The sequence below is a fragment of the Paenibacillus sp. sgz302148 genome (assembly GCF_056120465.1).
Window position 1 is genome coordinate 403,701 of the sequence record NZ_JBVYOJ010000001.1, and the last position, 115,343, is coordinate 519,043.

Consider the following 115,343-nt stretch of genomic DNA (forward strand, 5'->3'; position numbering starts at 1 on the left):
GTTTCATGAAGAAAACAAGTGTCGTTGTACTGCTCGTCATAACCGCATTGCTGTCGCTTTCGGCCGGCGCATTCGCCGCTAGCAATGTAACCGCCATCAAGGCTTTTTTGGACGGAAATATCAAATTCGTCAAAGACGGCGCGGACTGGCGCCCGACGGACAGCAAGGGAAAGGATGTGCTGCCGATCTCCTACAATGGAACGGTATATTTGCCGCTTCGGGTTATCGCGAACGCTTTTGACATTGCGGTATCGTGGGAAGGATCCACGCAAACGATCCGGTTTGGGGAAAGCAACCCAATCACTAACCTATATTCCAAACAGGTGAAGGCGGATTTTTGGAGTGAAAAATATTACGATGTGGTCGATAAAAAGCAGCTTGTATTCGATGAAAAACAGTACAACGGAGCCTATGCGTTCGCTGCGGAAAATGTCGGGTTAGGGTGGTATGAAGGCTCGCCTAACGTCAAATTCAACTTCGGAAAAAAATACAATTCGTTGCACTTGGTGATGGTCGCAAAGTCCGCGATGAAGGTCAGGGTGTTGAACGGGAGCAAGCAGCAGCTTTCAGAGGAAATCAGCCTTGAAGAAGGTAAGGTTACCGAAGTGGACGTAGACTTGCAAGGCAGCCAATATGCGTATGTTTCGGCCTATGATGCCGAGAATCAAGCCGAAAAGCCGCTTCTCTATATTTTAAAGGACAGCTACGTGTCGCCGTAAACCGAACATCTATAAAACAAGGGAATACCTTCGCCAATCCGTATTTCAAATCATGGGGGGCCGAGGGTGTTCCCTTTCTTGAAGCAAGTTCAAGATTTCATATATCGATCGATCTCCGCGAATATGTCGGGAGAGATCCTTTTGTTGTGCGTAACTTCGGCCGCTATTCGCGGCATTTGCCGCGCTGCGGCAAGTTCGGGAGAACCGTGCATTTCGCGGCAACGGATGAGATATTCCTCTTTGCCTGATTTGCGGTACAACGCCTCATTCAACCTACGCGCCAAGTCCCTAAGCTCTTCTGATTCGGGATCCAGCTTCCACATCGCGAAGCTTATGGCGGCCCGTTCTTGTTGTCCGGAATATTGCGCCATCATCCGCTTCAACTGATCCATCGCCTCGGCAGAGGTTATCCGCCCCATTCCCGTCCTCAAATCGATCAGTTGCACAAGCAGATTCGCCTGCATTTCTCTTCGTTTCAGCCGGCCCGCGATAAGCAGCGCTTCTTCGGCGGCCTCCACGGCGCTTTCGTGCTGATTCTGCCGATGCCTCAGTAAGCTCATGAAATAAAGTGCGTCGCATTCGAAAAACGGATTATGAATATGCCTTGAAATCCGCAACGAATAGGCAATCCTAACACCCGCCTCCTCATACCGGCATTGCGCCATCAGACTGCATCCTGCCATACCGAGCACGACGGCGGCAATATGCATATCCTTGATCAGAACCGACTCTTCAAGGCAAAACGCAAAGCATTGTTCCGCCTGCTCGCGGGCTCCAAGCAAATGATAATATTTGCCCATCATGCCGATTGCCATCGCAAAAGCCATCCTGGCCCCGATCGTTTTGCTGATCTCCATCTTTTCGATAATATGGTCGAAAGCCTGATCCGTATCGTCCGTTTCGAAATAAACCAATGCCAATCCGCCCACCGCTTCTCCGACGAAATAGGGCTCCCGAATCTCGACGGCGAGCCTGGTTTGTCTTTTAAACCATTCAATCGCAACGTCGTATTCGCATTGGTCATAATATAGGAATCCGATGAAGCCGATAAACCGGCAATCATCCCTCGTTCGGTGATTGCCATCAATCATTTCCATTCGCTCCAATAAATAATAAAGCGATTGATCGTAATTCGAACTGAAATAATACAAGCTCCCGAGCGTGCCGTAGACAAGACTTAAACCGGCACTGTCCTCGATCAGCTTAAATCGGGAAAGCGCGCGCTCCAAATAATATTTGGCCTCCGCATATTTGCCTTGAATGCGCAAGCAATTTCCTAATCCGACGTCGCATAAGGACCGTTCTTGAATGGAAACGGAATATCCGAAGTTTTCGAGCCAACTTCGATAAGTTCTCTCCGCCTCGCTCCAATCGCCTGCAATGATCAGAGCATCGCCGAGCTTCATCAGAACGGGCAAGATCTGTTCAGCAGGCAGCAGGTCGCAAATTTTCCGGTAATACTTGATTCTTGTTTCATTGGCATAAATCTTTTCCGCCGCTGCCGCGGCCATTTCATAATAGTCAACAGCCTTCTGAACCATGCCCGCCAGCTCATAATGGAAGGCGATTTCCGCGGCAAACGCTTCCGGCTGCCCGCGATGGAACGCACTCAAACAACGCGCAATTTGCCCGTGGCATTGGCGTCTTCTACTTTCGTTATTCAGCTTGTATGCAGTTTCTTTGACGATGTCATGCGTAAAATCATACTCTCCGTTGCCCGCCTCTTGCAAAACTTTGACATGGGCAAGCTGCTCGAGTTGTTCCAAAGCCGCTTCTTCCCCCATATGCGACAGTTTTGCCGCTAATGCTGCCGAAACGGGTCTGCCGACCGCGGCGATCGCCGAAACAAGCCGGCGCCGATTCGGCGAAAGCTTTCCCAAACGGTTTTGGATGACAGCGTTGACCATGGGGGAAAGCCGAAAATCGTTGCTGCCTCCCATGTGAACCCACTCCCGCAATGTCTCCACGATGAATAGCGGATTACCGCCGGTACCGGCATATAAACCTGTGAAATGACGGTCTGTCAGGGCATCGCCGACAGCGGAAACCATCATCTGCCTCGTTTCTTCCTCGCCTAGCGGAGCAAGATCGATTTCCGTCAGCTTCCGCTCGGTCCGCAAATCGCGAATGACCTGATCTACGGCATCGCCCGGAGGCTCATCCGATCTCATTGTGGCAATCACAAGCAGTTTGGCATTGGAATCGCTTCGAAGCAGATAAGAAAGCAGCTGCAGCGTCTCGCCGTCGCTCCATTGCATATCGTCAAGGACGAGCAATAGCGGTTGTTTGGCAAGCAGCATCTGCTCCATGGCCTCGTACCAATTATTTTGCTGCCAGCTCTCCAGAATCGGATTTGGCTTTGGCAGATCAGGGTACCGTTCATGCAATTCCGGCAGCAATCGCGAAAGTTCGGACAGCCGGTCCGGGCCTAGCTGCGGCAAAGGCAGGCTCCTGAGCCATGCTGCGACCGGCGTATAAGACAGCGATCTTAACGACGGATAGCAACCCGCTAATGCCGTTTGTCCTCCATGGCTCTTTACCCATGCTTTGAATTCCAGAGCTAATCGGGTTTTACCGATCCCGGCCTCGCCTTTCAAAAGCAGCAATCCGTTTCTGTCGCCGGTTGCTTGTTTCCAAGCGGTTAGCAAGCTCCTCCACTCGGCAATTCTGCCAATGAGCGGCATTGGGCTGTCCGCGGCAACCGAAGGTTCGATGCTATTCTGTATAAGCGCTTCCAAGAGTTGCGATGTTTCCTCCGCAGGGCCGATTCCGAACTCGTCTTGCAGAACATTGTGGAGCTGACGGTAGGTTTGCACGATACTCGCCTTATCTTTATTCAGCGCATGCAGTCTCATCAGCGTGCGGTAAGTTTCCTCCCGTGAATGATTGCTGGCCAGCAGCTTATTCGCGTACAATAAAGCCGCTGAGTACTCCCGCTGTCCGATCAAAATCGCAATGATCTTGTCAAGGACGTTCAAATACGTTTGCGCCAGCAATTCGCGTTTCGCACCGAGCCACTCATCGTAAAATCCAGGCAGAAGCTCGCCTTTGTATAATTGTTCCGCTTTGCGCAATTCATGAAGGGTTTGCCCAAGCGCCGCCTGTTCGAAATCACGTACATCCGAGCAAAAAGGAAGTTCATCGGTCCATTGAAGCGAAGTTGAAGTAATCTTGAGGTATCGATCGATTTGCGGAAGACTGACTCTCAAATCGTGAAGAAGTTTTCTTAAATTGGATAACGCTTGTTTCTCGGTGGAATCCGGCCAGAAATCAAAGGCAATTTGCTTCCTGCTTTGCGGCCTGTCGAAGGAGAGAATCAAGTAAGCCAGCAACCTGGCTTTGCCGCCGGTAAAATTCGGCGCAACTTCTTCGCCGTCGAAGGTCATTTTCAAACTGCCCAATAGTTGAAAACAGCAGCCTGCCAAACCGACTCCTCCAATCGCAAAGCGGAAATTCGTTAACATAATTTAATCATTGTATTCCATCGCCTTTTTGTCAAGACCAACTTTGTTTGATTGTTCACGGAATACGCGCGAGATACCAATTCGTCGAGATAAGAAAAACTTTTTTATAATTGAAGCCAAATCCGACGTTCCCCCATCTAATCTATGTAACGGAAAGCGAGTTGAGGAACCCGGAATGGATGTCGAGAAACTAGTGAAAAAAGCGCAAAAGGGCAATGACAAAGCCTATGTTGCGTTGTTCTCGCAATACGAGGTAATGATTTACAGGACGGCCTACGTTTATGTCAAAAACAAGGAGGACGCCCTCGATATCGTGCAGGAAACGGCCTATCATTCGTTCAAATCGATCCATACGCTCAGGGAGCCGCAATATTTCAAAACGTGGCTTATGCGGATCGCGATCAATTGCACGATGAATTTGCTCCGGCACCGCAGCAAAGTCGTTCCGTTTTCGCCGGACTATGCGGAGCAGCTCGACGGGGGCAGCGAAGACGATATTCCGCTGTCGCTCACGCTGCAGGACTTGCTGGATAAGCTCGATACGAACGAAAAGAGCGTCGTCGTCCTGCGCTTTTATCAAGGCCATTCGCTCAAGTCGATCGCCGACTTGCTGAACCTGCCCTTAGGTTCGACCAAATCGATATTGTACAGGAGCTTGGACAAGCTTCGGAAAAAGCTGAAGAAAGGGGAGATCATGTGAGCAACCGAGTAACCCGGGAAATCGAAACGATCGAAATTCCTCCCGAATTAAGCGAGCGAAGCCGGCTTGGCATTATGCAAGCGAAACGCGAGCTGACGGCAGGTCGCCGCGGCTTGCGAAAATGGGGCAAATATGTTGCCGTAACCGCCGGGGGCGTATTGATTGCAGCCGCTTTGGGCGCCGCAGCCTCTCCTGCCTTCGCATCGTACGTCAAATCGTTGTTCTGGTCAGACAACGTGGATGCCGGACTCAAGAAGGCGGCGGTCGATGGTTTTGCCAAGCCGGTAAATATGCAAGTGACCGATCAGGGCATTACACTCAAGGTCAAAGAAATTGTGAATGACGTTTTTCGTTTTTCTATCCTGTACGGCGTGGAGAAAGACGGAAAACCGCTTGATTCCGACCTGTTGTTCGAATCGTTTATCCCTTCGGAACCGGATCAAGACCCCTATGCGAACAATTATACCGTTACCGACGCCGACGGGAACGAGCTTCGCATGGGCGTTCAATCGAGAAAAGCAGGCACCGATCGAATCATGTTTCTTGAGCCGGACGGTCTTGTTCCCGGAAAAGAGCTGAAATCGTTGTCCGACCTGCCGGATACGCTCTATGTCCATTTCGACATTCATCAAATCGGCAAAGTGCAGGGCAAATGGCGACTGGACGTTCCGATCGACGTTGCTTCCGCGAAGTCCTCGGCTTCGATTGTTCCGTTATACCAAAAGTACGAGTCTCCGCTCGGCTTCAGCATTAACTTCATTCAGCTTCGACACGGGCCGAGCAAATCGGAAATGCTGCTTCAAGTGAATGAAACGCAAGGATGGCGCAGCTCGGGCCAAGGCGACCCTTCGTTCAGCTATCGGATTACGGACGGCGATGGCCGCGTCGTCGCCGCGTACGACGGCATTACTCCCGCTGAGCTGGCCATCGAAAACGAGAACGTAATCCCGTCCATGGTCATCGGCCAGGGACAAACGGGCCGGGTGCGATATTGGCATTCTTTCTTTCCCTTCAAAGACAGCAAGGATTTGAAGCTTGAGCTGACGGCGGTGTATACGAAGGAGACTTTGCCGAACCCCGTGGACATCCCGCTCGATCCGCAATCGCTCAAGAGCCGGCCTTTGGTAAAGACGATCGGGGACAAAACAACAATGTTTTCGGCAAGGCCAAAAACGGAAGAAACGCCGATCAAACTGCCGGACGGCCGGGAGGCGTTCCAGGGCAAAGGATGGATCGTCGAAGCCGATCAGCGGCTCGGTGTTGATATGCTGGATTTGCAGTGGCAGCTGAAAGACAAAAACGGAAAGCAAATACAGGCCCAAAGCGCGATCGAATTAACGAAGAATGATGAAGGCGATTTCCGTAACCGGACGCTGTTTTTCTTCCCTAGCGAGGATAACGGGCCGGAAGGGCTTACTCTAACCGCCGAAACGTATATTCAGAAACATCCGGTAAGTTGGAGCATTCCGCTTGTTCCTTCGAACGCCCCTGCCCCGCTTGCCGCGGACGAACCGAAAGTTTACGACTTGACGGTAGCCGACCTGCGGTCAAAAGTCGTGAGCAAAGCGGCGCAAGCGATGAAGGAGCTGCTGCCCGGACAACCTGTGGAGCTTTACGGAGTTACCGATCTTGACGACCGATGGTTTCTCCATTTGAAGGACGACAGCGGGATCGTCATCGTGGACAAAGCGAAAGGAGACCCTTTTGTCGTCGAAAGGACGCTGCCTTACGACCAAGCGGACGAGAACATACGTCTCGCCGCGGAGCAAGCGATTCGCGAGCTTGCATCCGATCAGACGGCACCGTTCCAGGAAGCGATGCGTACGAAAAGAATGAATGAAAATCGATGGACCTTAAAGGGCGAAAAAGCGAAGGTTGACATCGACGCCTTAAGCGGTGCTGTGGAGAAAGCTTCCTTGAGCTTTGCACCGAAGCAGGCCGATCCTGCGGTGAAAGCGGAGGCGAAGCGCGCTTACGACCTGTTCTCGCGCGGCAAAGAGCTGCGCATCTCCGAGGTGGAGCTAGTAAAGACGCCGCAGCAATACGTGTGGGAAATATACAGCAACCACAGCCTGTTCGCCAAATTCGGCGCAAAAACGAAACAATTGCACTATGTCGGTTTAGGCTACAAAAACGACGAGCCCGGAGACAAAAACGCGGCGCGGGCGTTGTACGGCAAACCGTTTTATACCGAAGCGAAGGCAATAGCCGCAGCGGCACCGGTTGTCGACAAGCTGTTTGGCATCAACCTGGAAGGTTATACGGTCAATATACATCTCAATGAGTATACTTTCGCCAAGAAAGGCTTGCCGACGGTCCGAGCCAAAATCAACGCAAAAGGAACGTTTTGGGAATTCAATGTGATTCCCGAACGAGGATTCCAGGACTAAACATAACGGAGGATGATGGATCATGAAAAATATCAATAAACTTTGTGCAGCGCTTCTCGCTCTCAGCCTGTTCTCGGCAGCGCCCGCGATGATAGCGCCCGCGGCGGCTGAGCAAAACGCGGGGCTTGTAGATAGCGATACGGTTCAAATCGCGGATCTGGATCAGAAATATGTTGACGTGGCGCAAAAGGCGCTTGCCGAATATGGTAACGGAAACACCTTTACGCTCGAGGAAGCGTTCAAAAATCCTTATTATCCGGATGACAATGCCAAAACGCAAAAGGAATGCTGGATCATTCAGTCCAAGTCCAGGGATGCTATCGTATCGGTTGACGTCGAATCCGCCAAATTGCTTACCGTTTCATTAAAATACGATATTTCCGCGTTGACGGCGGCAAAAGATAAATTTTTGCAAACCGCCCGCAAGGCCGTTCAACAACTCGGCGGCAATCCGAAGGCCCAATTCGAAGACGTTTATTTCTATAAAAACGAATCGCCAAGCAACAAAAAACAGGCGTACAGCTTCAGCCTATCCAACCGGCAATTCATTGAAGTGGATGCGATCAAAAATCAACCGGTCAATTTTAGGGTGAACCTACTGCCTTCCGCCGCCGACAAAAAACTGCTTGCCAAAGCCGAACAAGCGGTGAAAAAAATGCCGAAAGCGAAATTCCAGCCGTTTACGGACGTGGTGCGAAGCAAATTTGACGAGACCGAAACTTGGGAATTTTTAACCTTGGTCGCAGCCAACAAACAAAATCCGGAAGCCAAAACAATCATTCAATCGGTTACGATCGGGGCGAAAACCGGCAAGCTTTACGCCGTTGATCTGGTGTCAGCCGCAACGGGCAAAGAGAAAAAATCCCTCACGAAACAGCAAGCGACGGCCATCGTCAAGCCGCTTGCCAAGTCGCTGTTCGGCATTGATTTGGCCAAATATACGCTGACGGTCGATAAAAATTGGGGCGACTATAAGTTCGGCAGCAAGGGAAAAGAAGGCATCATCGCCAAATTCGACTTTGCCGGCAATTTAATTCGGCTGGAATCGGATATTCCTTACAACAAACGCAAATAACCAATAAAAAAACTTTAGAGAGATACCGAGATTTCGGAGTCATGAAAAAGGAAACCGCTGAAGATCAATCTTCAGCGGTTTGTTGCGTCCTCTTTTATTTTTTGCTCACGACAAGCTTGTAGCCAACGCCCCGAATCGAATCGATTTGTACCGACTGCTGGCTCATCTCAAGCTTCTTGCGCAGCGAGCTGACATGGACGTCCACCGTCCGCTGGCCGCCGATATAATCGAAGCCCCATACGATGTTCATCAGATCGTCGCGCGTAATAACCATGCCGGGCCGCTGCACGAGATACAGCAGAACCTCGAATTCCTTCGGCCGCAGCGAGATGGACTCGCCGTGCAGAACAACCTCGTATTTCTCCGGATAGATGCGCAAATCGCCGACGGCAATCACTTTCTCCGTCTGCGAAACGGCAACGGCCGCCGTATCGTCGGACGAAGTCCGGCGCAGCACGGCAGAGACGCGGGCGAGCAGCTCGGCAACGCCGAACGGCTTCGTAATGTAGTCGTCCGCCCCGTGCTTCAGCCCTTGGACGACCTCCTCCTCCGCATTGCGCGCCGTCAGGATGATAACCGGCGTCGTGCTTCCCTTCTGCCGTAGCTTCGACAAAATTTCGAATCCGTTCATGCCCGGCAGCATAATGTCCAGAATAATCAAATCATAGCCTTGCTGCAGTGCGACTTGAAGCCCTTCCGCCCCGTTGTCGATCACTTTCGTTTCGTATCCCTCAACCGACAGGTTGTATGTGAGCAGCCTGGCTAATGTCGGTTCATCTTCAATGACCAGTATTTTTTGCGGCATCGCAAACCACCTAACTTTAAACCGATTTTTAATGTATGACCGGCAATTCGATAATGAATTTCGATCCTATGCCAACGGTGCTTTCCACCCGAATCGTGCCTTTGTGCAGCTCGACGAGATGCTTCACGATCGAAAGCCCGAGTCCCGTTCCGCCGGAACTGCGCGATCTCGCTTTGTCCACGCGGTAAAACCGTTCGAAGATTCGCGGCAAATCTTTCTTCGGAATGCCGATCCCGGTGTCCGATATCGTAATGCGGACTTTATCGGCGTCCGCGCCCGGAATGTCCGCCGCATCGAGCGATTCGACCGTCACCTTCACCTTGCCGCCTTCCGGCGTATAGTTGGTTCCGTTGGAGATGAGATTGATCAGAATTTGACGCAATCGGTCCTCATCCGCTTCCATATACAGCTGGTCTTCCACCTGCATATCGAACTGGATCTGTTTGCGCACCGCCTCGGCGCGCATCACTTCGACGACCCGCGTCACGAAGCTTTTCATTTCCACCGGCGAGAACGTGAGCGGAATCCGCTTCGACTCGATCTTCGAAAGCTCCAGAATGTCGCCGATCAACCGATTCAGACGGTCGCTCTCGTCGTAGATGATTTGCAGGAACGTATTCGCCGTTTCCGGATCGTTCACCGCTCCGGCCAGCAGCGTCTCCGCGAAGCCTTTGACCGCGGCGATCGGCGTCTTCAGCTCATGGGATACGTTGGCGACGAACTCGCTGCGCATCCGCTCCAATCGGCGAATCGCCGAAATGTCCTGGAGCACGACCAGAACGCCGGCCCAGTCGCTCTCGTCATGGAATACGGGAACCAGATTGATCTCAAGCATCCGCTCCTCCGGAAAATAAAACGGAAGCTCTTCGCGAATGTGCTCCTTCTGCTCCATGCACTCCTGAATCATTTGCGTCAGCTCGTATTGCAGCTTCGCTTCGCCATAGCGCTTGCCGTGCAGTTCCTTGCTGGAGAAGCCGAGAATTTCTTCGGCGGAACGGTTCATGAGCACGATCCGTTCATCGATTCCGATCATCATGATGCCGCTGATCATATTTTCGAGCACGTTTTTTAGCCGGCTCTCGTCTTCTTTGATCCGGTTCATCTGCAGCTGCAGGCTATCCGCCATCGCATTGATCGCATTTCCCAGCTGGCCGATCTCGTCGTCATTCTGAATATGAACGCGCGCCTTGTAATTCATATGCGCGATTTGATGCGCTACCCGCGTAATTTTTTCCAGCGGACGCGTCAGCCCTTGCGCAATCCTGTAGCTGATCAGCGCGGCGACGACGAATAACAGCAGCAGCCCTGCAATGAGATAAGCCCACAACCGGTAGGTTGTGACTTCGACTTGCTTCAGACTGATCGCTAAACGCACATAACCTTGCAGCGGCTTATCCTTCGGCAGCGGGATCGCAACGTACAGCATGTTTTCGTTTAACGTATCGCTCTTCCGAATCGTGCTTCCAATCCCCGATGCGGCGGCTTCCGCGATTTCGGGTCTTTCCTTATGGTTATCCATCGTTTGCGGATCGTGATCGGAATCGCCCAGCACCTTGCCGTCCTCCCGGACGATCGTAATGCGGGCATCCGCTTCCGTCTTCAATCGCTTGGCATAATCCGAATAATAGGCAAACATGGCCGCCTCGTCGGCTTCGTTCTTCCAATCGATGGTGGAAATCATCAGCTTGATTTCACGCGTTAGGCTGTCTTTTAACGCGCCGAGGTGCGTTTGTTTGAACAAATTGGCCATAAAGATGCCGGATACAATGACAATACAGCCAATTACAACCATAAATATGACCGCTAATCTGACTCGAAATTTTTTCATACGCAGCATGTCTCCCTGGCATTACCATGTGTATTTTCGCAATTTCTTATCCTATCGTATCCGTACATGCCGGGGAGCGCTATAGTTTGCTTTGTAAAGATTTTGTAAACCTTCGCTTGTACCGGTCCAGCACCCAGTGATGCACCGTGGCGATCGGCTGCTGGATCAGGATCGACATGACGACCGGCACGGCGACGAGCGGTCCGAAATAACCGAGCGCCAGAACGAGGCCGAGCGAAATATTGCGCATGCCGGTCGCATACGAAAGCGTGATATACATCTCCGGGTCGCGGAATAGATATGAGCCGAAGAAACCGACCGCATAACACAAGGAAACGAGCACGATTACGGCCGGGACAAGCCGAGCCAAATCGCCTGACAGCTTCTCGACATACGGCTCGATCGCCGCCGCGTTCAGCATCACGACGGCCACGAAGCCAAGCTTCGAAAGCGGCGTGAGCACCGGTCCCGCCTTCGTCTTAATGGCGCCGCGCGTCCATTCGTTCAGCAGCACGCCCAGAATCGTCGGCACGACGATAATGATCAGCAGGTCGCGCATGATGCTCCAATGATCAAAGGCGATGTCGGCGCCGAAGAACAATCGGATGAGCGCGGGAACGACGAAAGGACTGACGGCCGAGTCCAGCACGATCATCGCCAGCATGAGCGGAACGCTGCCGCCGGACAAGCCGACCCAGATCACGGACGAAACGCCGAGCGGGATGACGGCGAACAAAACAAGCCCGATGATATAAGGCGATCCCGCGCCAAAAACGAGCAAGCCGATGCCGTAGGCGATCGCGGGCGAAACGAGATGCGCGAGAACGAATGTGGCCGCCATCGTGCCCGGCCGTTTCAAGACAAGCTTCATCTGCGTCAAGTTGCAGCCGATTGCCATGACGAACGTGACATAAGCGAAAAAATAAGGGACGAGAGGCACGAACGTAGCGAGCCTCTCGGAAAAAGCCATTCCGCCAATCATCGACAGCGGAATGATCAGGAACATATATTTTTCGAAAAAGGTGTTGAACTTGAGGCCAAAGCTTGAACCGATCATTTGAAGACGGGTTCTTTGAATTCGGCCAATTTCGCGAACGAATCTTTCTCAACGTCGGCGTGCAAGCTGTTGCCGTGGGAATCCATCGTGACGATCGCCGCGAAGCCTTCCACTTCTAGATGCCACATCGCTTCCGGAATGCCGAATTCCATGAAATCGACGCCGTTCACTTTCTTCAAGCACTTGGCATAATATTGCGCCGCGCCGCCGATGGCGTTCAAGTAGACGCCGCCGTGCTCCTTCAGCGCCGCAAGCGTTTTGGAGCCCATGCCGCCTTTGCCGATGACCGCGCGGATGCCGAACTTCTTGATGATATCGCCTTGGTAAGGCTCCTCCCGGATACTTGTCGTCGGGCCGGCCGCCTTCACGTGCCATTCGCCCTGCTCGTCCTTCATCATGACCGGACCGCAGTGGTAAATGACGGAGCCGTTCAAGTCAACCGGCGCGTCGTGATCCATCAAATATTTGTGCAGCGCATCGCGGCCGGTGTGCATTTCGCCGTTGATGACAACGACGTCGCCTACGCGCAGCTGACGAATTTGCTCTTCAGTGATCGGTGTTTGCAGTACGACTTCGCGGCGGTCGGATGTATCCGCAGCTGCTTCGGCAGCTCCCGTCTTCATCGGCTCGTTCGATCCGCCTTCATATACCCATTGCTTGATTTCGCCCGTTGCGGCATTCAGTATAACGCCTTGACGGCGATACGCCCAGCAGTTGTATGCGACGGATACGAAGAAGCTTGCTGGCAAACGGTTCATGACGCCGACTTTGCAGCCGAGCAGCGTCACTTGTCCTCCGAAGCCCATCGTGCCGATGCCCAGCTTGTTGGCGTTCTCCATAATGTAATCTTCGAGCTTGGCAAGGTCCGGATGCGGATTAACGTCGTCCACTTCGCGGAACAATTGATGCTTCGCCAGCTCATACCCGGTCGTCCGGTCTCCGCCGATGCCCACGCCAATAAAACCTGCGCTGCAGCCCTGGCCCTGCGCCTGGTATACTGCGTGCAGGATGCACTTGCGGATGCCGTCCAGGTCGCGGCCGGCTTTGCCCAGTCCTTCAAGCTCGGTCGGCAAGCTATATTGGATGTTCTTGTTCTCGCAGCCGCCGCCTTTCAGAATTAGACGAACATCGATATCGTCTTTCTCCCATTGCTCGAAATGGATAACCGGCGTTCCCGGTCCTAGATTGTCGCCGCTGTTCGCTCCAGTTAGCGAGTCAACGGAGTTCGTGCGCAGCTTGCCGTCGATCGTCGCTTGCTTGACTGCGTTTCGGATCTGCTGCTTCATCACGATTTGATTGGCTCCTACGGGACAATGCACGATAAACGTCGGCATCCCCGTATCTTGGCAGATCGGGGAGACGTTGTTTTCGGCGAGTTCGATATTATCGGCAATCGTCGATAGCGACAAGCCTGCGCGGGTCGCGCGATCCTCCGCCTCCTGCGCCGCCTTGATCCGTTTGCGGACGTCGGCCGGCAAATTCGTCGATGTTTCGACAATAAGTTGATAAACGCTTTGTTCAAAATGCTGCATGATTGCAAAAGACTCCTCTCGTCAAGACATCATTCGATAATGTTTAGCCAATGTGGACCCAATAGTTATATAATATCATATATCACGGATTCAGAACATGAGGTGTGTGGACCCGATGGAAAGCCATTTATTTGCTTATATGTACCGGCTTCGCTATATCGAACGGTGGAGCTTGATGCGCAATACGACCAAAGAAAACGTCGCCGAGCATTCTTTTCACGTCGCTCTGCTGACCCATATGCTATGTACGATCGCCAATGAGCAGCTCGGACGCAAGGTCAATACGGAGAAGGCGGTTACGATGGCGTTGTTTCACGACGTAACCGAAGTCATTACCGGAGATATTCCAACTCCCGTGAAGCATCATAATGCGGAAATTTTGCGCAACTTCCGCGAAATCGAACACATGGCCGCCGACCGGCTAATGGGTATGGTGCCGGAGGAGCTCAAGACAGCGTATAAGCCGCTCATTACCGGTAAATACGGTACGCCTGCGGACGGCGGCGCCGAGCATGCCGAGCTGAAGCGATACGTGAAAGCCGCCGATCTGCTCGACGCCTATTTGAAATGCGTATCCGAGCTGTCTGCGGGCAACCGGGAATTCGCTGTCGCAAAACGCCAGATCGAAAGCTCGATCGAGAAGCTCGACATGGATGAAGTCCGGTATTTTCTCGCCCATATGGCGCCAAGCTTCGAGAAAACGCTTGACGAATTGTCCGAGGGATAATCAAGACGTTGACTATAACATCGAGGTGTAGTTATGCCGGACATCATTATATCAGGCGGCATTCCTTCCCATGCCGCCCATTGGGACATGGGCTTCCACGAGCACCACTCCGTCGAAATCTCGGTTGTGCTGGAAGGCTCCGGCGTGATGGAATGCAGCGGGCGGACTTATTCCATCGAGGCCGGTTATGTCGTCCTCATTCCCGGCGGACTGCCGCACCGATTCGCTTCCACGACGCCGATACGTTTCGGCGTGCTGCAGGCAGACCATCTCCCCGAGGCGCTTCGGATCCGCTTCAACCGGTTGACCGGCGCGGACCATGCTTCGTTCATTGCGCTGACGTCGATCGAGCTTGAGATGTATGAATCGTTGTTCCGCAGCTGGCTCAAGTTTACGTCCCAATCGCTTATCGAACCACAGGAATGCAACCGGGCATGGCTGGATTTGCTCCTGCTCTACCTGCTCCAGCATGCCAATCGCGCCGATAAGCCGGTGACGATAACGAGCGCGGCCGAATATATCCGCGGCAATCTGCGGCAGGAGATCCGCATCGCCGAGCTGGCGAGGCTTGCCGGTTTATCCGTTTCGGCGTTCCGAAGCTCTTTTACGGCCGCTTACGGCATGTCCCCGAAGCAATATCAGCAGGAGCAGCGCTTGTCGGAAGCCAAATGGCTGCTTCGCTCTTCAGGCAAGGCGATCACGCAAATCGCCGAACAAATCGGCTTGTCCGGCGTCCATTCGTTCAGCCGCTGGTTCATGGACAAGGTCGGCCAATCCCCTTCCGAATGGCGCAAAGCCCAGAAAGGGCATGAATAACAACCCCAAGTAATGAAAACTCAAACAAGATGCCCGTAGAAGTTTGGCAATTCCTCGAGGTGATCCTTGAGACAATTCCTTGAGACAATTCCTTGAGACAATTCCTTGAGTCCTTGAGGTGATCTTTGAGGTGATCTTTGAGGTGATCTTTGAGGTGATCTTTGAGGTGATCTTTGAGGTGATCTTTGAGGTGATCTTTGAGGTGATCTTTGAGGTGATCCTCGAGGCTTCTTTTTCGGCATTCCTCTTGGAATGCAACGTACATCCGGGTCCGTGGATTAATTTACGAGCGATTCGGTTAAATTTTTCGTTGTTTTCGCTAAATACGTTCATCCCTTCCGCTCGTATACTTGATCGTGTAAGGACCAATCATTCCGGAGGGGATTCACGATGAAATTAACGATGGGACAGGCCGAACTGACGATGGGCACGAAATATATGACAGAGCTGCGCGATTCCAACGATATTCTGGACGATACGGAGGAGCTTCGCGCCCGGCTTGCGGAAGACGGTTATTTGCTCATCCGCGATTTTCATGATCGCGAGGAAGTGCTGCGGGCGCGTCTTGGCATGCTGCACAAGCTTGACGAGCTCGGCAAAATCGACCGCAACTTTCCGCTTGAGGATGGCGTCATCGGCGAAGACGCCAAAGGTGCATTTTTCGGCGGACCGGCTACGGAAGAAGCGATGATGCAGCCGTTCTACGAATTGGTCAGCAGCCGCAAAGTGTTGGACTTCTTCGACCGGCTGCTTGGCGGCGAATCGATGACTTATGATTACAAATGGCCGCGTGCCGTAGGGACAGGCGACAACACCGGTGCGCATTACGACATTGTGTACATGGGGCGCGGTACGAAGCAGCTGTACACGATGTGGACGCCGATTGGCGATATTCCGCTCGAGCAAGGCACACTGGCCATGCTGCTCGGATCGCAGCATTTTGACCGGGTGAAACAAACGTACGGCGAGCTTGACGTCGACCGCGACAACGTCGAGACCGGCTGGTTCACAAGCGATCCGATTGAGCTTGTCGAGCGTTTCGGCGGAAGGTGGGCGACCACGTATTACAACGCGGGCGACGCGATCATTTTCGGCATGTTCATGATGCATGCTTCAACGAACAATACGACGAACCGCTTCCGCTTAAGCTCCGACACCCGGTATCAGCTGAAATCCGAGCCGGTCGACGAGCGCTGGGTCGGCGTTAAGCCAAAAGGACATTACGCTTGGGGCAACACGAAAATGAAAACGGTTGAGGAAGCGCGGAAGGAATGGGGCGTTTAGCAGCGTGTTCCGTTTAATGACTGGCGATTGTGACTGACCGAAATGTAGGACGATATTGACAGGCAATTGACAGTCGATAATAACAGACGATACGGCTTCCAAAACCACAGCGGAGACCACAGCGAAGCGTCATCGGAAACAACAGCGGAAACGACAAACCGTCATCGGAAACGATAGTGGAAACAACAGCGGAGACGTCAGTGGAAACGTCAGCCGAAACGTCTGCCAAAACCGCAGCGGAGACCACAGCGAACCGTCATCGGAAACAACAGCGGAAGCGACAGCGGACCGTCATCGGAAACGACAGTGGAAACAACAGCGGAGACGTCAGTGGAAACGTCAGCCGAAACGTCTGCCGAAACCGCAGCGGAGACCACAGCGAACTTTCATCGGAAACAACAGCGAACCTTCATCGGAAACGACAGTGGAAACAACAGCGGAGACGTCAGTGGAAACGTCAGCCGAAACGTCTGCCGAAACCACAGCGGAGACCACAACGAACCGTCATCGGAAACAAAAGCGGAAACTGCAACGGAAACGGCCTCCGAAACCACAGCGGAAATGTCTGCCATAAATTTACATGACTTTTCTTCAGAACAGCCTTCCATTTTTGCGAAAATAACTGGAATTGATGTAGTTAATCCGAGCAGGCAGCAGGTTTCGGAAAAAATAACTGGAAAACCTCCATCTAATTCATTGCAAAAACTCAGAAACCGGACAAAATGCTGAAATTAACTACATGTTTTCCATGTATTCGGTTCGAAAATGGCAAAAAGGTCGAAATTAACTACATGAAATCCAGTTATTCGAGATTTCAACATGTACGGATTGTGAGATGTTTGCATATGGATGGCGAATCGCTTCAGAACAAAGTACGCAGTGACAACAACCCGGATTAACGATTCTGTTTGGCCGATGCAACCGACAATCTGCAACAATTAACAATAATCCCCGGCACGCACAGCTGCCTCCAATCAAAGGCATGGCTGCGAAAGCCGGGGATTGTTGATTCGATATCAACGCCGATGCATCGGCAATTAAGCGTACATCGGATACTTCATGAACACAAGAATCGCCACGAACAGAATCCACACGATAAAGCTGAACGTCTTCAGCTTCCTCGCTTCGGCATCTCCGTTACGGCCTGCTTTAACCGCGCTGATGAGCCCTTTCATCGGCTTGCTCATAATGCCGCCGACAGCCGCTACAGCCAGGAACAGCACAATAATCAACACCATCCATACGACGGTGTATTTGCTTTGCGAAATCAAATATCCGCCTGTCAAAAATTGCACGATCAGCATAAATTGCGCAAAACGGTTGGCAGCCGCCAAACCGCTGACGAAGCCTTCCTGAGCAGGAGCGGACAATCCGCCAATACGCGAAACCAATAGCGGCACAAATAAATAAAAGCCCATGCCAACCGCGCCCAATACGTGTAGGAACAAAATGAACTGAACCAATGGAAGCAACCTCCTAAAATGATGTATGTACTTGCCTCTAGTATAGCTTATTCGGAAGGCAAGGACAACCGAAGCGCATTCCGGTATTGACGCGGCGTAGAGCCATTTTGACGCTTGAAGGCCCGCTCGAAATGTGACAAACTGTTGAATCCTGAAGCGTAACAAATATCGGTTACCGACAGTTCGGAAACGTGCAGCAGCGACTTGGCGAACTGGAGCCGTTTCTCTTGCAAGTACTGCTGAAATGGAATGCCAACCGCCTTGCGGAAACATTCGCTAAAATAGTTCGGGGCGAGCCTCGCTTGCTCCGCCGCCCGGGCCAGCGTCAAGTCCTCACGAAAGTGATGCTGCACGTATAGCAGCGCGTTGCGAACAGAAGGCTGCATTGACGAAGCCAGGTCTCTCTTCGGCTCTGGCTCTGGCTCCTGCCCCATGACGCGCGCGTAACGTGCGACTTCGATCCAGATCCGTTCCATCGCTCCGCGGATCATGCGCAAATGTCCTAACCGGGCATGTTTCATTTCCCAGGCAATACGTTGAAATTCGGTCTCCAGCATCGCCGCGTCCTCGTCGTCAAACGCGTACATCCGGCCCCCGCTTTGCTGAAACAGCATTTGTCTCATATCATCGTCCAACATTTCCTCAGAAAAAATAACATTGTAGAGTGTCAGCGTTTCCCCCGGATCGGGCCACAGCTCGTGAAAATCGGCTGGCGTCAGCAAAATCAGGCTGCCGCGTCGAAGCGGAGCCGGATTCCCGTTCAAACGGTGCTGTCCGCACCCGGCAACGAAAAAGCTCATTTCGTAAAATTCATGCCAATGAAGCTGAATCGCTCCCGTCAGCTTCTGCTCAAACAGCTGGAACGAGGATCGGGGCGGCATGTATTGCTGTAAAGTTAATCGTACAGGCTCTTGTTTGTCCATGCGCCCCTTCTCCTTTCGCAGCTTCTTCTATTTCCAGCTATCGCAGCCGCGGAACGGCATATGCCGTCCCTCCACGTAACGCGGCCGCGGCAAATAATTGTTTATTCCGGGCACCGCTTCGCCCCGCAGCAAGAACGCGGCCGCGCTCGACTCGCGCAAAATGCGCGTCGACGTCGGGATGTAGCGAATCGTCAGGCCGCAGCGACGCATGGGAGACGTATTGGCTTCCGAGCCGTGGATAATATTCGGATGGTGTACCGACACGCCGCCGGATTTCAAAATAATGTCAACCGCCTTCGATTCGTCCACCAAGGCAGGATCCACTTCGGAGTCGAGCACGCTCTCGACTTGATGATTCACCTTCATCTCCTGTAGAGCCATCGTCTGCGTACCGGGAATGACGCGCATGCAGCCGTTCTCCGGCACGGAATCGTCTACCGCGAGCCATAACGTAACGACTTCCATCGGATCAAGCGGCCAATAGCTGCCGTCTTGGTGCCAAAGCACCGGACGTCCGTCAAAAGCCGGCTTGCTGATGTAATGCGAAGCGAACAACGCAATATTCGGGCCGATGAATTGCTCGGCAATATCGAGCAGCCGGTCGTCCGATACGAGCCTGACCCAGAACGGGTCGTCCAGCATCAGAGCGTGTCCGAGGTGCTCCGGGCGCAGCTTGGGGTTTTTGGCGATCAGCCATGCGACGTGGTCTTTCGCTTCTTGCATAAGCTCCGCATCCAATACATTCGGAAATACGACATAGCCGTCCGTGTCATACTTTTGTTTTGCGTTTTGCAATAATTCGTTATTCATGTTCCGAAACCCTCCCGCGACGATCATTCATTTTAAATGGAAATTGCTTGCACAATGAGTGTATCGCATTCGGCAAACCGCTTCGCATCATATCATCCGAAGGAGTATGCATATCTTCAGATGACCCAAAAATACATTACCGGAGAATCGTCGTTCCAAGCCTGTTCCGCCCTACATATTCTATGAAATGAGATCGGATATTGAGTAGAATGGAGAATGTGCCGCGCCATGACGAAAAATAATGAGACGGTTTGTCGGCGATTTGCCCGAATTATCGGCGGCTCGCCGGGATTTGCGGGTGGAAAATGCGTAGCGACGATCGTGCGGGAACAATTGAACGTGACAATTTTGGGGAAGAGGTTCATCGTAACGACTTCTTTTTCATTCGAGTCAAAATCGACGGCTACCGGAAAAGCGTTATGCTTAGGAAGAATCGCCCTTTTGCAGCGGGAAGTTCAAGGATTTATTACGGCTATTCGCAAGGAAGGCATTAAAGTATCCTCGATCCACAACGAATGGTTGTTCGAGCAACCCCGCATCATTTATGTCAATATCGAAGCCGTATCGAAACCGCTTATTTTCGCGGCAAAAGTAAGGAAAGCGCTGGATGCGATTAAAAACACTCGTTAATCAAAAAAGACTGCCGTAAAGTCCGAAGACTTCATGGCAGTCCTTTGATGAACCGTACGAAGAACCGCTTGAATTAGCCGGTTACGATTTTGATGACGTTGCGCACGGATTGTGCCGATTTGTCCAAGGCCGCTTTTTCGTCAGCCGTCAGTTCAAGCTCGAACACCTTCTCGATGCCGTCGCCGCCAAGAATCGTAGGTACGCCCATGAACAGATTTTCATAGCCGTATTCGCCTTGAAGCAAAGCGATAACCGGGATAATCCGTTTTTTGTCTTTCAGGATCGCTTCGGTCATCTGAACGAGCGATGCCGCAGGCGCATAATAGGCGCTGCCGTTGCCGAGCAGGTTAACGATTTCGCCGCCGCCCGTGCGCGTACGTTGTACGATCGCTTCGATGCGGTCGGCAGGGATCAACTTCTCGATTGGGATGCCGCCTACGTTCGAATAACGAACGAGCGGAACCATGTCGTCGCCGTGTCCGCCTAATACGAAGCCGCGAACGTCTTCAACGGAAACGTTCAGCTCTTGCGCGATGAACGTGCAGTAACGGGCCGTATCGAGTACGCCGGATTGGCCGATCACGCGGTTTTTAGGGAAACCAAGCGTTTCGTAAGCAACATACGTCATCGCGTCAACCGGGTTGCTCAAGATGATGACGTACGAATCCGGGCAATATCGTTTTACGTTTTCGCAGACCGATTTCACGATGCCTGCATTCGTGTTGACCAAATCGTCACGGCTCATGCCTGGTTTTCGAGCAATACCGGCCGTAATGATGACGATGTCGGAGCCTTTGGTGTCTTCGTAGTTGGAAGTCCCGATAATGTTGCTATCGAAGCCTTGAACCGGGCTTGCTTCCAGCATGTCAAGCGCTTTCCCCTTCGTTGGATTCTCCAGTTGCGGAATGTCTACAAGTACAACGTCGCCCAGTTCTTTTTGTGCAAGCATCAGCGCAGTTGTTGCGCCGGTGAAGCCTGCGCCTACAACCGTAATTTTTTTACGACGAATAGCCATTGTATTTTCCTCCTCGAGGGTTCTATATTGCCCGGGTTTCCCGAGTCAACGTTTGCGAAGCTTAACATACATCCAAAAGCTTCGTAGCCTCGGAGCAAGCTCCGAAGCTACTATACTTAAGAATATGATATTACATGTTTTTAATGATTTCGTCTGCGAACGCGGAGCATTTTACTTCGGTTGCGCCTTCCATCAGACGTGCAAAGTCATACGTAACCGTTTTGTTGTTGATCGATGTTTCCATGCCTTTGTAGATCAGGTCAGCCGCTTCTTGCCAGCCCAGGTGCTCAAGCAGCATTACGCCGGACAGGATAACCGAACCCGGGTTAACAACGTCAAGACCCGCGTATTTAGGAGCCGTGCCGTGAGTCGCTTCGAAGATCGCATGGTGCGTCAAGTAGTTGATGTTCGCTCCCGGAGCGATACCGATACCGCCAACTTGAGCTGCAAGCGCGTCGGACAAGTAGTCGCCGTTCAGGTTCAATGTCGCGATGACGTCGAAGTCCGTCGGACGAGTCAAAACTTGCTGAAGCGCGATGTCGGCAATCGCATCTTTTACGATGATTTTGCCGGCGGCTTCGGCTTCTTTTTGCGCTTTGTTCGCAGCGTCCGTGCCTTGAGCTTCTTTGATGCGGTCGTATTGGCCCCAAGTGAACGTTTGCTCAGCGTATTCTTGTTCTGCGACTTCGTAGCCCCAGTTTTTGAACGCGCCTTCGGTGAATTTCATGATGTTGCCTTTATGGACAAGCGTAACGCTCTTGCGGCCGTGCTTGATTGCGTATTCGATCGCCGCGCGAACGAGACGCTTCGAGCCTTCGGACGAAACCGGCTTGATGCCGATACCGGAGGTTTCAGGGAAACGGATTTTGTTAACGCCCATTTCGTTTTGCAGGAATTGCAGCACTTTTTTCACCGCTTCAGTACCTTCTTGGTACTCGATGCCTGCATAGATATCTTCCGTATTTTCGCGGAAAATAACCATGTCTACGAGCTCAGGACGCTTAACCGGCGATGGCACGCCGTCGAAATAACGAACCGGACGCAGACATACGTACAGGTCAAGCTCTTGGCGAAGCGCAACGTTCAGGGAACGGATGCCGCCGCCGATTGGCGTCGTCAGAGGCCCTTTGATCGCTACGATATATTCGCGGATCGCTTCAAGCGTATCGTTAGGAAGCCATTCGCCGTATTGGTTGAACGCTTTTTCTCCGGCAAACACTTCGTACCAAGCGATTTTTTTCTCGCCTTTGTATGCTTTCTCTACAGCTGCGTCAAGCACGCGTTTAGAAGCGGCCCAGATGTCAGGACCCGTTCCGTCGCCTTCGATGAAAGGGATGATCGGATTGTTCGGTACTTGCAGATTGCCGTTTTGAATCGTCAGCTTTTCGCCTTCTGTCGGAAGGGCGTATTTTTCTAATTTAAACATGAGATTTCCTCCTCTATTTTCCCTAAAACATAATTGAACGGGAGCTGCATCGCCAGGATTGCAGCCGCCCGTTATGTCGGTAACTGATCGGACGAGTTATGGAATTAGCGCTGTGCGATCGGCACGTAGCTTTGGTTAACCGGACCGACGTATTCTGCGCGCGGACGGATCAGGCGGTTGTTCTCGTATTGCTCGAGAATGTGCGCCGTCCAGCCCGATACGCGGCTGATCGCAAAAATCGGCGTGAACAAATCGCGCGGAATTTCAAGCGACGTGTACACGGATGCGGAGTAGAAGTCGACGTTCGGCTTCAATCCTTTTTGGCCGGTTACGAGCTCTTCGATCTTGATCGACATGTCGTACCAGTTCATGTTGTTCGTAATTTTGCCCAGCTCGCGGGACATTTTTTGCAAATGCTTGGCGCGCGGGTCGCCGTTTTTGTAAACGCGGTGGCCGAAGCCCATAATTTTCTCTTTGTTGTTCAGCTTGTTGTTGATGTACGTTTCAACATTGTCGGCCGTGCCGATCTCTTCCAGCATCGCCATAACCGCTTCGTTCGCTCCGCCGTGCAGAGGGCCTTTAAGCGCTCCGATCGCCGAAGTGACGCCGGAATAGATGTCGGACAACGTCGCGACAGTAACGCGCGCTGCAAAAGTCGATGCATTCAGCTCGTGATCGGCATGCAAAACAAGCGCTTGGTCAAGCGCCTTCACGGCGATCGGGTCAGGTTCTTGTCCCGTTAGCATATATAGGAAATTATGGGCGATCGATACGCCGGCCTTCGGCGCGATCGGCTCCTTGCCTTCACGGATACGAGCAAATGCGGCGATAATTGTCGGAAGCTGAGCTTGCAGCTTGATCGCCTTCGTCACATTCGCTTCGTCGCTCATGTCGTTGGCGGATGGGTCGTACAATCCGAGGCTGGATACCGCCGTGCGGAGCGCAGCCATCGAGTTCGTGTTTTTCGGGAAAAGCTTGATTTGTTCAATCACTTGCGCCGGAACAGCGGCATAAGCGCTTAGGTCTTTCTGCAGCTTATCGAGCTGTGCCTCGTTCGGAAGATTGCCGAACCAAAGCAAATACGCCACTTCTTCAAATGACGCTTTTTCGGCTAATTCGTCGATGTCGATGCCGCGGTACGTCAGAACGCCATCAATAATGGAACTGATGGACGAAGTGGTCGCGACGATCCCTTCCAACCCTTTGGTTGCTGTCATCTTCAATACTCTCCTTTATTATGAAGTTGTAACTGTAGAAATATGGACAAGTTGTCCTCAAATCGAAATAGAGTTGCATAACGTAAAACCCATACCTAATGATAAGTGATTTCGTGCGATAAGTGAACAACAAGGGGTATAAAAATTCATTATCAGCACTATAGTTTTTTTCTTTCGATTTTACCGAACATGCTCTACACTATCTTTCCCATGAAACGACGAAAAATGAATGCTTTGCCCACAAAAAACGATCATTTTTCATTCGCCGCGCCAGATGGTAAAATGGTCGTATACTACGGCGAAACATGGAGGAATCATGGAGCGGATCGGCATCATCGACATCGGATCGAACTCAATACGTCTCGTGATCTACGAACAATCGGAGCAAGCCCATCGCGTCATCGACGAAAGCAAATTATCCGCAAGACTCAGCGAACATATCGACGCCGACGGAGTGCTGGCCGCGGAAGCGGTGGCGGCATTAATCGATACACTTAACCATTTTAGTTTAATTTGCGAAGCGAGCGGAGTCAAACGCATCCGCGCGGTCGCAACGGCAGCGATTCGCAATGCGGCCAATAGCGCAGCCGTCATCGAGCGCCTCCGGCGGCACACCGGCTTGAACATTGAAGTGCTCTCCGGCGACGAAGAAGCAAGAATCGGCTTCCTCGGCGTACGCAATACGATCGACATCAAAGTCGGCTTTCTTGTCGATATCGGAGGCGGCAGCACCGAAGTCACGCTGTTCAAGGACCGCGAAATCGTACATAGCGTTTCATTCCCGTTCGGGGCGGTCAACACGACGAAGCGATTCACGCGTCACGGCGAAGTTGATTCCGACGACCTGTCACGGATTAGAGCGATGGTCGAGCAGGCAATCGATCAAGAACCGTGGATACGGCAATATCCCGGATTACCGCTTGTCGGCCTAGGCGGCACGATTCGTAATTTATGCAAGATGGATCAGAAACGAAAAAAATATTCGCTCGCGCTAACCCACAACTACATGATGAGCGATAACGACATCTCGGACATGGTCTCTTCCCTCGCGATCATTCCCGTGGAAAAACGCAAAAAGTTTCCCGGCCTGTCCAAAGATCGTGCCGACATCATCGTGCCGGGTACGGTCATTTTGCAAACCGTGTTCAAGCAATGCGGCGCTTCGCATTACGTGATCAGCGGCTCCGGGCTGCGCGACGGACTGTTCTACGAGACGTTGTACCCCGAGCGGCCTGCCGTCGACGACGTGCTTGAACACAGCGTGCGCAACCTGCTGCAGTTGCACCCGTCCAGTCCGAAGCGGCACGTCGAGCTGGTCAATCGCATCGCGCTTACGCTGTACGACGACTTGCAGAAGTATCATCAGCTGCCGGAGCGTGCGAGAACCTACATGCATGTCGCTTCATTGTTGTACCGGATCGGGACGACGGTCGATTATTATCATTATGACCGGCATACGTTCTATCTGATTGCCAACTCAAGGCTGAATGGCATGTCCCATAAAGAAATACTGCTATGCGCCATGATCGCATCCCATAAAACCAAAACGAAAGCTCGCCTAACCTTCCTCGATCATCGGGATATTTTGGACGAGTCCGATTTATCGCTTGTCGTGCTGCTCGGCACGCTGCTTCGGCTTGCGATTGCGCTGGACCGTAGCGAAACGCAGACGGTGACCGAGCTATCCGCCGCGATGCACGGACTCGAACTCCGCTTAGCGGTTGCTCACCGGCATGGACTATCGATAGAGCGGCAGGAAGTCGCAACATTGGACAAAGAATTCAAGAAGGTTTGGGGACTGCAACTCCGTCTCACCACGACATGAAGCCTGGCGGTTTATTCCGCCGGGCTTCTTTTCGTTCTGCTTTCTGTTTGAAGTTACGCACTTACCGGCGCTTTATCACCTTCCGCCGATCAGCCCTTCCACTTTGCGATCTGCCGCGCCTCGAATTGACTGCGGAACGGCGCCTTATCATCCGTAATCCGCACGTAAGTGCCGCTGGACTGCAACCGGTGCGCTTTGACGTTGTCTTGCAAATTTAACCGCAAAATGTTAATGAGCATCTTCCGGGCGTCCTTGTCGAATACAGGACATAACAGCTCGATCCGGCGCGTCAAATTCCGGGACATCCAATCCGCGCTGGACACGTAGACCTCAGGGTCGCCGCCGTTTTCAAAATAGACGATGCGCGAATGTTCAAGGAACCGGTCGACGATGCTGATGACCGTTATATTCTCGCTTAAGCCGGGCACGCCGGGACGAAGACAGCAGACTCCCCGGACGATAAGATCAATCTTGACGCCGGCCTGGGAAGCGGCATACAGCTCGTCAATCATCTCCTGATGGGAGAGCGAGTTCATCTTGGCCACGATCCGGGCGGGTTTGCCCGCGGCCGCCCATTGCTTCTCCCGTTCGATCAGCTTATAAAGTTTCGTCTTCAACGAAGTTGGCGCAACGCCGAACGCCTGCCAATCGTGCGGAGCGGAATATCCCGTAATTTCGTTGAACAGCGCCGAAGCATCCTCGCCAATGACGGGATGGGCGGTGAACAATCCGATATCGGTATATAACCGGGCCGTATTCTCGTTATAATTGCCCGTGCCGACATGAACGTACCGCTGCAGCCCTTCTTGTTCGCGCCGAACGACCAGCGTGATCTTGGCGTGCGTCTTTAAGCCGACCAAGCCATAAACGACATGGCAACCCGCCTTCTCCAGCTGCCGCGCCCAAGCGATATTGCGTTCTTCGTCGAACCGCGCCTTCAGTTCCACGACAACCGTCACTTGCTTGCCCGACTCGGCCGCACGCGCCAATGCCTGAACCAGAACCGAATTGCCGCTCACCCGGTACAACGTCATTTTGATCGCCAGCACCTTCGGATCGTAAGCCGCTTCCAGAATAAAATCGTTTACGACGTCAAACGACTCATACGGGTGGTAAACGAGAACGTCCTTATGGCGCAAAGCCGCAAACATATCTTCCGCATCATCCAGCTCGCGCGGATACACCGGATCAAACGACGCAAAGCGCAGATGGTCGTAATTGTTCAGCGAGGTCGCAAATTTCATCAGATAGCTCAAATCGATCGGTCCGTCGATCTCGAATACGTTATCGGAAATTTCGAATTCTTCTTTTAACAAATCCAGCGCATACGGGTCCATCCCTTTCTGCACTTCGAGACGGACGGGCGCTCCCCAGCGCCGGCGCCTCAGTTCCTTCTCGATCTCCTCCAGCAAATCTTCGGCGCCTTCTTCGTTCAGCGTCAAGTCGGCATTGCGCGTAATCCGGAAGCCGTGTACGGCGATCGGCGTGTACCCGCTGAACAAAGTTTGAATATGACGCTCGATTAAAGCTTCCAGCAGCACGAATTCAACTTTCTTGCTGTTGCCCCGGACCGGGACCGGAACGAAACGCGGCAAGATCGAAGGCACCTGAACAAGCGCAAAATACGGCTCCTCCTCGGGATCGTCGCCTTCCCGGCGAAGCACGACGGCCAAATACAGCTCCTTCGTATGTACAAGCGGGAACGGGCGGCTCTGATCGACGGCCATCGGCGTTAATACCGGGAAGACGATATCGTGGTAATATTCGTACATCGCCTTTTGCTGCGTCGCGTTCAAGTCATCGTAATCGGCAAAATGAATGCCTTCCTTCGCCAGTTGCCGGTCCAGCTCGCGGAACGTTTTATATTGATCGGCCACCATCCGCTCGGTGCGCTTCATAATGCGCTTTAGCAGTCCGGAAGGCGTATAGCCGGAAAAATCTTTTTTATTGTAGCCGGCTTTCAATTGGTCGGTAATACCCGCAACGCGAACACTCATAAACTCGTCCAGATTGGTGGATACGATCGATAGAAACTTGATCCGCTCCAGCAGCGGCGTTTCGGCGTCCTGCGCTTCCTCCAGCACCCTGCGGTTGAATTCGCTCCAACTGATATCCCGATTGACGTATTTTGACGTATGCTCTTTTGTTTGCATTTGCGACTCCCTTTTGCCCACAATCCTACCTCCAAAGGTATGATGTCGATTTCTGTATAGGTTCATATGATCTTTTTCCATTATCGTCTTGTTATGTTTTCGACATGTTAATGATTTGTAAACATAACGTAAAGTACATGCATTTTTGTGTTGTACAAAGTCGTGATACAATAAGTGTATACATATACTCATTATATCGGAAAATGAAGCAATTATCGCAGAACCTTATCACGATTGCAGAAGGAGGGAATCGTTTGGAGAGAAAACTCGTCAATCAGTTGTTGCGCAGTCTTTGGGTGGTTTTCATTTTTGCGCTCATCGTTGCCGCCGCCATTTTCGTGACGCCGCTTGTGTATCCTTTTCTCATTGGCTGGGTTGTCGCATATATTATGAACCCGCTCGTCAACCTGCTGCACCGCAAAGCCAAGTTTCCCCGTTGGCTCGCCGTATCCGTCTCCTTGACGTTGTTTTTTGGTGCGGCGGCGACCATCCTTACGGCCATGATCACGCGAATCGTCGTGGAAATCATCAACTTAAGCAAGTCGATCGAAAGCAATATCGAATGGTGGAAAAACGAAATTTTGCAATGGATCCAATCCGATAGCGTACAAAGCCTGTTGATGCAGCTCGGCAACTTCTACCAGGAAAACCCGAATTATCAGGAAACGATCAACAAAAGCTTCAATTCGACGGCACAAAAAATCGCCGATCTCGGGACATCGGCAATCAATTTGTTCTTTAACAGTATATTGTCTTTCCTGACCTCCCTGCCGAATATCGCCACTCTAACCATTATCGTGTTGTTGGCCGCTTTTTTTATAAGCAAAGATTGGTACAAGCACATGGTCAGCTTGTCCGGCATATTCCCGTCGAATCTGCTCGGGCGCGTCAAAATTATCGGCACCGACCTGCAAAAAGCGCTGTTCGGCTACGTCCGCGCACAATTCATCATGATCTCCATCACCGCGGTGTTCGTCATCATCGGGCTGCTCGTCCTGAACGTTAAATATGCGATAACGATCGGGCTGCTGATCGGGTTCGTCGATCTGCTTCCATACCTAGGGGTAGGAGCTGCGATGATTCCATGGATCGTCTATACGTTCATGAGCGGTGACACTTCGCTTGGCATCGGATTGTCCGTGCTGTACGCCATCATCCTTGTCGTACGGCAAATCATCGAGCCTAAAGTCTTATCGACAAGCATCGGACTCGACCCACTGCCGACGCTGATTGCCATGTTCGTTGGCTTGAAGCTGTTCGGCGTGCTTGGGTTAATCATCGGTCCGGTCACTCTTGTCATTCTGAGCGCTCTGCATCGAGCCAATGTATTCCGTGATATTCGCGACTACATCCTGCAAGGGAGCCGAACCGTCTAACGGTCTCTTCTTAAGCTTCATTTACATTTTGTTTCAAAAGGGCATATAATTCCGGCGCCTCTCGATCCAGACGCGCCGGTTTCCATTGTCCGTTCAGCCACATATGCCGCGTCCTGCCGCTGACCAGAAGCTGACCGAAAGGCTCGTCTCGTTGCTCGTACGATTCTCCGCTTATAGCTTGCTCGGCTGAAATACGGCAAACCTGCGATTCAAATTCCATCCGTACATGGGAAAATGCCGCGATACGCGTACATACGACGAGCTCGTCATCGTAACGTGCCGGCAGCCGGTATTTGATCTCCGCATCAACGACCGGCAGCAGCAGCCCTTTTTCCTCGATTGAACGATAAGGAACGCCCATTTCCCGGATCAACTCGGTACGCCCGATCTCAAACCAATTCAAGTAGTTCGCATGGTATACGACACCCATCTGATCCGTCTCCTGATACCGCACCCTAAGCCTATGAAAATACCATTGTTTCGGTTGCATGCTTCTCCTCCAATAGGTTGCAAATACCCTGCTTCCGCAGCGGCGGAGAGCAGGGTACCTGGTAAACATATTACATCACTTTAGCTTGTCCGGAATAAATAATGCCGACCTCTGCATAAACGGAAACTTCCATGTTGTCCTGCAGCAGGTTCATCGCATTGTTTACGCCTACGATAACCGGAATGCCAAGGCTTAAGCCTACAACCGCCGCGTGAGACGTAATGCCGCCGGATTCGGTAATAACTGCCGCCGCTTTCTCGAAAGCAGGCATATATTCTTTGTCCGTCGCTACCGTTACCAGGATTGAACCCGGCTCCGTCTTCTCCAGCGCTTCTTGCGGCGTGCGCGCGACGACGATTTTGCCGGTCGCGCTTTGGCTGCCGATGCCTTGGCCTTTGGCGATCATTTCGCCGATATGATGGATTTTGATCAGGTTCGTCGTTCCGGAGCGGCCTACCGGCACGCCTGCCGTAATGACGACCAGATCGCCGAGAGCCAGATGCCCGGACTGCATGCCGCCCTCTACCGCGATTTCGAACATTTCATCGGTCGTTTCCGCATTGCGGCCAAGAACCGGGATAACGCCCCAGATGATCGACAGTCTGCGCATCACTTGCTCATTCGGCGTTACGGCGATAATCGGCGCTTTCGGACGGTATTTGGATACCATACGCGCCGTATAACCGCTCTCCGTCGAGGTGATGATCGCTTTCGCTTGCAAATCCAAAGCCGAGTTCGCCACAGCCTGGCTGATCGCTTCGGTAACGGTCGTTTGCTGCGCCAAGCTTTGCTTCGTGAAAATCTCGCGGTAATGAAGCGCCGATTCCGCGCGTTCCGCGATGCGGGACATCGTCAGCACCGACTCGACCGGATATTTGCCGGCAGCCGTTTCGCCGGACAACATGATCGCGTCCGTGCCGTCAAAAATCGCGTTCGCCACGTCGCTCGCCTCCGCGCGCGTCGGGCGCGGGTTGCGCTGCATGGAATCAAGCATTTGCGTAGCCGTAATGACCGGTTTGCCGGCACGGTTACATTTTTCGATCATTCGCTTCTGTACAAGAGGTACTTCTTCGGCTGGAATTTCGACGCCGAGGTCGCCGCGCGCAACCATCAATCCGTCGGAAACCTCTAGAATTTCATCGAGGTTGTCCACGCCTTGCTGGTTTTCGATCTTCGAAATGATCTGAATATGGCGAGCATTGTAGCGCTCGAGCAGCTCGCGGATTTCGAGCACGTCGCTTGCTTTGCGCACGAACGACGCGGCGATAAAATCGATGCCTTGCTCGATGCCGAAAATGATATCGTTCGCGTCCTTCTCCGTAATGCCCGGCAGCGAGATGCTCACGCCCGGCACGTTAACGCCCTTCTTGCTCTTGATCGTACCGCCGTTCACGATGCGGCACTCGATTTCCGTACCTTGAATGCCAACGACCGTCAAACCGATCAAGCCATCGTCAATCAATACCGTGGAACCGATATGTAGATCACCCGGCAAATCCTTGTACGTGACGGAAATCCGTTTGGCATCGCCCAGAATCTCTTCCGTTGTCAAAATAATGTGCTCGTCCTGCACGAGCTCAATCGGTTCTTCCTTCAGCTTGCCTGTACGAATTTCAGGGCCTTTCGTGTCAAGCAGAATCGCTACGGTTTTGTTCAATTCCTTGGAGCCTTGACGAATATTTTTGATCCGGTTGCCATGCTCCTCGAAATCGCCATGGGAAAAATTGAGGCGGGCGATGTTCATTCCCGCTTCGATCAATTTTTTCGTGTTTTCGAGCGATTCACTCGACGGGCCAATCGTACAAACAATTTTCGTTTTGCGCATGTTCTGAATTCCTCCGGGTTTATAGTGTATCAAAGTGTATCAATAAAGCCATATTTGCCGATTTGCCGGAATTTGCGGTAGCGATCCTCGCGCAATTGTTCCGGTGTCATCTGCATCAGCTCTTGTAAATGACGCCATACGGTCTCTTTAATTACTTCGCCAAGCGGGGCGTAATCGCCGCGGTGGGCGCCGCCTTTGGTTTCTGGAATGATCTCTTCGATGATGTCGAATGATTTCAAGTCTTGTGCCGTAATTTTCATCAGTTCTGCCGCGGTGTCCGCCTTGGAAGCATCCTTCCATAGGATCGATGCGGCGCTGTTCGGGGAAGCGACGGAATAAATCGCATTCTCCAGCATGAGGATCCGGTTGCCGACGCTAATCGCCAAAGCTCCGCCGCTGCCGCCTTCGCCGATAACGACGCAAATGATCGGCACGCCAAACGACGACATCTCCATCAGGTTGCGGGCAATCGCTTCCGATTGGCCACGCTCCTCCGCGGTGTCGCCGGGATATGCCCCTTTCGTGTCGATAAACGTAATGATCGGGCGTTTGAACTTGTTCGCTTGGCGCATCAGACGGAGCGCCTTGCGGAAACCTTCCGGATGCGGGCTGCCGAAGTAACGGGCGATATTGTCCTTCGTATCTTTGCCGCGCTGATGGCCGATGACGGTCACCGGAACACCTTCCAGCTTGGCGAGCCCGCCCACGATCGCTTTGTCGTCGCCGAAAAGCCGGTCGCCGTGCAGCTCGATAAAATCGGTGAAGATCGTCTGCACCAGATCCAGCGTCGTCGGCCGCGCCGGGTGCCTTGCGATCTGCATTTTTTGCGGAGCGGTCAAATTACTGTACAGCTCGTCCTCCGCTTCGGCATACTTCACTTCCAGACGGGCGATTTCATCGGTAAAATCGATATGCTTGTCCTTGCCGAAACGCTTCAGCTCATCGATTTTTTTCCTTTGTTCGACAAGAGGCCGCTCAAAAGGCAACTCTGATGCCATTTATGAAACATCCCCTTTCACTAGATGCATGTCCAACAGCTTCGTCAATGTTGCTTTCAAATCTTTGCGATGCACGACCAGATCGAGCTGTCCGTGCTTCATGTTGAACTCGGACGTCTGGAACGTATCGGGCAGCTTCTGGCGAATCGTCTGTTCGATGACGATCGGTCCGGCAAAACCGGTTCTTGCGCCCGGCTCCGCAATATTGAAATCGCCGAGCATGGCGAAGCTTGCCGTTACGCCGCCGTACGTAGGGTCCGTCAGAACGGAGATGTACAATCCGCCTTGCTCGCCTAACCGTGCAAGCGCCGCGCTTGTTTTCGCCATCTGCATGAGACTGAAAATGCTCTCTTGCATTCTCGCGCCGCCGGATGTCGAGAATATGATGAGCGGGTATCCTTTTTGCGTTGCCGCTTCAATCGCCCGCGTAATTTTTTCCCCAACGACGGAACCCATGCTGCCGGTAAAAAAGTCCGCGCTCATCGCCGCTACGACGACAGGAAATCCCCCGATCGTACCTTCGCCCGTGACGACCGCTTCGCGCAGGTTCGATTTTTCCATTTGCTGCTGAAGCTTCTCCGGATATCCCGGGAATCCTAACGGATCTTCCGGCACCATTTCGCTGTCATACTCGAACAAACGTCCGTCGTCGAGTGTAATTTCAATCCGCTCGATCGCGCTAAGACGGGCATGGAAACCGCAAGCCGGACAAACCTTCAAGTTTTTCTCGAGCTCTTTGCTGAACTGAATCGTTCCGCATTTGGCGCACTTGTTCATCAGGCCTTCCGGTATGTCGCGTTTCGTACGCTCGCTTGGAATCGTTGCGTATTTCTTTTTTTTCTGAAAGAAATCTTTAAACACAAATCGCACCTCACCAGGCGTTATTGGATCGATCTATTCAAGAACAATCATATCATCTACGGTCGTAATATCGAATTGAGCACTTCCTGAACTTCTTCCACTTCGCCGGAAGGCACCAAGATTTCGAATTGATTCTTCGATAGGTTAATAGCGCGAAGCTGCACCAGAAACCCTTCTTCCGTAAGTTTCTGCTTGATCATGTCGGCGATTTTCGCCGTTGGCGCAATGTAGATAACAGTCCACATCAGCGATTAACCTCCCTGACCCTTGCATTCGTTAAAGCCCACACAATGGATTAATGATATCATAACTACTCTTTTCATCGCAACAGAAGTAGGGACCGATTGCAAGGAAGCAGGCGCCGGCGCACGCGCTCAATCATCCGCTGTGTCATATTCCTGTGCGTTTTTGTCCTTATGGGCGATTCTCGCCGATGCAGCTGCGGCAAGGCCCGCGACGAGGTCATCCAGAAAAACGTGAATATGTTTTCCCTTCTGGTTCAATTGCCGGATAATGCCAGTTTTTTCCTTATCCAAATAGCCGAAGCTCGTTAATCCGATCATGCCGTACACGTTCGTAATGCCGAGCGCAAGCGTCTCGTCTACGCCGTACAGCGACTCGTCCACTTCCATAATGGCTTGCAGCGGCTGGGGGAGCAGCTTCTTCTCCGCCAATTCGTCGAGCGCGATGCCCGTGTACAGCACGTATTGCACCTCGCGTTTCTTCAAGACGGCAACGACGCTTTCCGCGCATTCCTCCAGTTGCAAGCTCGCATTATACGGTTTTTGCAGCTTGTACACGATTTCCGCTATCGATTCGACGGTAACGCCTCTTTGATTCAGTAATCCGATGACATGGCTATGCGACATAAAAATAACCTCCCCCATGATGCGGATGCGCGCAGCCTGAGGTTTGTTTCCCCTTGGACCGCGCGCAGCCGTGTGTTTTCTAAATGTATGCGGGAGGCCGGACAATTGTTCATTCGTCCGGAAAATTTTAACGATAAAAAAAGTTTTAGTTCGATGAAGCATTAAAGCGAAAGAGAACTTTCTTTACCAAGAAAAGCTTCCTCTTACGCAGGGTCATTCATCGTGGAAAGGGCTCCGAATAGGAGCTTTTCTTATGGTACGAAAGTCGGGCTTCGCCAATGCGTTGAAGGTCGAGCTTCGCCCAAGCGTTTTTTACTTGACGCGAACCGTGCCTTGGCCGAGAAGCGCCTCAATCGCTTTGAACAGCTCCGGCGACGGCTTCACCCGGTACTTGTCGGAGAGCGCGAGCAGCTTCTGCTCGCGTTCGTAGAACAAGGCGGTCGTCAGGGCGCCGGGATGGTTCAGCAGCAGCGCTTTCAGCTCGGACAGCGTCTGCGGGTTTTCGTTTGGCGCGGCGATCTTGATGAAGACGCGCTGCGATGAGGCGGCCGCCCCCCGCTTCGCAGGGGAGGCCGCAGGCACCGGCGGCGCCGGCGAGGACGCCGCCGCTTGGGGTGCGGCGCTGCGCGTCGCCGCACCGGGGGCTCGCGCGGGCTGCTGCGCTGCGCCCGCGCCCTGCCGGGCCGCCGCAGGCGCAGCGTAGCGGCCCGCGGGCCTTGCGGCGCGCAGCGCGCGGATGCGCGCCGTGAAGCCGGCGCTGTCCGCGGCAGCGGCGTCGGCGTCCTCGAGCGGCAGCAGCTCGGACGCGAGCAGCTTGACGTCCTCGTCCTGGTGCTGCAGCTTCGCCTTGACGACGTACAAGCCGCCCTTGCGGACGAACGCTTCGCTGCGCCGCCATACGTCCTGGAACAGGACGACCTCCGTCTTGGCGATCCGGTCCTCCAGCTCCATAAACGCCATCGGCTGCCCTTTCTTGTTCACGATCGTCTTGAGCGCAACCGCCATGCCGTAGACGGTCACTTCGCTGTTGTCGGCATATTCGGGCAGGTCGACCAACCGGTCGAGCTCAAGCGGCTCCAACAGCTTCTCGAACGCGTCCAGCGGATGACCGCTGATGAACATGCCGAGCAGCTCGCGCTCCAGATCGAGCTTCTGGGTTGGCGTGAGCGGGCTCACCTCCGGATACGGAATATCCCAATTCGTCGCTTCGGCGAACCCGAACAGCTCGATCTGCAGGTCGTCTCGCTCCTTCTTCCACTTCGCAGCGGAATCGAGCGTCGGATCGAGCATGATGAGCAGCTGCGCCCGGTGACCGCGAAGCGTGTCGAACGCCCCGGCCTGGATAAGCGATTCCAGCACCCTGCGGTTCACAACGCGCAAGTCGACGCGGCGGCAGAAGTCGAGCAAGCTGTCGTACGGCCGCTCCTTCCGCTCCTGGATGATGCTCTCAATTGCCTGGGTGCCGACGTTCTTGATCGCCGCAAGTCCGAAGCGGATCGCGCCGGTATTCGATACGAGTCCGGGGCCGGTACTGCCTGGAGCTCGAGCCGCATGATCAGTTCGCTCCGACGTTTCGTTCAAGGCAAGATCGTCATACGCTCCGTCATTTACGACATTGAGGCCGTCTGGATCAGGAGCTTCCATGCCGCCAGAATTCGCTGCGGCGCCATCATTATGGCGCTCAGCCCCCGTATCGGGAACCGGCGTAAACAGCACGCCGCTTTCATTGACGTCCGGAGGTAAAATCGGAATGCCCATCTTTCGGCAATCGTCGACATATTCGGCAACCTTCCGCTGGTTGCCCATAACGGCCGTCAGCATAGCCGCCATGAACTGCACGGGATAATGCGCCCGCAAATACGCCGTCTGAAAAGCAAGCACGCCGTAAGCGGCGGCATGCGCCCGCGGGAAGCCGTAATTGGCGAAGCGCAAGATCATGTCGTATACCCGGTTCGCCTCATCCGCCGTATACCCTTGCCGCTCGCTGCCCGCGACAAAATGCGCTCGCTCTTCGTCCAGCACCTCGCGCTTCTTCTTCGACACGGCGCGCCGCAGCAAATCCGCTTCGCCGAGGTTGAAGCCCGCCATCGACGATGCGATCTGCATGATCTGCTCCTGGTACACGATAATGCCGTACGTATCGGCCAAGATTGGCTCCAGCGACGGATGCGGGTATTCCACCTGAATCTGTCCGTGCTTGCTTTGGATGAACTTCGGAATGAACTCCATCGGGCCCGGTCGATACAACGCCACAACGGAGACGATGTCCTCGAATTTCGAAGGCTTTAGCTCCTTCAGCACCTTCCGGCAGCCGGCCGACTCTAACTGGAAGACGCCCGTCGTATCGCCGCGGCTTAACATCTCGTAAGTGAGCGGATCGTCGTCAGGCACTTGACGGAAGTCGATGTCGACGCCGTATTGCTCCTTGACCCAAGCAAGCGTCCGCTCGATGATCGAAAGCGTGCGCAAGCCGAGGAAGTCCATTTTAAGCAGCCCGACCGCTTCCAAATGCTCCATCGAATATTGCGTCAATGCCGTCTTCTCCGTGCCGCTCTGCAATGGAACGTAATGCGTCAGCGGTTCTCTGGAAATAACGACGCCCGCCGCATGGGTCGAAGCATGCCGCGGCATGCCTTCGACCTTCATCGCCATCTGCACGAGCTCAGCCGCTTTTTCGTTCGTCGCGCACAGCGATTTCAGCTCCGGGCTAAGCTCCAGCGCTTCCTCGATCGTAACGCCGAGCTGGAACGGAATCATTTTCGCAGTCTGATCAACGACGCTGTACGGCAAATTCATAACCCGGCCGACATCGCGGACCGCGGCGCGCGCCGCCATCGTACCGAACGTGATGATTTGCGCCACATGCTCCGCGCCGTATTTGCGCGTAACGTAATCGATCACCTCGTCCCGCCGCTCGTCGCTGAAATCGATGTCGATATCCGGCATCGTGACCCTCTCCGGGTTCAGAAACCGCTCGAAGAGCAGCTTATACTTCAGCGGATCGACATCGGTAATGTTTAGCACGTAAGCAACAAGGCTGCCCGCCGACGAACCGCGGCCCGGGCCGGTCATAATGCTCTGCTCATGCGCGAATCGGATAAAGTCCCATACGATGAGAAAATAGTCCGAATACCCCATCTTCTCGATCACGCCAAGCTCATAACGCAGCCGTTCCGTCGCTTTCTCCCGGTAGGCCGGATCGTTCCAGTTCTCCGTCGAACCGTATCGCCGCTCGAGCCCTGCATGGCACAGCTCGAACAAATATTGCGCGGCCGTCATTCCCTCGGGAATCGGCTTGAACTCCGGCAATATCGATCGGCCGAATTCCAGCTCCAGCCTGCACTTATCGGCGATGACCCGCGTATTGGCAATCGCTTCCGGCACATGACGGAATAGGGCGCTCATTTCGTCAGCGCTTTTCAAATACAGCTGATCGGTCGTGATCCGCATCCGTTCCTTGTCGTCCACCGTCTTGCCGGTGCCGATGCAGATGAGAATGTCCTGCGCCGTATGGTCGGCAGGCTGCAAGTAGTGAACGTCGTTCGTGGCAACGAGCGGAATGCCCGTCTCGCGGCTTAGCGCGATCAGATCCTCCATTACTTTTTTCTGTTCGAAAATCCCATGGTCTTGAAGCTCCAAGTAAAAATCCTCGCCGAAAATCGACCGATACCTTTCCGCCGCGGCCTTCGCCTCCGCTTTGCGCCCATGCAGCAAATGCTGCGGCACCTCGCCCGCCAAGCAGGAGCTGAGGCAAACCAAACCTTCGGCATACCGTTCCAAGCTGCGCAAATCGATGCGCGGCTTATAATGGAATCCTTCCAAATGCGCGATCGTACATAGCTTCATCAAATTGCGATAACCTTGCTCGTTTTTGGCTAGCAGAATCAAATGGTAGATCGGGTTATCCTGGCGCGTCCCTTTATCCGAGAGCGCCCCCGTCGTCATATACATCTCGCAGCCGATGATCGGGCGAATCCCGTTCGCCATGCATGCTTTATAGAAAGGCACGGCGCCGTACATGACGCCGTGGTCCGTCAGAGCGAGCGACTCCATGCCGAGCTCCGCTGCTCGCTTCGCTAGCCCCTCGATGCGCGCGGCGCCGTCGAGCAAGCTGTATTCACTATGAACGTGGAGATGGACAAAACTGCTCATCCGGCCGTAACCCCCGTTTTCCCGATAGATTTGTTTCACTATTTTATCATAATCTAGCGGTCAAATCTCATATATAATAAAAGCTCCTATTCGGAGCCTTCTCCACGATGAATGACCCTGCGTAAGAGGAAGCTTTTCTTGCGAGATAAGGAAGACGGGACTCTGAAGCTTATACTTTCTTATCTCAAATTAACCCCACAAAGTGGGGCTTTGCTTCGAAGATGATTCAGGTACTTTGCGGGGACCCCGAAACTTACAAATCGTATGAAATTCGCTTGATAGATCAAGATCAAGTTTACGGACAAGGAAAGGGATGCGAGATGAGCAATTTTATGAAAAATGCCGCACTCGACTTTTTCATCGCCTTCGGCGTCGTGCTCGGAGGCACGCTGCTAGCGGGGATCGGGGCTGTGCTCGTCCTGAGGCCACCAACGAACACGATGCTCGAAATCGCCGCACGGATTAAAATATGGGCCATCGTCGTCGCCATCGGGGGCACGATTGACCCGATACGCGTCATTGAATTCAATTTCCTCGAAGGCCATTTGTCGCCCGCCGTCAAGCAGATTTGCTATATTATTTTCGCTTTTCTTGGCGCGCATATGGGTACCGAGCTTATTCAATGGATATGCAAAGAAGGCTTCAAGCCATGAGAGTTCCGCAGTTCGACAGGTTTACGCGCGGCCTGCAAGCGCTCGGGTTCATGATCGTCGGGGCGATCGTAGGCAGTGCGGTCTACCATAGTGTTTTCCATTACAATTTCAATTTGCTGTTTACGGAAAATGTAAGGCTGCAAAGCCAGCTCGACGATTACCGCAAAGAAATCGATTCTCTGAGCAAATATAAGGACAAGCAGCGAATCTACAAGCTGCGCATTCGGCTCGAAGAGGAAGAGGGCAAGGAGCTCGACGAGATTACGAGGGACCAGTTAAAAAAGCGGCTCTATGACGACTTGGATATTTTTGTCGGACGGAACATTTATGAGATCGACTCCGACGCTAAGTTGGCGCGCGAGCTGCTTAACCGCAAAATTTATCCGATTACGCAGGACAAAGATTTTGTCATCGAGATTAAAACGATGCTGCTCGTTGACGGCGTGCTGCAAATTTGGGTCAAAGCGAAGCCGTATTTGAAAAATTGATTTTTTCGCGCAAAATCGCTAAAGTAGAGGCGATACGAATTTCGGTAAAAAGGAGTTTTTCGATCATGATCGCATTTCAATACTCGCTGTATGTTTTGCTTGCGGTAACTTCGATTTTTTCCGTCTATAACAGCGTTAAGTCGCGCAGGACGGACAATCGCCGTCTTGCGGGCATCTATGCCGCACGTACGAATATTTGCATGGGCATCATGCTGCTGATCATCGCCGTCGTTCAGCTGTTCCTGTTCAGCGGATCGTCGATTCGCGTCGTCATCGGCGCAGTGATCATGCTGCTCGGATTGTTCAACCTGTTCGCGGGCATTCGCAACCATTCGACATTTACGGCGCTGAAAGAGTAGCATCCGTCGTCCATGATTACGTCTGGTCGATGACTTGTACGGTCAGCAGCGCTTTGGCGACGAGCTGCTCCTGATGGTAAATTTCGACGTCGACTTTACCGAATTTCCGGCTGACTTCGATGATGGTCGGCTTGATCACGATTTGACTTTCGATCGGCAGCGGCCGGACGAAGTAGGTCGACATATTTTCCAGAATAAGATCGTTCCTGCGTTGCAGCTGAACGGCCCGGAATGCCGCTTGCGTCATCAGAGTGGACAGCAATCCTTCGGACACCGTCCCGATATGGTTGGACATTTGCGGCTTGATCGACCCGGCGAAGCTCAGCTCGTCCCGCTCGTCGCGCGTTTCCTCGAACCCGCTCCAGATCAAATCCTCGAACGTTTCGCCCAGCTGCGGCTGCTTCTGCGATTGCTGCATCGCTTGCAATACTTCGTTGCGGCTAATGACCGCGAGCAGTTTCCGGTGGTTATCGACCACGGGCAGCAGTTCGATCCCTTCCCAAACCATAATATGAGCGGCCGATGCGAGAGAGGTGCTTGGCGTAACGGTAATCGGGTTGCGCGTCATCGCCTTGTCGATCGTTTGCCCCACGTTTGCTCCCGATACGTCTTTTCCCGTCACCATCCCGATCACTCGGTTCCATTCGTCTACGACCGGAAAACGCTGGTGGCCCGTTTCTGCATTCAACCGGCGCCAATCGGCTATCGTGCTGCTTGCCTTTAGTACGGCGACTTTTTCCTTCAATACGACGATATCTTCAATGAACAGCGTTTTTTTCTTAATAATCCGGTCAAAAATCGCCCGGTTGATCATCGAAGCCACCGTAAACGTATCGTACCCGGACGAAATAATCGGCAGCCCCAGCCGATTCGCCAGTGCCTTTACGCCGGCGCTCGTATCGAATCCCCCTGTGATAAGTACGCCAGCACCTTGCTCTAAGGCGAGCCGGTGAGCGCTTTCGCGGTTACCGACGATGAGCAGGCTGCCGGATTCGATATATTTGCTCATCGCGTCAAGCTCCATCGCGCCGATGACGAACTTGCCGAGCGTTTTGTCCAGGCCTTCGGCGCCGCCAAGCACCGAACCTTCCACCACGTTGACGACTTCCCCGAACGTCAGTTGATCGATGTTGCTGCGAAGCCTTTTTTCGACCCGAACGGTTCCGATCCTTTCCTTCGTGCTGACAAGGCCCATACTGTCCGCTTCGCGGATGGCCCGATAAGCCGTTCCATCGCTTACCTGCATTTGCTTGGCGATTTGCCGTACCGAAATTTTCGTGCCGATCGGCAGTCCTTCGATATAATGTAAAATTTGCTCATGTTTCGTTAATGTATTGTCCGAATAATGGCTCACGTTCCCACCCCGTATTTCCGCAAGCTTTTCCTTTAGTTTCGAACTTGCTTATTCTTCCATTATAGCGGGTTTCTCGTATTTGCTAAAGCCGGTCTCGCTGAGGCCCTTATATTCATAACCAAGACTGCTGTAAAATCGGTTTAACGTCGAATTTTCGGCAATGCAATCCAGACGAATGTGCGTTTTCCCGGCGAATGCGATGCCGGATTCCACCCACTCCATAATCTTTCTACCAAGCTGCTTGCCCGCGTAAGCTCTGGAAATAGCGAGCCGATGGACGTAAATCGCTTGCTCATGACCGTCATCGCCCCACAAATCGACATCCCAGTCGCTCGGCTGCTGCAGCAGCATCACCATGCCAACGACCTGTTCCCCGTGCTTGAAAATAAACACATCGCCGCGCTCTACCGCTTGCTCCGTTCCATGGGAATCCTCTCCTTCGAGCAGCGCGCTCCACTGCGTCGATCCTTGCTCCTTGAGCCAAAGCGCCGTTTGCCTCAGCAGATCCATGACGGCGCCGGTATCCGAAGGCTTCGCTTGTTCGGCAATAACTTCTTGATTCACATGTTGGTTCGTTATCGTAAATTGGGACAATCGAGACATTGTAACCTCCGAGAAGTGAAATAGATGAATCCATTATACTCAATATCGTCGGCAACGCCTATTTTGATACAAAATAACCCTGACTCCGAAACATAAAAATCGCCCTCCCCCAGGTTCCATGAAAACCTGGATTGGAGAGCGAAGTAGGGAGGATACGATCGCATATTCAGCCTTAGCTTCTGCGAACCGGGTTGCCGCGACTAAAAACGCGTTCCCTCTGCCGCATTTTCATAAACTTGATCCTGCGAAGCTGCTTGCGCGTTTCTTCATCAACGCCGAACACAAAATGGAGCTGCGCGGCAATGATAAGCAATGCGAAAATAATCCATACGATGGAATATATCGTCGGCAGCGTCCATCCTTGTCCGATTTCAAGCTTCGGCACGGCATAAATGAGCATGCCGAGCGCGAGACTGACGTAGACGGTATGTTTCGTTACTTTCATCGAAATTCTCTCCTTCGTCATACAATGGACTTACTCTATCCTATGACGAGAGGAACCGAAATATGAGACAACCTTGCCGATTCCGTTTAATGCGTGACCCGGGACTCAAAGTCATCGTAGGACGATGCGTTAGCATTGTAGAAAAGAACGTCACCGTCCAGCAAAGCGAATGATTTGCCGTTACGGTCCGTAAAGCTGCTGCGGAAGCCTTCCATCCGCCATTGATTGTCGAGCGGGCCATGGATGTATTGCAAATGCGGGTGAGCGGCGTCTTCATTGCGAATCGTTTCGATATTGAAGTTCACGATAATATAGCCGTTCCGCATGAAAATCGGCGATTTATCGTCCAGCTTGTGCGTTCTTCCGTATTCGGCAAGGTTCGTTCCTTTCGCCACGACATATGCAGCCGCAGGAACCGTATATTCGCCGTACCACATCTGCTCGGAGACAAAAGCTCTTAGCGGATCGACGCTAGGGGGAACAAGAGTGCTTCCTTCAAAAGTCCGCACCGGCCATGTAAGCAGCAGTTTGGAATAACCGCCGATCCATGTCGGCTTCGTTGCATTCTTGAAATAACGCTCGATATATTGCTCGCGAGTGGAGCTGCCCCGCTGCGTGTCCGGCAAGTTCCATAGGGCATCCGCCGTATCGGTTAATGTGGATTTCGTCAGGTTGCGATACGGGTCGCTCAAAATCGTGTAGCGTTTGATCGTATCGTCGACCGAACCGATCTTGATGAACTTTTTCTCATTCGTATGGTAATACAAATCAACTTCTTGCCGGTTCTTGCCGTCTTTGCCGATGTAATAGAAGGTCGGAACGATGCGGATCCCGTCGCCAACGCCAAACATATTGCCTTTTGTTTTCAGATCGAAGGAGAATCGGTAGCCGGTTTTGACCGCTACATTTTTGAAGCTCGGGTTCGGATGGCTGCCTTCGCGAACAGGCAGGATGTAAGGGAAGCTGTTCCCTCGCGGGTCCCCGTCAATATCCCGATCGCCGACCCAATAAGAGGCTCCGGTCGGATTCGTGCTTCCTTTTTTCATGCGGAACACCGTTTCCCAATTAAAATCCGCGATATCGGTAATACGGAAATCGTACACGCGACCGATCACCTCAACCGGAACGGAACGGGTCGCCACATGATTCGGCCAATCCAGATTAGCATCAGGCTGTGTCGTAAAGCCGGAGCTTGGACTATTTTCCGCGAATGATCGGAACAACACGTTGTAATTCCCTTCATCCACCCATACGGGCAAGAAAAATTCCGTAGTTTCCTGATTCACCGGGATCGAAATCCAGGTTTGCTTCGGATAGAAGACCGACCGGTTTCCCGAATACACGTCAAAAGGGAACCAAACTTGTTTGTCGCTTATATATTTGGCATAATCGCGGTTGCCGTAACCGGGGATATACCGATGCTGTCCGGAAGTCGGAATTGCCACCGTAAACGGCCGGTCCAGAATAACCGCGGATCGCCCGGGCGAAGGTATCGTTTTCTGGTTGTGCGCGGCATCGTCCGAGACGGAAGCATATACCACGGTTGGCGTATGTACCGTGACCGAGTTGATCCCGTTAATCGGGAATGTTTGCGGAGCCCCGCCGTTTACGCTTTCGATCAGCTCGTACTGGATGCTCCCTGTGCTTGGCGTATTCGCTTGGTTCACTTTCTCGCGGTCAATCATCAGATCGCTTTCGTATAACACATCTTGGCCGATTTCTTTGGGGTCCGGGATCTTGCCCGGCGATGGCGTTTTTTCTTCGGTTTGCGTATCGTCCATGATCGTAGAACCGTTAAACGTCAGGCTATCGTTTTTTACTTTGACTTTGCCGACTACTTTCTCGGCATCGGCTTTGAAGTCTTGATTTGGGACACTTGGCTTTGAAGTCGTACCCGAGACAACCTCAGTCCCAAGATCAACGGTTTGTTCGTAATCGGCTTGCTCGATATGGCTGCTCATCGCTCCGTCATGATCTACGTTCACATTTGGAGGCGTGTAACCGTTCGGAAAGAGCACGACCGACTCCGAAGGCAAAGCATAATTCTCCATGACGGCGTTATCTAAGCCGTACACTTCAAGGTTGTCGACGGTCCAATAGTAGAACGGACGCTCAATCTTGTACTCCTTCGTCACCTTTTCCGTTTCGCTCATATCGACGTCCTCGTAGATCGGTTTTCCGGTTTTCGGGTCTGTTCCCTTCTCTTGTTTCTCTTTCCATGTCAGTTCGTAGGTTTTGGTTATTTGAACCTCGTAATAGCATTTTCCAGCCCACTGGACGAACTTGTTTTTGAAAAGATACTCCTTGGCCAGCACGTTGGCATACAGGCTTTCGGATGTTGGAATGCCTTGCAAGACGTCGAATCGCTCACTGCCACGCCGGTCCGCACGAATCTTGCCGGTAACGTTTGGGCTCATGAAGCTGCCTTCGACGGAGCCCATCGGGTTGCCGGTGCATTCTGGTCCGACTGGTTCACAACCGCCTGGCTTTGTGCACTCATCCTGACCACCATCTTCAACTGTGATCTTGATTCGATAGACTGGATACTGGTAGACGGTGCCTTTGTAGTCTGCTTGAAAAGCGGAATGGTAGTTGTAGAAGAGTGCTTTTGGACTAGCGAAATGTCCAATATCTTCGGGCACGTAATCGAAATTTTCTTCGAAGATGATCGTTGCTTTGTAGTCTGGCGCAAGATAATCTACTTCTCCACCTTGTGAATACCTAAATCTACCTTTTGGCTCCATATTTTTACCATTTAATATTGAGACGTACTGCACATTTTCTGCCTTCACTTCTGTTGCATATTTGATATCGATGTCTCCTGTTACAACCCCACTATCATTCAGGATATTCAATCTTTTCGGTGGATTAATTATATACTTTAGTTTGTACCAAATTTGAGAAGGATGCGTTGGTAATCCCCATTCGTCAACAGGTGGATATCCTGGACGATCACAAATGTTTTGTGGGTACTCACTACATAATGAACCAGCTTCAAATTTCCAATTACCGTTTGTAAATCGATTCCAAGCAAATAATCCCCCATTTGGCCCGGAAAGTACTTCATTCTTCTGTAGATCGCGTTTCTTCCCTGTAATTACTTTCGGTATATATGTTTTGATGCTCGCATTCGGTTCCATGGATTCAATAACGATTTTCCCGTCGGTAGGATCAACAATTTCTATTTTCTTCACTTTTTTCATGTCTTGACCTAGAGTGAACGATTTGGGCTGAAGTGTCTTTTGCTTACTGAAAACATTTCCCGACATAGACACAATATCTGATCCAGTAGGGTATGTAATAGTACCAATAAACATTTCTTTTGACTCTGCACTTACTTTCCGAGAAAGTAAGGTACTTGTAAAAGTGAACAACAGCAGTAAACACAATAATAGCGATATTGTTTTTTTTATGAAGCCTCCCCCCTTTCATTATTGATGAATATTTGGATCTATAATCGATCGATATATCTCTACAAACTTACCACCGAATTGTTGTGGGGCATCAAAACCTGTTAGAATCGTGTCATTATCTTCATTCCCAGCAAACAAATCACCCTTGGGAAATACAGTTGCTTCGATGTAATGTTGTTCCTTTAATTTCTCGAAGTCACCTGAAAACTCTATATTAATTTTGGGACCTTGGCTTGCTGATTTTGCATTGAATTGTGCATCTAATATCTTATGATCTCTGTCAAAATTATAATTTTTGGGTTGTAATCTCATAAACCCTGCGGAACATAACCGATACATTGTTTTATACTTTTTAGTAACTTTAAAATGCGTAAACGTAAGTGCAACATAAATACCTTGATTGGTAAGTTTTTGGTAAGACCCATCCCAATCATCCCACCACATCAAATCATCCGGAATCAACTTATGATTCGGGTCGTTCTTGTCGTCGATATCTACTATGATCATCTTCTCAACTTCACATTTTAAATTCCCATTATCCGCAGAAAACTTCATCAAATCCGAACGGAAAGTTGGATATTCCGGGTTCTCCGGCTTCGAGAAATACCGCGGCAACATCGTAAACACATTCGTCTTATGCCACAGCACCTCCGCCGTCGAAGCCGCGTATTTGTCAAACTTCAGCTTCTCGCCACTGCGCACCTTCAACATCCGGTCAATGACCGCGATGCTTTCCGCGCGGGTCGTCGTCCCGTCCGGACGAATTTCGCCTTTGCCATATCCGTTGATCAGACCCGCCTTGGTTGCTTCGTACAAGAAACGGTTCTTATCGAAACCGCGCTCAACGATCTTCATATCCTCGCGCGTCGACCGGAACGCAATACGCGACATGTCGATCCGTGGGATCGGTTTGTTCCAGACATTATCTTTAAAGTCAGTACGATAGATCCCCGAATCCGTCGCCGCGTTCAAATAAGGAACATACCATTTCGCATCGGTTGTATTCACGTCCAGGCCGAGTGCTCCAACGATCATCTTCATAAATTCGGCATAGGTAACGGGATCGTTCGGGCGGAATTTGCCATCCGGGTAGCCGGTCACATAACCTAGCTTGACTGCATTTTCAATGCTCGACTTGGCCCAATGCTTCGCGGGAACGTCCGGAAAGTCCACGACAATCGGCTTGGAAGGAGTTTCTTCCGCCGGCGGAGTTTCTTTCACTTCGCCTGTACCTGATTCATTCGCAGCGGGAGCTTCTCCTTCCGCATCCACCTTCATTTCTCCGAACATCAGCCCGGTGAATAAACTAACTGCAACGAGGACATACAGCAATTTTTTCATAATCGGCCTCCCACAATATACTAATATTAGCTTCTTAATTCCTTTTTCTTGGAATCTATTATAATCCATAGATTTACATTTTACGACAACGTTTTCCGACTGCGCCTTTTCCGGCAAACAAAAAGCCCCTTATTCACGCTATCATAGCGCAATTAAGGGGCGGTTCTTCCGCACATCCGACCGAAGGACTTCATCCACGGTAAATTCAACTACTATTACAATACAAATTTTGGAGCTTTTCGTCAATAGTTTAATAAATTTCTTCCAGCGGCTCGGTTATGATCCGGTTAATATCCTGCATCATAACGCTGAGGCGGCGCTCCGCGTCGAACATCGAATTGATGATCGGATTCATGTTCAAAATTTGGAACAGCTTCTCCGCTTTTTCCATTTCCTCTTGCGGCGGCATTTCGCCGGCCATCATTTTCTCTTGAAGCTCTACTTGCTGGGTCCGAAAATCCTGAAGCATCCGCTTGGCTTCCGGATCGGCTTCAATAGACTGCTTCGCTTGCTTCAGCTCGGCAAATTCAGCGGTTTCTTTCATAGCTTTCGCCAGCTCATGTGCTTTATCGTAAATATTCATCTCTTCCACGCCTTTCGTAATATCAACCTTATTCATCATATCACTTGATATCCCCTTCGCCAAGTCAAGTCAAGCCAGGTCCATACTCGTACGGAAGGTGACTATTATACGAATCTCGCTCCGCTGCCGCCTAATTTTTCCGTTTATTGTCCGCTTCGCTAACCCTTACCGTACCCTAGTCATTTAGCGCTTCCAAGCATGTAAAGGATTTACACGGAAACCCGGTGGACACACGGATTTCAAGCACCAAGGGATATATGTCCTCATATGATGAAGTAGTTCATTTTTTTGATGGGTAAACGTCCCAACGCACCTACCCGCGTGGATGCTCGGAAGGAGATCCTCCATGTCCAAGTCGAAAGTCCCGATTCAAGTTGTCCGTTCCAGCTCGCTTGCGGAAGATTCGCTGCTTCTCGGCGAACGCTGCGTCAAGCTATTGAAAATTCCGGAGAATCGAAAAATTTGGCTTGGCTTCGGTTCGTTCCGGCAGCAGGTAAGTGTCATATCCGTTCCCCGGTTCAATGGTTTACGCCTTCAAGCGTCGCTTGCACAGCGGATGGGACTATTGCCGGGCATGCAGCTTCGGGTCGACTACAAACCGGAGATCCAAACGATTAGGCTAGGGCCGTCGATAGGCGTTCTGATTAGCCGAATCGAACCTGAATCTCCCGACAAGCCGTTTGGTGCAATCACGGCCTTCTGCCAAGAGCTGGCGGACGCAGCCCATACCCATGGGGCGTATATTACGGTTTTTGCGCCCGACAACTGGAGTGCGGATCATAACACGATTGACGGCTGGATTTATGACGGCAGCTGGCGCAAGCTCGCTTCGCCCGTACCTGAAGTCATCAGCAACAGGCTCACATCCAGGCTTCTGGAAGATCAACCTAGCGTACAACTTTTTATGAAAGACGTGAAATCCCGTTTCCAGTGCAGCATTTTTAACGAAAAGTTTCTAAACAAAACCGAAGTGTTCCAAGGGCTCATGAACGACGAAAATGTACGGCCGTTTTTGCCGGAATCGTATCCGTTCACAGGACTGAAGCAATTAAAAATGATGTGTGCCAGACACCCCGTCATCTTCCTCAAGCCTATACGCGGAAGCCTCGGCAAAGGCATCATCCGTATTGCCCGCCATCCAGACGGAACGGTCAGCTGCTTCAAAACAACCGTAAACGGTGTGCGCAAAACGACGTTTCCTAACGTGATGAAGCTATTTGGGTCCATGGCGGGGAAACTTCGTGCGACCAAGTACCAAATTCAACAAGGCATCAGTCTGATCGAAAACGAGGGCCGACCTGTTGATTTCCGTGCGTTAACGCAAAAGAACGGGCTCGGCGTCTGGAGCGTAACCTCCATCGTCGCTCGCATCGCCGATACGCAGCAGTTCGTCTCGAATCTGGCGCGCGGCGGATCATTGAGCACGGTACAGAATGTCGTCTCGGCAGCGGTCCTGCCGCCGGGTGCCAAGGCGGATGCACATACAAAGCTGTATCAGGCTGCGCTCGACATCGCAAGAAGCGTCGATTCGCGAATCCCATGCCACTTGGGCGAGCTGGGCATCGATCTCGCTCTCGATAAGCAAGGAAAGGTATGGCTGCTCGAGGTGAATTCCAAGCCTTCGAAAAATGATGCAACACCGATTGGAGAAGGAAAAATTCGACCTTCGGTTCGGCAACTGCTTCAATATGCACGTTTTTTGTCCGGTTTTTGAACCATGAGAAAGATTCGAGGAACGAGAGGATTGGGGTGATTCGCCATGCGAAAGCATCCGTCGTTGCAGCATGTAGGGATTATGGCTTGCGAAACGGAAGGGGCCGTTCCTTTTTCGGAAACGACGTTTTACCGGCGCTTATGCCGGATCGGATATCAAAACGGGTTAACCGTATTCATATTTTCGCCGCTTCAGATCGATTGGACTACGCAAACGGTTGAAGGCTACACTTTCGGCAGCGGCTGCTGGACGAAGCGCTCCTTCCCCCTCCCGCAGCTCGTATATGACAGATGCTTCTACACCAACAAGGAGCAGCAGTTCATTTATCGCAGAGCCATCGGCGAAATGCGTAAGCGCGGCATCCCGTTCCTCGGTTGCGGGTTGAAGGGCAAAGCCGAAGTATACCGAGCGCTCGGCGCAAACGCGGAGCTGTCGGGCCGATTGCCTGCAACGGAGCGATATACGGGCTCCAATGCGCTGCTTGCATGGTTGAAACGCCACGGATCGGTGTTTCTGAAGCCAAACGGGGGCAGTCATGGCAAAGGAGCCATTCATATCGTCAAAATAAACGATGAGCGCTATGAAATTCGCGGCCGCAATAGCCGCAACGGAATCATCCGGCTGCAGTTCGACGAATCCAAGTCCATGCTCGCATGGGTCCGCCGTTTCATCGGCAATCGCAATTATTTGGTTCAGCAATATTTGCTGTTGTGCAATCGGCAAGGCGAACCGTTCGACATTCGCGCACTCGTGCAAAAAAACGAAAAAGGCGAGTGGCAAATGACAGGCATGGCCGTCCGAATCGGTGATGCGACATCCGTCACGTCCAATTTGCATGGCGGCGGCCGGGCGGAACGCGTCGAGCCATTCTTAACCGCCGAGTTCGGCGGGTCAGCCAAAGAGATTATATCGACACTTCATCAGCTCGCATCCACCGTACCCCGGCAGCTCGAAGCGTCACACGGCCGACTGGCTGAGCTTGGTCTAGATTTCGGCATCGACCAGAGCGGCAACGTGTGGTTTCTCGAAGCGAACTCCAAGCCCGGGCGCGCCGTATTCGATTACACCGATAATGAAGCCGCAAGGAAGCAATCCATCGAAAACCCGATCCGTTTCGCCCGCTTTTTGCTAGATCGTCCGGGAAAACCTGTAGGAGGTTAAAATCATCATGAGCTTAACGGAGTGCAATGTTCATTTCATACAGCAGCCCGACAAAGTGGTTTACGCGTCGCGAGCGCTCATAAAACAACTGCGGTTAACGAGTCGAAAGCTCATCCATTTGAAGCTCGGCAAAGAAACGATTACAGCCTCGATGATGATGATCAACCGGAAAGGCAAGCATCTGTACATTCCCTCCATCGTCCGGAATTCCATTATGGTGCCGAAGTCAGGCAACATATTCGCCATGAGTCAGAACCCCGAGGAGCTTCAAATCGGTCCGCTGATCGGGGTGCTTTGCGACTCCGCGACCCGTTCCGCCTCCCAGCCCTTCGGGGTGAAGACCGCATTCATCAAGCAGCTGCTGAAGGAGGGCTCGCGCAAAGCATTCTACTTCGCCTTCGCTCCGCGCGATATCAACTGGCAGCAAGAAACGGTGCTCGGTTATTTCTTATCGGATTCGGGAGGATGGTTCCGCAAAACCGTCCCGCTGCCGGATGTCATCTATAATCGCTTGCCTAGCCGCAAGGCGGAGACAACAGCAACGATCGAAAGCCTGAAGGAACGGTTCGTTCGCAGAAAAATTCCGTTGTTCAACTGGACGTTCTTCAACAAAAACGATGTCTACAACATGCTGGAAGCCGAACCGGAAACATTCCAATACGTTCCGGAGTCCGTGACAGGACCATCGCCGGAAAAAATAAAAGAAATGCTCGACAAATACCAGTTCGTATATTTGAAGCCGACGGCAGGCAGCCTGGGCAAAGGCATCTACCGGCTTACCTATCATCCGAAAAAAGGTTACTTCGCCCGCTACCGGCGAAACGGCGAAAACGTGCTTCTGCGCTTTTCCTCATTCAACAGCCTCATTCGAATGCTCCATGCGCACCATAAGAGCCGGCTGAAAAGCTATGTCGTGCAGCAAGGAATCAGGTTGCTGGAACTCGACGGCTGCCCGCTGGACTTCCGCTTCCATATGCATAAGAACGGGGACAACGAATGGGTTGTCGCCGCCATCGGCGCGAAGAAAGCCGGCAAAGGCAGCGTTACGACGCATATTAAAAACGGCGGGCAGCTGCTGACGCCGGAGCAGGCCTTATCCCGCGTTTTCGGCGATCGCGCGGAGGAAGTGCTGGACAACGCGAAGCAGGTGGCGCACAAACTCGCCGAATCGATTGAACGGAATTATCCGCACCTGCTGGGCGAGCTGGGCTTCGATCTCGGGATTGACCGAAACGAGAAAATTTGGATGTTCGAAGCAAACGCCAAACCCGGCCGTTCCATCTTCAAGCACCCGTCTTTAAAAGAGCAAGGCAAAGCGTCGCTCTCCTACATCTTCGATCATTGCCTCTACTTGAGCAAATTTCATCCAAGGAGGGAGGAGTGAGTGGAAGCAACGCTGAATGAAGCTGAACGCCCGATCATCGCCATCTTGACAGTGGATGATGCCGAGCATCATTTTCGCGGAAACCGCAGCAATTTTATCGATATCATCAAGACGGGAACGGAGATGGGGTTTATAGTTTACATCGTCACGGCCAAAGACCTGCAATTGACGATGAATCGTGTGATTGGCTTTACGTACGACGTTGACAGCAAAACGTGGAAAAAGCAGTGGTTCCCGCTTCCGCACATCGTTTATAACCGCATTCCGGCTCGTGAAGATGAATTGACGCCTTACGTACAGCAAACGATCGAAAATTGCTTGAAGCATCCGAAAATCAAACTGTTTAACCCGGAATTTTTCAACAAATGGACTTTATTCGAATGGCTTCGTAAATCGAAATCTACGCGCAAGTTCATTCCCGCAACCCGCAAGCTGACGAGTCAGGTCGAATTAAGCCGGCTCCTGAAGCAGTTTCCCTTCTTGTATCTGAAGCCGGAGAAGGGCAAGGCGGGGATGGGCATCATGCGCTTGAAATATGTGCCGCTCAAGGCGCTGCCGTTTCGTCTCAGCATTCAAGACAAGAAAAAAAGCTTAACGTACAAATGCTCCAATATTTCGAAGCTGTGGGACAAAATCGGCAGCCTGACCGGCGAAGAGGAATATATCGTGCAGCAGGGCATCGAGCTGTCGAATGTCGACCAGAGACCGTTCGATCTTCGGGTGCTCGTGCAAAAAAATAGTAAAGGGCAATGGGATTTGACCGGGATCGGCGCCCGGGTCGCCGGCGAGGACAGCATAACGACCCATGTCCCGCGGGGCGGAACGATCGACGATCCCGAACGGCTGCTCACCTCCACGTTCGGACCGGATATGGCGCAAAAAATTATTACCCGCGCCAAAAACGCCGCTCTGATCATCGCGAGGCAAATCGAGAAGGGCTCCGGTCACCCGCATGGGGAAATGTCGATGGATCTTGGCATCGATACGCGAGGCAGCCTATGGTTCTTCGAAGCCAATGCGAAGCCGATGAAGTTCGACGAACCGCATATCCGCAAAAAATCGCTCGAACGGATTTTCCAATACAGCCAGTTTCTTGGCAGAAATATCATGAACAAATCGTACCGGATAAATAAAGGGGGCTAGCCTTATGGCTAGCCCTCCCTTGTTTTCAGCCGCCGCCGCCCTCCGCTAGAAACGGATATTCCATGCGGCGGTGTTGTACTTCTCCTCCGCAAGCCGGTCGGCAAGCTCAGTTTCGTATGGGGTAAGCGGCTCCTCGACCAAATCGATGCCGAGCGCTTCGGCAAACCCGGATCGGAACGCCTGAGCCGCGTCGGTCGTGCCGATCGGCTTCAGCCCTTTGGCGCGCAGCAGATCGTTTGCCGCTACTGCCTTCTGGGCAAAAGCCTTTTTCAAACGATCTCTGGCTCCATCGCTTCCGAACCGAAGGACGTTGAACAGCAAATCGATATCCAAGTCGAGCAGGATCGATCCATGCTGCAAAACAACGCCTCTGGAACGCTGCTGAGCGCTGCCGGCGATTTTGCGGCCTTCGACGACAAGCTCGTACCAGGACGGCGAATCGAAGCAAGCGGCGGAAGCCGTATCGGCGCTTTTGCGCTGCTTGTCCGTAACGCTGCAGCTCACCATCTCGGCGTCCAAACCAAGCTCGCGGAACCCATACATCAGGCCGTGACTAAAGTACCGGTAGGATTCGGTGATGTTGCCCGGGAGCCCTTCATACGCTTCCGAGACGATCACGCTGTACGTCAGCTCCTGGTCGTGCAGCACGGCGCGGCCGCCGGTAGGCCTTCGCACAAAGCCGATACCGCCGGCTTCAAGCGCTTCGAAATCGACCTCCCGCTCCGCTTTCTGAAAATACCCGATGCTGAGCGACGGCGGATTCCAGCCGTAGAACCGAATGGTCGGCTTAGCGAGTCCCTCGCTGTGCGCAATCACGATCGCCTCGTCGATCGCCATATTGTCGCCAGGAGGACGGTTGCCGGTTTGCAATAACCGCCATTGCCGCATGTATCCTTTCCCCTTCCTCCCTCAGCCGCCAAAAAATGAGTGGCTCGTCTGTTATTTGCGCTTGCGCAGATCCTGCATGATTTTGCGTCCGGTCGGCGTTTGCGCGAGCCCGCCTTTGGCCGTTTCCCGGTGCTTGCTCGGCATAGCGGTGCCAACCTCCAGCATCACGTCGATGACTTCGTCGGAAGGGATGACGCTGCGAACGCCGGCAAGCGCCATGTCCGCCGCGGCGAGCGCGTTGACGGCCCCGAAGCCGTTGCGCACGATGCATGGAATTTCGACGAGCCCGCCTACCGGATCGCAGATGAGCCCCAGCGTATTTTTCAAAGCAAGCCCGACCGCATGGATCGACTGCTCCGCCGTGCCTCCGCGCAGCTCCACCATCGCTCCCGCCGCCATGCCGATCGCCGAGCCGACCTCGGCCTGACAGCCGCCTTCCGCGCCGGATATAAACGAATTGTTGGCGATCACATAACCGATCGCGCCGGCGCAGAACAAACCGTACACGAGCTTCTCGTCATCCCAGCCGAACCGTTCCTGGGCACTGACGAATACGCCCGGAATGATGCCGCAGGAGCCGGCGGTCGGCGTTGCGATAATCCGTCCCATTGAAGCGTTAACTTCCGATACCGCCAGCGCATATGCCATTGCACGGCACGCTTCATCGCCGACGGAAGAATCCGATTGCTCCATGTAGGAAACGACGCGTTGTCCGTCCAATCCGGTCAAACCGCTGCGGGACGTCGTATTCTCCGTTAAACCTTTGCGTACCGCTTCCTTCATAATCCCGTAATAATCGGCCATTTGCCGAAAAACCTCGGCCTCGGCTTGCCCGGATTCCTTCACCTGCTCCTCCAGCATGAGCCGTCCGATCGATTTCGACTCCTGATTACAAAGATCAGCCAACTCCCGCAAGGTGCGAAATCGCATGGCAATTCAATCCTTTCTGGTCAAATCAATAACCGAAACATGATTTATATAAGGCAGCTGCAATATTCGTTCCCGGGTATCCGGCAGAGCGGGCGAGTCTGTCTCGACGACGGTCATCGCTTCGCCGCTTCTCCCTTTCCGGTCCACATCCATGTATCCGATGTTCGTATTCGATTCGCTTAATATTTTCGTAATGCCGGCGAGAACGCCGGGATGATCGGTATGGACGATGACAAGCGTCGGAAACTCACCCGAGCAATTCACGTCGAACCCGTTCATGCCGTGGATGTGGATGTTTCCGCCGCCGATTGAGGCCCCGACAACTTCGGCTTGCTTCCCTTCGCCCCACAGCTGAAGCTTGGCCGTATTGGGATGCGGAAACGTACCGTGTCCCGTCACAAAAGCAATCTCGATCCCGAGCTCCTCCGCATCGGTTAACGAGGTGCGAATGCGGGCGTCGTCCGTATCGTAATCGAGCAGTCCGCCGACGAGGGCCAGGTCGGTACCGTGGCCTTGATAAGTTTCGGCAAACGAACCGTAAAGCGTAATTCGCGCGCGTTCGGGCTGTGCCTCCAGCAATTGCCGGGCGACTCTGCCGATCCGTACGGCTCCCGCCGTATGCGAGCTGGATGGACCAACCATCGCGGGGCCGATGATGGAAAACACGTTTTTAAAGCGCATCGAGGTCGACCTTCCTTTCAGCAGCTTGCCGATGTGGCGACTGGATTATTTTTCGGTAAACTCCCGGTATTGTTCAACGTCAAGAAGCTTCGCCAGCTCGTCTTCCGCGCCGTCGGCCAATTGAATTTCGAGCATCCAGCCTCCGGCATACGGTTCGTTGTTCACAAGCTCCGGTTGATCGATTAGAACCGCATTCACCTTCGTAATTTTGCCCGATACCGGCGAATAAAGATCGGATACCGTCTTGACGGATTCGATCGTGCCGAGGCTTTCGCCCGCTTGAACGGTCGTCCCCACCTCCGGCAGCTCCACGAATACGATGTCGCCGAGCTGATGCTGCGCGTAATCGGAAATGCCGATTCGAACGACACCGGACTCCAGCTTCTCCGTCCATTCATGCTCTTCGCTATACAACAAACCTGCTTTGATTTCGCTCATCGTGTGAACACGCCCCCGGATTCCATATTTTTCATTCTTACCATGCCCTGAAAAAACGAATTTGATAAGCAAGAGAAGCGTTTACATGCAAAAAAGGACAGAAAAAGGCTCATTCGCCTCTTCTCTGTCCTTGTTACCTGAGAGTTTAGTGTGTTCAAACCCGCACCGCACGCCGTTTAACGCCGTATGATGAAGCATGAGCAGCACTTACACCTTGGGTGGCATTCCGCTCTCTCCAGAGTTGCGTCGGATGGTGGTACTTGAACCTGAGAGATTAATCGCCAATCAGCCGTTGGCGACTTGCTCCTTCGGTGCCGCGGCACCAAGTGCCCGGTCTCTCCCAGCATCGTCATTCGCACGTATTGAATTCATTTTCTTATTTTGCTGCCTCTAGCGTAATGGACGGCGGTTTGTCATGTCAAGCGGATTTGCCAAATCTTTTTCCAAATAAAACGTTTTCCAAAATAGATTGACAAAGCTATTCGCGCTCGTGTAATAATTTATATAATAACTGATACGTGGATGATGGCAATGGGAGAGATTGCTTCGAACATGGAAGCGACGCCGAAGGAGTAAGCCCGCAAGGGGGAATCTCTCAGGCAAAAGGACCTTTGCCGGACGCAGCTCTGGAGAGAACCCATCCGGGTCGCCCAAGGGGAAACTTCCGTCAGGACGAATGACGGAAAGGTAACTCTCAGGTACAAGGGACAGAGTGAAAAACGGGTATGCTAATGGCATGTCCTCGTTTTTCATTGTGTCCTTTTTTGTTGTCTTCTACCCTAACCAATCCGAGGTGAGCCGATGTCCGAATTAAAAAGAACACCGCTCCATTCGCTCTATTCCGCTTTTGAAGGCGCCCGCTGCATCGACTTCGGCGGCTGGGAGCTGCCCGTCCAATTCAGCGGCATTCAGAAAGAGCATGAAGCCGTCCGCACGCAAGCAGGCTTGTTCGACGTTTCCCACATGGGCGAGGTGTACGTTACTGGCCAATTCGCCGAAGCTTACATCCAGCGCCTGACGACGAACGACGTCACGAAGCTGCGGGACGGGCAGGCGCAGTACAGCCTGATGTGTTACCCTGATGGCGGCGTTGTGGACGACCTGCTCGTCTACAAGCTGACGGCCGACCAGTATATGCTTGTCATCAACGCATCGAATATCGACAAGGACCTCGCCTGGATGAACGAGCATTTGATCGGCGACGTGCAGCTCGACAATCGGTCCGATACGACGGCTTTGCTAGCTCTGCAAGGGCCGCGGGCCGCGGCGATTTTGTCGCGCGTGACGGATGCTCCGGTCGCGGAGCTTGGAAGCTTCTGCTTCCTCGCCGACGCAACGGTGTGCGGCGTCAAAGCGCTCGTTTCGCGCACCGGCTATACCGGCGAAGACGGCTTCGAGCTGTATGTCGCCTCCGAAGATGCACCCGCCGTGTGGCAAGGGCTGCTTGAAGCCGGAGAGCCGAATGGACTTGTGCCGGCCGGACTTGGGGCGCGGGATACGCTGCGCTTTGAGGCAAAGCTGCCGTTGTACGGCCAGGAGCTGTCAGCATCGATTTCGCCGCTGGAAGCGGGCGTCGGTTACTTCGTGAAGCTGGACAAAGGCGATTTTATCGGCCGCGAAGCGCTGGCGGAGCAGAAACAGCGCGGCCTCGCGCGCAAGCTTGTCGGCATCGAGATGATCGATCGCGGAATTCCCCGCTCCCATTACAAGGTGCATGCGGACGGCCGCGTCATCGGCGAGGTGACAACCGGCACGCAATCGCCGACGCTTAAGCGCAATCTGGGTCTTGCTTTGATCGACGCGAAATACGCCGAGCTTGGCACCGAGGTATATGTCGAAATTCGCGACAAGCTGCTGAAGGCGGAAGTCGTTCGGGCGCCGTTTTATAAAAGAGAGCGAGCTTAAAAATACAATTAACGAGAAATTGCGAGGAGATGGAACCGTTGAAGCACCGCTACTTGCCGATGACCGATCTAGATCAGGCCGAGATGATGCAGCAGATCGGCATTCAATCGATGGAAGAGCTTTTTGTCGATATTCCGCAGTCCGTTCGTTACCAAGGAACGCTTGACGTATCCGAAGCGCTCGACGAAATGAGCTTGCTCAACCATACGCGCAGGCTAGCCGGCAAAAACGCCGACCTGGATTCGTATGTCAGCTTTCTTGGCGCAGGCATTTATGACCACCATCTGCCTGTCGTCATTAACCACGTCATTTCGCGGTCCGAATTTTATACCGCTTATACGCCGTACCAGCCCGAAATCAGCCAAGGCGAGCTGCAGGCGATATTCGAATTCCAATCGTACATTTGCGAGCTGACCGGCATGGCCGCCGCCAATGCCAGCATGTACGACGGCGCTACCGCACTTGCGGAAGCCGGAGCTTTGGCCAGCGGAGCGACTAAGCGCAAACAGCTTGTCGTTGCCGCTACCGTTCACCCGGAAGCGCGCGAAATATTGCGGACGACGGCGCGCGGCCTGAACCTGGACGTCGTCGAAATCGGGTACGCGAACGGCGTGACCGACCTCGATGCGCTTCGCGCAGCCGTTTCGGACCGGACCGCGGCGGTCATCGTGCAATCGCCGAACTTCTTCGGCTGCATCGAGGATTTGCGCGCCATCGAACCGATCGTTCATGCGGTGAAAGGGCTGTTCGTCGTAGGCACGAACCCGCTTTCGCTTGGGCTGCTGGAAGCGCCGGGCAAGCTTGGTGCGGACATCGTCGTTGGCGACGCGCAGCCGTTCGGCATACCTTCCTCGCTAGGCGGTCCGACATGCGGTTTCTTCGCCGTCGCCGAGCCGTGGATTCGCAAAATGCCGGGCCGGATCGTCGGGCAAACCGTCGACCGCGACGGCAAACGCGGCTTCGTGCTGACTCTGCAAGCGCGGGAGCAGCATATCCGCCGCGAGAAAGCGACGTCCAACATTTGCTCGAACCAGGCCCTGCTCGCGCTGTGCGCATCCGTCTATTTGTCCACGATGGGGAAAGCGGGCATTCAAGAGGTAGCCGGCTTGAACGTGCAAAAGGCGCATTACGCTGCCGATGTGATCGGACGCATCCCCGGGGCGAAGCTGGCGTTTAACGCGCCGTTCTTCAACGAATTCGTCGTGAAGCTGCCGGATGGCGTATCCGTTCATGAGCTCAATGAAAAACTGCTGGAAGACGGCTATATCGGGGGTTATGATCTCGGCGGCGCTTATCCCGAACTGCAGGGCCATGTGCTGATTGCCGTCACCGAGCGGAGAACGAAAGCGGACATCGAGTCATTCGCCCAAAGATTGGAGGCGCTCGTATGAGTGAAACGACAACAGAGCAGCAAACAAACGCGGCCGCCGCAGGGGCAGGCGCAAATGCAGCTCCGGCAACGGATACGGTTAAGCACGACAAAGCGCTCATCTTCGAGTTGAGCAAGCCGGGACGCGTCGGTTATGCGCTGCCGGAATGCGACGTGCCGCAAACGGAACTCACGGAGCTGATTCCGGCCTCCATGCTTCGCGAGAAGCCTGCCGAACTGCCCGAAGTATACGAGGTCGACGTCATTCGCCACTATACCGCGTTGTCTCGCCGCAATTTCGGCATCGACAACGGCTTTTACCCGCTTGGATCGTGCACGATGAAATACAATCCGAAAATTAACGAGGATGTCGCACGCTTCCCGGGGTTTGCGAAAATTCACCCATACCAGCCGGAATCTTCGATCCAAGGCGCTTTGGAGCTGATGTACACGCTGCAGCAGGACCTGGCCGCGATTACGGGCATGGACCGCGTCACGCTTCAGCCGGCCGCCGGCGCGCATGGGGAATGGACCGGGCTGATGATGATCCGCGCGTACCACGAAAGCCGCGGCGAGCATCGGACGAAGGTCATCGTGCCCGACTCCTCGCACGGCACGAACCCGGCCAGCGCATCCGTCGCGGGCTTCGAGACGATCACGATCAAGTCGGACAGCCGCGGCCTGGTCGATCTGGACGCGCTGCGGGCCGCGGTCGGCGGCGATACGGCGGCGCTTATGCTGACGAACCCGAACACGCTTGGCTTGTTCGAGGAGCAAATCGTCGAAATCGCCGCAATCGTGCATGAAGCCGGCGGGCTGCTATACTACGACGGCGCGAACTCCAATGCGATTATGGGCATTACCCGCCCGGGCGATATGGGCTTCGACGTCGTGCACTTGAACCTGCATAAGACGATGAGCACCCCGCACGGCGGCGGCGGTCCCGGCGCGGGTCCGGTCGGCGTCAAGAGCAAGCTCGTGCCGTTCCTGCCGAAGCCAACCGTCGAACGCGCGGCGGACGGATCGTATTACTGGGACTACGACAAGCCGCAATCGATCGGCCGCGTCAAAGCATTTTACGGCAACTTCGGCATTCTCGTCCGCGCTTATACGTACATTCGGACTTACGGACCGGAAGGGCTGCGCAAAGTGTCCGAGTTCGCCGTGCTGAACGCCAACTACATGATGCGGCGGCTGGCGCCGTATTACGATGTGCCGTTCGAGCGCGTCTGCAAGCACGAGTTTGTCATGTCCGGCTCCCGCTTGAAGCAGTACGGCGTCCGTACGCTGGACGTTGCGAAACGTTTGCTCGATTTTGGCTATCACCCGCCGACGATCTACTTCCCGCTCAATGTGGAAGAATGCATTATGATCGAGCCGACCGAAACGGAAAGCAAAGAAACGCTGGACGCGTTCATCGACAAGATGATCGTGATTGCACAAGAAGCGGAGACGAATCCGGAGCTGCTGCTGAATGCGCCGTATACGACGGCCGTGCGCCGACTCGATGAGACGCAAGCGGCGCGTAAGCCGGTGTTGAATTGTACTTGCGGTTAATTGCCCGATTCACGATTCATAAAGAAACGGCAGCTAGAACATCAAGTTCTAGACTGCCGTTATTTTTTAACTCGGGAGCATGCTGCATTGCTTACCTTGTCGCAACCAAATCTTTCATTTGAAATAGAGCTGTTAGTTTTAGCCCTTCTTGTTCAAGTTTGCTTCGGCTTTCCGGATCTCTTTCAATGACGCACAGTACGGATTCGACAATCGCCCCGCATTCCTTAAGGTCCTTGGCGCTTAAAATAATTTGCCCCCCTGTCGTTACAACATCCTCTATGATGCAGACCCGTTTCCCCTGAATGCTCGTTCCTTCTGCCAGCTTGGACGTACCGTATTCCTTGGCTTTCTTCCTGACAAACACGACCGGAATCCCTGATGCCAGCGATAATGCCGTTGCAATCGGAATGCCTCCCATTTCTAATCCAGCCAAAATCTCGGTGCCTACAGGAATTATCTTTCTAAGTTTCCGGGTGATCTCGGCAAGCAACGCAGGATCGGATTCGAATAAATATTTGTCAAAATAGTGTTCCGACATTTGCCCCGACCGTAATTTGAACGTCCCCGACAAATGGGCGGTTTCATAGATGGCTTTGGCTAAAAGATCGTTATCCGTCAATTTTCTCATCTCCCTTGTTTTATCCTAATTTCACTATGTCCACTGCATTACAAGCATCATACCAACAAAGCTGCTAACGGGTGTATGTCGCTTAGGACAAAAAAAAGAACCGATTTTTGTCGGTTCCGCTACTGCCAATTAGGCTTCGGACTGCATCAATTGATTTATTTTTAATCCGATGTGCAATAAAAGCCGATCTTCGGCATCATGTACGGTTAAGCCTGTGAGCTGCTCTATTTTTTGAAGACGATATTTCAGCGTATTGACATGAATGTACAATGCCTCCGCCGTTTCGGACAATGAACAGTTTTTCGCAAAATAGTGTTGCAACGTGATTAGAAGATTTCCCTGATGGACCGAATCGTATTCGGCAAGCTTGCCGACAGTCTCCGAATAAAGGTTCTCAAGCTCTTTCCGGTCGTGGAACTGGCCCAATAACCGAAAAATGCCTAAATCGTCATAGTGGACATACCCGCTTCGGCCAATCGGCTTTCCAAGCTTAATCGCCTGTAGGGCTTCGGCATATCCTTTGCGAATTCCGTCAAGTCCTTCGTGGAATCGTCCGATCCCTACCGTAAAGACCAGATCCTCAAAGTTTTGAATAAAATGCTGTCTCACGGTTTGAGCCGTATCCCTTGCACTCTTCTCATAGAGCCCGTTTCGATGCGGATGCGGCTGTGAATCGCCTTTTTCACGAGGGATGAGCACTATGATCATTCCTTTTAGTTCCGTAACAAGGACTTTATAGTTATCGAATCGGAACAAGGAGTTGACTTGCTGCAACAGCTTTATTTTTCGCTCCGGACTCCACTGCGTTTGCTCCCCATTGCTTTGGTTTTCAAGAGCTCGGTCTGATGCAAGGATACAAAGCACTTCATAGTTTTTTGTCAAATCCCAGCCAAATCGCTTTCCTCTCTCAATCGTATCTTCCCTATCTTGAACCCGTCCTAGAAGAACATCGGCCAAAACATGATCCTTGAAGGTTTGTTCCACATCGACCCTGGTTATGATTTTGGAAAACTCCAGCGCAAACAGCGGCATCGAACGGTCAAACACATAAAAATCTTGTTCGAGCGGCGCTCTATGAGTAAACCAGCATGTAACATCTCCCAAAAATTCATCGTTCAGCATGATGGGAGTAACGATGCAAGGAGTCACCGTCCCGTCTAGCAGCCGATTCATCCGAATCGGGCGTTTGGCGACCTTTAAATCGTATTTCCGGGCATGATCCAAGGGGACGATGTCCATGCCTTTGTTCATATCCAGAGAAGGAATGTCGGACCCTACCGTTACCTTATTGTCCGTCAGATGCTCCAATGCCTCGATCAGCGCGGAGAGCCCCTTCCCCCGCATCGCCAATTCCGTCATCCATTGAAAGAACGATTCCAACCGCTCTTTGCCGGTATCCCGTTCGTTCAGAATCCGTTCCATCAGCGGCGTCATGATGTCCAAATAAGTAACTTCGTTTTTGATTTCAATGATCGGAAAATGGAGCCGATTCCCTTCTTGGATGATAATTTCGGGAATATGGATGGTATATTGCTCTGTCTTGATCGCTAATGCGGAGCTGCCTGCCGCCTCCAGCTGCTGCACCAGCTTGCCGATCGCTTCCTCGTCGTCTTTGATCGGATACAAGCTGGAGAGCAGCATGACATTGCCCTGCAGCCATTGAGCAATATCAGGCACTTCCATCACGGTGATGGAATCGATTGTCCTGTCGAGTCCAGCCTCTCCCGCAACAACTTTGCAATGAACGAGTCCTCCGATTTCCATTGCATCTCTGACGGTAACCCCCACTTTGAATTCTCTTCTGCAGCAATTCGTTCCAGTTACTCTTCATCATACTATATGAAAGACGGCGTATAAAACAAAAACGACAGTCTGGAGCGAACTAAGCTCCGACATGCCGCTGTCACTAATTTTATTTTAAAAGCTTCAATTGCGGATCGGGAACGTTCGGCGCCGGGGAAACCTTCGGTCTTTCCTGAATTTTGCCCAACTCTTCCAGGATCTCTTTTTTCAGCTGCTCTTTCTTTGCTTGGAACTCCTGGTCGACGAGAGCTTTGATCTCTTCTTTTTGCTTTTCCGTCAATGCATCCGGCCCGGTTTGATTGGATGCGGCACTCAGAACAGTGGAAACCGTCAACAGCAAAACAACCAACAGTATGTAGTAACTGATCTTTCTTAACAAACGACACATCCCCCTTTTTATAATGCTGTATTATTTATCCAGACGTTCATATTTGAAGTAATGTTGCGTATATAAAAAGAATAATTTTGGATATTGGCGGTAAGCTATTCGTGTTTCATCTGCACAACAAATTCCGGGAGGAATGGATGTCATGGTAAATACGACTTTGCTCGTTATCCTAATCCTTATTATTGTATTGCCACCGATCGCCCTGCTCGGGTATTTGCGCACCTTATCCAAAAATCCGAAGCACTCGATCATCCGCTCGCACCCTTACCTCGGGTGGATGCGCTATTTACTGGAAAAGATAGGACCGGAGCTACGCCAATATTGGTTCGACAGCGACACGGAAGGAAGACCGTTCTCCCGCGACGAATTTATCGCACTCGTTTTTGCGGCGAAGTACAGGTCGGACCTCATTTCCTTCGGTGGCAGGCGCGATTTCGAGAAGCCCGGATTTTATTTATCCAACGCCATGTTCCCGAAATTGACGAGCGAGCTTAGGGTGGACAATGAACCGCTATTGCCTGGCAAACGATATGTCATCACCAATGAAACGCTGTTTACGAGGCGCGAAAAATTTATTGATGAGCAAGTCAAGCCTTGGCTGCTTCATGATGACGATGTCATTGTCGTAGGCGAAAACCGCAAGCATCCGTGGCGGTTGAAAGGCATGTTCGGCGCTTCCGCAACTTCGTTCGGCGCTGTCGGCGAGCATTACATCCAATCGACCGGAAGCGGTGCGCTGATGGCCCGCGGGTCGTGGATCAATACGGGCGAAGGCGGCGTTGCGGACATCCATCTTGCCACAGGCGTTGATGTCATTTCTCAAATCGGGCCCGGCCTGTTCGGCTTTCGTGACGACACGGGCCATTTTTCCATCGAAGAGTACAAGAAAAAAGCCATGATCCCCAACATCAAAGCTTTTGAGCTCAAATTCCATCAGGGAGCCAAAATTCGCGGCGGTCATCTTGAAGGCACCAAGGTTACGGAACCCGTCGCCAAAGCCCGCTTGGTGCCCGTCGGCAAAACGGTGAATTCACCGAATCGGTTCGAATTTTTGACGAGTCCGGAAGAGGCGCTTCGTTTTATTCGCACCTTGCAAGAGGAAGGCGGCAAGCCTGTAGGCGTCAAAATCGTCGTCGGCGATCCGGAGCGGCTCAACCCGTTTTTTCAGGCGATGCTTGCGCTCGATATTTATCCCGATTTCATCACGGTTGACGGCTCCGAAGGCGGCTCCGGCGCAACCTTCAGGGCAATGGCGGACGGCATGGGGCTGCCTTTATTCGCCGCGTTGCTTATTCTCGACGATACGGCAAGAAAGTTCGGCGTACGCGACCGTTTCAAAATTTTCGCCTCCGGCAAGCTCGTCACCCCCGATAAAGTCGCGATCGCGCTGGCGCTCGGAGCGGACTGCGTCAATTCGGCGCGCGGCTTCATGATGGCGAACGGCTGCATCATGGCGATGCAGTGCCACACCGGCAAATGCCCGACCGGCATCACGACGACGGATTCCAAATATCAAGAGGCGCTTGCGCCCGAAGAGAAGCAATGGCGAGTCATGAACTATATTTTGCAGCTGCGGGAAGGCTTGTTTTCGCTGACGGCCGCCTGCGGCTTGCTGTCTCCTCGTGAATTAAGGAGGGAGCATGTTGTTTTTACGAATGAAAAGGGGCAAAGCATTCGGGTCGTCGATTTATTTCCTTATCCGGAGCCGAGTTAGTAGGTACGATACCGTTATACTTGATCTTGAAGCTCCTTTGTAATGAATCGTTCATCCTCCGTTCATATTCGTGTCCTATAGTTAGGTCGAAGCTAACGACGTACTCAAGGAGGAACATGAAATGTTCGGATTTATGCTATTTTTGCATTTCGCAGGTTTAATATTTTGGCTGGGCACCTTATTCGCCATAGTCGTCATGCTGACGATACTCAAAAAACAGCTAGGCTCGCCGGAAACCCGCCAATTGGCCAAAAAAGTCGTACGTGCCTTCAGCTGGCTCGTTTATCCTTCTTCGCTCATCGTGTTGATCAGCGGCGTGTTCATGCTCATCGAAATGGGCTTAGGCAAGGGCGAAAAGCCTCTATGGCTGGAGATTATGGAAAAAGGCGGCGGCACGATCATTATTCTGGCTCTAGTGCTGACGGCCATCATGAGCGGCAAATTGAAGAAAAAGCTGTCCGCGATCCAGGCTCAATCCGTCAATTTGTCCGCTTATTTGACCACGATGACGAGCTTTATCGTTGTCATTTTTGCCGTCATATTTGTGGTCAGTTTGAAAATATAGGGCGTGAACTTGAAGTATTTATGAGAAGAACTGTGGAGTATGTGCACGGTTCTTTTTTATTTTGAAAAGTACATTGCATTATAGAGTAATCTGTTATATATTATCAACAAGAGGTGGTTCATCTTGGAAATCAACAAGGAAGTATTGAAGGGACATATCGATACGATCCTGCTGTCACTCCTCTTCGAATCCCCGATGTACGGCTACGAATTGGCAAAGTCGACGCGCGACCGAAGCGGCGGGACGTTCGAGCTGAAGGAAGGCACGATGTATTTGGCGTTAAAACGGCTGGAGCAGCAAGGGATGATCGAGTCGTTCTGGGGGGATGACGAAGGAAGCGGCGGCGGACGGCGCAAGTATTATCGGATGACGCAGGCCGGGGAGGCCCACTATGGGCAAAAATGCAAGGAATGGGCGCTCGTAAAATCAATTATGGATACGTTTATTCATCGGGAGGATGATTAAGATGCAGACCATTGAGGGGTACATCGAATCGCTGTTTCGGCAAGCGGTGCCGTCGAAAGAATTGGAAGAGACCAAGCAGGAGCTGAAGCGCCATCTGCTGGAATCGGTTCAGGAAATTGCGGCAGCTACCGGATTGCCGCAATCGGCATGCGTGACGCAGGCGATCGATCGTTTCGGCGGACAGTTGGATTTGCGCGAGCTTGTGGAGCGATTCAATCCGCGGGATTATTCCCGGAAAACGATCATGCAAGCCGACTATCGCGAAGCCAAGATCGAAGGCTCCGATATGCGGGCGATCGTGATGCGTGACGTGAACCTTGAAGGCGCCGAAATATTCGACAGCGGCCTGAACGGGATGCGCATACATCATGGCGGCATGACCAACCTGTCGCTGCGGCACATGGATCTGGACGGCCTGTCCATCGGGTTCAGCCAGATGAACGGCGCGGTCCTTCATGATTTGGGCGGTCATACGGTGCCGATCCGATTTTCGGAAAATGATTTCAAAGGAAGTCTCGTCGATCGCTGCGATTTGGCCGGAACCCAGTTTGTCCGCTGCAACTTGTCCGGCCTTACAATCCAAGGCTCGTCACTTCAAGACAGCTGGCTGCTCCAGCCGGAGGAGTACGAACCTTGGCGGATGGAAAACGTGAATATGAGCGGCAGCGCTATCGTGAATTGTGACTTGTCCGATGTGGATATACGGGACTGCCGGATCGATGGGCTTCGGATTAACGGAATTCCGGTTGAGGAGTTATTGGAGGCGTACGGACGGAGCGGGAAGTGAGTCTGAATGATTTAGAAATGTAAAAATAAGGGCAGGTCGCTTGATGGTATCGTCAAACGCCTGCCTATTGTTTCTGTTTCTGTATGCGCTCATATGACCAGCTTAACCCCGCTCGCCTGCTGTTCGATCATTTTTTTCAAAATCGTGCCGATATGCGCGCCCGCTTCGATCGGCTGCGAGCCGCCGCGATGGATGTTCGACAGCACGGTACGCTCCGACTCCACCATGGCGATTTTGGGACGGTAGCACATATAAGCGCTCATCGAGTTGGAAGAAACGAGCCCGGGCCGTTCCCCGATCAGCAGCACGAACACTTCCGGCTGCAGCAGTTCGCCGATATGGTCCATACAGGCGACACGGCCGCCTTTAACAAAGAAGGTCGTCCCCCAGCTGAGCCCGTTCGCGCGCAAGGAATCCAGCAAGGCCGGATACACGTCGCGCAAATTCGCTTCGATCGCGTTGGCGCTAAGCCCATCCGACACGACGATTTGCACTTGCGGGCGCAGGACGCATTTTTCGCGGATCAGCTTGACGCCTTCTTCGGTAATTCTGCGCCCCTGATCCGGACGTTTCAAATAAACTTCCTTGTTTTCGTAGCAAGTCTCGACCGAAAACAAAGAAAACTCCTCCAGCAGCGATTTGCTGACTTCCCCGTATACCGCATCCACGGCTGCCGCGTGATCGGCCCGAAACTTCAGCATCGATGAGGTCAGCGGCCGGGTACCCGCCCTCCATACCGCGATCCGCGCAGGCGTTGAAGTCAGCAGCTCGTCGACGCCTTCCTTCCATTTCGGGTTCGGAATAAGCGAAACCGGGTGACTAGGTTCGTTGTATGAAGCATTGTGGCTCACATCGGAGCTTTCGCCCGCTCCTCCGCTCTGCCCGGCACCACGGGACGGCTCCGCCCCTTTGCGAAGCCGGGACTGCAGCTCGGCCATCACATGATCGACCAGCGCGTTAATATCGTGCGAATTGGACATTGTGCATGTTCACCTCGCTTATTTTTCGAATGATTTTTCGAATGATAATGCTTAGATAATGCCTAAACCATAAAAATCGAAGGATCGCCCGCCAGCGCGGTCAATTTGCCGTTCTGCATAATGCCCATCTTCTCCAGCCACCGTTCGAAATCCGGCGCCGGTCGCCGCCCCATCGTTTCGCGCAGCGTCGCGATATCGTGGTAGCTCGTCGATTGGTAGTTCAGCATGCAATCATCCGCCATTGCCACGCCGATGATGAAATTGACGCCCGCAGCCGACAGCAGCACAGCCAAGTTGTCCATATCGTTCTGGTCGGCCTTCATATGGTTCGTGTAGCAAACGTCGACGCCCATCGGCAAGCCGTGCATTTTGCCCATGTAATGGTCCTCGAGCCCTGCCCGGATCACCTGGCGGCTGTCGTACAAATATTCCGGTCCGATGAAGCCAACGACCGTATTGACGATAAACGGCTTATATTTCTTCGCGAGCCCGTAACAGCGAGCCTCCATCGTTAATTGGTCAATGCCGTGGTGGGCTTCCGCCGACAACTCCGAGCCTTGTCCGGTCTCAAAGTACCACAGATTCGGTCCCGTTCCCGTCCCTTCTCTACGGATCAATTCATCCGCTTCGTCAAGCAAAGCGACATCGATGCCGAACGCTTGGTTGCCCGCTTCCGATCCGGCCAAGCTTTGGAAGATCAGGTCGGCGGGACCGCCTTGGCGAATCGCCCGCATTTGCGTCGTAACGTGAGCGAGCACGCAGTTTTGGGTCGGGATCTGCCATTTGTCCATAATTTCTTTGGTCATTTGCAAAATGTTCTTCACGCTGTCCGTCGTATCGATGACCGGATTGATGCCGATGACCGCGTCGCCGATGCCATACGATAAGGCCTCGTACAACGAGGCGCGGATGCCTTGCAAATGGTCCGCCGGATGATTCGGCTGCGCCCGTCCGGACAGGACGCCCTTCTGCCCGATCGCGATGTTGCAATTCGTGATGATTTCGATCTTGTTCGCCGCCTGGATGAGATCCAGGTTGCTCATCAGCTTGGCCGAAGCGGCGATCATTTCGCTCGTCAGCCCCCGGCTGATCCGTTTCAGTTCGCGGTCGCCCGCCGCATGGCTCAAAATATATTCGCGGAGCTCCGCCACGGTCCAATTGCGGATTTCGGCAAATATTTTCTCATTCACCGATTCCTCGATCACGCGCGAAATTTCGTCCTGTTCCGGCGGCAGCAGCGGGTTGTTCCGAATGTCGCCCAGCGTAATATCGGCTAGCACCATTTTGGCCGCGATCCGTTCCTTGGCATCCGCTGCCGCAATGCCGGCCAATTGGTCGCCCGACTTTTCCTCGTTCGCCTTCGCCATCACTTCTTTGAGATCGCCAAACTGGTATGTGTTGCCGAGCAGCGTTGTTTTCAGTTGCACGGGTTCACCTCCACTCTAATTGCGTATAAAAGCGAGCGTCTTCACGACAACCGGCACCATCGCGCCGGATATCGGCTCGCCGACGTCGATATAGTCGCCGTGCTCCACGCGAACCTGATCGATGCACAGCACATTCGGGCGGCCTTGGCAGCGCAGCTCCAGCGTTTGGCCAAGCGCCTTCGCCATGTCGTTCGTGCAGACGACGACCAATGTGCGACTGTCTGCCAGCTGCTGCCGGTACGACTCGCTTAAAGCATCGGCCAAACGCTGCAAGCCTGCGTAAGAGACATGCTTAAGGCCGTCTAGGCTTAAGGCGAACGGCGGGTCCGCCGCGCCGTCGTACAGCGCCCGGCCGGATTCGATGGATCGCGCCACCGCGGCGCTAAGCGAAACGGCGTCGTCCAGCAAACTTTCGGTCAGCTCCAGCTTCAAGATCGGCACATTGCGCAGCGGCAGCGGCGTATTGCCGAGATGAATCGTCGCGCCGCTAATTTCGACGCTTTGCATGCCCGCGCCGATGACAGTCGCCCGTTCGGTCTGCTCCGGCACTTCCGTACGGAACGGATGGCGGCCAAGCTCCTCCCGGAGCGTATGAGCCAGCAGCGGCCCAAAATCGCCGTACCGAGCGACAGCCTCCATCGATGTCGGAGAAGGGCCGATCATCAGCTTGCCGATCCCGCCCGACACGGTGATCTCCACGACGGCGGCCCCGAGCCGCGCCGATTGCAGGAAGTCCGCCGCGGACGGCGAGCTGACAACGAGCAGCCGGTCTAGCGCTTGCTCCTCCGCGTCGCCCGTTCCGGTCAGCAGCCGCAGCATGCTGCGGTTCAGCTCGGACGACAGCTTGCGCAGCGTCTCGAAGCCGATGCGCTGTCCCGCCTCCAGCATGTAGCCGCTTGCCCGCAGCCACGGCCGGAGCGTCTCCGAAATCGCAGCGAGCTCGCCGTCCGGGTTCAGCCGGATCAATCGGCCGCCGACGTGGAACGTCACGGAACCGACCAGCTTGCCGCGCTGGAACATAGCCGTGTTCGCCGTGCCGCCGCCAATGTCGATGTTGGCGACGATGCCTTGTACATGGCGGCTTCGCTCCTCGGCGCCCGCGCCTTTGGCGGCAAGCAGCGCCTCCAGATCGGCGCCGGCCGTCGCCACGACGAAATCGCCGGCTTTCTCCGCGAGCAGGTGGACGATCCGCTGCGCGTTGCGCTTTGTCGCCGTTTCGCCCGTGATGATCACCGCGCCCGACTTGACGTCGGACAGACGGATGCCAGCGGCGCGGTATTGCTCGTCAAGCCAGCGGGACACTTGCTCCGTGTCGATTTCGTCGGCGCTGCTCAGCGGCGTGCTGTAGATCGGACTCGCATATTCAAGCTTCCGTTCGACGATTTCGTAACGCGGCAAGCCGAAGGCGCTCGATTGCCTTGCCAGCCGCAGCCTGCTGACGATCATCTTCGTAGTGCTGGTGCCCAAATCGATGCCGACGCTGACGAACCACTCCATCCGATCACCTCATCTTCAACAAATCCAGCAATCGCGCGCGCAATGCGTCGATTCCCGTACCTGCGTGCGCCGATGTCAGCCAAATTTCCGCCCCGGGAATCGCTTGTCGCAGCAGCTTCTCCGCCCGTTCCGGATTCGCTTGCGGGTGGTCCGTCTTCGTAACGACGCCAACCGCCTTAATCGGAAAACCGCCGGCAAAGCCCGGCGGGAAAAAATTGCGCTCCCGCGTCGCATCCTGCACGATCATAAGCAGCTTCGCCTCGAGCGAAGTTGCCATGAGCGAACGGTAAAAGAGCGGATTCTCGCTATACTCGCCCGGCGTATCGATAATCCAATCGACATACGTCAAAGCCTGTGTTTTCGTTGCCGGACCTTCCGCTTCAAGCAGCGCTTTCGTTAACGAAGATTTGCCCGCACCGACGGAGCCGATCAGCATCACCCTTTTTTTCATCGGCTAAGACCTCGTAATCATTGCAGGCGTAAATAGCAATTTCTCTTGCAGAAATGTATTGACCGCCTCCATCGCCATCTCCACCGCCGCAACTTCCCCGGTAATGACTAACGATCCCGTGAACCGGTCCAAATATCCGATGCCGACATCGGCCGCTTTCGTGGCGATATCCGCCGCGATGATCGACGTTTCCGTCGGCGTCAGCGTCATAATGCCGATCGCTCCCGCTTCCTCAAGCCCAAGCTTCCCGTAAAGAACGGGGTCCGGGTTCGCGATCAGGTGAGACAGCGTAACTTGCTTGCCGGGGACGTATTCCTGAATGACCCTTTGTTTCTCCTGCTCCACGTTTACCCCTCCCCTTCCGGTATTTCAAACGAATCGACGATCCCAACGATGACCGCGTCGATCGGGGCATTCTGGCTGCCGAACAAGATCCTTGCCGGATTACCGCGCGAAACGATGACCTTCTCCCCGACGCCCGCGCCGATCCGGTCGGCGGCAATAACCGTATTGCCGCTCTCCGCATCCTTCCAGTCGATCGGCTGCACGATCATCAGCTTCAGCTGCTCCATGCCCTTTTCCTTTTGCGTTGCCCAGACGCTTCCGATCACTTTGCCCAAAAACATCGCCCATCACTCCGTTTCGTAATGAACGGAAACGCGCCGTTCCTTCAACATATCGTAAGCGAGCGGAGATACGACGGAGCGAGCCGGGATCACGACCGTTTCGCCTTCGCGAACGCCGCTTGCGTTTACCCAATCCGCGGACAGCAGCTTTTCTTCGAACCGAATCGTTCCGCGTGATCTTGTACGCCCCGCCGTACTCCCCGCAGCACTTTCCTTCGCTGCGCCACCCTCATTTGCCGCACGCTCGCCGTCATGCAGCGCAACTCGTGCTGCACCTTGACCGGCTTCGCCTTTCAACAGCACCACCGCCTGTTCGGCCAACCGTTTCTGCAGCACAAAATGAATGCCGAGCTCTTTCAACTCTTCAATATACGCGGCAAACTTGGCGCGATAAGGCTTCGGCAATTCCAGCGCCTTCAATGTGCGGCGATCCGCCCGTTTCAACCCAGCGACATCTTCGCCCATAATGACGACTTTGTCCAATACGAGCGCGGCGAACACGATCTCCGCCTTGACCGTACCCTTCAAGCCTGCCGCAATGCGCGCCGCATTGTCCAGATCGATCTCCGGCACAATAACGGCGTCGTAGTCCTTCGGCAGCTCCAGCGGAGCCGGCGCGTATTCGTCGGCCGCAATGACTTTGCCGGTGACGCCGCTCGCTTCGATTTGGTGCAAGCCAAGCCATGCCGACGTCTCCCCATCCAGAAACAACAGGTCAAAGTCAACGCCATGATTGCCAAGGTATATAAAATGATCGGCAAACGCCTCATGCGCCTTGCTGTCGCAAAAAATAAACAGCGCTTTCGGACGTTTCTGCGCAGGGACGCCGGCCGCAAGCGGCGATTGCTCCAAAAGCTCCCTGACGATCGTTTCGACCAGCTGCTTCACATCCATGTTCCCACCTCTTCCTTGCTTCAAACAAACTTGCCATTCCTTCCGATCAATTGAACCCGGTCGCCGGTCTTAAGCCCTGCCGCATTCGCTTCGTCCGTATCCACATGGAAGTCCAGGCTGAACCTTGGACTGATTCGGGCGACAACATCGGGAAAGATCAGCGGACGGTCTCCGCTCGTTTGCAGCATGAGCCGGTCCCCTTCGCTAACCCGCAGCGATTCCGCGTCTTGTGGAGAAAGGTGAACGTGCGATTTGGCGACGATTACGCCGCGTTCGATCGTAATCTTGCCCTTCATGCCGATCAGCACGATTCCGGGCGTGCCTTCGATATCGCCGGACAGACGAACAGGCGCATGAATGCCTAACGCGAATCCGTCCGTTCGCGAAATTTCCACCTGGGTCGCGCCGCGGGCCGGACCCAAAATACGCACGCCGGAAATCGTTCCTTTTGGCCCTTGCAGCGTAACGGTCTCCGAAGCGGCGAATTGCCCTTTCTGCGAAAGCTCGCGCAGCGGCGTCAATTCGTAACCCGAACCGAACAACGCTTCCACATCCTGTGGCGACAGGTGAATATGCCGATTCGAAACGCCGACGGGGATGCCCCGCAGCCCCGTCTCTACAGCAATTTTCCGTGTTTTCAAAAAATCCAGCGCAGCCGGAGTCAGCTTCTCGTCCGGCTGCAGCACGTAAGGATCCGGAATGCCTTTCGCCAGCAAGGCGCGAAGTTGATGTTCCGTAATATAAGCCATCGGCGACTAGACGTTACGCTTGCGGCGCAAGCTTAGGAAGAATAAATTCGATATCCGAATGCGGGCGCGGGATGACGTGAACGGACAACAGCTCTCCGACTTTTTGCGCTGCCGCCGCGCCTGCGTCGGTAGCCGCCTTCACCGCGCCGACGTCGCCGCGAACCATCACCGTTACGATCCCGCCGCCGACATGCTCTTTGCCGATTAATTTGACGTTAGCCGCTTTGACCATTGCGTCCGCCGCCTCGATTGCGCCTACCAAACCTTTTGTCTCTACCATGCCTAATGCCGTGTATTCTCCTGCCATGGGAAAAGCCTCCTTTTAATAGATAAATTTATGATAGCTTGAGCTGTGAAATCACCGATTTGACGATATCCATGACTTCATCTCTCGTAATGCCGATTAGGGGTTGTTCGCCAAATGCCGCTTGGCGCGACGAACGCTCTTGCGCCTCTGCTGCCACCGCTGCCGCAATGGCTTCGCCGGACGGCGCCGTGGATGCAATCTGCGCCGGGTCCACCTCGCGGATGCCGAAGGCGACCCGCTTGATGTTGAGCAAATGCTGCGGGCCGATATTGTCCGACGTAATGTTGTTGCCAAACGAGCCGCACCCTAGCGTCAGGGACGGCATAATGCCCGTGCTTGCGCCGATTCCGCCGAATGTCGTGCCGGAATTGACGACGATGCGCGAGGCAGGCTTTTCCAAGCCGAACGCTTCAATAACGCTCGTATCCTCGCAATGCATGCCGAGCGTATGACCGAGTCCTCCCAGCTCCAGCAGCTTGATGGATGTTTCGCAGCCTTCGCGCCAATCCTTCACGGTGTACAGAGCAAGAATCGGGCATAGCTTCTCGACGGATAACGGATAATCTTTGCCGACTTGGTTTTCTTCGCCGATCAATACGGTAGTGCCTACGGGAATTGCGATTCCCGCCATATCGGCGATTACTTGCGGCGAACGGCCGACAATCTTCGGATTGAGTCCTTTGCCGATCATAATGACGGCGCCGACCTTCCGCTTCTCCTCTTCGTTCATCACATAGGCGCCTTGGCGCACAAACTCGTCCAGCACTCGTTTCTTCACCGACTCGTCCACGACGATCGCCTGCTCGGAAGCGCAGATCGTTCCGTAATCGAACGTCTTGCTCGTGATGATCCGCTTGACGGCTTGTTCAATCCGCGCGCTTGCATGGATGTATACGGGCACGTTGCCGGGTCCGACGCCATAGGCCGGCTTGCCGGAGCTGTATGCCGCCTTTACCATCGCCGACCCGCCCGTCGCTAGAATGACGTTCGTCAGCCTATGCTTCATCAGTTCGTCGGTGGCGGCCATCGTTGGCGTTGTGATGCTTTGAATCAATCCGGCCGGCGCCCCGGCGCGCTCCGCAGCCTCCTGCAAGATCCGTGCGGCTTCCACCGAGCAGCGCAGCGCGGACGGATGCGGGCTGAACACGATCGCATTGCGAGCCTTAACGGCGATCAGCGTTTTGAAAATGATCGTCGACGTTGGATTCGTCGAAGGCACGATGCCTGCCACGACGCCTACCGGCTGGGCAATATCCCATACTTTGCGCGTCTCGTCCTTGTTCAGGATGCCTACCGTCTTCATCTCGCGGATCGCTCCGTAAACGTCACGGGCGGCGAACAGATTCTTCACCGTTTTGTCCGCCACGCGGCCGAATCCGGTTTCCTCTACGGCCATCGACGCAAGCCGAACCGACTCGCGCTCGGCGGCTTCCGCCATGCTGCGTACGATCGCATCGATCTGCTCCTGCGTCATGTGCTCGACCGTTTTTTGCGCTTGCTTCGCCCGGTGCAAATGATCCCGCACCTCCTGGATCGATTGCAGATCCGTATCGAGCTTCATTGGTTTCACTCCTTCCGTTCAACCGTTTAACGTGTTGCGTTATTTGCCGGCGTTCCCGCCGCGGCCTCTTCCCCTGCCGCTTGCGGGCTTATTCGCAGCGTTAGTCCCGCTCCAATTGTTAATGACCCCCGGCACCGACTCGTCGGGACGTGGAATGACATGAGCTCCTCGCAGCGTCCCCACTTGGCGGGCCGCCGCTTCGCCCGCCTCGACCGCGGCTTTCACGGAGGAAACGTCGCCTTCGATATACACGATGACGATGCCCGCATCCGCCTTTTCCCTTGTCCTGATGCGGACATCGGCCGCTTTGGCCGCAGCGTCGGCCGCGGCAATGAGCGCGGGCAGCCCGTATGTTTCGATCATGCCTAACGCCAGTTTGCCGTTCTGCATCGTTGCTTCCTCCTTGGCAGCTCACTTTCGCTTTCGGTTTATTGCGTCCGCGGCCGGTCGGCGACGGCTCGTACCGCTTCGGCGAAAGCGCTTGCGGCCGCCGTGCACGCCGACTGGCTGCCGGTCAGCAATCCCCCGGCGAAATTCGTTTCCGTCGGCGGGCCGTAGAACATGCACAACGTTACGTCCGCCGCCTTTAGCGCCGCATCCAGACCAACCATCGCTTCCGCCGGAGGCGCGATCAGGTACGCCAGCGGCTCTCCTTCGGCGATGCCGGCCGTCTTCGATAAATACGATCCCGTCCGCGATATGACATGAGCGTAATAAGCGTGGGATCCGGCATCATCCAGCGCCGTAAAGTGTGCTCCGTGCTCCAGCACTTCAATCGCCGCGTCCAGTCCGCTCCTCACCTCGGCCGGCGTCTCGCCGCCGATGATGCCGATAAATTCGCCGGACAAAGGACCTGACGCGTGAGATGAGCCCGCATAAAACGATTTGGCGTACACCACCTCGACAGCCGCTTTCTTCGTCGCTTCGTCTACTGCCGTATAACCGACATCGTCAATGGTTGACGTCAGCATGCCGATGCTGCGAATGTGCGGCTCAAGCCCTAGCCGCTCGGCCAAAATGCGGTCGACATTCGGAATCAACTGAACGGCTAACGGCACGGCACGAATCGGTTGATTGCGCACTCCGATCACCTCAATCCATCAAAATGACTATTCATCGGACCAATTCAACAATAATGGGTCTTTTTTCATGTTGTTTCATGAATAATGTTGTTGTTTTCGTTTATGATAGCGTTTCACCGCGACGTTTGTCAACAACATTTTGTTGTTCTATTGTTATGCATAACAAAGACAACCCACTACAAAATTTCTTTTGCAGCGGGTTGCCGGGGGCTTTTTTCAACTTAAGAAGAATATACTCCAACCTGTTCCGATAGACGATCGTCCAAACCCGGATCCGAGCCTGAACCGGAACCTAACCCAGGATCCGAAGAGCCCGAGCCTAGACCAGTACCAGTACCAGTACCAGTACCAGTGCCAGGGCCAGTGCCAGGGCCAATATCTACGCCTGAACTAGGACTTGAGCTAGAGTCTGAGCTTGAACTCGAACCAGAACCAGAACTTGAACCGGAACCAACGCCTGCGCCGTAGCCGGATCCGGATTCAACGCCAGCCACCGGGCCAGTGTCCGGACCAGCACCATCACCGGAACTCGGTGAGGTTGCAAGAATCGGCTTCATTCCTTGACGGAGCGCTTCGAGTCCTTTGCGCAAATCGTCTTCTTTTAAATAAATATAAGGACTTTTCCATTCGCTTTCCATTTCGACATACTGGATGACATCCGGCTTTAATTTCGTAAAGGACATGATCCATTCCACCAATTGATCCTTGGACACATCTGTTTTTACATTATTCCCGACGATATCGAGTACATTGCCCCACTGGGAAATGCCGTTTAACGAAGTCAGCTTTTCCAGCAGCTTGCCGAGCACCTGATGCTGTCTGCCGTTGCGCGCAATATCGGACGACTCCGCCGTACCTTGGTTCGATTTGCGGTAGCGGATGAAATCGAGCGTATGCTTGCCGTCCAACATTTGCAACCCTTTCTTGAGGTCGATATTGGTTCCGTCTTCGTTGTCGACATATTTCATGTTCATATCCACGTCAATTTCCAGTCCGCCGAGGACATCAACCATTTGGCTCAAGCCGTCGAAATTAACGATAGCCGCATAGTCGATCGGAAAATTGAACATGTCGCCGAACAGCTTCTTCGTATTCGAAAGGGCGGTATCCTTATCTTTATTGTAATAATACGCGTAATAATAGTTGGCTTTATGCGGCGAAAACGTCTCGGGCGCTAGCTTCAAGTCGCGCGGCAGAGACAGAATCGTGGCCGTATGGCTTTGCGGATTCAGGCTTGCGAGCATAATGACGTCCGTGTTCATCGTCCCTCCGCTGCCTTCCCGTTGATCGACGCCAAGCAGCAACAAAGACATGGGCTTTAGTTGATCCGCCTGGGCCGCGCTTCCTTCCAACTCCTGTTCGCCGGAAGACTTAGGCGGCGTCTTCTCCTGAGACGGCGCTTCCATCGACATATTGCCCAAAGCCCGGTCCGCCTTATAATATAAAACGCCGGCATACACCCCGGCGCCGATCAACAAACTGCCGATGACGCCTGCGGTGATGATCATAATTTTTCGAAAATGCTTCCTCCACCAGATGATGCTCACAATGTTCCTCCTGACTTTCCAACCCATATTCTCGATCTTATGTCGAATCTGGTAAAATAGACGATCGAGAAGCCGAACGAGTTCGGTTTTCTTTTCCATTTTCGTTATCGACTCGCACAAAAGCCCTCCAGCGGGGGAGGGCGCATGCGTAGAAAATTGAATCATACATTACGAATCATAGAAATGGCGCAGGTCAAAAATCAACCGCGCGTATACGCCTGCAGCAAGTCTTCAATCAGAATGCCGTTTATTTTGAGGCCGGTTATGTTGCAATCCGTAATTTCCACATTCGATAAATTGCAGTTTGTGATCGTGCTGTTGCTCAGCTCGCAATGCTCGAATCGGACCGGACGTTGAACCGCGTTCGGATCGTAAGCGGGATGTCCTTCCGGCGGCATGCCGATGTGGTGGATGTAGGCTCCCCCGATTTGAGCTCCGTCGATTTCCATATCGCTCAAGTTCGCGTCCGCGATTCGGATGCCGCTCAGATTGGCATTTTGAATCCGGGTTCCCGCCAGCGTTACGCATTCAAACTCAAGAGGTTCGCCTTTAATATTGCGGAAACGCGTACCGGATAAATTCGCGCCGTTCACAAAAAAACGGCTTGGCAAATTCATCGTATCGTTACATTCGATAATCTCCGGTATGGATCGACCGGCATCGGTTGTTTCGCCATCAATGCTTAATTGTTTCACTTCTACGGTTGATCCCCAGGCGGCGCCGACCCCGATTTGTCCTGCAGCATCCGCATAATTGCCCGACTTGCGATAACGTTCAATTCCGTTTACGCTTACGGCAGCATAGCTCTCGGTAATCGTCCACCCGATGCGAACCCACTCATGAACCGGTAGCTTTCCTTGCCCCGGAATTCCGTAGGCTTTGCCCGTAAGCGGATCGTGGAAGCGGAGCTCCTCCTCGCCACACTCCCAGTTGAAAATCAACATGCCTTTCGCGAATACGAGACGAATATTGGTGGAATCCGTCTTGGCTTCCAGCTCAATCGTCAGCGGCGTTTTGTACTTGAGCGGAGTGACGGCAAATCCGTTGTCATGATCGCAGTTTATTATCAGCTGGGCATTGCCTTTTTCAACCGTACAATCAAACGTAAGCATTTCTTTCAGCACCATGTTCCCCATCATATAGCTCCTTTTCGTTTATATGTATGAATTTATCGATACCTTTATCATTCGCAAAAAGTCACTGCCTGTACCTTCAGCTCCACGTTCCGATACGCTAGATCCAAGCCCTTCGCGGCGATCTCGTCCATGGGCACAACCCGATAACGGAGCGTTGCCGTAAATTCATGTTCAAACGGAAACGGGCGAATTTGGACCTTGTTTTCGTTCACCCAAACCGCCATCGCCTTGGCCGCCGAGCCTGGCGCCGAATGGAACACCTCGGAGTGCGGAATGCCCGCCCTGTACCAGGGGTGCTCGTCTGCCTTGCTGCTTCCGGGCTCGTTCAGACATACATATAACGATAGATCGTCGCAAAATTGCAAAAAGTTCAAATGCTTTGTCAGCAAAGCTTCATCCACTTCCGAATACCGCTCTTTCAATCTCTGTTGGCGCTCTTTCTCGCCTAATACAAAAGAGATACAATCTTGGGGCGTGTTCTGGATAAAAAACGAAGTAAAATGCAAGCTGCACAACAAACCCGCATATCCGTTCATCGCCTCGACTTCGTCAATACCTATCTGGTAGAAAGCAAGCTTCGGCAAGACGGGGTAATCCATAAAAGAAAATGGGGCTTGCTCACGATCGTTCCAGATCGGCGTATGGTCGAGTCCGGTCCAGCACCGGTCATGCTCATATGCGGCGACAATCGTTTCATCCCGCAGCAGCCCGCCCGGGAAATGCCTTTCTTGAATATGTTTGGCGATGTCTCCCGCAAAACGGCCGTGGTTATCTTGCTCAATCATGACGATATCGTTTTCTCTGACTCGAATGATCATGGACCGAATCGCTCCTCTCCGAAAAAGCCGTCCCGCATGATTCGAAACTTCAACCGCTCGAGCACGTATATACACTCATTCATGGGTCAACCCTGATGAAAAGGAAGGACGGATGAACTTGGATTACTCGCTCATCATGATTTTGGGCATTGCGGCCCCGATCGTTGCTTTGCTCGCAATTATTATCGTCAAGATGATTCGGGGAAGGGAAATTCCGAACAGCAATTACACGCCGTTTGATTACATTACCGGTCATACGCCTGTTGAATTTCATGAAGAAAAGGAAACGAAGGAGGAGCGCAACGATCAAGGAGACGGTAAAGACTAACCGCTGCGCGATTGTTTATTGTTCGATGTAACTTTAGGCCGCATGGAGCTCCAGCCTGCGATAATTTCCAATAATAATTAAGCCCGATATAATCGTTAGGGCAACCGCCGCATACATGCACAGGATGTCGACAGGTGCGAAATCTACGATCGTTAAAGCGATCGCCGCTACCTGGGAGACAAGCTTTAACTTCCCATACCGATCCGCCGCGAGGACAACGCCTTTCGAAATAGCCGCCATTCGCATGGCCGTTACGAGAACCTCCCGCATAATGATGACGACAGCCGTCCACACCGGAATTTGGTGCGACTGGACGAGCATGATCAAACCTGCCGATATGAGCAGCTTATCGGCTAACGGATCGACGAGCTTGCCGAAATTGGTCACTTGATTATACCGTCTCGCTATGTAACCGTCGAGTTTATCCGTTGCCGCGGCGAGCAGAAATACGAATGTCGCGGCATACGCCCCATAGTCGTTCATCCATGCAAGCACGCCTATATGATCCGCCGCCCAGTCCGGGTATTGCTGCATGCATGCGATAAACAACGGAATCAGGCAGATCCGCGCAACCGTTATTTTGTTCGCAAGGTTCATCCGCCCCACTCCTCGAAAGTATCGATTGAAACCGTATCCATTTTGACGAGACTAGATTAGCATATATTCCCTGCACTGTCTAGCCAAAAGCACGCTATCGCGGAATTACGACAAGCCAAGCCCGGTCGGCAATCCGTGAAGGTACATCTCGACGCAGTCCGAATGGTCGCGCAGCGTTTGCATCGTTTCGGCATTCGGCTTCGAATAAATGACGGGATAGTCGACTTCGTCGTAGAAATCCCTGATCGGAAAAGCTAGACATTCCCGCTCCAGCGAGAACAGCGCGTTTACGCCTTCTTTATTCCCTCGGGCATCCAGTCGGATCCACCGCCCGATACTCTGCATATAAACCGCATTTAGAGCATGCAGGCAGTGGCCGGTGTCCGGCGTGTCTCCGAGCGTGAGCCGCTGATAGCAGAAACCGGTTGGTATCCCTTGGGCGCGCAGCAAGGCGGTGAGCAAATTGGATTTGGCATAACAAATACCTTCCCCATACATCAGAACTTCCGACGCTTTGCGCGTAATCCGCCTGCTCCGGATATCCCAGGAATGGGCGATCTCATCCCTTACGAACAGGAATGCCTTTTCGGCCATTTCGATATCGGACATCGTTTCGTCGAATAAATTCGCGATCTTCTCTTGGATGAGCGGATGGCGATAATCCACTTCCTCCGTCTCGGACAAATAATCTATCACATTCGGCGATTGTTGCATCAGCTCCACGACACATACCTCCTGAAAACAAATATGTATTATTATGCGATAATTCGTTTATTTATTCAATGAAAATTTAGTGATATAAGCGTATCGTACCGTCGAGGCGTAAAAAAGCCGAAGCCAACCGTCCTTGAAGGACGATTGGCTTTATTGTTTTGGCTAAAATACTTTTTGTGCCTCGCGGTCGGCTTTTAAAATTTCGACCGCCTCCTTGAACCGCATGGAGTGAACGATTTCCCGCTCGCGCAAAAACTTCAAGCTGTCCTGCAGGTCGACGTCATCGGTCATATCGATCAGCCACTGATACGTCGCACGCGCTTTCTCCTCTGCCGCAATATCCTCGTACAAATCGGCGATCGGATCGCCTTTCGCTTGGATATACGTTGCCGTCCAAGGCACGCCTGCCGCATTGCTGTAAAACAACGCCCGGTCATGGTTAACGAAGTGCTCGGACAACCCCGCCGCCTTCAACTGATCGATCGTTGTGTCTTTGGTTAATTTATACACCATTGTGGCGATCATTTCCAAATGGGCGAACTCCTCCGTGCCGATGTCCGTGAGCAGTCCGATTACTTTATCCGGAATCGTGTACCGCTGGTTCAAATAACGCAGCGCCGCGGCCAGTTCGCCGTCCGCTCCTCCGTATTGCTCGATGAGCAGCTTCGCCATCCGCGGGTCGCATTTGCTGACGCGAACGGGATATTGCAATTTTTTTTCATACACCCACATCGACGTACTTCCTCTCCATGTATTAATATATAGCGTCCTTATTTAACGTCGTTTATCCTCGCTCTATACCTGCCAAGGCCAAGGCGTCTCTACCCATTGCCACGGATATTTTGAGAAGCTGTACGTACCGAACTGCAGCAGAGGTCCGAATTCCGATTCGTAACGTTGCGCCAGTTGCGTGCGATGCTGCACGAATTGATTGAACTGCTGGATCGCTTGCATATCGTCCGGATGGGTATCCAGGTATAGTGTCAATTCGACCAATACAAAATCAGCTGCCTGCAATTCTTCAAGCAATCGATAATAATGTTCATTTGGCATAGGGTGATGGGGCGTTGACATTCGCTTGCACTCCTTTCACACCGGAAGGAATTGGATAAGGACTGTAAAAAGCAGGCCATAACGTTCCGACCCTCAGTGCTTGGGCAGGACTAAATTGCGGCAAACCCGGCGGCTGAAACGGGATGAATAGGTTCGGCGCCACGACGTACGATTTCACCCGAACCGGCGGACAAGGATCGAATGGCCCGATAAATGGATGCCAGTAGCGTGCTTGATTCATGTTCGTTCCTCCTGTTGAATTTCGATCGAATCGCTTTGGTGCAAAAATTTTTTCATGATTCCGCTCCTGCGGAAATTCTCATGATACTATATGACATACGCCTAAAATTGGTTACGGGCCATCGCCTATCGAAAATTTCAAATCCCTATGGGAACACGGGAACCTTTTTATGAACAATCCGGTCTAATTGGATATAAAGGAGTGAAGCTGAGTGCAGCATCCATTACATTTTGACGAGATCATGACGAACTACAAGCAAGATGTTTTTAATTATTCGTATTATTTGATCGGAAAGCAGGAGTTCGCGGAGGAAATCACGCAGGAAGTATTTTTGAGGGCATATCGCTCGATACACGCATTTCGCGGGGATAGTTCGCCGAAAACTTGGCTGTTTACGATTGCCCGTAACGTCGCTCAAGATTTCAAGCGCAAAAATTTGGATCGCCGGGTCATGCCGATGGAACATATTCGAACAAACGAATACAGCCCGTCGGCCGAATGCGAATATTTTCAGTTCAAATATAAGGGAGAAATTTGCGAAAAAATGCTGGAGCTGCCGCAAGTGTTTCGCGAGGTCATGCTCATGGACATCAAGTACGACCGCAGCATCGAAGAAATCGCCGACTCGCTGCACTTGTCGATCGGCACGGTCAAATCGAGATTGCATCGAGCCCGGAATAAAATGTCCAAATTGATCAAACAGGGGGTACAACAACATGAAATCTGCCATCGCTGAACAACATGTCGTCATCATCGGGGGAAGCTCGGGGATCGGTTTGGGAACGGCTCAAGCCGCCGCTTCCAAAGGCGCATACGTCTACATTGCCGGCCGATCGCAGGATAAGCTGCGCCGCGCGGTCAAAACGCTCGAAGAGCGAGGTCTCGGAAATCGCGTGAAATCTTTGGCCGTGGATGCCGCGGATGAAAGCTCGGTCAAAACGATGTTCGATCAAATCGAGCGAGTAGATCACGTATTCGTGACGGCGTCCCAAATTCATTTAGGTTCTATAGCCGACACGGAAACCGAAAAGCTTAAATTGACGCTGGACAGCAAGTTTTGGGGCTCCTATTATGCAGCCAAATATGCGGCGCCCAAGATGACGGGCAAGGCTCGATCACGTTCATGTCCGGAACGGCTTCCTTGCGGCCTTCTCCGGGAAGCGCAGTGGCCGCCGCTTCCGCCGCGGCCGTCGAAGCTTTGGGCAGGGCGCTCGCACTGGAGCTATCTCCGATTCGGGTGAACGCGATCAGCGCCGGAGCGATCGATACGCCGCTGTTGGATACGTTTTTTCGGCGACGGGCGGTCCGGGGCAATCGAGCATCTGGCGCGCACGCTCCCCGTCAGAAGAATGGGACAACCGGAGCATGTGGCACAAGCGGCACTGTATCTGATGACGAACGATTATTCAACCGGAACCGTATTGTCGGTCGACGGCGGCGTCCTGCTCATCTAAACGAATCTGACCAAGAAAAGAGCCGTTCAACATTTCTGCTCCTTGAAGCAGCCTGTTGAACGGCTCTTTGTTCGATTGCGCCTAAGTCCGGGTTTCTTCGTCCGCCTGCACCGGTTCCTTTGCCGCTTCGTCCGGCAACGCTTTCGGATAAATATGTACGCGCAAAATGCGCAAACGGTCGACTTCCGCGACCTCGAACGTATATTTGCCGGCATCGGCCGTTTTGCCGACGGAAATTTCGCCTTCCAGCTTCTTGAACAGCCAGCCGCCGATCGAGTCCACTTCGTCGTCTTCGATCGTGAGGCCAAGCTTGTCGTTAATGTCCTCGATCAATATCCGGCCTTCCACCGAAATGATATGATCGTTCACTTCCACGGGAGGGCGCTCCCCGTTATCGAATTCGTCATGCAATTCGCCGACGATCTCCTCCAAAATGTCCTCGACCGTCAGCAACCCGGCCGTTCCGCCGTATTCATCGATGACGATCGCCAGCTGGGAGCGGTTTTTTTGCATCAGCTTCAGCACGCGGCTGATTTCCATCGATTCGGGCACGTTCAGAATCGGCCGCAGTAAGCTTTCCAGCTTGTGCTCCCCGTTCGGGTCGGCCGTCAGCAAATCCTTGATATGAATGAAGCCGATAATTTCATCCTTGTCGTTCACGCCGACCGGATAACGGCTGTGCTTGGTTTCATGAACAAGCTTCATGTTTTCCTCGAAGGTCATGTCCGTGAACAAACAGTCCATATCCATCCGCGGCAGCATCACCTCGCGGGCAATCCGGTCCGAAAATTCGAAAATGTTGTCGAACAGCTTCATTTCGTCTTTGTCGATGATGCCGCTTTTGGCGCTTTGGTTCATCAGAATACGGATTTCTTCCTCCGTATGCGCCTCGTGCTCGCTGGCCGGCTCCACGCCGACCAGCCGAAGCAGCCGGTTCGCGGCTCCGTTCAGCAGCCATATCGCAGGCATGAATACTTTGTAGAACAGCATGAGCGGCGCGGAAAGCCACAGCGATGTCTGTTCCGACTTCTGTATGGCCAGCGTTTTCGGAGCGAGCTCCCCAAGCACAATATGCAGAAACGTTATGACCGCAAAAGCGACGATAAACGAAATCGTATGCACGAGGGTTTCATTCGTTACATGAAACAAATGCAGCAGCGGCTCCACCAGCAGCTCCGACACGGCAGGCTCGCCGACCCAGCCGAGTCCGAGCGAGGCCAGCGTAATCCCGAGCTGCGTTGCGGATAAATAAGCGTCAAGCTTCTTGTTGACCTTGAGCGCATATCTCGCCGACCGGTTGCCTTCATTGACGAGCTGCGTCAGCCGGGACTGCCTGACTTTGACCAGCGCAAATTCGGCCGCGACGAAAAAACCGTTCAATAAAACGAGAAAAAGCACAAGCAGCATATTCAACAGCAGCGGAACAGGTTGAAATTCCAAGGTAGCTCTCTCCTCTTATCGAATGCACATGACTTGTTAGCAATTCGTTCAGCCAATCGCTTGGCGTTTCGTAAAGTCGACTTCGCGGTAATACGCGTCGGCGACGAGCAAATTCGGGCCGCAGCAGCCTACCTGCGGGCAGTGGCAGTTATATTTGACATGCAGCGGATGGCTTAGCCAACGACCGAAAATGCTGTCGAAGCTTTCCTCGTGAATGTTACCGAAAGTCGGCACGTCGGCAAAATCGGTGACGAACACGTCGCCGGTAAAAAGGCTGACGTTCAACCGGTTGCGGCCGTCCGGATCGTTGCGCACCGTGACGTTCGGCTCCGTCCGCAATCTCTGCAGAATGCGCCGGTCTTCGGCCGAGCTGTTGCAGCCGTAAAAAGGCAGCGTGCCGAACAGCATCCACATCGCCGGGTTTCGTTCATCCAACAGCGCATCGATCGCTTGCCGCGTCTGTTCTAGCGATAACACCGGCAAGTTGGCCGCGAAAGAGCTCGGATACATCGGATGCACCTCATGGCGTCGGCAGCCCATTTGATCGATCAGCCGATGGATCTCGACGATTCGGTCATATGTGCGGTAGTTGATCATCGACTCCGCCGAAACGAACATGCCGCCCTCGCTTAACCGGCGTGCATTGTCGATCATCCGCTCGTACATTTTCGCCGCCGTTTCGAGCGATACGGGATGTCCCGCGCGGGCGAAGCCGACCTGATGGAAATCGTCGGCGCTTAAGTAATTGAATGAAATATGCATCACGTCGAGGTACGGCGCCATCTGCTCATAGCGGTCGTAATCCAGCGTAAGGTTCGAGTTGATCTGCGTCCGGACACCGCGTTCCCGGGCATACTTGAGCAACGGCACGATATAATCGCGCACCGTCTTGGGCTGGAAGGAAGGCTCGCCGCCCGTAATGCTGATCGTCTCCAGATGCTCGACCTCTTCGAGCCGCCGCAAAATTTGGCTAAGCGGCAGCTTCTCCGGCTCCGTCATCGTTAGCGAATCGCCGACCGCGCAATGCTCGCAGCGCATATTGCACAAGTTCGTGATCGTCAACTCCACGCTCGTCAGCACATGCTTGCCGTATTGCTGCAAGGAGCGGAGCGGGTCCCACGGGTCGTAAGCCGGGCTTAGTTCGGGCAATACATGAAGCTTATTCTGGTTGTTCGTTTGAATCATATGTCAACAGCACCTTAACTTTATAGAATGAATAGGAAAACATTATCCTTCATTGTACCGTCGTTTACTACATTATTGCAAGCTTGCATCGCTTCCAGCATTGTCCGGCATCCGCCGTCTCGCCCACCGCGGCGCCCACCAGTTGGCCCGTCCCAGCAGCTTCATCAGCGCAGGCACCATGAACAGCCGGATCAGCGTCGCATCAATCAGCACGGCAAGCGACAGCCCTAATCCCAGCGCCTTCATGATTTCATTATCCGTGAGAATGAATGCGCCGACGACAACGATCAAAATAAAAGCGGCGCTTGTAATCAGGCTTCCGGTTTTCATCAACCCTTCGGCGGTGCTTCGCTCATTGTCTCCCGTAGCTTCGTATTCCTCGGCGATTCGCGACAGCAGGAACACCTCATAGTCCATCGAAATGCCGAACACGATGCAGAAAATAATGATCGGCACGGTCGCCATGACATACCCCGTTGACGTAATATGGAGCCATTCGGCAAAATGTCCGTTCTGAAATACCGAAACGACGATGCCGAGGCTTGCCCCAAGGCTCAATACGTTCATCAGCACCGCCTTTAGCGGCAGCACGACGGAACGGAAAGCCAAGAACAATACGACATAAGTAACACCCATGACAAACAAGATAACGTAAGGCTCCGCATTGCGAATGCGGTCCAACAAATCGAGCCGGTAAGCGGGCCCCCCCGTCACTTGGGCTTCTACGCCGTCCTGACGAAGCTTCCGTAGGTTTCTGACCAGCTCGTCGGTCCGTTCGTCGCCAGGCTGCGTTTCCGCAATCACGCTGACCAGCGTTGTCTTGCCTTTCGCGAGTTTAAAGCTCTCCAACTGCTCGCGCACCGTCCCTTGCTTGAAGGCGACCGCGAGAGCTGCCGCTGAATCGGCGCCGGGAACGGCATCCAAATAGCTGCGGACCGACTTGACGTCCGCCAATTGCTTTAAGGAGGCCACATAAGCGTCGACCTGCTTCACCGAATCCTCGTCCCAAACTTCCGACTTTGTCGTCACCGCGATTTGAATCGGGTTCAATTCCCTCTTATCATAAGCGGCGTCCATCAAATCCGACCCGTAACGCGAATCGTAGCTTGGCGGCAGCACGTCCGCTTCGGGCATGCCCAGCTTCATCTCGCCAAGCGGCAGCATGCAATAGATGAGCAGCGCGCCAAGAATGACGACAAGCGACATAGGCCGCTTCATCACGGCATAGGCTACCTTTTCCCAGAACGGACGAGCTTCCCGTCCCCGGACCGCTGCTCCCCGCTCCTTGCCGCTCCCGCTCCACCGCTTCGGAATGATGCGCCATGCGTTGATCTTATGGCCGAACAGTCCGAACAAAGCCAGCAGCAGCGTATTTCCTATGGCAACGGAAACGGAAACGACGATGACGCCTCCAAGACATAACGACCGGAATATGTTCAAGTCGATGAACAGCATGCCGACTAGACCGATCAGTACCGCGATGCCGGAATAAAAGATCGACCTGCCCGCCTTCTGGCATGTCATGGCGACCGCTTCACCCACCGAACCGCGCAGCTTCAGCTCTTCGCGAAACCGGCTGACCATGAACAAAGCGTAATCGATGCCCACGGCGAGTCCCAGCATGCTTACGATATTCGGCAGAAAGTTGCTCAGCGACACGCTTCCGGCAATAAAATACGTAATGCCCAGCGTCACCGTCACGCTAGTCAGCCCCACGATCATCGGCAGCAAGGCGCCGAGCAGCGTGCCGAATACAAGGAGCAGCACGATCAAGGCGATCGGCAAGCCGATCATCTCCGATGTGACGATGTCCTTTTTACTGGCCTCCTGCATATCGTGCAGGATCGGCGTACCGCCCGTAATATATACGCGCATGCCTTCAGGGGCGGAAATGGATTTCTTCAGTTCTTTAAACCGTTCCAGCTCTTCGCCGGGATGGAAATTCAGCGATACGCTGACGGTTTGGACGCCGCTGCTTGCCTGAGGCAATCTAGTCGCTTCAAGAAACTTCATATCGGCGACATAGGGCTGCTTCTTCAGGTCGGCAAGCGAATCCATAATGGTTTTCATCGTTTCGGGCTTTGTCAAGTCCATCGTATCGCTTTCGTACACAACCTGCATGGACCATGCGGCAATGCCGAGCTCTTCCTTCATCTTGCGGAAGCCTAGATCCGATTCGCTGCCCGTCGGGGTAAATCCGTTGTCCTTTAGCAGCCCCGGCGCTTGCTGCGCAAACGGAACAAGCGCAAGAAACAAAATGACCCATACCCCGACGACAAGCTTCCGATATCGGAACATCGCCATCCCAAATCGCCAGAACAATCCTTTTGCATCAGTCTCGATCATGACAATCTCCCTATAAGGTACATGCTCTTAATATAAGAAAAACTTCTATCGAAGTCCTTCAAGGATGAGCGACCGCGTTTTAGCGGAAGTTTATTCTTGGTAAAGAAAGTTCTCTTTCACTTTAATGCTTCAGCGAACTTAAACATTCTTTATCGTTAAGAAAAGCTTCGATTCGAAGCCCTTTCCACGATGAATGACCCTGCGTAAGAGGAAGCTTTTCTTGCCAAATAGAATTTTGATTCACTGCGTTATCTGCCGAAAACTTATAAATTCTATATTGTTAAACAAAAAAACCTGGTCATCCAGGTTTTTCTTTTTTTATCATTATATCGCGATCGGCGAACGTACTCAACTGATTGAGCGAACCGACGCTGATGTAAATTAACGCAGAATAAACAACCAGAATAATGCCGCGAGAATGAAACGGTAATATGCAAAATAACTCAGCTTTACTTTTTGAATATGCTTCAGGAAAGCGACCACAACGATCCAGGCGACGATAAAGGAAACGACAAAACCGATCGCTAGAAACCCGATATTGTCCGCCGTGAAGTTTTTGTAATTTTTAAGCAGCTCATAACCCGTCGCCGCACACATGACCGGAATGGCGATAAGGAACGAGAAGTCGGCAGCCGCCCGGTAGCTGACGCCGGACAACATCCCGCCGGATATCGTCGCGCCGGAACGCGAAAATCCCGGCCATGTCGCAAGGCATTGCGAAATGCCGATCAGCAAGGCTTGTCTATACGAAATATCGTCCATTTCATGCGCCGTTATCTTCACCTTCGCCTTTTCGGCAACGATCATGAAGATACCGCCGACGACAAGGCTGAACAAAACCGGGTAGGCATTAAAGCCATCGCCTTTGATAATGTCGCGAAGCAAGAAGGCCACCGCCAGTGCCGGCACCACAGCCAGGGCAATATGGATCAAGTTGATTCTTTTCTTCGGTTGTTCGCCGATCTTGTACGTTTCCTTGCGTCCGAGACCTAGCAGTTGAACGATCTTCGTTCGGTATACGAGCGCGATCGCCAGAATCGCCGCCAATTGGATAATAACCTCGAACGATTTGATCATTTCGTCCGATTCCGAGATACCGAGCAGCTTGTTCGTCAGGATCATATGGCCTGTCGAAGAAACCGGCAAAAACTCAGTAAGTCCCTCCACGATGCCTAGTATAATCGCTACAATAAAATCTCCCATGTCATCCTCCTATAACCTTGCTTGTAGACCTTACTTCGTCTCTTGTTGTTCCAGCCAACGGTTGATTCTGCACGCCAGGACGGCCTGCGGCTCCCGGAGCTGACGGCCGAGCACGTCCCGGATGAATTCGGGCAAATAATACGCGACGTCAGAGCCTTCCTTCAGCGTCATATACCCGACCCCAAACGTAAACATGTCAATCGTGCCTACCTCATAAAGCCTCGTTCGATCCAGCTGTTCCCCATTTATTCGGACCGCAACGATCTTATGATACTCCGGCTTGCTCCCGTCGTAAAGTACCTCTACGCCATCTAGGCACAACGTACCGAGCCATTTGCCCCGAAAACCGAAGCCGCGAATCGGCTTGCCCGTAAATTCCGGAAGCAAAGCCTCCTCCAATACGCGAAGCAGCTGCTCTCCGCGCAGCTTGATACGGCAAGGGTTAATCGGAGACGGGCAGACGGCGTGCAGCATATGTTCGGTCACCAAGCCCGCAGGCAAACCGTCCAACAGCTGTCCGGCGTTGACGAGGCCAATTTCGGCCCCTGTCCAGCTCTTCAAGCCGGCCGCCAGCAAATTGCCGAGCGGCGATTCGTGCTCGATGCCGGTAGGCAACGGCTCGTTCAAATCCGCAATCGGCTTGCCGAGCTTCGCCTTCCCGGCATATAAATAAGCTTCGATCGTCCGAAGCGTCGCCTGATCCGGCTCGTAGGACTCGACATCGATGCAGCCGCCGCTAATTTCGACGATTGAGCTTGTCGTAAAGTTGTAAGTAAATTCAATTTTTCCGACATGCTGCCCGAATTTACCTGCGCCGCATACGAGCGTGCCTCCGATTTCCAACGGCTGCTCCAGCAGATGGTGAGTATGTCCGCCGAGAATGAGATCAATACCTTCAATTTGCTGCGCCATCGCCTGATCGGTCGTTAATCCGAGGTGCGACAGGACGATCAGCACATCAACCTTGTCGCGCAGTTGGAGAACGCGCTCGGCAACCGTCTTGAGCGGATCCAACACTTCCCAGCCGAGCTGCCGGTAAAAGCTGGTGTAATTGATCGTTACGCCAATGATGCCGATTCGAAGACTTCCTTTATGTACCACATGATAGGGTACCATCCAGGGCGGCATCGTTCCTGAATCAAGGTCCAGCATATTGCTGCCGATCAAGGGGAATTCGGCTACCGTGCCGTAAAGCCACTGCAGCGTTTCCTTGGAGAAGGTCAAGCCTTCGTTATTGCCAAGCACCGCCGCTTCATATCCGGTCGCATTCATAATGCGCAGATTTGCTTCTCCGTCGCTGCCTTCGGTTTCGATTCGCATCCGGTCCAGATGGTCGCCGCAATCGACGACCAGCAATTGATCCGGGTGCAATGTTTGCCGGTAGCTGCCGATCAGCGAGCTGATTTTCGCCATTTGTTCGAAATGGCTATGAATATCGTTCGTATGCAATATCGTAAACGATTGCGTAGAAGACAACGCCCATTCCTCCTGTTCCTACAATCGGACTTTTCGAAAATATAGTTATGCAACGGGCGTTCATCGAAAGAGCCGCGTCCAGCAGCTTTTATTATGTTCGACTTCCAATGAATAAAATCCTGCCACTCGTTATTAATGCGGCAAACCGAAAAAAAATGACCTAAAAAAGAAGACCACCCCCCGGTGATCTTCTTCTTTAACGCAGACCGCCGCGCAGCGCCGCGGGGCTGATCGAATTGAGGAAACCGTACGAGGCTTCGGCGCTTAATCGATCGTCGTGCACGAAGCGGAGACAAACAACGCTCTTGACGTTCAAACATTCGCTTGTCCCGTTCGGCACATACAACCGGACAGGATAACCTCTGCGGAGAGATTCGCCATCCTGTTCGTACAATACCGCAGCTTGCTTCAGCTGTTCCCATGGAATGGTCGCTTGGAATTCATCCGCTGCCCGGACGATAAGATGCGTCGGCGTCGATGCGGCTCCTCGCCGTTCTTGCCAGACTCGAAACCAGCTCAGGAGATCAAACGCCTGCCCGGTCGCCCCTGTAACCCGTTCCGCAATCGGAAAATGTTCCGGCGCCATGGCGATCCACTGCTCCAATGTCAACGGTTCCTCGTAAATCTCATCTTCCGCGACGGTAATGCTGCTTATTTTCTCCATCGGTTACCTCCCCCTCCGCTACCCGCCGATTTGCGACATGCGCCGTTCCGTCGGCACATGGCTCTGCTCGCTGCCGGTGAGCTTCTCCGCCATTTCATGGTTTTTCGGCTTAATGTCCATCGCCCGCAGCAGCAAGTTCCTGAGCGCATCATCGTTTCCCAGATGAGGCTTCACGTTCAGCTCGTCAACCCAATAGAGGCATGGCTTCATATTCCCGTCCGCGGTCAGCCGCAGCCGGTTGCATCGCTCGCAGAAGTGGTCGCTGACCGGGTGAATGAGGCCGAACGACCCGGCGCCTCCGATGATTTTCCAGTCCTCCGAAGGCCCGTTGCCCTTCACGTTGTCCATTCGCCGGATCTCGTATCCATGCTCCCGGCATAGTTCGAGAACACGGCTGAGCGGCAAATAATGTTTGCGCCAGTTGTCGTCGGCGTGGCCGATCGGCATATATTCGATAAACCGGACATGCAGCGGACGTTCGACTGCCAGTTGCAGGAAACGGACGATTTCGTCTTCGTTCACGTCCTTGAGCAATACGCAGTTCAGCTTAATGGGATGGAATCCGGCTTCGTCGGCGGCTTGAATGCCGTCGAGCACCTTCTGCAGATCGCCGTTTCTCGCAATGAATCGAAACCTTGCCGGGTCGAGCGTATCCAGGCTGATGTTCACCCGGGTTAACCCAGCCGCCTTAAGGGCAGCCGCTTTCGGAGCGAGGAAAATCCCGTTGGTCGTCAACGCGATGTCGTCGATTCCCGGAATCGCCGCCAAATCGGCGATCAGCTCTTCAATGTTGCGGCGGACGAGCGGCTCGCCGCCGGTAATGCGCAGCTTCGTCACGCCCATCGAAGCGGCGACGCGCACCACCTGCCCGATTTCCTCAAACGTCAACAGCCGGTCCTCCGGCATAAATTCCATGCCTTCCTCAGGCATGCAATACAAGCAGCGAAGATTGCAGCGGTCGGTAACCGAAATCCGCAAATAGTTGTGTATTCGCCCGAATCGATCGATGAGCCCGGACATGCTCGCACCCCCATTCATTATTCCATGAACTATGATGACTACCCGTTACGATCTTATGTTCCTGTCGTATTATCATAACATTTGCGGGGCGATTATGGTATGCTATCTTTGATTGTTAATGGTGAAAAATTCATGATCTAGTGCATGTCGACGATTCGAAAAAGGAGATGTTCATGAACTTATCGATACAACTATTTGCCGGCTTGGCGGAACGGTTCGGCAGCCATGTCCTATCCTTCTCCGATCCGCGTGAGCGACTTACCGTCGGAGAACTCAAGCTTGCGCTTATCGCATTATATCCGCATATGCAGCAGTTGATCGAGCAATCGTTCATAGCGAAAAATCAAGCATATGCCGATGCGGGCGAAACCGTGAATGAAGGTGACGAGCTGGCGCTCATCCCGCCGGTTTCAGGCGGAGACGGAACGTCCGTGGAAAGCGGACTTGCCGCGGCTCGGGAAAGATTCGTCATCACGCATGAACCGTTATCCGTCGAGGATGTGACGGCGAAGGTAAACTCGCGCGATCACGGCGCAACGCTTGCTTTTGTCGGAACGACGCGCGAGTACACGTTAGGACAGCGTACCGTCCTGCTGGAATATGAGGCTTATGTGCCGATGGCTTTGCGAACGCTCGCGCAAATCGGCGACGAAATTCAAGAGCGCTGGCCGGGCGCCGACTGCGCCATCTCGCATCGGCTTGGACGAGTGAACGTCGGGGAAACCAGCGTCATCATCGCCGTTTCCACCCCGCATCGAAGCGATTGCTACGACGCCAGCCGGTATGCGATCGAGCGATTGAAGCAAATCGTACCGATTTGGAAAAAAGAAGTTTGGGAAGACGGCTCGGAATGGAAAGGACATCAGCTTGGTCCCTGGGATCCGACGACGTCGATGGAATAAGGAGTGGGCGTGACAATGGAAGAACTGCGGAACAATCAAGCGGAACGTGAAATCGAGCAACAAATCGAGCAACAATCCGATAGCAAGCCGATAGAGGATGACGCCGGCGCAAAGGCCATTGCGGATCGCGACCGCTATTCGCGGCAAATCCTGTTCGCCCCAATCGGCGAATCGGGACAGCAGCGATTGAATCGCGCCAAAGTCGCCATCGTAGGAATGGGCGCTCTCGGCACCGTACTCTCCAACCATATGGCGCGGGCCGGTGTCGGCTACATCCGCCTCATCGACCGTGACTTTGTTGAAGCGAGCAATTTGCAGCGGCAAATGCTGTACGACGAGACGGACGCCCGGATGAGCGCTCCCAAGGCCGTCGCTGCGGCAACCCGGCTTGCGGCGGCCAATTCGGCCGTCGAGATCGAGCCGCACGTCGTCGATTTGAATGCGTACAATGCCGAGGAGCTGTTGACGGGCGTTGATCTTATTCTGGACGGCTCCGACAACTTCGCCGTACGTTTCCTTGTGAACGATGTCAGCGTAAAGCATCGGGTGCCCTGGATTTACGGCGGGGCCGTCAGCTCGCGCGGCGTGTCGATGACGGTCATTCCCGGCGAAACGCCGTGTTTGCGCTGCATGTTCGGCGGTGCGCCCGCGCCCGGCACGACCGAAACCTGCGACACAGCCGGAGTGATCGGGCCGATCATTCATATGGTAGCATCCTATCAAGCGACGGAAGCATTGAAGCTGCTGGTCGGCGATCGGGACAAGCTAAGCCGGAAGATGGTCCATTTGGATTTATGGCATAACCACCACAGCGCAGTCGACGTGACAAAAGCACGCAAAGCCGATTGCCCCGCCTGCGGCCATCGTCGCTTCGAATACCTCGAAGCCGAGCACGGCGAAGAGATGATCGCCGCGTTATGCGGGCGCGATTCCGTGCAGATCCAGCCGGTGCATGCGATGAAGATCGATTTGAACAAGTGGGCCGACAAACTGGCCCCGCTCGGCCGAGTCGAGCGGAACCCTTTTTTGCTTAAGCTGCACCTGGATGAAACTCGGCGAATCGTCTTATTCCCCGACGGACGGACGCTCGTTCAAGGAGTTAACGATCCGGTCGCCGCCAAAAGTTTATACAGCCGCTATATCGGCATGTAGTCCTAACGCTGTCCAACACGGGCAGCGTTTTTGAAACTTATAGTTCCTTTGTCGGGTTATCTAGTTATATAGACTTAAGACCTAAGTTTGATTTTTATCCAAATTGCCCCTTAATCTATCTGGATATAGCAAATATAGGACATGAATTGTATTGTCAAATCGCGGTATTTATTGTTATATTGATTCCAGTGAATGCATTAATATGCGTAAAGGATGGTACGAATAGGAATGAGGGTATATATAACCGAATTATTACCTGGAGATCGTTTAACTACGGATACGTTTAATGGTTATGGCCTTCACGTCTTGTCCAAGGGAACGCTGCTCAATTCCGAGGAAATCTCGTTGCTGCTGCGCCATCAAATCGAATACGTGGATATAGAGCCCCGTCAAACGAAACCGTCCGATACAACATCTAATGAGAGCGCATACAATAAACAAATCGCGGAAACCGTAGCGCCGCTGTTCAATGAAGCCGTCTTCGGCATGAAACTGTTGTTCGAGCAAGCCGCGGAATCCGGCAAAATCAACGAGCAATACGCGGACGAAACGTTCAAGCCTTTGGCGGAAAACCTGCTGCAAGTCAAAGACGCCGTCTCCCTGCTGCTGACGCTTGAGGGAAACGACGATTATACGTACCAGCATTGCGTTCAGGTCGGCATCCTCTCCTACTTCATCGCCAAGTGGAAAGGGATGGACGAAGAACAAGCCGTACTCGCCGGCAAAGCGGGGTATTTGCATGATATCGGCAAATGCCGGATCAGCAAATCCATCCTATATAAACCCGGGAAGCTGACCCCTCAAGAATTTGAGGAGGTAAAAAAACATACGGTGTACGGCTACGACATCATTGAGCAATCGATCGGCTCTCGCGATCTTGCCTTGGTCGCCCTGCTGCATCACGAGCGCTGCGACGGGTCGGGTTACCCGCGCAAGCTAACCGGGGATCAAATCCATCCGCTAGCCAAAATCGTCGCCGTAGCCGACGTCTACAGCGCGATGATCTCGAATCGCGTGTATCAAGAGAAGCGAGATTTGCTCTACGTGCTGAAGGAACTGCACCGATTGAGCTTCACCGAGCTGGATCCCGAAACGACCCATACGTTCATTCAGCATATGATCCCGAACTTCATAGGCAAGCAAGTTAAACTGAAGTCGGGGGAGAGCGGAACCATCGTCATGACGAACCCCGTTGATTTTTTCCGTCCGCTTGTACAGATGGAAGATACATTCGTCGATTTGTCCGCGAACAGCCATCTGGAGATCGCTTCGATCTCGATGTGAGAACATCGGTCACAGTACATACAAAAACCAGGCTCCGCATCGCGGAACCTGGTTTTTTCACTGAACACCCACTATTAACCGATCGAACCTTCCATCTCGAACTTGATGAGACGGTTCATCTCGACCGCATATTCCATCGGCAGCTCTTTCGTGAACGGCTCGATGAAGCCCATGACGATCATTTGCGTCGCTTCCGCTTCGCTCAGACCGCGGCTCATCAGATAGAACAGCTGATCCTCGGATACTTTCGAAACCGTCGCTTCATGCTCAAGCGTAATGTTATCGTTCAAAATCTCATTATATGGAATCGTATCCGACGTCGATTCGTTATCCAAAATGAGCGTATCGCATTTTACGTTCGCCTTCGAGCCTTGCGAATTGCGTCCGAATGAAGCGAGTCCGCGGTACGTTACTTTGCCGCCGTGCTTACTGATCGACTTCGACACGATCGTCGACGTCGTATCCGGCGCAAGGTGAATCATCTTCGCCCCTGCGTCCTGGTGCTGACCGCGTCCGGCTACGGCGATGGACAATACCATGCCTTTCGCGCCGCGGCCTTTGAGCACAACCGCCGGATATTTCATCGTCAGCTTGGAGCCGATGTTGCCGTCTACCCACTCCATCGTTGCGTTTTCTTCGGCCACCGCACGTTTCGTAACGAGGTTGTAAATGTTCGGCGCCCAGTTCTGAATCGTCGTATAACGGACGCGCGCGTTTTTCTTGACGATGATTTCAACGACCGCGCTGTGCAGCGAGTTCGTGCTGTAGATCGGAGCCGTACAGCCTTCGACGTAATGTACGAAGCTGTCTTCGTCGGCAATGATTAGCGTACGCTCGAATTGGCCCATATTTTCCGAGTTGATCCGGAAATAAGCTTGCAGCGGAATTTCGCATTTGACGCCTTTTGGCACATAGATGAAGCTGCCGCCGGACCATACCGCACTGTTCAGCGCCGCGAATTTGTTGTCGTTCGGAGGAATGACGGTACCGAAATACTCTTTGAAAATTTCCGGATGCTCGCGGAGCGCCGTATCGGTATCGGTGAAGATAACGCCTTGCTCCTCCAGATCTTTCTGCATGCTGTGGTATACGACCTCAGACTCGTATTGTGCCGAAACGCCGGCAAGGAACTTCTGCTCCGCTTCCGGAATTCCGAGCTTGTCGAACGTTTCTTTAATTTCCGCGGGAACTTCCTCCCACGTTTTGCCTTGCTTCTCGGACGGTTTGACGTAATATTGAATGTCGTCGAAGTCCAGATCGTCCATGTTGCCGCCCCAACGCGGCATTTGCATTTTATTGAACTGTTCCAGCGATTTGAGACGGAAATCAAGCATCCACTCCGGCTCGCCTTTCATTTCCGAAATGGCTTTGACAATTTCCGCCGACAAACCTTTACCCGACTTGAACACGGCTTCATGCTCGTCGCGGAACCCGTATTTGTACTCTTCGAGCTCAGGCATTTTTTTGGCCATCGTACTTACCTCCTATATTTCATTGGGGCGCTTCCCGCTCCCCTTCCTAACGCTTAACCCTTTACGCTTTGTCTTGTTCTACGCCCTTGCGCAATGCGTTCCACGCGAGCGTCGCACATTTGATGCGGGCCGGGAATTTGCTTACGCCAGACAACGCTTCGATATCTTCATATTCCTCAAACTCGACAGGCTCGCCTTTGACCAGCGCCGAAAATTTCTCGGCCATCGCAAGCGCCTGCCCAATCGTTTTGCCTTTGACCGCATCGGTCATCATCGATGCCGAGGACATGCTGATTGAGCAGCCTTCCCCGGTGAACTTCGCCGACTTGACGACATCGTCCTCAACGATCAGCTGCAGCGATATTTTGTCGCCGCAGGTCGGGTTGTTCAAATCGATGGTCACCGCCCCGTCCTCGAAACGTCCGCGGTTGCGGGGGTTTTTATAATGATCCATTATGACGCGTCGGTATAAGTCATCCAGCTGCATAACCAAAGTACTCCTTTGCTTTTACTAACGCTTGGACGAAACGATCGACATCTTCTTCGGTGTTGTACAAGTAAAAGCTTGCGCGCGCCGTGGCCGACTGCTCGAGCCATCGCATGAGCGGTTGGCAGCAATGATGCCCCGCACGGATGGCGACGCCTTCGGAGTCGAGCACCGTCGCTACGTCGTGCGGATGGACGTCGCCCAGGTTAAACGTCACGAGCCCGGCACGATCCTGGCTTGGACCATAGATGGTAAGCCCGTCGATCCGCGACATCTTTTCCATAGCATATGCAGTTATGCGCTGCTCATGCTCGTGAATCACGTCCATGCCGACCTCTTGCAGGAAGTCGATCGCTGCGCCGAGTCCGACCGCGCCGGCAATGATCGGCGTGCCGCCCTCGAACCGCGCCGGGACTTCCTTCCATGTCGAATCGTACAAGCCGACATGGTCGATCATTTCGCCGCCGAACTCGATCGGCTCCATGTTGTCCAGCAGCTTCTTCTTCCCGTACAAAGCGCCGATTCCGGTAGGACCGCACATCTTATGGCCGGATAAAGCGTAGAAATCGCAATCCAGGTCCTGTACGTCGACCTTCAGGTGCGGCGTGCTTTGCGCGCCGTCCACGACGATGACCGCGCCGTGCCTGTGGGCGATTTCGGCCACTTGCTTGATCGGGTTCACGACGCCAAGCACGTTGGACACGTACGTCATCGTGACGATTTTCGTCCGATCGGTAATCGTCTTCTCCACGTCGGCAAGATCGATCGTGCCGTCCTTTTGCAATGGAATATATTTCAGCGTGGCGCCGGTCGCTTTCGCGACCTGCTGCCACGGAATGAGATTGCTGTGATGCTCCATCGGCGTCAGAACGATTTCATCGCCTTCCTTGCACACCGAACGGCCGTAGCTCGAAGCGACCAAGTTGATTGCCGTCGTCGTACCGCGCGTAAAGACGATTTCCTCCGCCTGCTTCGCACCGATGAAGCGAGCGACTTTCTCGCGTGCGCCTTCGTAAGCATCGGTAGCCCTGGACCCGAGGGTATGGACGCCGCGGTGCACGTTGGCGTTGTCGTTCTCGTAATACCGGCTGATCGCCTGGATGACGCTGACCGGCTTTTGCGATGAAGCGGCGCTGTCGAGATAGACTAACGGATGCCCGTTGATTTCCTGATTCAATATCGGAAACAGCTTACGAATTTGCGCTATATTCATTGTCCTAACTTCCTTTCCACGACGGCTTGCAGTTGTCCCTGCACGCTGGCCAGCGGAATTTCGGATACGACCGGCGCTAGGAAGCCGTAGATGATGAGGCGTTCGGCATCCGCTTTAGGCACGCCGCGCGACATCAGGTAATACACTTGCTCCGGATTTACTTGTCCAACGCTGGCTGCATGTCCCGCCGTAACGTCGTCTTCGTCGATGAGCAGAATCGGGTTGGCGTCACCGCGCGCTTTCGGGCTGAGCATCAGCACTTTTTCCGTTTGCTCGCCGTTTGCCTTGGTTGCGCCGTGCTCGATTTTCGTAATACCGTTGATAATCGACTGTGCCGAGTCACGCATAACGGCGCGGGTAATCATCTGGCTGTCGGAGCTGCGTCCGAAATGAACGGCGCGGGTCGTAATGTTCAGGTTCTGCTCCCCGGTGCCTACGGCGATGATTTTCGCGTCCGATGATGAGCCGTTGCCTTTCAGAATCGATACCGTATCGGACATCGAATCGCCGTGGTTCATCTCGCCGACGACCCACTCTATGCTGCCGTCGTTCTCGACGATTGCGCGGCGGTAGTTCAAATCGGTGACGGCTTCGCCCATGTTATGCACGGATGCATATTGCACCTTCGCACCGGCTTTGACGAACACTTCAACGACGCCGTTGTGAACAAGCTTCGCGTCGCCTTGCGTGCCGGCCGACACGTAGTTGTCGACATAAACGATGCGGCTGTTCGATTCGGCAACGATCAGCACGTGTGGCGCGAACGTCGCTTGCGCGTCGTCCGTCAGGAAGATCGCCTGCAGCGGCGTATCGATCTCGACGTTCTTCGGCACGTACAGGAATACCCCGCCGTTCCACAATGCTGCATGTAATGCCGTCAGACGGTTTTCGTCCTTCGTCACGGCTTGCATGAAATACTTCTGAACCAGATCGGCATGATCCTTAGCAGCCGTTTCCAGATCGGTGAAGATGACGCCTTTCTCAGCCAACTCAGCCGATAACTTGGCGTACACGACGCCGGAATTGCGCTGTACGAGCAGATTGCTGCCGTCTAGACCTTCTTGCAGCAGGCTTGTGATCGACTCTGGAAGCTCCGCGATCGAACCAACCTGCGCAGGTTGTTTATGGGAACCGTAGGAACCGATGTTCCAACGTTCGATTTTCATTTTTTCGAGTTTCGGCAATTCCAGTTGACCGGCCAGTTCCAGCGCTTCCAAGCGGAGCGCGGACATCCATGAAGCTTCGTTGCGGTTTGCGGAGATGGATGCTACGGTATCGCGGTCAACGGGAAGAATCGTTTGTGTGCTCATCGTTTCGTTTTCCTCCTGTATTCGCTCTTAAACTTCTTGACCTACCGTTTCGTCGACAATGCCAAGCTCCTCTTTCACCCAATCGTAGCCTTCGTTTTCCAGACGCTCTGCCAGCTCAGGTCCGCCGGATTTCACGATACGTCCTTGCATCATGACGTGTACGAAGTCCGGTTTAATATAGTTCAGCAAACGCTGATAGTGGGTAATGATCAAGAATCCGCGCTCTTCGCTGCGCATGCTGTTAACGCCTGCGGCAACGATTTTCAATGCGTCGATGTCAAGACCGGAGTCGATCTCGTCCAAAATAACGATCTTCGGATCCAGCAGCATCATTTGCAGGATTTCGTTGCGCTTCTTCTCCCCGCCGGAGAAGCCTTCGTTCAGGTAACGATGCGCGAACTCAGGGTTCATCTCGAGCTCTTTCATTTTGCCTTCCATCTGGCGAATGAACTTGATCAGCGAAATTTCGTTGCCTTCGCCGCGGCGCGCGTTGATCGCGCTGCGCAGGAAGTCGGAGTTCGTCACGCCGGCAATTTCGCTCGGATATTGCATCGCCAGGAACAGGCCAGCGCGGGCGCGCTCGTCCACTTCCATTTCAAGCACGTCTTCGCCGTTCAGCGATACGCTTCCGTCCGTAATTTCATATTTAGGATGCCCCATGAGCGCCGATGCAAGCGTACTTTTGCCCGTGCCGTTCGGACCCATGATCGCATGAACTTCTCCGCCTTTCATGTCAAGATTGATGCCTTTCAGGATCTCTTTGCCTTCGATCGTCGCTTTTAAGCCTTCGATCACGAAACGAGTTGCATTTGACATAATCTAATGTTCCCTCCGTCTATATCTTTGTATTGAGCTTCGTCAGAATATCTATTTGGTAAAAATAATTCTAAACTGATTCTCAATGATTCTCACTATAACAATCATATTATAAATGTCGGATCAAATCAATAAAGGTCGGCCCACACGGGCAAAAATAAATGACCTGACCTTCATTTGAGGTCAAGTCATCCGTTGTGGAAGCGGCATTTATCGGCCGAGCGCCTCATGAATGCGCCTGCGGGCGGCGGCAAATTGCTCATCGCTCAGCACGGGAGACGCCTCGAACGTTCCGCTCCCTTCCTCGATGCGCAGCCAGGACTTGCAGCCGACATATTCCGGCAGGATCGACACGGTGAGAGGCTGCTGCAGCTTATACACGCGCAAAATCACGACATGGAGCGGATTTTTCCGTTTCCATTTCAATCGCTCTTCGGCGAAATGATCGGTCCAGATGTGAAGACCTCGCAGCAGATTCAGCTGTTCCTGGTCGACGATCTCGATGTCCTCTACAGCTTCCGCATACGCAGTGAGCTTTACGCTCGTATCTTCAGGAGACCAGCCCGCCAGCGTTTCGTCCACCAGACCCGCATTCTCTTCCTTTAATAGCTCTTTCCGCTGGTGCTCGTAAGTCGGATATAAATAAAACGATCGGCTTTTCAGCTGAAAATCGCGGGTTTCCTCTACGATGCCGCCTTTGCGCATAATGAGAATCTGTTTGCCCTCTTGCAGTGCGGAAATCGCGGAGGCCCATTCCTTCAAAGCGATCGGTTGCATCTCCATCGTCTTGTTCATGCCGTCGAAACGCCCCTCCCTAATATTCATGGTGCTAGTGCTATTATATAGGGTGCGGCGTCCGACACTCAAGCTTCGACAAAAGAGGCAAGCATCCAAATATGTTTGTCCAGCGTCGTTCGGATCGCGAGCAGCATGTCCGACGTCGTGTCGTCCCCGGCCGCTTCAGCCGCGTCCATGCCTTGCTTCAGCTCGCCCGTCATGGTCGTGAAATCGCTGGCGATCGCTTTCACCATCGCGTCTGCATTTTCCGACCCGCTTGCTTCCTTTACGGAGGAGAGACGCAAATACTCGGCCATCGTCGCCGTCGGTTTGCCTTTGATCGCGAGCACCCGCTCCGCCAGCTCGTCGATATGAAGCGCGGCTTCATTATACAGTTCTTCGAATTTCAGGTGCAGCGTAAAAAACTGATTGCCTTTTACGTACCAGTGATAATTGTGAAGTTTCGTATACAGGACGCTCCAGTTCGCGATTTGTTTGTTCAATACGTCCTGCACCGTCATTGCAGCAGTTGCCGTTGCCATGGAATCAACCATCCTTTATCATTCGTAGTCGCGATCATGCCGCTTCTCCTTAGATTGGCTGCTTCCCCCGACAATTATGCCATAAATAAAACACTAGCTATTCCAACCGGGTAAATTATAATTTATACTTAGGAAAAAATATGTTTTTGGAGGTTGAGAAGCTTGTCCTATCACGCATTAACCGAGGCCGAAGCGATAGACATCGCCAAAGGGCTCGACATTTTCCCACCAGGCGCCAATCTAGCTTGCCGTGAGATCGGCGACGGCAATTTAAATCTAGTTTTTCATATAAGCGACCCTTCTGCGAATACAAGCATTATCATGAAGCAAGCTTTGCCCTATGCCAAAGTCGTCGGCGAATCTTGGCCGCTCACGCTCGACCGCGCCCGCATCGAAAGCGAAGCGTTGATGCTCGAGGAGTCTCTCTGCCCGGATCTCGTTCCGCACGTATATAAATATGACGCCGAGCTCGCCCTGACGATCATGCAGGACTTAAGCGACCATGTCATCATGCGCCGCGGCTTGATCGAACGGAACAAATACCCGCTGTTCTCCGGACATATCGGACGGTTCCTGGCGAACACGCTGTTCTTCACTTCCGATCTCGGGATGAATCAGCAGGAGAAGAAACTTCGCGTCAAGCAGTTCATCAATCCCGAATTGTGCAAAATCACCGAAGAGCTCATTTTCGACGATCCGTACCGGGACGCCGAAACGAACAGCTTCGATCCTTCCATTCGCGACGCTGTCGAAACGCTGTGGAACGATCAAGAGCTTCACTTGGAAGTGGCTCACCTGCGGGAGAAATTCCTGACGCATGCGCAAGCGCTGCTGCACGGCGACCTGCATACGGGAAGCATCTTCGTCACGGCTGAATCGACGAAAGTGATCGATCCCGAGTTTGCCTATTACGGACCGATGGGCTTCGATATCGGAGCGGTCATCGCCAACCTGCTGCTGAACTTCACCGCTCAGGAAGGCTGGAGCCGCGATGAAGCGGACAAGCAGGATTACCGGGCGTATCTGATCCAAACCGTCCGCGAAGTCTGGACGAACTTCGAAAGCAATTTCCGCGCGCTGTGGAACGACAAGCTCGTTGACCGGATGGCCGGGACGCCGGGGTATCAAGACAGCTACTTGAACCGCGTGCTGCAGGATACGATCGGTTTTGCCGGATGCAAAATGGTTCGCCGCGTGCACGGTCTCGCCCATGTCGCCGACATCGACAAAATCGAAGATGCGGCCGGCCGCGAACAGGCGCAGCGGCTCGCGCTCCGAATCGGAACCGCGCTAATCAAATTGAATCGCCGCGCATCGTCGATCGAAGAAGCGATTGCGATCGCCGAAACGGCAGCCAAAGGAGTGTAGCGAATCCATGAGCCAACATCATACGCAACAAGACCCGACCCAAGCAGCGAATGGAGAAGCGAATCCAACCGCAAACTGGCTTCAATCCGTCCGTTGGGGCGACAATCAACTCGATCTGCTCGATCAGCGCCTGCTGCCGGAACAAATCTTATATTTGCCGCTTCAAACGTCCGAAGACGTGTGGGAAGCGATACGTCATCTGAAGGTGCGGGGAGCTCCGGCGATCGGCATTGCCGCAGCTTTTGGCGTATACCTCGGCATTCGCGACTATACGCCTGGCGAAGGAGACCTCGCAACGCAGCTTGCGCTGCTGGATGCCGAAGTAAACCGCCATGCCGCTTATTTGGCCACTTCCCGCCCGACGGCCGTCAATCTGTTCTGGGCGCTGGACCGGATGAAGCAGCGTGCGGAGTACCTCGCGGAGAGCGGCGAATGCCCTTCCGTCGAGCATATGAAGCAAGCGCTGCTCGACGAGGCGAAGCAGATTCAAGCCGAAGACGAAGAAACGTGCCGCCTCATCGGCGAACACGCCCTGTCGCTGCTTGATGACAACACCGGCGTCCTGACGCACTGCAATGCAGGCGGACTGGCTACCGCCCGGTACGGCACGGCGCTTGCGCCGATCTACCTTGCCAAGGAGCGCGGCATGAATATCCGCGTTTTCGCCGATGAAACCCGTCCGGTGCTGCAAGGAGCGCGGCTGACCGCGTTCGAGCTGCAGCAAGCCGGCGTCGACGTCACGCTCATCTGCGACAACATGGCCGGCATGGTCATGAGCAAAGGATGGGTTCAGGCTGTCATCGTAGGTACGGACCGGGTCGCTGCGAACGGCGACGTCGCCAACAAGATCGGCACCTATAGCGTCGCCGTACTGGCCAAAGCACACGGCATCCCGGTATATGTCGCATGCCCGCTGTCGACGATCGACCTGAACACGCCGACCGGAGCGGAGATTCCGATCGAGGAACGCCACGAAGACGAAATTACGCAAGGCTTCGGCAAACGGACGGCACCGGAAGGCATCAAGGTATTCAACCCGGCGTTCGACGTGACGCCGAATGAATACGTGTCGGCGATCGTCACGGAGAAAGGCGTCGTATACCCGCCTTACCATATCAACTTGCCTAAGCTGTTCGAGCAAGGATAAACAACGGCGCATAACGTTACCTGCGGTCCATGAAAACGATAACCCACCGTACGGCTGGAATTTTCGCCTTGACGGTGGGTTATTCATGCTCTTCCCGAAAGAAGGTACATCGGTTCTTTCCTGTCCGTTTCGACCGGTACAAGGCTCGATCGGCTTGGCTGATCAGCTCTTTCAGCTCCGATGCGCCGGATCCCGGTAAACTGACGCCGATCGAGATCGTCACTTTGCTGCTTGGCTGGGTTTGACCCTCATGGAGTACGCTCGATTCGATCGCGGTTCGGATATCGTCCAGAATCGATTGAACGACGGACGGATCCCCGGTTGAAAAGATCGCAACGAATTCTTCGCCGCCGTATCTTGCAATGAACCCTTGCTCCGTGATCCGGCTTTTGAATATGTGCGAAATGCTGCGCAGCAGGTTATCCCCTGCTTGATGTCCAAAGGAGTCATTGTAGAGCTTGAAGTTGTCGAGATCCAGCATGGCGACATAAGCAGCCGGATTGGTCTCCAGGATCTGCTTGGCATTATCTTTGAAGCTTCGGTAGTTAGGCAGTCTCGTTAATGAATCATGAGTCGAAAGATGCAGCAAATCTTGCGCTTGAAGATAGGTCCGGTTATCGTCATTCACGATCAAAGTCATGGCAATAACAGCTAACATGAAGAAGATCAGGCGGTATAGTTCGATGAGCAAGAAATCTTCCGTCGACAGCGGCGTGAACAGACCGTCTAATAGCGCGTTCAGTGTAACGGATACGATCAAAACGGAGACAATGTGCCCCATCGAAATGTTATGGTAGGGGAATCGCTCTTTTTTGGCTGTATTGCATATCGATGCGACAAACCAATAGAGAACCAAGCCAAAAAGTATGCCTTGCCAAGCGGTACTCCCGCCTAGATAAAGACGATATGCTGCGGGAAATAGCAGAGCTACCGCCCCTGCTTTCCAACCATACCGGTATGAGACGAAAAAGACAGGCACGCAGCGCAAATCAAACGGCATGCCGTCGATTTTGACCGTTTGCAGCATAACCGCCCAAGACGTAATGCCGTACATGGCCGGAATCATATAATCAAATCGCTTCATATACGCGAGGATTGCTTTTTTAATCTTGATTGCAACGAACATGACAGACACAATCAGGGTCATGTTATGTAAGAAAGAACAAAATAAATCCATCTGCTGACCCCTTTTCCTCATGACCATTTGCAGTAGGGGAATCGTATTCGCGCTTTTCCGACAAACGTCGACAAATGTTCTGAATTAAACATATATTAGAAATTTGCACAAGTCAACGACAAAAAAGCCGGTCCCCTTCATATAACTAACCTTTTACGTTAGGTATATGCCGGATGTCGGCCCTTTCGGAACAATAGGCTTACATCATTTTGATAATGGCGTCTTTCCCCGTCATCCCGGGCAAGATTCCCAGCGCTTCTGCGCCATAGGTGACGGATTCCAGCGGCGCGTTCAGCAAATCTTCGTAGGTTCGGACTCCCGTTGCCCTTCCCGCAACGATGTTGCGATCCTTAAGCCTTTCGTTTAACAGCTGAACATCCAATGCGCCGCACATAATATAGCCTTTGTCGGTCGAGATAATGACGAGCGTCGTCTTCGGAAGCTTCACTTCGATACCGACGGCTTGATGTCCGTCCACCGTGATCGGATCCAAACGAACCATTGATGAACACCTCCACATTCATTCCGTTAACACTATATGTACAATGGCCTCGTTTGGTTTTCATGCATCCGAAATTTGCATGGACTTTATTAAAAGCTAGGTTTACAGCTTCAGATAAAATAGTGGTATAATTATAGTAATTTAGTTCTAATGATTAGGCTGGAGGAACTATGAATAACAATAACGTCCCAGAGCGTAGGGGTTTCTTATTTAATGTCGACATCTTGATCGAGTCGCCAACGAATAAAGCTGCAATGGAAAAACTGATGAGATTGATGAACAACGAGGATGTTATTGATTTCAAAGTACATCGAGGCATGAACCTAGGAACGATCATTGAGGAAATGCTGAAGGAAAAGACCGAAAAAGAAATTCCAGCCGATACTGCCGCCAAACCCTCCGCAAAACGGAGCACCGCGGAAACGGCCAAATCCGAGCAAGCGAAGGAAAAACTGTCCAAACCGACTATCACGCAATCGATGCTCGATTCCATCAAGACGCTGATCGCAAACAACACGCTCATTCGATTGTATATTAATAAAGGCAAAGGCGGTAAAGTCAGCATTCCTTGCCGCGTGTTGAATTTTGACATGGACAGCGAAGTGATGACCGTATACCATGTCGATGAGAAAAGCGTGTACGCATTCAATATTTACGAAATCGACGACTTTACGATCAGTTAAGATGACGGTTGAACCGAAGCGAACGAGCAACAAGCCTCCAGCCCGATTGGGCCGGAGGCTTGTTTTCTTCGGTTTCAACGCGATTCCGCAGGTTTTGAGATGCGGCGTTCCCGGATCAACACAATGGAAATGACCGTAAGGGATACAAATACCAATGTCATCGGAATGACGAATATGGAAGGATCATACCCTTCGACGAAAAGCGGAAGCAAATATCCGATTAATGATGCCGTTAGCGAAATGAACACGTACAGACTCGCGCCGAATCCGGTTCGGCTTGCGAACATCCGCTGCACATAGCCCATCGCCACCCCGTACAGGATGGATACGAAGAAAGAATAAACCGGCTGAATGAGGAAAAAAACAATCAGCGGCGAGCGAAGAGCATAAGCCGAATAAGCGATAAAGGCGCCGATCCCTCCGAGGAGAATGATTTTCCTGCTGCCGTATTTTGCGGCCCAATATCCGGCGATGGTCATAAATAATAGCTCGAATACCGCTTGGGCGCTCCAGATGTACGACATATATTCCGGTTTGCCGAATAAGGATTTCACGACTAGGGGCAAATACAATCCGCGGATCGCATCGGCACAAGCCAGCAACAGAAGCGCAATGAGCATGATGAAGGAAAAAGGCTCGCCCGCCCCCGAACCGGCCGGCTTCTTCTCGTCGATTCGTTCCCGATACAATAACAGCAGCAGAATTAACATCGCATATCCTGCAAAATTGCCCCACAATACGCCTTGGAACGTTGCGATCAAATACAAATTCGCTCCAAGCAGCAAGCCGCAAAAAAATCCTACACTGTATCCGGCGCGCAGCCAGATTTGCGCCATCTCTACAATATCGCCGGCGAGCCGGGCGAAATGGCTCCGCGACATGGCGAACAGCTGCCCCATGATTAAGCCGGACGGCGCACTCACGATACACATGCCGATCAGCGCCAGCACGTAGTTATCTGCTCGCATGTAGATCAACAAGCCGACTAGACACAACGAGGCGGCTGTAATCGCCAGTTTCTTCTTGCTGCGAAGCTTATCGCTGAGAAGTCCGACCGTAATCGTCGTTCCCATGTTAAGCAGAAGCGATACTACGAATATCGAAACGACTTCTCCTTTCGACAAGCCGATGCTCTCGCTCAAATAAATGGCGTTCATCGGAGCCAAAATGCCCATGCCGATTCCATAGCAAAATAAAGTAAACAGCATTTTGCCTGCGCCTTCGACCTGCAAAAAACGTTTTATGTCCGCAACAACTTGCATGCTCATCCTGCCCCAATCCTCATGATCTAGCAAATTCCAACAAAGTGTATCTCACTTCTTTTCCGTTGTCCAGCAAAAAAAAACGGCTTTTCAATCAAAAATAGCCCTCCGCGCCGCACGGAAATCAGACATGAATCCGGAAGCGCAAGGGCTAATTCTTGAGCGAATTTGCTGTGATCTATATGTAATAATGGCTGTCGTTATGTAAGGTCAACTGTTCTTGAAAGGTGGAGCTATCATCCCGGGATCGTTCCAGCAATCCTTCCAGCTTCTCGCTGGATACCGGGGGGCTGTAATAATAGCCTTGCATGTTATCGCATTTGTGGCTTCTTAAGAATGAGTATTGCTCTTCCGTCTCTACGCCTTCGGCCACGACATGCAGCCGCAACTTGTGCGCCATTGCGATAATTGCCGCAACGATCGCCGCATCGTTCGGATCATTTGATATGTCGCGGACAAACGAACGGTCGATTTTTAAATTGTTGATCGGGAAGTTTTTCAAATAATGAAACGAGCTGTATCCCGTGCCGAAGTCGTCTATGCTGATGCCGACCCCGAGCTCCGTCAGCTCGCGAAGCGATTCCGAAGCATGGTGGACATCCATCGTCATGCTCTCGGTAATCTCAAGCTCCAAATACCGTGCGTTAAGCCCGGTTTCTTCGAGCACTTGTGCAACAACTCCGGTCAAATTCTGCAATTGGAACTGTCGCATCGAAAGATTCACCGAGATCGGAAAATGCGGAAACCCCGCATCCTGCCAAGCTTTGTTCTGCCGGCAAGCTTGCCGCAACGCCCATTCGCCGATCGGAACGATGAGTCCGCATTCTTCGGCAAGCGGTATGAATTCGGCAGGCGATACGATGCCGCGGTCAGGATGGTTCCAGCGAATCAACGCCTCGGCGCCGACAATGCTTCCCGTCTTCAAATTCACTTGCGGCTGATAGACAAGCATGAATTCATCCCGCCGCAAGGCGCGTCGCAGCTCCGTCTCCATCTTCAGACGCTCCAGCGGCGTTCCGTTCATGGCCGGGGCGAACATTTGGTAATTGTTCTTCCCTTGCTCCTTGGCTTTCGACAAGGCCAGGTTGGCTTGCCGAAACAATAATTGTGCGTTATTGTCCCCCTGTCCGGGCGTTTGTATGGAAATGCCGACGCTCGCCGTCACGTACAGCGGATAGTTCTGCAGCATAAACGGCTGCTCGAACGAATCCAGCAGCTGCTTCGCTTTCCGCTCGACATCGGCCATCGTGGATAATCCGGCAAAATAAAAGGCGAATTCATCGCCTTCCATCCGGGCGACCACATCCCGCTCCGCGACGCAATGCGTCAGCCGCTCGGCAACCTGCAGCAGCAGCATATCCCCGACTTCATGGCCGAAGGAGTCGTTCACGAGCTTGTACCGGTCGATATCCATAAAAAATACGGCGATACGCTCCCCTTCAGCATCCATGGAGGCGAGCTGCTCCGTCAGCAAATCGGTGAACATTCTCCGGTTCGGCAGACCGGTCATATCGTCGTAATAGGCCATATGCCGGACCCGTTCGACCGTTCGTTTACGTTCCGTAATATCTTGGCTCATGAGGATAACCCCGGTTGTCTCTTCGCCTACAACGATTGGCACGACGTTCGTTTCCAGGTCAACCCGGTATCCGTCTTTATGTATAAATGCCGTTTCGAAATGCTGCGGCTCTCCGAGCAATGCACGTTTCACGGAGCTAAGCGTTTGCCTTAGATCGTTCTTGTTAATGAAACGATAAAAACGTTTATTGATTAATTGCGCAGGCGTATATCCCGTAATGTCGCTAGTCACGTTGTTTATTCGGCGGAAATAACCGTAACGATCGACGAGCGCGATGGAAATCGGATTATGCTCGAACAACGAATGAAACATTTGCTCCAGCTCTTGGTTTCCGTAAGTAATGCCGCGATTGTCCACATCCAACTTCCTTCCTGCAGCAACTAAGAAGTATTGCCAACACTTTCTATTATAGTAGAAAGATCTGCCTATGACACCTATTTTTTATCGAAAAACATGAAGTCGTGTTGATTCGAGTCGAATGACGGCGAGCTCAGAGCAAATAACCGCTTCCATCGAGGAAGCGGCTGTCATTGCCATACTTTTTGTTACAAGAATAAGCTTATTTCTTCTTGCGCATGGCTGCCAAGGCGACCAGCAGCCAGCCCGCGAGGAATGCGACGCCGCCGAACGGCGTAATGATGCCAAGCTGCTTCACGTCGGTTACCGCAAGCAAATATAAGCTTCCCGAGAACAGAATCGTTCCGATCAAGAGCAATCTGCCGGCCCACAACACCTTGTTGTTGTCGCCGAGCTTATCGACCATCAAGGCGATGAGCAGAATGCCGAGCGCATGCGACATATGGTACGTCACGCCGGTATTATATACCTTCAGCATATCGTCCGTAATTTTGCCTTGCAGGCCATGCGCGCCAAAAGCACCCAAGGCTACCGCGATCAAGGCGCTGATGGCGCCAATTGCGATGTAACGGTTTTGCAATAAAATCGACTCCTTGTTCCTATTTATAATTGTCTGGCATATACCTTAATCATAGCCGATCGATCAAACCATTGCCAACGAACAATCTCGTACAATTTTCAGATCGTTATTGCATTTTCACCCCATCTGTTGGAAAATATATCTCATAGGTTAACCGATATCAACCGATTATCACACGATTAAAAAGGAGATGCTCATGTATCAACAATACAACCCGAACCAGGACGGCTTTTCACAATACCCGCAGCAACCTCCGGAGTATCTGAAGCATTCCGGTCTCGGTATTGCCTCGTTCGTCATTTCGCTTGTTTGCCTGCTGTCCATTATCTTTTTCGTCATCGTTGCCGTTGGTTCCGTCATTTCGCTCGCCGACGTGTACGATGGGGGCGTGCTGGACTCGAGCACCATCATGGATAAAGCACCGATGCTCGTCGTTTCCTCGTTCATTATTCTCGCCACGATGTTCGTGAACCTTGTCGGGCTTATTCTTGGCATCATCGGTCTTGTTATGAAAAACCGTAAAAAAGTGTTTGCCATTATCGGTACCATCTTGAACGGTCTTGTCGTAGGCGGTGTTCTGCTGCTATCCGTCATCGGCGCGATGATCCAATCCTAATCCTGTTTTCACTTTATTTAAAAAATGGTCTCCCCTTCCTAGTCCGGAAGGGGTTTTGTTTTCACATAAGCTATTAAAAATTGAATATATTGATTAACAACAATGCATTACAGCTCCAATATGATACAATTTACAGCGAGGAGGGGTATGTATGAATGATCCGTTGTTTATCGTCTCCAAGGAAGATTGGTCTTTGCACCGCAAAGGATATCAGGACCAGTCCCGGCATCAGCAAAAGGTACGCGAGGCGATCAAGCAGAATCTTCCCGACCTGGTGACGGAAGAAAGCATCGTCATGTCCGACGGCAAGCAGATCATCAAAGTTCCGATCCGCAGCCTCGATGAATATCGGTTCGTATACAATTTCAACAAAAGCAAGCATGTCGGTCAAGGCGACGGCGACAGCCAGGTCGGCGATGTGCTTGGCGTCGATCCTTCCGCCTCGCCCGGCAAAGGAGAGGGCGCCGGCGATCAGGCCGGCGAAGACTACGTCGAAGCGGAGATCAGCATTGCCGAGCTGGAATCGATGCTGTTCGAGGAGCTGGAATTGCCTTTTCTGAAAGATAAAGACAAGGACCAGCTGGAAACGAAAGAAATTCAATTTAACGATATCCGCAAAAAAGGGATCATGTCCAACATCGACAAGAAGCGGACGATCCTTGAAAATTTACGGCGCAACTCGACTTCCGGCACCCCCGGCATCCACCATATCAGCCCGGACGACCTGCGATACAAAACATGGGATGAGGTCGTGAAGCCGCATTCCAATGCGGTCATCATCGCCATGATGGATACCTCCGGCTCCTTGGGCGTTGCATAATTAACTAATGTATGGTTTTACCACGACCACTTTCGAAAAGCCCACTGCGCTACTAATAACAAGATCCCTAGTGCTACATTGAGCCATCCGAGAAAACGGGCTATACTTTTTTCCTTCATCATTTTTGCCGACTCATAACCTCTTACATCCAACCGCAAAATTAAAAACCCGGTCACCAACCATAAGGGTATGACGTAACCGATATAACCTGTGAATCCTCCAAAAGACATGACGTATAGGCCCCCTCAAGTTTTCCGAATCTTCCTGCACGTTATTTTGCTTTCATACCGACTCGGCGAATATGCGCATCTACATCAATATCGACTGAAATGTCTTTGTACATTTCCTGCCATCGTTCTTTCGTTTTGATATGTCGGTTCCAATATTGCGATTGTTTTGCCCGTACATATTCGCCGAAACCGAAAATATCGGATTGTTTCTCCTGTGTTTGTTTTATTAAGCCTTTATACAGTTTATAGATCGATTGCTCTTCTTCCTTTTCGAGTTTTTTTAGGATGTCGGAACTATTTATGGAAACTTGCTCATTCATTTTTTCTTCCAAATTGAGCTCAATCCTGACGGAAACCGTAATATGCGGAGAACCTTTTTTGATTCGAGCCTCAATTTTTGATTCCCGATGCGTTGCGTACACAGCCACAGTCCCTCCCCCATCCACTTTGAGCATCGCCCGATACCCTGCGGGATTGATCCCCTTAATCCCCAAGTAACCCGCGATTTCAAGCGGCTTTGTTACACCTACCATTTTGTCACCTTTAAAATAAGCCAGTCCTTTGATTTCAATATTTTGTTCTTTCATGATTTGCACATAAGGAAGAAATCCTTCCTGCCCTTTCTTCGAAGAATTGCTCCAGAACATGCCGACATAATCGGTTGGAAGTTTGCCTATCTTGACAGCGTCATCCAATGTTGACATCAGATATAGCGTAGGGACGCGTTCCAATTTTGGCGCAGCCTTCATTAATTGAATAGCAGGTCCTTTCGAAATCATCATCCAGGCCATTCTTCGCACTTCCGGATTGCGGCGAAAGAAATCGTTCAAATTTTGCAATCCATTTCGGGCCACCGCTTCGGATACAACGATTACACGCAAATGCCCGTAGAAGAGTCTTCCCGAGATCTGCTGGTCCAAATTCATAAGCGCATCATCGATCGTGTGACCTACCACCTCGATGACCCAAACGGTTTGTTCCGCTCCCTTGTTTCCTCCTCCCCCTCCCCCGCTTTCCCCAGGTCCGAGCGGAATCCTCCCTGGAAGAGCGATCTGCACGGCGACGCGAATCAATTCTTTACG

At 52.9% G+C, this 115,343-nt stretch carries 108 protein-coding genes, 2 pseudogenes and 3 riboswitches (1 of these 113 only partly in view); of the genes and pseudogenes, 37 read left to right on the forward strand and 73 right to left on the reverse strand.

The window, feature by feature from the left end:
• The first annotated feature begins 5 nt into the window (after positions 1-5).
• The gene (locus AC0LWM_RS01935) at positions 6-719 is read left to right on the forward strand and encodes a stalk domain-containing protein (protein ID WP_474673208.1); all 714 of its coding nucleotides are present in this window, start codon (positions 6-8) and stop codon (positions 717-719) included.
• An 89-nt stretch (positions 720-808) separates the two neighbouring features.
• Here the strand turns inward: AC0LWM_RS01935 and AC0LWM_RS01940 are convergent, their stop codons facing one another.
• Positions 809-4,144, reverse strand: coding sequence for an ATP-binding protein (locus AC0LWM_RS01940; protein ID WP_474673209.1), 3,336 nt, complete (start codon positions 4,142-4,144; stop codon positions 809-811).
• 214 nt (positions 4,145-4,358) lie between these two features.
• On the opposite strand from AC0LWM_RS01940, the gene AC0LWM_RS01945 reads away from it, so the two are divergent.
• Genes AC0LWM_RS01945 through AC0LWM_RS01955 form a run of 3 tightly spaced genes read left to right on the forward strand, consistent with a single transcriptional unit; the run spans position 4,359 to position 8,348 of the window.
• Entirely contained in the window at positions 4,359-4,883 is a 525-nt protein-coding gene (locus AC0LWM_RS01945; protein WP_474673210.1) for a sigma-70 family RNA polymerase sigma factor, read from the forward strand.
• The gene (locus AC0LWM_RS01950) at positions 4,880-7,273 is read left to right on the forward strand and encodes a DUF4179 domain-containing protein (RefSeq protein WP_474673211.1); all 2,394 of its coding nucleotides are present in this window, start codon (positions 4,880-4,882) and stop codon (positions 7,271-7,273) included. The genes AC0LWM_RS01945 and AC0LWM_RS01950 overlap by 4 nt, the downstream gene beginning before the upstream one ends.
• Positions 7,274-7,295: 22 nt before the next feature.
• Positions 7,296-8,348, forward strand: coding sequence for a hypothetical protein (locus AC0LWM_RS01955; RefSeq protein WP_474673212.1), 1,053 nt, complete (start codon positions 7,296-7,298; stop codon positions 8,346-8,348).
• 94 nt (positions 8,349-8,442) lie between these two features.
• Here the strand turns inward: AC0LWM_RS01955 and AC0LWM_RS01960 are convergent, their stop codons facing one another.
• The 4 genes from AC0LWM_RS01960 to AC0LWM_RS01975 all read right to left on the reverse strand — a co-directional run bounded on the left by AC0LWM_RS01960 (position 8,443) and on the right by AC0LWM_RS01975 (position 13,570).
• Positions 8,443-9,153, reverse strand: a complete 711-nt coding sequence (locus AC0LWM_RS01960) for a response regulator transcription factor (RefSeq protein ID WP_474673213.1) — start codon at positions 9,151-9,153, stop codon at positions 8,443-8,445.
• 28 nt (positions 9,154-9,181) lie between these two features.
• Positions 9,182-10,981, reverse strand: coding sequence for a two-component system histidine kinase PnpS (gene pnpS, locus AC0LWM_RS01965; protein ID WP_474673214.1), 1,800 nt, complete (start codon positions 10,979-10,981; stop codon positions 9,182-9,184).
• A 79-nt stretch (positions 10,982-11,060) separates the two neighbouring features.
• On the reverse strand, positions 11,061-12,038 hold the full coding sequence (locus AC0LWM_RS01970) for a bile acid:sodium symporter family protein (protein ID WP_474673215.1): 978 nt from the start codon (positions 12,036-12,038) through the stop codon (positions 11,061-11,063).
• A complete protein-coding gene (locus AC0LWM_RS01975; RefSeq protein WP_474673216.1) occupies positions 12,035-13,570 on the reverse strand; it encodes a fumarate hydratase in 1,536 nt (511 codons plus the stop codon). Before AC0LWM_RS01975 ends, AC0LWM_RS01970 begins: the two co-directional genes overlap by 4 nt.
• Before the next feature lie 115 nt (positions 13,571-13,685).
• On the opposite strand from AC0LWM_RS01975, the gene yfbR reads away from it, so the two are divergent.
• From yfbR to AC0LWM_RS01995, 4 genes are all read left to right on the forward strand, one after another.
• Positions 13,686-14,297 (forward strand): 5'-deoxynucleotidase, encoded by a 612-nt coding sequence (gene yfbR, locus AC0LWM_RS01980; protein ID WP_474673217.1) that lies wholly within the window; start codon positions 13,686-13,688, stop codon positions 14,295-14,297.
• 33 nt (positions 14,298-14,330) lie between these two features.
• Positions 14,331-15,113 (forward strand): helix-turn-helix domain-containing protein, encoded by a 783-nt coding sequence (locus tag AC0LWM_RS01985; RefSeq protein WP_474673218.1) that lies wholly within the window; start codon positions 14,331-14,333, stop codon positions 15,111-15,113.
• Between the two features lie 390 nt (positions 15,114-15,503).
• A complete protein-coding gene (locus tag AC0LWM_RS01990) occupies positions 15,504-16,397 on the forward strand; it encodes a phytanoyl-CoA dioxygenase family protein (RefSeq protein ID WP_474673219.1) in 894 nt (297 codons plus the stop codon).
• Between the two features lie 330 nt (positions 16,398-16,727).
• A complete protein-coding gene (locus AC0LWM_RS01995; RefSeq protein WP_474673220.1) occupies positions 16,728-17,126 on the forward strand; it encodes a hypothetical protein in 399 nt (132 codons plus the stop codon).
• Between the two features lie 308 nt (positions 17,127-17,434).
• Here the strand turns inward: AC0LWM_RS01995 and AC0LWM_RS02000 are convergent, their stop codons facing one another.
• From AC0LWM_RS02000 to AC0LWM_RS02010, 3 genes are read right to left on the reverse strand one after another with little or no spacing between them, the layout of a single operon-like run.
• On the reverse strand, positions 17,435-17,860 hold the full coding sequence (locus tag AC0LWM_RS02000; protein WP_474673221.1) for a hypothetical protein: 426 nt from the start codon (positions 17,858-17,860) through the stop codon (positions 17,435-17,437).
• A gap of 47 nt (positions 17,861-17,907) precedes the next feature.
• On the reverse strand, positions 17,908-18,783 hold the full coding sequence (locus AC0LWM_RS02005; protein ID WP_474673222.1) for a helix-turn-helix domain-containing protein: 876 nt from the start codon (positions 18,781-18,783) through the stop codon (positions 17,908-17,910).
• A gap of 27 nt (positions 18,784-18,810) precedes the next feature.
• Entirely contained in the window at positions 18,811-19,593 is a 783-nt protein-coding gene (locus AC0LWM_RS02010) for a phytanoyl-CoA dioxygenase family protein (RefSeq protein ID WP_474673223.1), read from the reverse strand.
• A 228-nt stretch (positions 19,594-19,821) separates the two neighbouring features.
• Here AC0LWM_RS02010 and AC0LWM_RS02015 point away from each other — a divergent pair, with 228 nt between their 5' ends.
• Positions 19,822-20,223 (forward strand): DUF1259 domain-containing protein, encoded by a 402-nt coding sequence (locus AC0LWM_RS02015; protein ID WP_474673224.1) that lies wholly within the window; start codon positions 19,822-19,824, stop codon positions 20,221-20,223.
• A gap of 73 nt (positions 20,224-20,296) precedes the next feature.
• On the opposite strand, the gene mdh is transcribed toward AC0LWM_RS02015, so the two are convergent.
• The 3 genes from mdh to citZ form a co-directional block, all read right to left on the reverse strand.
• Positions 20,297-21,238 (reverse strand): malate dehydrogenase, encoded by a 942-nt coding sequence (gene mdh / locus AC0LWM_RS02020; protein WP_474673225.1) that lies wholly within the window; start codon positions 21,236-21,238, stop codon positions 20,297-20,299.
• 130 nt (positions 21,239-21,368) lie between these two features.
• The gene (gene icd, locus AC0LWM_RS02025; protein WP_474673226.1) at positions 21,369-22,664 is read right to left on the reverse strand and encodes an NADP-dependent isocitrate dehydrogenase; all 1,296 of its coding nucleotides are present in this window, start codon (positions 22,662-22,664) and stop codon (positions 21,369-21,371) included.
• Positions 22,665-22,768: 104 nt separating this feature from the next.
• Positions 22,769-23,881, reverse strand: coding sequence for a citrate synthase (citZ, locus tag AC0LWM_RS02030; RefSeq protein ID WP_474673227.1), 1,113 nt, complete (start codon positions 23,879-23,881; stop codon positions 22,769-22,771).
• A gap of 316 nt (positions 23,882-24,197) precedes the next feature.
• Between citZ and ppx the strand changes: the two genes are divergently transcribed.
• The gene (gene ppx / locus AC0LWM_RS02035) at positions 24,198-25,706 is read left to right on the forward strand and encodes an exopolyphosphatase (protein ID WP_474673228.1); all 1,509 of its coding nucleotides are present in this window, start codon (positions 24,198-24,200) and stop codon (positions 25,704-25,706) included.
• An 89-nt stretch (positions 25,707-25,795) separates the two neighbouring features.
• On the opposite strand, the gene ppk1 is transcribed toward ppx, so the two are convergent.
• A complete protein-coding gene (gene ppk1 / locus AC0LWM_RS02040) occupies positions 25,796-27,859 on the reverse strand; it encodes a polyphosphate kinase 1 (protein ID WP_474673535.1) in 2,064 nt (687 codons plus the stop codon).
• A gap of 254 nt (positions 27,860-28,113) precedes the next feature.
• Here ppk1 and ytvI point away from each other — a divergent pair, with 254 nt between their 5' ends.
• A complete protein-coding gene (ytvI, locus tag AC0LWM_RS02045; RefSeq protein WP_474673229.1) occupies positions 28,114-29,235 on the forward strand; it encodes a sporulation integral membrane protein YtvI in 1,122 nt (373 codons plus the stop codon).
• A 10-nt stretch (positions 29,236-29,245) separates the two neighbouring features.
• Here the strand turns inward: ytvI and AC0LWM_RS02050 are convergent, their stop codons facing one another.
• The 7 genes from AC0LWM_RS02050 to AC0LWM_RS02080 all read right to left on the reverse strand — a co-directional run bounded on the left by AC0LWM_RS02050 (position 29,246) and on the right by AC0LWM_RS02080 (position 38,430).
• The gene (locus AC0LWM_RS02050; RefSeq protein WP_474673230.1) at positions 29,246-29,725 is read right to left on the reverse strand and encodes an acyl-CoA thioesterase; all 480 of its coding nucleotides are present in this window, start codon (positions 29,723-29,725) and stop codon (positions 29,246-29,248) included.
• Between the two features lie 70 nt (positions 29,726-29,795).
• Complete coding sequence (gene pyk / locus AC0LWM_RS02055; protein WP_474673231.1) at positions 29,796-31,550, reverse strand: pyruvate kinase; 1,755 nt, start codon at positions 31,548-31,550, stop codon at positions 29,796-29,798.
• A gap of 29 nt (positions 31,551-31,579) precedes the next feature.
• A complete protein-coding gene (locus tag AC0LWM_RS02060; RefSeq protein WP_474673232.1) occupies positions 31,580-32,548 on the reverse strand; it encodes an acetyl-CoA carboxylase carboxyltransferase subunit alpha in 969 nt (322 codons plus the stop codon).
• Entirely contained in the window at positions 32,549-33,409 is an 861-nt protein-coding gene (gene accD / locus AC0LWM_RS02065; RefSeq protein ID WP_474673233.1) for an acetyl-CoA carboxylase, carboxyltransferase subunit beta, read from the reverse strand.
• Between the two features lie 56 nt (positions 33,410-33,465).
• A complete protein-coding gene (locus AC0LWM_RS02070) occupies positions 33,466-33,654 on the reverse strand; it encodes a glutamate decarboxylase (RefSeq protein ID WP_474673234.1) in 189 nt (62 codons plus the stop codon).
• A 129-nt stretch (positions 33,655-33,783) separates the two neighbouring features.
• Positions 33,784-34,278, reverse strand: coding sequence for a phosphatidylglycerophosphatase A family protein (locus AC0LWM_RS02075; RefSeq protein WP_474673235.1), 495 nt, complete (start codon positions 34,276-34,278; stop codon positions 33,784-33,786).
• A 312-nt stretch (positions 34,279-34,590) separates the two neighbouring features.
• Positions 34,591-38,430 (reverse strand): DNA polymerase III subunit alpha, encoded by a 3,840-nt coding sequence (locus AC0LWM_RS02080; RefSeq protein WP_474673236.1) that lies wholly within the window; start codon positions 38,428-38,430, stop codon positions 34,591-34,593.
• A 320-nt stretch (positions 38,431-38,750) separates the two neighbouring features.
• Here AC0LWM_RS02080 and AC0LWM_RS02085 point away from each other — a divergent pair, with 320 nt between their 5' ends.
• The 3 genes from AC0LWM_RS02085 (at position 38,751) to AC0LWM_RS02095 (ending at position 39,930) form a co-directional block, all read left to right on the forward strand.
• Positions 38,751-39,083, forward strand: a complete 333-nt coding sequence (locus tag AC0LWM_RS02085) for a YtrH family sporulation protein (RefSeq protein ID WP_474673237.1) — start codon at positions 38,751-38,753, stop codon at positions 39,081-39,083.
• On the forward strand, positions 39,080-39,571 hold the full coding sequence (locus tag AC0LWM_RS02090) for a sporulation membrane protein YtrI (protein ID WP_474673238.1): 492 nt from the start codon (positions 39,080-39,082) through the stop codon (positions 39,569-39,571). The genes AC0LWM_RS02085 and AC0LWM_RS02090 overlap by 4 nt, the downstream gene beginning before the upstream one ends.
• 65 nt (positions 39,572-39,636) lie before the next feature.
• Entirely contained in the window at positions 39,637-39,930 is a 294-nt protein-coding gene (locus AC0LWM_RS02095) for a YtpI family protein (protein WP_474673239.1), read from the forward strand.
• Positions 39,931-39,946: 16 nt separating this feature from the next.
• On the opposite strand, the gene AC0LWM_RS02100 is transcribed toward AC0LWM_RS02095, so the two are convergent.
• The 6 genes from AC0LWM_RS02100 to AC0LWM_RS02125 form a co-directional block, all read right to left on the reverse strand.
• Positions 39,947-41,284: a DRTGG domain-containing protein gene (locus tag AC0LWM_RS02100; protein ID WP_474673240.1), complete on the reverse strand. Its 1,338-nt coding sequence runs from the start codon at positions 41,282-41,284 to the stop codon at positions 39,947-39,949.
• Positions 41,285-41,332: 48 nt separating this feature from the next.
• Positions 41,333-41,887 carry a GNAT family N-acetyltransferase gene (locus tag AC0LWM_RS02105; RefSeq protein WP_474673241.1) on the reverse strand — a complete coding sequence of 185 codons (555 nt, stop codon included), beginning with the start codon at positions 41,885-41,887 and terminating at the stop codon, positions 41,333-41,335.
• Positions 41,888-42,059: 172 nt separating this feature from the next.
• The gene (locus AC0LWM_RS02110; RefSeq protein ID WP_474673242.1) at positions 42,060-42,332 is read right to left on the reverse strand and encodes a hypothetical protein; all 273 of its coding nucleotides are present in this window, start codon (positions 42,330-42,332) and stop codon (positions 42,060-42,062) included.
• 86 nt (positions 42,333-42,418) lie between these two features.
• Positions 42,419-44,749 (reverse strand): DUF5704 domain-containing protein, encoded by a 2,331-nt coding sequence (locus tag AC0LWM_RS02115; RefSeq protein ID WP_474673243.1) that lies wholly within the window; start codon positions 44,747-44,749, stop codon positions 42,419-42,421.
• A 1,014-nt stretch (positions 44,750-45,763) separates the two neighbouring features.
• The gene (locus AC0LWM_RS02120) at positions 45,764-47,086 is read right to left on the reverse strand and encodes an S-layer homology domain-containing protein (RefSeq protein WP_474673244.1); all 1,323 of its coding nucleotides are present in this window, start codon (positions 47,084-47,086) and stop codon (positions 45,764-45,766) included.
• A gap of 250 nt (positions 47,087-47,336) precedes the next feature.
• Positions 47,337-47,669: a YlbF/YmcA family competence regulator gene (locus tag AC0LWM_RS02125; protein ID WP_474673536.1), complete on the reverse strand. Its 333-nt coding sequence runs from the start codon at positions 47,667-47,669 to the stop codon at positions 47,337-47,339.
• A 346-nt stretch (positions 47,670-48,015) separates the two neighbouring features.
• On the opposite strand from AC0LWM_RS02125, the gene AC0LWM_RS02130 reads away from it, so the two are divergent.
• From AC0LWM_RS02130 to AC0LWM_RS02145, 4 genes are read left to right on the forward strand one after another with little or no spacing between them, the layout of a single operon-like run.
• Complete coding sequence (locus AC0LWM_RS02130; protein ID WP_474673245.1) at positions 48,016-49,383, forward strand: YheC/YheD family endospore coat-associated protein; 1,368 nt, start codon at positions 48,016-48,018, stop codon at positions 49,381-49,383.
• Between the two features lie 45 nt (positions 49,384-49,428).
• Positions 49,429-50,544, forward strand: coding sequence for a YheC/YheD family endospore coat-associated protein (locus AC0LWM_RS02135; RefSeq protein ID WP_474673246.1), 1,116 nt, complete (start codon positions 49,429-49,431; stop codon positions 50,542-50,544).
• A gap of 7 nt (positions 50,545-50,551) precedes the next feature.
• A complete protein-coding gene (locus AC0LWM_RS02140; protein ID WP_474673247.1) occupies positions 50,552-51,928 on the forward strand; it encodes a YheC/YheD family endospore coat-associated protein in 1,377 nt (458 codons plus the stop codon).
• The gene (locus AC0LWM_RS02145) at positions 51,929-53,071 is read left to right on the forward strand and encodes a YheC/YheD family endospore coat-associated protein (protein ID WP_474673248.1); all 1,143 of its coding nucleotides are present in this window, start codon (positions 51,929-51,931) and stop codon (positions 53,069-53,071) included.
• Positions 53,072-53,116: 45 nt separating this feature from the next.
• Here AC0LWM_RS02145 and AC0LWM_RS02150 read toward each other — a convergent pair whose 3' ends face one another.
• Genes AC0LWM_RS02150 through gcvH form a run of 4 tightly spaced genes read right to left on the reverse strand, consistent with a single transcriptional unit; the run spans position 53,117 to position 56,008 of the window.
• Positions 53,117-53,959: a lipoate--protein ligase family protein gene (locus tag AC0LWM_RS02150; RefSeq protein WP_474673249.1), complete on the reverse strand. Its 843-nt coding sequence runs from the start codon at positions 53,957-53,959 to the stop codon at positions 53,117-53,119.
• Between the two features lie 51 nt (positions 53,960-54,010).
• Positions 54,011-54,889, reverse strand: coding sequence for an L-serine ammonia-lyase, iron-sulfur-dependent, subunit alpha (sdaAA, locus tag AC0LWM_RS02155; protein ID WP_474673250.1), 879 nt, complete (start codon positions 54,887-54,889; stop codon positions 54,011-54,013).
• Between the two features lie 6 nt (positions 54,890-54,895).
• Positions 54,896-55,570: an L-serine ammonia-lyase, iron-sulfur-dependent subunit beta gene (sdaAB, locus tag AC0LWM_RS02160; protein WP_474673251.1), complete on the reverse strand. Its 675-nt coding sequence runs from the start codon at positions 55,568-55,570 to the stop codon at positions 54,896-54,898.
• Positions 55,571-55,615: 45 nt separating this feature from the next.
• On the reverse strand, positions 55,616-56,008 hold the full coding sequence (gene gcvH, locus AC0LWM_RS02165; RefSeq protein ID WP_474673252.1) for a glycine cleavage system protein GcvH: 393 nt from the start codon (positions 56,006-56,008) through the stop codon (positions 55,616-55,618).
• A gap of 244 nt (positions 56,009-56,252) precedes the next feature.
• Positions 56,253-56,361: riboswitch (glycine riboswitch) on the reverse strand.
• A gap of 169 nt (positions 56,362-56,530) precedes the next feature.
• Positions 56,531-56,629: riboswitch (glycine riboswitch) on the forward strand.
• Positions 56,630-56,632: 3 nt separating this feature from the next.
• A riboswitch (glycine riboswitch) is annotated at positions 56,633-56,721 on the forward strand.
• A gap of 88 nt (positions 56,722-56,809) precedes the next feature.
• On the opposite strand from gcvH, the gene gcvT reads away from it, so the two are divergent.
• Genes gcvT through gcvPB form a run of 3 tightly spaced genes read left to right on the forward strand, consistent with a single transcriptional unit; the run spans position 56,810 to position 60,839 of the window.
• Positions 56,810-57,913, forward strand: coding sequence for a glycine cleavage system aminomethyltransferase GcvT (gene gcvT, locus AC0LWM_RS02170; protein WP_474673253.1), 1,104 nt, complete (start codon positions 56,810-56,812; stop codon positions 57,911-57,913).
• Positions 57,914-57,951: 38 nt separating this feature from the next.
• Positions 57,952-59,304: an aminomethyl-transferring glycine dehydrogenase subunit GcvPA gene (gcvPA, locus tag AC0LWM_RS02175; RefSeq protein WP_474673254.1), complete on the forward strand. Its 1,353-nt coding sequence runs from the start codon at positions 57,952-57,954 to the stop codon at positions 59,302-59,304.
• Entirely contained in the window at positions 59,301-60,839 is a 1,539-nt protein-coding gene (gene gcvPB / locus AC0LWM_RS02180) for an aminomethyl-transferring glycine dehydrogenase subunit GcvPB (RefSeq protein ID WP_474673255.1), read from the forward strand. The genes gcvPA and gcvPB overlap by 4 nt, the downstream gene beginning before the upstream one ends.
• A gap of 91 nt (positions 60,840-60,930) precedes the next feature.
• Here the strand turns inward: gcvPB and pyrE are convergent, their stop codons facing one another.
• From pyrE to AC0LWM_RS02195, 3 genes are all read right to left on the reverse strand, one after another.
• Positions 60,931-61,458, reverse strand: coding sequence for an orotate phosphoribosyltransferase (gene pyrE, locus AC0LWM_RS02185; protein ID WP_474673256.1), 528 nt, complete (start codon positions 61,456-61,458; stop codon positions 60,931-60,933).
• A gap of 138 nt (positions 61,459-61,596) precedes the next feature.
• A complete protein-coding gene (locus AC0LWM_RS02190) occupies positions 61,597-63,255 on the reverse strand; it encodes a PucR family transcriptional regulator (RefSeq protein ID WP_474673257.1) in 1,659 nt (552 codons plus the stop codon).
• A 124-nt stretch (positions 63,256-63,379) separates the two neighbouring features.
• The gene (locus tag AC0LWM_RS02195) at positions 63,380-63,649 is read right to left on the reverse strand and encodes a hypothetical protein (RefSeq protein WP_474673258.1); all 270 of its coding nucleotides are present in this window, start codon (positions 63,647-63,649) and stop codon (positions 63,380-63,382) included.
• 151 nt (positions 63,650-63,800) lie between these two features.
• On the opposite strand from AC0LWM_RS02195, the gene AC0LWM_RS02200 reads away from it, so the two are divergent.
• From AC0LWM_RS02200 to AC0LWM_RS02215, 4 genes are all read left to right on the forward strand, one after another.
• Entirely contained in the window at positions 63,801-65,372 is a 1,572-nt protein-coding gene (locus AC0LWM_RS02200) for a glutamate synthase-related protein (protein ID WP_474673259.1), read from the forward strand.
• Between the two features lie 121 nt (positions 65,373-65,493).
• Positions 65,494-65,937, forward strand: coding sequence for a hypothetical protein (locus AC0LWM_RS02205; protein ID WP_474673260.1), 444 nt, complete (start codon positions 65,494-65,496; stop codon positions 65,935-65,937).
• 123 nt (positions 65,938-66,060) lie between these two features.
• Positions 66,061-66,402 (forward strand): PadR family transcriptional regulator, encoded by a 342-nt coding sequence (locus tag AC0LWM_RS02210; protein WP_474673261.1) that lies wholly within the window; start codon positions 66,061-66,063, stop codon positions 66,400-66,402.
• Between the two features lies 1 nt (position 66,403).
• Positions 66,404-67,189 carry a pentapeptide repeat-containing protein gene (locus tag AC0LWM_RS02215; RefSeq protein WP_474673262.1) on the forward strand — a complete coding sequence of 262 codons (786 nt, stop codon included), beginning with the start codon at positions 66,404-66,406 and terminating at the stop codon, positions 67,187-67,189.
• 89 nt (positions 67,190-67,278) lie between these two features.
• Here the strand turns inward: AC0LWM_RS02215 and eutC are convergent, their stop codons facing one another.
• The 15 genes from eutC to AC0LWM_RS02290 form a co-directional block, all read right to left on the reverse strand.
• Entirely contained in the window at positions 67,279-68,169 is an 891-nt protein-coding gene (gene eutC, locus AC0LWM_RS02220; RefSeq protein ID WP_474673263.1) for an ethanolamine ammonia-lyase subunit EutC, read from the reverse strand.
• 62 nt (positions 68,170-68,231) lie between these two features.
• On the reverse strand, positions 68,232-69,596 hold the full coding sequence (locus tag AC0LWM_RS02225) for an ethanolamine ammonia-lyase subunit EutB (RefSeq protein ID WP_474673264.1): 1,365 nt from the start codon (positions 69,594-69,596) through the stop codon (positions 68,232-68,234).
• A gap of 15 nt (positions 69,597-69,611) precedes the next feature.
• Positions 69,612-71,093: an ethanolamine ammonia-lyase reactivating factor EutA gene (locus AC0LWM_RS02230; protein WP_474673265.1), complete on the reverse strand. Its 1,482-nt coding sequence runs from the start codon at positions 71,091-71,093 to the stop codon at positions 69,612-69,614.
• 4 nt (positions 71,094-71,097) lie between these two features.
• Entirely contained in the window at positions 71,098-71,544 is a 447-nt protein-coding gene (locus AC0LWM_RS02235) for a EutP/PduV family microcompartment system protein (protein WP_474673266.1), read from the reverse strand.
• Positions 71,545-71,547: 3 nt separating this feature from the next.
• Positions 71,548-71,889 carry an ethanolamine utilization microcompartment protein EutS gene (gene eutS, locus AC0LWM_RS02240; RefSeq protein ID WP_474673267.1) on the reverse strand — a complete coding sequence of 114 codons (342 nt, stop codon included), beginning with the start codon at positions 71,887-71,889 and terminating at the stop codon, positions 71,548-71,550.
• Positions 71,890-71,891: 2 nt separating this feature from the next.
• Complete coding sequence (locus AC0LWM_RS02245) at positions 71,892-72,170, reverse strand: EutN/CcmL family microcompartment protein (RefSeq protein WP_474673268.1); 279 nt, start codon at positions 72,168-72,170, stop codon at positions 71,892-71,894.
• A 6-nt stretch (positions 72,171-72,176) separates the two neighbouring features.
• The gene (locus AC0LWM_RS02250) at positions 72,177-73,064 is read right to left on the reverse strand and encodes a hypothetical protein (RefSeq protein WP_474673269.1); all 888 of its coding nucleotides are present in this window, start codon (positions 73,062-73,064) and stop codon (positions 72,177-72,179) included.
• A 20-nt stretch (positions 73,065-73,084) separates the two neighbouring features.
• On the reverse strand, positions 73,085-73,813 hold the full coding sequence (pduL, locus tag AC0LWM_RS02255) for a phosphate propanoyltransferase (protein ID WP_474673270.1): 729 nt from the start codon (positions 73,811-73,813) through the stop codon (positions 73,085-73,087).
• Positions 73,814-73,826: 13 nt separating this feature from the next.
• Positions 73,827-74,120, reverse strand: coding sequence for an ethanolamine utilization microcompartment protein EutM (gene eutM / locus AC0LWM_RS02260; protein WP_474673271.1), 294 nt, complete (start codon positions 74,118-74,120; stop codon positions 73,827-73,829).
• A gap of 28 nt (positions 74,121-74,148) precedes the next feature.
• Positions 74,149-75,681 (reverse strand): acetaldehyde dehydrogenase (acetylating), encoded by a 1,533-nt coding sequence (locus tag AC0LWM_RS02265; RefSeq protein ID WP_474673272.1) that lies wholly within the window; start codon positions 75,679-75,681, stop codon positions 74,149-74,151.
• 39 nt (positions 75,682-75,720) lie between these two features.
• Positions 75,721-76,071 (reverse strand): BMC domain-containing protein, encoded by a 351-nt coding sequence (locus tag AC0LWM_RS02270; protein WP_474673273.1) that lies wholly within the window; start codon positions 76,069-76,071, stop codon positions 75,721-75,723.
• Between the two features lie 38 nt (positions 76,072-76,109).
• Positions 76,110-76,763, reverse strand: coding sequence for an ethanolamine utilization microcompartment protein EutL (gene eutL, locus AC0LWM_RS02275; protein ID WP_474673274.1), 654 nt, complete (start codon positions 76,761-76,763; stop codon positions 76,110-76,112).
• A 221-nt stretch (positions 76,764-76,984) separates the two neighbouring features.
• Complete coding sequence (locus AC0LWM_RS02280) at positions 76,985-78,310, reverse strand: LCP family protein (protein ID WP_474673275.1); 1,326 nt, start codon at positions 78,308-78,310, stop codon at positions 76,985-76,987.
• Positions 78,311-78,510: 200 nt separating this feature from the next.
• Entirely contained in the window at positions 78,511-79,446 is a 936-nt protein-coding gene (locus tag AC0LWM_RS02285; protein ID WP_474673276.1) for a pentapeptide repeat-containing protein, read from the reverse strand.
• Positions 79,447-79,493: 47 nt separating this feature from the next.
• The gene (locus AC0LWM_RS02290; protein ID WP_474673277.1) at positions 79,494-80,264 is read right to left on the reverse strand and encodes a DUF3891 family protein; all 771 of its coding nucleotides are present in this window, start codon (positions 80,262-80,264) and stop codon (positions 79,494-79,496) included.
• A gap of 112 nt (positions 80,265-80,376) precedes the next feature.
• On the opposite strand from AC0LWM_RS02290, the gene AC0LWM_RS02295 reads away from it, so the two are divergent.
• Positions 80,377-80,592 (forward strand): DUF3951 domain-containing protein, encoded by a 216-nt coding sequence (locus AC0LWM_RS02295; RefSeq protein WP_474673278.1) that lies wholly within the window; start codon positions 80,377-80,379, stop codon positions 80,590-80,592.
• Positions 80,593-80,625: 33 nt separating this feature from the next.
• Here AC0LWM_RS02295 and pgsA read toward each other — a convergent pair whose 3' ends face one another.
• The 5 genes from pgsA to AC0LWM_RS02320 all read right to left on the reverse strand — a co-directional run bounded on the left by pgsA (position 80,626) and on the right by AC0LWM_RS02320 (position 83,197).
• Entirely contained in the window at positions 80,626-81,189 is a 564-nt protein-coding gene (gene pgsA / locus AC0LWM_RS02300; RefSeq protein WP_474673279.1) for a CDP-diacylglycerol--glycerol-3-phosphate 3-phosphatidyltransferase, read from the reverse strand.
• Positions 81,190-81,294: 105 nt separating this feature from the next.
• Positions 81,295-81,912: a transglutaminase-like domain-containing protein gene (locus AC0LWM_RS02305; protein WP_474673280.1), complete on the reverse strand. Its 618-nt coding sequence runs from the start codon at positions 81,910-81,912 to the stop codon at positions 81,295-81,297.
• A 153-nt stretch (positions 81,913-82,065) separates the two neighbouring features.
• A complete protein-coding gene (locus tag AC0LWM_RS02310) occupies positions 82,066-82,635 on the reverse strand; it encodes a manganese catalase family protein (RefSeq protein WP_474673281.1) in 570 nt (189 codons plus the stop codon).
• Between the two features lie 63 nt (positions 82,636-82,698).
• On the reverse strand, positions 82,699-82,977 hold the full coding sequence (locus tag AC0LWM_RS02315) for a spore coat protein CotJB (protein WP_474673282.1): 279 nt from the start codon (positions 82,975-82,977) through the stop codon (positions 82,699-82,701).
• Positions 82,946-83,197: a spore coat associated protein CotJA gene (locus tag AC0LWM_RS02320; RefSeq protein ID WP_474673283.1), complete on the reverse strand. Its 252-nt coding sequence runs from the start codon at positions 83,195-83,197 to the stop codon at positions 82,946-82,948. Before AC0LWM_RS02320 ends, AC0LWM_RS02315 begins: the two co-directional genes overlap by 32 nt.
• Before the next feature lie 211 nt (positions 83,198-83,408).
• Here AC0LWM_RS02320 and AC0LWM_RS02325 point away from each other — a divergent pair, with 211 nt between their 5' ends.
• The 3 genes and pseudogenes from AC0LWM_RS02325 to AC0LWM_RS02335 all read left to right on the forward strand — a co-directional run bounded on the left by AC0LWM_RS02325 (position 83,409) and on the right by AC0LWM_RS02335 (position 84,651).
• On the forward strand, positions 83,409-83,933 hold the full coding sequence (locus AC0LWM_RS02325; RefSeq protein ID WP_474673284.1) for an RNA polymerase sigma factor: 525 nt from the start codon (positions 83,409-83,411) through the stop codon (positions 83,931-83,933).
• Positions 83,914-84,443: pseudogene (locus AC0LWM_RS02330) on the forward strand (SDR family NAD(P)-dependent oxidoreductase); the annotation flags it as partial. The gene AC0LWM_RS02325 and the pseudogene AC0LWM_RS02330, both read left to right, overlap by 20 nt.
• Positions 84,444-84,510: 67 nt before the next feature.
• Positions 84,511-84,651, forward strand: a complete 141-nt coding sequence (locus AC0LWM_RS02335) for an SDR family oxidoreductase (protein WP_474673537.1) — start codon at positions 84,511-84,513, stop codon at positions 84,649-84,651.
• An 81-nt stretch (positions 84,652-84,732) separates the two neighbouring features.
• Here AC0LWM_RS02335 and AC0LWM_RS02340 read toward each other — a convergent pair whose 3' ends face one another.
• The 7 genes from AC0LWM_RS02340 to moaA all read right to left on the reverse strand — a co-directional run bounded on the left by AC0LWM_RS02340 (position 84,733) and on the right by moaA (position 93,985).
• Positions 84,733-86,058 carry a hemolysin family protein gene (locus AC0LWM_RS02340; RefSeq protein ID WP_474673538.1) on the reverse strand — a complete coding sequence of 442 codons (1,326 nt, stop codon included), beginning with the start codon at positions 86,056-86,058 and terminating at the stop codon, positions 84,733-84,735.
• An 81-nt stretch (positions 86,059-86,139) separates the two neighbouring features.
• Positions 86,140-87,276, reverse strand: coding sequence for a radical SAM/CxCxxxxC motif protein YfkAB (yfkAB, locus tag AC0LWM_RS02345; protein WP_474673285.1), 1,137 nt, complete (start codon positions 87,274-87,276; stop codon positions 86,140-86,142).
• Between the two features lie 72 nt (positions 87,277-87,348).
• The gene (locus tag AC0LWM_RS02350) at positions 87,349-89,622 is read right to left on the reverse strand and encodes an MMPL family transporter (RefSeq protein WP_474673286.1); all 2,274 of its coding nucleotides are present in this window, start codon (positions 89,620-89,622) and stop codon (positions 87,349-87,351) included.
• Positions 89,623-90,003: 381 nt separating this feature from the next.
• Positions 90,004-90,825 carry an undecaprenyl-diphosphate phosphatase gene (locus AC0LWM_RS02355; protein WP_474673287.1) on the reverse strand — a complete coding sequence of 274 codons (822 nt, stop codon included), beginning with the start codon at positions 90,823-90,825 and terminating at the stop codon, positions 90,004-90,006.
• A gap of 30 nt (positions 90,826-90,855) precedes the next feature.
• Positions 90,856-92,301: a bifunctional metallophosphatase/5'-nucleotidase gene (locus tag AC0LWM_RS02360; protein WP_474673288.1), complete on the reverse strand. Its 1,446-nt coding sequence runs from the start codon at positions 92,299-92,301 to the stop codon at positions 90,856-90,858.
• A gap of 196 nt (positions 92,302-92,497) precedes the next feature.
• Positions 92,498-92,965, reverse strand: a complete 468-nt coding sequence (locus AC0LWM_RS02365; RefSeq protein ID WP_474673289.1) for a molybdopterin-dependent oxidoreductase — start codon at positions 92,963-92,965, stop codon at positions 92,498-92,500.
• 18 nt (positions 92,966-92,983) lie between these two features.
• Entirely contained in the window at positions 92,984-93,985 is a 1,002-nt protein-coding gene (moaA, locus tag AC0LWM_RS02370) for a GTP 3',8-cyclase MoaA (RefSeq protein ID WP_474673290.1), read from the reverse strand.
• 173 nt (positions 93,986-94,158) lie between these two features.
• Here moaA and AC0LWM_RS02375 point away from each other — a divergent pair, with 173 nt between their 5' ends.
• The 3 genes from AC0LWM_RS02375 (at position 94,159) to AC0LWM_RS02385 (ending at position 97,323) form a co-directional block, all read left to right on the forward strand.
• Positions 94,159-94,887, forward strand: a complete 729-nt coding sequence (locus tag AC0LWM_RS02375; RefSeq protein WP_474673291.1) for a molybdenum cofactor biosynthesis protein — start codon at positions 94,159-94,161, stop codon at positions 94,885-94,887.
• A 15-nt stretch (positions 94,888-94,902) separates the two neighbouring features.
• A complete protein-coding gene (locus AC0LWM_RS02380) occupies positions 94,903-96,039 on the forward strand; it encodes a ThiF family adenylyltransferase (RefSeq protein WP_474673292.1) in 1,137 nt (378 codons plus the stop codon).
• A 228-nt stretch (positions 96,040-96,267) separates the two neighbouring features.
• Entirely contained in the window at positions 96,268-97,323 is a 1,056-nt protein-coding gene (locus AC0LWM_RS02385) for an HD-GYP domain-containing protein (RefSeq protein ID WP_474673293.1), read from the forward strand.
• A 74-nt stretch (positions 97,324-97,397) separates the two neighbouring features.
• Here AC0LWM_RS02385 and sufB read toward each other — a convergent pair whose 3' ends face one another.
• From sufB to AC0LWM_RS02420, 7 genes are all read right to left on the reverse strand, one after another.
• Entirely contained in the window at positions 97,398-98,795 is a 1,398-nt protein-coding gene (gene sufB / locus AC0LWM_RS02390; protein ID WP_474673294.1) for a Fe-S cluster assembly protein SufB, read from the reverse strand.
• A gap of 61 nt (positions 98,796-98,856) precedes the next feature.
• On the reverse strand, positions 98,857-99,282 hold the full coding sequence (gene sufU / locus AC0LWM_RS02395) for a Fe-S cluster assembly sulfur transfer protein SufU (protein WP_474673295.1): 426 nt from the start codon (positions 99,280-99,282) through the stop codon (positions 98,857-98,859).
• Complete coding sequence (locus AC0LWM_RS02400) at positions 99,269-100,495, reverse strand: cysteine desulfurase (RefSeq protein WP_474673296.1); 1,227 nt, start codon at positions 100,493-100,495, stop codon at positions 99,269-99,271. The genes sufU and AC0LWM_RS02400 overlap by 14 nt, the downstream gene beginning before the upstream one ends.
• Positions 100,492-101,805 (reverse strand): Fe-S cluster assembly protein SufD, encoded by a 1,314-nt coding sequence (gene sufD / locus AC0LWM_RS02405; RefSeq protein ID WP_474673297.1) that lies wholly within the window; start codon positions 101,803-101,805, stop codon positions 100,492-100,494. The genes AC0LWM_RS02400 and sufD overlap by 4 nt, the downstream gene beginning before the upstream one ends.
• A 27-nt stretch (positions 101,806-101,832) precedes the next feature.
• Entirely contained in the window at positions 101,833-102,621 is a 789-nt protein-coding gene (gene sufC, locus AC0LWM_RS02410) for a Fe-S cluster assembly ATPase SufC (protein ID WP_474673298.1), read from the reverse strand.
• A 210-nt stretch (positions 102,622-102,831) separates the two neighbouring features.
• Positions 102,832-103,416, reverse strand: a complete 585-nt coding sequence (locus tag AC0LWM_RS02415) for a DUF1802 family protein (RefSeq protein WP_474673299.1) — start codon at positions 103,414-103,416, stop codon at positions 102,832-102,834.
• 68 nt (positions 103,417-103,484) lie between these two features.
• Positions 103,485-103,940, reverse strand: coding sequence for a Dps family protein (locus tag AC0LWM_RS02420; RefSeq protein WP_474673300.1), 456 nt, complete (start codon positions 103,938-103,940; stop codon positions 103,485-103,487).
• A 162-nt stretch (positions 103,941-104,102) separates the two neighbouring features.
• Between AC0LWM_RS02420 and mtnK the strand changes: the two genes are divergently transcribed.
• Both mtnK and mtnA read left to right on the forward strand, forming a co-directional pair.
• Entirely contained in the window at positions 104,103-105,308 is a 1,206-nt protein-coding gene (gene mtnK, locus AC0LWM_RS02425; protein ID WP_474673301.1) for an S-methyl-5-thioribose kinase, read from the forward strand.
• 7 nt (positions 105,309-105,315) lie between these two features.
• Positions 105,316-106,455: an S-methyl-5-thioribose-1-phosphate isomerase gene (gene mtnA, locus AC0LWM_RS02430; protein WP_474673302.1), complete on the forward strand. Its 1,140-nt coding sequence runs from the start codon at positions 105,316-105,318 to the stop codon at positions 106,453-106,455.
• Positions 106,456-106,534: 79 nt separating this feature from the next.
• Here mtnA and AC0LWM_RS02435 read toward each other — a convergent pair whose 3' ends face one another.
• Together AC0LWM_RS02435 and AC0LWM_RS02440 are read right to left on the reverse strand one after the other, a co-directional pair.
• Complete coding sequence (locus tag AC0LWM_RS02435) at positions 106,535-107,539, reverse strand: GGDEF domain-containing protein (RefSeq protein ID WP_474673303.1); 1,005 nt, start codon at positions 107,537-107,539, stop codon at positions 106,535-106,537.
• Between the two features lie 292 nt (positions 107,540-107,831).
• Positions 107,832-108,134: a YunC family protein gene (locus AC0LWM_RS02440; protein ID WP_474673304.1), complete on the reverse strand. Its 303-nt coding sequence runs from the start codon at positions 108,132-108,134 to the stop codon at positions 107,832-107,834.
• A gap of 170 nt (positions 108,135-108,304) precedes the next feature.
• Here AC0LWM_RS02440 and AC0LWM_RS02445 point away from each other — a divergent pair, with 170 nt between their 5' ends.
• Positions 108,305-108,817 (forward strand): hypothetical protein, encoded by a 513-nt coding sequence (locus AC0LWM_RS02445; protein WP_474673305.1) that lies wholly within the window; start codon positions 108,305-108,307, stop codon positions 108,815-108,817.
• A 74-nt stretch (positions 108,818-108,891) separates the two neighbouring features.
• Here AC0LWM_RS02445 and AC0LWM_RS02450 read toward each other — a convergent pair whose 3' ends face one another.
• The 3 genes from AC0LWM_RS02450 to AC0LWM_RS02460 all read right to left on the reverse strand — a co-directional run bounded on the left by AC0LWM_RS02450 (position 108,892) and on the right by AC0LWM_RS02460 (position 112,595).
• Positions 108,892-110,085 carry an MFS transporter gene (locus AC0LWM_RS02450; RefSeq protein ID WP_474673306.1) on the reverse strand — a complete coding sequence of 398 codons (1,194 nt, stop codon included), beginning with the start codon at positions 110,083-110,085 and terminating at the stop codon, positions 108,892-108,894.
• 172 nt (positions 110,086-110,257) lie between these two features.
• The gene (locus AC0LWM_RS02455; RefSeq protein ID WP_474673307.1) at positions 110,258-112,015 is read right to left on the reverse strand and encodes a putative bifunctional diguanylate cyclase/phosphodiesterase; all 1,758 of its coding nucleotides are present in this window, start codon (positions 112,013-112,015) and stop codon (positions 110,258-110,260) included.
• A 202-nt stretch (positions 112,016-112,217) separates the two neighbouring features.
• Positions 112,218-112,595 carry a DUF423 domain-containing protein gene (locus AC0LWM_RS02460; protein ID WP_474673308.1) on the reverse strand — a complete coding sequence of 126 codons (378 nt, stop codon included), beginning with the start codon at positions 112,593-112,595 and terminating at the stop codon, positions 112,218-112,220.
• 196 nt (positions 112,596-112,791) lie between these two features.
• Here AC0LWM_RS02460 and AC0LWM_RS02465 point away from each other — a divergent pair, with 196 nt between their 5' ends.
• Together AC0LWM_RS02465 and AC0LWM_RS02470 are read left to right on the forward strand one after the other, a co-directional pair.
• A complete protein-coding gene (locus AC0LWM_RS02465) occupies positions 112,792-113,211 on the forward strand; it encodes a hypothetical protein (RefSeq protein ID WP_474673309.1) in 420 nt (139 codons plus the stop codon).
• Between the two features lie 151 nt (positions 113,212-113,362).
• Positions 113,363-114,022: pseudogene (locus tag AC0LWM_RS02470) on the forward strand (DUF444 family protein); the annotation flags it as partial.
• Positions 114,023-114,048: 26 nt separating this feature from the next.
• Here the strand turns inward: AC0LWM_RS02470 and AC0LWM_RS02475 are convergent.
• Both AC0LWM_RS02475 and AC0LWM_RS02480 read right to left on the reverse strand, forming a co-directional pair.
• Positions 114,049-114,261, reverse strand: a complete 213-nt coding sequence (locus AC0LWM_RS02475) for a CLC_0170 family protein (RefSeq protein WP_474673310.1) — start codon at positions 114,259-114,261, stop codon at positions 114,049-114,051.
• Positions 114,262-114,302: 41 nt separating this feature from the next.
• Positions 114,303-115,343, reverse strand: partial view of a Ger(x)C family spore germination protein gene (locus tag AC0LWM_RS02480; protein WP_474673311.1) — the 3' portion only. It continues 147 nt past the right edge of the window; 1,041 of the gene's 1,188 nt are visible here — the last part of the coding sequence; the start codon falls outside the window, past its right edge — the gene reads right to left on this strand; it ends in the stop codon at positions 114,303-114,305.

Excerpts from the sequence above, each read along its gene's own strand:
- AC0LWM_RS02400 (WP_474673296.1), bottom strand. The coding sequence starts at position 100,495 with ATGAATATAGCGCAAATTCGTAAGCTGTTTCCGATATTGAATCAGGAA.
- eutC (WP_474673263.1), bottom strand. The coding sequence starts at position 68,169 with ATGTCCAATTCGCACGATATTAACGCGCTGGTCGATCATGTGATGGCC.
- AC0LWM_RS02080 (WP_474673236.1), bottom strand. The coding sequence starts at position 38,430 with ATGAGCAGTTTTGTCCATCTCCACGTTCATAGTGAATACAGCTTGCTC.
- AC0LWM_RS02450 (WP_474673306.1), bottom strand. The coding sequence starts at position 110,085 with ATGAGCATGCAAGTTGTTGCGGACATAAAACGTTTTTTGCAGGTCGAA.
- AC0LWM_RS02350 (WP_474673286.1), bottom strand. The coding sequence starts at position 89,622 with ATGATCGAGACTGATGCAAAAGGATTGTTCTGGCGATTTGGGATGGCG.
- AC0LWM_RS02125 (WP_474673536.1), bottom strand. The coding sequence starts at position 47,669 with ATGAATATTTACGATAAAGCACATGAGCTGGCGAAAGCTATGAAAGAA.
- AC0LWM_RS02015 (WP_474673224.1), top strand. The coding sequence starts at position 19,822 with ATGACGAAAAATAATGAGACGGTTTGTCGGCGATTTGCCCGAATTATC.
- gcvH (WP_474673252.1), bottom strand. The coding sequence starts at position 56,008 with ATGAGCGAAATCAAAGCAGGTTTGTTGTATAGCGAAGAGCATGAATGG.
- AC0LWM_RS02010 (WP_474673223.1), bottom strand. The coding sequence starts at position 19,593 with ATGAATAACGAATTATTGCAAAACGCAAAACAAAAGTATGACACGGAC.
- pduL (WP_474673270.1), bottom strand. The coding sequence starts at position 73,813 with ATGGCTTATATTACGGAACATCAACTTCGCGCCTTGCTGGCGAAAGGC.
- AC0LWM_RS02230 (WP_474673265.1), bottom strand. The coding sequence starts at position 71,093 with ATGGAGTGGTTCGTCAGCGTCGGCATCGATTTGGGCACCAGCACTACG.
- AC0LWM_RS02365 (WP_474673289.1), bottom strand. The coding sequence starts at position 92,965 with ATGGAGAAAATAAGCAGCATTACCGTCGCGGAAGATGAGATTTACGAG.
- AC0LWM_RS02315 (WP_474673282.1), bottom strand. The coding sequence starts at position 82,977 with ATGTCAACGCCCCATCACCCTATGCCAAATGAACATTATTATCGATTG.
- AC0LWM_RS02435 (WP_474673303.1), bottom strand. The coding sequence starts at position 107,539 with ATGAAGCGATTTGATTATATGATTCCGGCCATGTACGGCATTACGTCT.
- eutM (WP_474673271.1), bottom strand. The coding sequence starts at position 74,120 with ATGGCAGGAGAATACACGGCATTAGGCATGGTAGAGACAAAAGGTTTG.
- pgsA (WP_474673279.1), bottom strand. The coding sequence starts at position 81,189 with ATGAACCTTGCGAACAAAATAACGGTTGCGCGGATCTGCCTGATTCCG.
- AC0LWM_RS02215 (WP_474673262.1), top strand. The coding sequence starts at position 66,404 with ATGCAGACCATTGAGGGGTACATCGAATCGCTGTTTCGGCAAGCGGTG.
- AC0LWM_RS02105 (WP_474673241.1), bottom strand. The coding sequence starts at position 41,887 with ATGTCTCGATTGTCCCAATTTACGATAACGAACCAACATGTGAATCAA.
- AC0LWM_RS02375 (WP_474673291.1), top strand. The coding sequence starts at position 94,159 with ATGAACTTATCGATACAACTATTTGCCGGCTTGGCGGAACGGTTCGGC.
- yfbR (WP_474673217.1), top strand. The coding sequence starts at position 13,686 with ATGGAAAGCCATTTATTTGCTTATATGTACCGGCTTCGCTATATCGAA.
- AC0LWM_RS02285 (WP_474673276.1), bottom strand. The coding sequence starts at position 79,446 with ATGGGGAACATGGTGCTGAAAGAAATGCTTACGTTTGATTGTACGGTT.
- AC0LWM_RS02355 (WP_474673287.1), bottom strand. The coding sequence starts at position 90,825 with ATGGGAGATTTTATTGTAGCGATTATACTAGGCATCGTGGAGGGACTT.
- gcvT (WP_474673253.1), top strand. The coding sequence starts at position 56,810 with ATGTCCGAATTAAAAAGAACACCGCTCCATTCGCTCTATTCCGCTTTT.
- AC0LWM_RS01955 (WP_474673212.1), top strand. The coding sequence starts at position 7,296 with ATGAAAAATATCAATAAACTTTGTGCAGCGCTTCTCGCTCTCAGCCTG.
- AC0LWM_RS02340 (WP_474673538.1), bottom strand. The coding sequence starts at position 86,058 with ATGCTGCTTGTGCTTTTTCTCGTTTTATTGAACGGTTTTTTCGTCGCG.
- sufB (WP_474673294.1), bottom strand. The coding sequence starts at position 98,795 with ATGGCCAAAAAAATGCCTGAGCTCGAAGAGTACAAATACGGGTTCCGC.
- AC0LWM_RS02085 (WP_474673237.1), top strand. The coding sequence starts at position 38,751 with ATGAGCAATTTTATGAAAAATGCCGCACTCGACTTTTTCATCGCCTTC.
- AC0LWM_RS02075 (WP_474673235.1), bottom strand. The coding sequence starts at position 34,278 with ATGTCGCATAGCCATGTCATCGGATTACTGAATCAAAGAGGCGTTACC.
- mtnA (WP_474673302.1), top strand. The coding sequence starts at position 105,316 with ATGAGCCAACATCATACGCAACAAGACCCGACCCAAGCAGCGAATGGA.
- citZ (WP_474673227.1), bottom strand. The coding sequence starts at position 23,881 with ATGACAGCAACCAAAGGGTTGGAAGGGATCGTCGCGACCACTTCGTCC.
- gcvPB (WP_474673255.1), top strand. The coding sequence starts at position 59,301 with ATGAGTGAAACGACAACAGAGCAGCAAACAAACGCGGCCGCCGCAGGG.
- sufC (WP_474673298.1), bottom strand. The coding sequence starts at position 102,621 with ATGTCAAATGCAACTCGTTTCGTGATCGAAGGCTTAAAAGCGACGATC.
- AC0LWM_RS02140 (WP_474673247.1), top strand. The coding sequence starts at position 50,552 with ATGAGCTTAACGGAGTGCAATGTTCATTTCATACAGCAGCCCGACAAA.
- AC0LWM_RS02115 (WP_474673243.1), bottom strand. The coding sequence starts at position 44,749 with ATGAGCCCAAACGTTACCGGCAAGATTCGTGCGGACCGGCGTGGCAGT.
- AC0LWM_RS01975 (WP_474673216.1), bottom strand. The coding sequence starts at position 13,570 with ATGCAGCATTTTGAACAAAGCGTTTATCAACTTATTGTCGAAACATCG.
- AC0LWM_RS02090 (WP_474673238.1), top strand. The coding sequence starts at position 39,080 with ATGAGAGTTCCGCAGTTCGACAGGTTTACGCGCGGCCTGCAAGCGCTC.
- AC0LWM_RS02050 (WP_474673230.1), bottom strand. The coding sequence starts at position 29,725 with ATGCAACCGAAACAATGGTATTTTCATAGGCTTAGGGTGCGGTATCAG.
- AC0LWM_RS02205 (WP_474673260.1), top strand. The coding sequence starts at position 65,494 with ATGTTCGGATTTATGCTATTTTTGCATTTCGCAGGTTTAATATTTTGG.
- ppk1 (WP_474673535.1), bottom strand. The coding sequence starts at position 27,859 with ATGCAAACAAAAGAGCATACGTCAAAATACGTCAATCGGGATATCAGT.
- AC0LWM_RS02070 (WP_474673234.1), bottom strand. The coding sequence starts at position 33,654 with ATGTGGACTGTTATCTACATTGCGCCAACGGCGAAAATCGCCGACATG.
- moaA (WP_474673290.1), bottom strand. The coding sequence starts at position 93,985 with ATGTCCGGGCTCATCGATCGATTCGGGCGAATACACAACTATTTGCGG.
- AC0LWM_RS02420 (WP_474673300.1), bottom strand. The coding sequence starts at position 103,940 with ATGGCAACGGCAACTGCTGCAATGACGGTGCAGGACGTATTGAACAAA.
- AC0LWM_RS02095 (WP_474673239.1), top strand. The coding sequence starts at position 39,637 with ATGATCGCATTTCAATACTCGCTGTATGTTTTGCTTGCGGTAACTTCG.
- icd (WP_474673226.1), bottom strand. The coding sequence starts at position 22,664 with ATGTTTAAATTAGAAAAATACGCCCTTCCGACAGAAGGCGAAAAGCTG.
- AC0LWM_RS01985 (WP_474673218.1), top strand. The coding sequence starts at position 14,331 with ATGCCGGACATCATTATATCAGGCGGCATTCCTTCCCATGCCGCCCAT.
- sdaAA (WP_474673250.1), bottom strand. The coding sequence starts at position 54,889 with ATGCGATTTCGCACCTTGCGGGAGTTGGCTGATCTTTGTAATCAGGAG.
- AC0LWM_RS02310 (WP_474673281.1), bottom strand. The coding sequence starts at position 82,635 with ATGTGGGTGTATGAAAAAAAATTGCAATATCCCGTTCGCGTCAGCAAA.
- AC0LWM_RS02245 (WP_474673268.1), bottom strand. The coding sequence starts at position 72,170 with ATGTTTTTGGGCAAAGTGATCGGAAGCGTCTGGGCAACGCAAAAGGAA.
- AC0LWM_RS02290 (WP_474673277.1), bottom strand. The coding sequence starts at position 80,264 with ATGATCATTCGAGTCAGAGAAAACGATATCGTCATGATTGAGCAAGAT.
- sufU (WP_474673295.1), bottom strand. The coding sequence starts at position 99,282 with ATGCAGCTGGATGACTTATACCGACGCGTCATAATGGATCATTATAAA.
- yfkAB (WP_474673285.1), bottom strand. The coding sequence starts at position 87,276 with ATGATTCAAACGAACAACCAGAATAAGCTTCATGTATTGCCCGAACTA.
- pyk (WP_474673231.1), bottom strand. The coding sequence starts at position 31,550 with ATGCGCAAAACGAAAATTGTTTGTACGATTGGCCCGTCGAGTGAATCG.
- AC0LWM_RS02380 (WP_474673292.1), top strand. The coding sequence starts at position 94,903 with ATGGAAGAACTGCGGAACAATCAAGCGGAACGTGAAATCGAGCAACAA.
- AC0LWM_RS02120 (WP_474673244.1), bottom strand. The coding sequence starts at position 47,086 with ATGAAAAAATTGCTGTATGTCCTCGTTGCAGTTAGTTTATTCACCGGG.
- AC0LWM_RS02295 (WP_474673278.1), top strand. The coding sequence starts at position 80,377 with ATGAACTTGGATTACTCGCTCATCATGATTTTGGGCATTGCGGCCCCG.
- AC0LWM_RS02235 (WP_474673266.1), bottom strand. The coding sequence starts at position 71,544 with ATGAAAAAAAGGGTGATGCTGATCGGCTCCGTCGGTGCGGGCAAATCT.
- AC0LWM_RS02445 (WP_474673305.1), top strand. The coding sequence starts at position 108,305 with ATGAATAACAATAACGTCCCAGAGCGTAGGGGTTTCTTATTTAATGTC.
- AC0LWM_RS02440 (WP_474673304.1), bottom strand. The coding sequence starts at position 108,134 with ATGGTTCGTTTGGATCCGATCACGGTGGACGGACATCAAGCCGTCGGT.
- sdaAB (WP_474673251.1), bottom strand. The coding sequence starts at position 55,570 with ATGCGCTTTAAAAACGTGTTTTCCATCATCGGCCCCGCGATGGTTGGT.
- AC0LWM_RS02005 (WP_474673222.1), bottom strand. The coding sequence starts at position 18,783 with ATGGACAAACAAGAGCCTGTACGATTAACTTTACAGCAATACATGCCG.
- AC0LWM_RS01935 (WP_474673208.1), top strand. The coding sequence starts at position 6 with ATGAAGAAAACAAGTGTCGTTGTACTGCTCGTCATAACCGCATTGCTG.
- sufD (WP_474673297.1), bottom strand. The coding sequence starts at position 101,805 with ATGAGCACACAAACGATTCTTCCCGTTGACCGCGATACCGTAGCATCC.
- ppx (WP_474673228.1), top strand. The coding sequence starts at position 24,198 with ATGGAGCGGATCGGCATCATCGACATCGGATCGAACTCAATACGTCTC.
- AC0LWM_RS01960 (WP_474673213.1), bottom strand. The coding sequence starts at position 9,153 with ATGCCGCAAAAAATACTGGTCATTGAAGATGAACCGACATTAGCCAGG.
- AC0LWM_RS02320 (WP_474673283.1), bottom strand. The coding sequence starts at position 83,197 with ATGAATCAAGCACGCTACTGGCATCCATTTATCGGGCCATTCGATCCT.
- AC0LWM_RS02135 (WP_474673246.1), top strand. The coding sequence starts at position 49,429 with ATGCGAAAGCATCCGTCGTTGCAGCATGTAGGGATTATGGCTTGCGAA.
- pnpS (WP_474673214.1), bottom strand. The coding sequence starts at position 10,981 with ATGAAAAAATTTCGAGTCAGATTAGCGGTCATATTTATGGTTGTAATT.
- AC0LWM_RS02200 (WP_474673259.1), top strand. The coding sequence starts at position 63,801 with ATGGTAAATACGACTTTGCTCGTTATCCTAATCCTTATTATTGTATTG.
- AC0LWM_RS01945 (WP_474673210.1), top strand. The coding sequence starts at position 4,359 with ATGGATGTCGAGAAACTAGTGAAAAAAGCGCAAAAGGGCAATGACAAA.
- AC0LWM_RS02130 (WP_474673245.1), top strand. The coding sequence starts at position 48,016 with ATGTCCAAGTCGAAAGTCCCGATTCAAGTTGTCCGTTCCAGCTCGCTT.
- mdh (WP_474673225.1), bottom strand. The coding sequence starts at position 21,238 with ATGGCTATTCGTCGTAAAAAAATTACGGTTGTAGGCGCAGGCTTCACC.
- AC0LWM_RS02270 (WP_474673273.1), bottom strand. The coding sequence starts at position 76,071 with ATGCAGAACGGCAAACTGGCGTTAGGCATGATCGAAACATACGGGCTG.
- AC0LWM_RS01970 (WP_474673215.1), bottom strand. The coding sequence starts at position 12,038 with ATGATCGGTTCAAGCTTTGGCCTCAAGTTCAACACCTTTTTCGAAAAA.
- AC0LWM_RS02385 (WP_474673293.1), top strand. The coding sequence starts at position 96,268 with ATGAGGGTATATATAACCGAATTATTACCTGGAGATCGTTTAACTACG.
- AC0LWM_RS01990 (WP_474673219.1), top strand. The coding sequence starts at position 15,504 with ATGAAATTAACGATGGGACAGGCCGAACTGACGATGGGCACGAAATAT.
- AC0LWM_RS02415 (WP_474673299.1), bottom strand. The coding sequence starts at position 103,416 with ATGAACAAGACGATGGAGATGCAACCGATCGCTTTGAAGGAATGGGCC.
- AC0LWM_RS02250 (WP_474673269.1), bottom strand. The coding sequence starts at position 73,064 with ATGGATGTGAAGCAGCTGGTCGAAACGATCGTCAGGGAGCTTTTGGAG.
- AC0LWM_RS02060 (WP_474673232.1), bottom strand. The coding sequence starts at position 32,548 with ATGGCATCAGAGTTGCCTTTTGAGCGGCCTCTTGTCGAACAAAGGAAA.
- AC0LWM_RS02150 (WP_474673249.1), bottom strand. The coding sequence starts at position 53,959 with ATGCGGCAATGGCGGTTATTGCAAACCGGCAACCGTCCTCCTGGCGAC.
- AC0LWM_RS02110 (WP_474673242.1), bottom strand. The coding sequence starts at position 42,332 with ATGAAAGTAACGAAACATACCGTCTACGTCAGTCTCGCGCTCGGCATG.
- AC0LWM_RS02465 (WP_474673309.1), top strand. The coding sequence starts at position 112,792 with ATGTATCAACAATACAACCCGAACCAGGACGGCTTTTCACAATACCCG.
- AC0LWM_RS02265 (WP_474673272.1), bottom strand. The coding sequence starts at position 75,681 with ATGAAGCTCGATACGGATCTGCAATCGATCCAGGAGGTGCGGGATCAT.
- AC0LWM_RS02475 (WP_474673310.1), bottom strand. The coding sequence starts at position 114,261 with ATGTCTTTTGGAGGATTCACAGGTTATATCGGTTACGTCATACCCTTA.